Origin of the sequence: Nocardiopsis quinghaiensis (genome assembly GCF_008638365.1) — a bacterium.
Taxonomy (GTDB): Bacteria; Actinomycetota; Actinomycetes; order Streptosporangiales; family Streptosporangiaceae; genus Nocardiopsis; species Nocardiopsis quinghaiensis.
Genome location: NZ_VWVU01000002.1, coordinates 344,742 through 437,615, shown reverse-complemented (window position 1 = coordinate 437,615; position 92,874 = coordinate 344,742). Strand labels below are relative to the sequence as shown.

The 92,874-nt window shown below is 71.9% G+C and carries 85 protein-coding genes (1 of these 85 cut by a window edge); 53 read left to right on the top strand and 32 right to left on the bottom strand.

The window, feature by feature from the left end:
* Positions 1-518 precede the first annotated feature (518 nt).
* A complete protein-coding gene (locus FYX01_RS08790) occupies positions 519-1,052 on the top strand; it encodes a hypothetical protein (protein WP_150239380.1) in 534 nt (177 codons plus the stop codon).
* A complete protein-coding gene (locus FYX01_RS08785; RefSeq protein WP_150239378.1) occupies positions 1,049-1,522 on the top strand; it encodes an ATP-binding protein in 474 nt (157 codons plus the stop codon). Before FYX01_RS08790 ends, FYX01_RS08785 begins: the two co-directional genes overlap by 4 nt.
* A gap of 91 nt (positions 1,523-1,613) precedes the next feature.
* Here the strand turns inward: FYX01_RS08785 and FYX01_RS08780 are convergent, their stop codons facing one another.
* The 4 genes from FYX01_RS08780 to FYX01_RS08765 all read right to left on the bottom strand — a co-directional run bounded on the left by FYX01_RS08780 (position 1,614) and on the right by FYX01_RS08765 (position 6,536).
* Positions 1,614-2,405, bottom strand: coding sequence for a succinate dehydrogenase/fumarate reductase iron-sulfur subunit (locus FYX01_RS08780; RefSeq protein ID WP_150239376.1), 792 nt, complete (start codon positions 2,403-2,405; stop codon positions 1,614-1,616).
* On the bottom strand, positions 2,402-4,381 hold the full coding sequence (locus tag FYX01_RS08775; RefSeq protein WP_150239374.1) for a fumarate reductase/succinate dehydrogenase flavoprotein subunit: 1,980 nt from the start codon (positions 4,379-4,381) through the stop codon (positions 2,402-2,404). The genes FYX01_RS08780 and FYX01_RS08775 overlap by 4 nt, the downstream gene beginning before the upstream one ends.
* 27 nt (positions 4,382-4,408) lie before the next feature.
* Positions 4,409-5,221, bottom strand: a complete 813-nt coding sequence (locus FYX01_RS08770) for a hypothetical protein (protein WP_150239372.1) — start codon at positions 5,219-5,221, stop codon at positions 4,409-4,411.
* Positions 5,222-5,591: 370 nt separating this feature from the next.
* Entirely contained in the window at positions 5,592-6,536 is a 945-nt protein-coding gene (locus tag FYX01_RS08765) for a LysR family transcriptional regulator (RefSeq protein WP_150239370.1), read from the bottom strand.
* A 131-nt stretch (positions 6,537-6,667) separates the two neighbouring features.
* Between FYX01_RS08765 and FYX01_RS08760 the strand changes: the two genes are divergently transcribed.
* The 3 genes from FYX01_RS08760 to FYX01_RS08750 are packed head-to-tail and all read left to right on the top strand — an operon-like array spanning position 6,668 to position 10,014.
* On the top strand, positions 6,668-7,324 hold the full coding sequence (locus tag FYX01_RS08760) for a succinate dehydrogenase cytochrome b subunit (protein WP_150239453.1): 657 nt from the start codon (positions 6,668-6,670) through the stop codon (positions 7,322-7,324).
* Entirely contained in the window at positions 7,325-9,271 is a 1,947-nt protein-coding gene (locus tag FYX01_RS08755) for a fumarate reductase/succinate dehydrogenase flavoprotein subunit (RefSeq protein ID WP_150239368.1), read from the top strand.
* Positions 9,268-10,014: a succinate dehydrogenase/fumarate reductase iron-sulfur subunit gene (locus FYX01_RS08750; RefSeq protein WP_150239366.1), complete on the top strand. Its 747-nt coding sequence runs from the start codon at positions 9,268-9,270 to the stop codon at positions 10,012-10,014. Before FYX01_RS08755 ends, FYX01_RS08750 begins: the two co-directional genes overlap by 4 nt.
* A 79-nt stretch (positions 10,015-10,093) precedes the next feature.
* On the opposite strand, the gene FYX01_RS26540 is transcribed toward FYX01_RS08750, so the two are convergent.
* The 5 genes from FYX01_RS26540 to FYX01_RS08725 form a co-directional block, all read right to left on the bottom strand.
* Positions 10,094-10,375 (bottom strand): hypothetical protein, encoded by a 282-nt coding sequence (locus FYX01_RS26540; protein WP_223830357.1) that lies wholly within the window; start codon positions 10,373-10,375, stop codon positions 10,094-10,096.
* A gap of 224 nt (positions 10,376-10,599) precedes the next feature.
* Positions 10,600-11,235 carry a GNAT family N-acetyltransferase gene (locus FYX01_RS08740; RefSeq protein WP_150239364.1) on the bottom strand — a complete coding sequence of 212 codons (636 nt, stop codon included), beginning with the start codon at positions 11,233-11,235 and terminating at the stop codon, positions 10,600-10,602.
* Positions 11,236-11,287: 52 nt separating this feature from the next.
* Positions 11,288-12,073 carry a TrmH family RNA methyltransferase gene (locus tag FYX01_RS08735; protein WP_150239362.1) on the bottom strand — a complete coding sequence of 262 codons (786 nt, stop codon included), beginning with the start codon at positions 12,071-12,073 and terminating at the stop codon, positions 11,288-11,290.
* Positions 12,074-12,140: 67 nt separating this feature from the next.
* Complete coding sequence (locus FYX01_RS08730) at positions 12,141-12,527, bottom strand: DUF3054 domain-containing protein (RefSeq protein WP_150239360.1); 387 nt, start codon at positions 12,525-12,527, stop codon at positions 12,141-12,143.
* Positions 12,528-12,699: 172 nt separating this feature from the next.
* Complete coding sequence (locus FYX01_RS08725) at positions 12,700-14,910, bottom strand: S9 family peptidase (protein WP_150239358.1); 2,211 nt, start codon at positions 14,908-14,910, stop codon at positions 12,700-12,702.
* A 152-nt stretch (positions 14,911-15,062) separates the two neighbouring features.
* Here FYX01_RS08725 and mshB point away from each other — a divergent pair, with 152 nt between their 5' ends.
* Together mshB and FYX01_RS08715 are read left to right on the top strand one after the other, a co-directional pair.
* A complete protein-coding gene (mshB, locus tag FYX01_RS08720; RefSeq protein WP_190394235.1) occupies positions 15,063-15,929 on the top strand; it encodes an N-acetyl-1-D-myo-inositol-2-amino-2-deoxy-alpha-D-glucopyranoside deacetylase in 867 nt (288 codons plus the stop codon).
* 38 nt (positions 15,930-15,967) lie between these two features.
* On the top strand, positions 15,968-16,468 hold the full coding sequence (locus FYX01_RS08715; RefSeq protein WP_190394234.1) for a hypothetical protein: 501 nt from the start codon (positions 15,968-15,970) through the stop codon (positions 16,466-16,468).
* Positions 16,469-16,492: 24 nt separating this feature from the next.
* On the opposite strand, the gene FYX01_RS08710 is transcribed toward FYX01_RS08715, so the two are convergent.
* From FYX01_RS08710 to FYX01_RS08700, 3 genes are all read right to left on the bottom strand, one after another.
* Complete coding sequence (locus tag FYX01_RS08710; protein WP_150239356.1) at positions 16,493-17,527, bottom strand: site-2 protease family protein; 1,035 nt, start codon at positions 17,525-17,527, stop codon at positions 16,493-16,495.
* Between the two features lie 231 nt (positions 17,528-17,758).
* Positions 17,759-19,120, bottom strand: coding sequence for a hypothetical protein (locus FYX01_RS08705; RefSeq protein ID WP_150239354.1), 1,362 nt, complete (start codon positions 19,118-19,120; stop codon positions 17,759-17,761).
* Positions 19,121-19,363: 243 nt separating this feature from the next.
* The gene (locus tag FYX01_RS08700) at positions 19,364-19,621 is read right to left on the bottom strand and encodes a putative acetyltransferase (RefSeq protein WP_150239352.1); all 258 of its coding nucleotides are present in this window, start codon (positions 19,619-19,621) and stop codon (positions 19,364-19,366) included.
* 183 nt (positions 19,622-19,804) lie between these two features.
* On the opposite strand from FYX01_RS08700, the gene fdxA reads away from it, so the two are divergent.
* Together fdxA and dapC are read left to right on the top strand one after the other, a co-directional pair.
* The gene (gene fdxA / locus FYX01_RS08695; protein WP_014908468.1) at positions 19,805-20,125 is read left to right on the top strand and encodes a ferredoxin; all 321 of its coding nucleotides are present in this window, start codon (positions 19,805-19,807) and stop codon (positions 20,123-20,125) included.
* Positions 20,126-20,290: 165 nt separating this feature from the next.
* On the top strand, positions 20,291-21,397 hold the full coding sequence (gene dapC / locus FYX01_RS08690; RefSeq protein WP_150239351.1) for a succinyldiaminopimelate transaminase: 1,107 nt from the start codon (positions 20,291-20,293) through the stop codon (positions 21,395-21,397).
* 128 nt (positions 21,398-21,525) lie between these two features.
* Here the strand turns inward: dapC and FYX01_RS08685 are convergent, their stop codons facing one another.
* Positions 21,526-22,407, bottom strand: a complete 882-nt coding sequence (locus FYX01_RS08685) for a hypothetical protein (protein WP_150239349.1) — start codon at positions 22,405-22,407, stop codon at positions 21,526-21,528.
* Between the two features lie 212 nt (positions 22,408-22,619).
* On the opposite strand from FYX01_RS08685, the gene FYX01_RS08680 reads away from it, so the two are divergent.
* From FYX01_RS08680 to FYX01_RS08650, 7 genes are all read left to right on the top strand, one after another.
* Positions 22,620-23,456 (top strand): 2,3,4,5-tetrahydropyridine-2,6-dicarboxylate N-succinyltransferase, encoded by an 837-nt coding sequence (locus FYX01_RS08680; protein ID WP_150239347.1) that lies wholly within the window; start codon positions 22,620-22,622, stop codon positions 23,454-23,456.
* A 220-nt stretch (positions 23,457-23,676) separates the two neighbouring features.
* Positions 23,677-24,741 carry a succinyl-diaminopimelate desuccinylase gene (gene dapE, locus FYX01_RS08675; RefSeq protein ID WP_150239345.1) on the top strand — a complete coding sequence of 355 codons (1,065 nt, stop codon included), beginning with the start codon at positions 23,677-23,679 and terminating at the stop codon, positions 24,739-24,741.
* Positions 24,742-24,874: 133 nt separating this feature from the next.
* Positions 24,875-25,669: an LOG family protein gene (locus FYX01_RS08670; RefSeq protein WP_190394233.1), complete on the top strand. Its 795-nt coding sequence runs from the start codon at positions 24,875-24,877 to the stop codon at positions 25,667-25,669.
* A 104-nt stretch (positions 25,670-25,773) separates the two neighbouring features.
* Positions 25,774-26,289, top strand: coding sequence for a hypothetical protein (locus tag FYX01_RS08665; protein ID WP_190394232.1), 516 nt, complete (start codon positions 25,774-25,776; stop codon positions 26,287-26,289).
* Between the two features lie 204 nt (positions 26,290-26,493).
* Complete coding sequence (locus tag FYX01_RS08660; RefSeq protein WP_150239343.1) at positions 26,494-27,096, top strand: hypothetical protein; 603 nt, start codon at positions 26,494-26,496, stop codon at positions 27,094-27,096.
* Positions 27,097-27,542: 446 nt separating this feature from the next.
* The gene (locus FYX01_RS08655; RefSeq protein ID WP_013154899.1) at positions 27,543-27,710 is read left to right on the top strand and encodes a DUF3117 domain-containing protein; all 168 of its coding nucleotides are present in this window, start codon (positions 27,543-27,545) and stop codon (positions 27,708-27,710) included.
* A gap of 91 nt (positions 27,711-27,801) precedes the next feature.
* The gene (locus tag FYX01_RS08650) at positions 27,802-29,286 is read left to right on the top strand and encodes a leucyl aminopeptidase (protein WP_150239341.1); all 1,485 of its coding nucleotides are present in this window, start codon (positions 27,802-27,804) and stop codon (positions 29,284-29,286) included.
* A 34-nt stretch (positions 29,287-29,320) separates the two neighbouring features.
* Here the strand turns inward: FYX01_RS08650 and FYX01_RS08645 are convergent, their stop codons facing one another.
* Positions 29,321-29,908 (bottom strand): O-methyltransferase, encoded by a 588-nt coding sequence (locus tag FYX01_RS08645; RefSeq protein ID WP_150239339.1) that lies wholly within the window; start codon positions 29,906-29,908, stop codon positions 29,321-29,323.
* Positions 29,909-30,225: 317 nt separating this feature from the next.
* On the opposite strand from FYX01_RS08645, the gene sigE reads away from it, so the two are divergent.
* The 4 genes from sigE to FYX01_RS08625 all read left to right on the top strand — a co-directional run bounded on the left by sigE (position 30,226) and on the right by FYX01_RS08625 (position 34,188).
* A complete protein-coding gene (sigE, locus tag FYX01_RS08640; RefSeq protein WP_190394231.1) occupies positions 30,226-30,840 on the top strand; it encodes an RNA polymerase sigma factor SigE in 615 nt (204 codons plus the stop codon).
* A 2-nt stretch (positions 30,841-30,842) separates the two neighbouring features.
* Positions 30,843-31,511 (top strand): anti-sigma factor family protein, encoded by a 669-nt coding sequence (locus FYX01_RS08635; RefSeq protein ID WP_150239445.1) that lies wholly within the window; start codon positions 30,843-30,845, stop codon positions 31,509-31,511.
* Between the two features lie 50 nt (positions 31,512-31,561).
* Positions 31,562-32,575: a transcriptional regulator gene (locus tag FYX01_RS08630; RefSeq protein WP_394350441.1), complete on the top strand. Its 1,014-nt coding sequence runs from the start codon at positions 31,562-31,564 to the stop codon at positions 32,573-32,575.
* 545 nt (positions 32,576-33,120) lie between these two features.
* Positions 33,121-34,188 carry a S1C family serine protease gene (locus tag FYX01_RS08625; protein ID WP_223830359.1) on the top strand — a complete coding sequence of 356 codons (1,068 nt, stop codon included), beginning with the start codon at positions 33,121-33,123 and terminating at the stop codon, positions 34,186-34,188.
* Between the two features lie 97 nt (positions 34,189-34,285).
* Here the strand turns inward: FYX01_RS08625 and FYX01_RS08620 are convergent, their stop codons facing one another.
* Positions 34,286-35,425: an Mrp/NBP35 family ATP-binding protein gene (locus tag FYX01_RS08620; RefSeq protein ID WP_150239333.1), complete on the bottom strand. Its 1,140-nt coding sequence runs from the start codon at positions 35,423-35,425 to the stop codon at positions 34,286-34,288.
* 405 nt (positions 35,426-35,830) lie between these two features.
* On the opposite strand from FYX01_RS08620, the gene FYX01_RS08615 reads away from it, so the two are divergent.
* Complete coding sequence (locus FYX01_RS08615) at positions 35,831-36,850, top strand: CPBP family glutamic-type intramembrane protease (RefSeq protein ID WP_150239331.1); 1,020 nt, start codon at positions 35,831-35,833, stop codon at positions 36,848-36,850.
* A 56-nt stretch (positions 36,851-36,906) separates the two neighbouring features.
* On the opposite strand, the gene FYX01_RS08610 is transcribed toward FYX01_RS08615, so the two are convergent.
* Positions 36,907-37,380: a GtrA family protein gene (locus FYX01_RS08610; RefSeq protein WP_150239329.1), complete on the bottom strand. Its 474-nt coding sequence runs from the start codon at positions 37,378-37,380 to the stop codon at positions 36,907-36,909.
* A 233-nt stretch (positions 37,381-37,613) separates the two neighbouring features.
* Between FYX01_RS08610 and FYX01_RS08605 the strand changes: the two genes are divergently transcribed.
* Together FYX01_RS08605 and purE are read left to right on the top strand one after the other, a co-directional pair.
* Positions 37,614-38,783 (top strand): 5-(carboxyamino)imidazole ribonucleotide synthase, encoded by a 1,170-nt coding sequence (locus FYX01_RS08605; protein ID WP_150239328.1) that lies wholly within the window; start codon positions 37,614-37,616, stop codon positions 38,781-38,783.
* On the top strand, positions 38,780-39,355 hold the full coding sequence (purE, locus tag FYX01_RS08600; protein WP_190394230.1) for a 5-(carboxyamino)imidazole ribonucleotide mutase: 576 nt from the start codon (positions 38,780-38,782) through the stop codon (positions 39,353-39,355). The genes FYX01_RS08605 and purE overlap by 4 nt, the downstream gene beginning before the upstream one ends.
* A gap of 94 nt (positions 39,356-39,449) precedes the next feature.
* Here the strand turns inward: purE and FYX01_RS08595 are convergent, their stop codons facing one another.
* The 3 genes from FYX01_RS08595 to FYX01_RS08585 form a co-directional block, all read right to left on the bottom strand.
* Positions 39,450-40,781, bottom strand: coding sequence for a UDP-glucose dehydrogenase family protein (locus FYX01_RS08595; RefSeq protein ID WP_150239326.1), 1,332 nt, complete (start codon positions 40,779-40,781; stop codon positions 39,450-39,452).
* A gap of 230 nt (positions 40,782-41,011) precedes the next feature.
* Entirely contained in the window at positions 41,012-41,701 is a 690-nt protein-coding gene (locus FYX01_RS08590) for a YIP1 family protein (protein ID WP_150239324.1), read from the bottom strand.
* Positions 41,702-41,723: 22 nt separating this feature from the next.
* On the bottom strand, positions 41,724-43,223 hold the full coding sequence (locus tag FYX01_RS08585) for an LCP family protein (RefSeq protein ID WP_150239322.1): 1,500 nt from the start codon (positions 43,221-43,223) through the stop codon (positions 41,724-41,726).
* Positions 43,224-43,560: 337 nt separating this feature from the next.
* Here FYX01_RS08585 and FYX01_RS08580 point away from each other — a divergent pair, with 337 nt between their 5' ends.
* The 3 genes from FYX01_RS08580 to FYX01_RS08570 all read left to right on the top strand — a co-directional run bounded on the left by FYX01_RS08580 (position 43,561) and on the right by FYX01_RS08570 (position 46,068).
* Complete coding sequence (locus FYX01_RS08580; RefSeq protein WP_223830356.1) at positions 43,561-43,803, top strand: TM2 domain-containing protein; 243 nt, start codon at positions 43,561-43,563, stop codon at positions 43,801-43,803.
* Between the two features lie 125 nt (positions 43,804-43,928).
* A complete protein-coding gene (locus FYX01_RS08575) occupies positions 43,929-44,924 on the top strand; it encodes a glycosyltransferase family 2 protein (protein WP_150239318.1) in 996 nt (331 codons plus the stop codon).
* Positions 44,925-45,036: 112 nt separating this feature from the next.
* A complete protein-coding gene (locus FYX01_RS08570) occupies positions 45,037-46,068 on the top strand; it encodes a DUF4429 domain-containing protein (protein ID WP_150239316.1) in 1,032 nt (343 codons plus the stop codon).
* A 43-nt stretch (positions 46,069-46,111) separates the two neighbouring features.
* On the opposite strand, the gene FYX01_RS08565 is transcribed toward FYX01_RS08570, so the two are convergent.
* Positions 46,112-46,888, bottom strand: a complete 777-nt coding sequence (locus FYX01_RS08565) for a glycerophosphodiester phosphodiesterase (protein WP_150239314.1) — start codon at positions 46,886-46,888, stop codon at positions 46,112-46,114.
* The gene (locus FYX01_RS08560) at positions 46,885-47,634 is read right to left on the bottom strand and encodes an IspD/TarI family cytidylyltransferase (RefSeq protein ID WP_150239312.1); all 750 of its coding nucleotides are present in this window, start codon (positions 47,632-47,634) and stop codon (positions 46,885-46,887) included. Before FYX01_RS08560 ends, FYX01_RS08565 begins: the two co-directional genes overlap by 4 nt.
* Before the next feature lie 412 nt (positions 47,635-48,046).
* Here FYX01_RS08560 and FYX01_RS08555 point away from each other — a divergent pair, with 412 nt between their 5' ends.
* From FYX01_RS08555 to FYX01_RS08520, 8 genes are all read left to right on the top strand, one after another.
* Complete coding sequence (locus tag FYX01_RS08555) at positions 48,047-48,895, top strand: ABC transporter permease (protein ID WP_150239310.1); 849 nt, start codon at positions 48,047-48,049, stop codon at positions 48,893-48,895.
* A complete protein-coding gene (locus FYX01_RS08550; protein ID WP_150239308.1) occupies positions 48,895-49,794 on the top strand; it encodes an ABC transporter ATP-binding protein in 900 nt (299 codons plus the stop codon). The genes FYX01_RS08555 and FYX01_RS08550 overlap by 1 nt, the downstream gene beginning before the upstream one ends.
* A gap of 233 nt (positions 49,795-50,027) precedes the next feature.
* Positions 50,028-50,840: a hypothetical protein gene (locus FYX01_RS08545; RefSeq protein ID WP_150239306.1), complete on the top strand. Its 813-nt coding sequence runs from the start codon at positions 50,028-50,030 to the stop codon at positions 50,838-50,840.
* On the top strand, positions 50,837-51,574 hold the full coding sequence (locus FYX01_RS08540) for a DUF5941 domain-containing protein (RefSeq protein WP_190394229.1): 738 nt from the start codon (positions 50,837-50,839) through the stop codon (positions 51,572-51,574). Before FYX01_RS08545 ends, FYX01_RS08540 begins: the two co-directional genes overlap by 4 nt.
* A 31-nt stretch (positions 51,575-51,605) precedes the next feature.
* A complete protein-coding gene (locus tag FYX01_RS08535) occupies positions 51,606-52,337 on the top strand; it encodes a phosphocholine cytidylyltransferase family protein (protein ID WP_150239304.1) in 732 nt (243 codons plus the stop codon).
* A 5-nt stretch (positions 52,338-52,342) separates the two neighbouring features.
* Positions 52,343-53,392, top strand: coding sequence for an iron-containing alcohol dehydrogenase family protein (locus FYX01_RS08530; RefSeq protein WP_150239302.1), 1,050 nt, complete (start codon positions 52,343-52,345; stop codon positions 53,390-53,392).
* Positions 53,370-54,140, top strand: a complete 771-nt coding sequence (locus FYX01_RS08525; protein ID WP_150239300.1) for a CDP-alcohol phosphatidyltransferase family protein — start codon at positions 53,370-53,372, stop codon at positions 54,138-54,140. The genes FYX01_RS08530 and FYX01_RS08525 overlap by 23 nt, the downstream gene beginning before the upstream one ends.
* Positions 54,141-54,434: 294 nt before the next feature.
* Complete coding sequence (locus tag FYX01_RS08520) at positions 54,435-55,301, top strand: glycosyltransferase family 2 protein (protein ID WP_150239297.1); 867 nt, start codon at positions 54,435-54,437, stop codon at positions 55,299-55,301.
* A gap of 270 nt (positions 55,302-55,571) precedes the next feature.
* On the opposite strand, the gene FYX01_RS08515 is transcribed toward FYX01_RS08520, so the two are convergent.
* Complete coding sequence (locus tag FYX01_RS08515; protein WP_190394228.1) at positions 55,572-56,063, bottom strand: MarR family winged helix-turn-helix transcriptional regulator; 492 nt, start codon at positions 56,061-56,063, stop codon at positions 55,572-55,574.
* A gap of 162 nt (positions 56,064-56,225) precedes the next feature.
* Between FYX01_RS08515 and FYX01_RS08510 the strand changes: the two genes are divergently transcribed.
* From FYX01_RS08510 to FYX01_RS08485, 6 genes are all read left to right on the top strand, one after another.
* Positions 56,226-57,401 carry a PP2C family protein-serine/threonine phosphatase gene (locus tag FYX01_RS08510; RefSeq protein ID WP_190394227.1) on the top strand — a complete coding sequence of 392 codons (1,176 nt, stop codon included), beginning with the start codon at positions 56,226-56,228 and terminating at the stop codon, positions 57,399-57,401.
* A gap of 166 nt (positions 57,402-57,567) precedes the next feature.
* Positions 57,568-58,452 (top strand): STAS domain-containing protein, encoded by an 885-nt coding sequence (locus FYX01_RS08505; RefSeq protein ID WP_150239295.1) that lies wholly within the window; start codon positions 57,568-57,570, stop codon positions 58,450-58,452.
* Positions 58,453-58,471: 19 nt separating this feature from the next.
* Positions 58,472-58,861 carry an STAS domain-containing protein gene (locus FYX01_RS08500; protein WP_223830355.1) on the top strand — a complete coding sequence of 130 codons (390 nt, stop codon included), beginning with the start codon at positions 58,472-58,474 and terminating at the stop codon, positions 58,859-58,861.
* Entirely contained in the window at positions 58,858-59,298 is a 441-nt protein-coding gene (locus FYX01_RS08495; RefSeq protein ID WP_150239291.1) for an anti-sigma regulatory factor, read from the top strand. The genes FYX01_RS08500 and FYX01_RS08495 overlap by 4 nt, the downstream gene beginning before the upstream one ends.
* The gene (locus FYX01_RS08490; protein ID WP_150239289.1) at positions 59,295-60,341 is read left to right on the top strand and encodes an ATP-binding SpoIIE family protein phosphatase; all 1,047 of its coding nucleotides are present in this window, start codon (positions 59,295-59,297) and stop codon (positions 60,339-60,341) included. Before FYX01_RS08495 ends, FYX01_RS08490 begins: the two co-directional genes overlap by 4 nt.
* Positions 60,338-62,014, top strand: a complete 1,677-nt coding sequence (locus tag FYX01_RS08485) for a PP2C family protein-serine/threonine phosphatase (protein WP_150239287.1) — start codon at positions 60,338-60,340, stop codon at positions 62,012-62,014. Before FYX01_RS08490 ends, FYX01_RS08485 begins: the two co-directional genes overlap by 4 nt.
* A gap of 98 nt (positions 62,015-62,112) precedes the next feature.
* Here the strand turns inward: FYX01_RS08485 and FYX01_RS08480 are convergent, their stop codons facing one another.
* The 4 genes from FYX01_RS08480 to FYX01_RS08465 form a co-directional block, all read right to left on the bottom strand.
* Positions 62,113-62,718: a malonic semialdehyde reductase gene (locus FYX01_RS08480; RefSeq protein ID WP_150239285.1), complete on the bottom strand. Its 606-nt coding sequence runs from the start codon at positions 62,716-62,718 to the stop codon at positions 62,113-62,115.
* 372 nt (positions 62,719-63,090) lie between these two features.
* Positions 63,091-64,254 (bottom strand): glycosyltransferase family 4 protein, encoded by a 1,164-nt coding sequence (locus FYX01_RS08475; protein WP_150239283.1) that lies wholly within the window; start codon positions 64,252-64,254, stop codon positions 63,091-63,093.
* A gap of 253 nt (positions 64,255-64,507) precedes the next feature.
* Positions 64,508-65,878, bottom strand: coding sequence for a nucleotide sugar dehydrogenase (locus FYX01_RS08470; RefSeq protein ID WP_150239281.1), 1,371 nt, complete (start codon positions 65,876-65,878; stop codon positions 64,508-64,510).
* Between the two features lie 103 nt (positions 65,879-65,981).
* Entirely contained in the window at positions 65,982-67,730 is a 1,749-nt protein-coding gene (locus FYX01_RS08465) for a glycosyltransferase family 4 protein (protein WP_223830354.1), read from the bottom strand.
* A 211-nt stretch (positions 67,731-67,941) separates the two neighbouring features.
* On the opposite strand from FYX01_RS08465, the gene wecB reads away from it, so the two are divergent.
* The 3 genes from wecB to FYX01_RS08450 all read left to right on the top strand — a co-directional run bounded on the left by wecB (position 67,942) and on the right by FYX01_RS08450 (position 73,447).
* Positions 67,942-69,054, top strand: a complete 1,113-nt coding sequence (wecB, locus tag FYX01_RS08460; protein ID WP_150239277.1) for a non-hydrolyzing UDP-N-acetylglucosamine 2-epimerase — start codon at positions 67,942-67,944, stop codon at positions 69,052-69,054.
* A 327-nt stretch (positions 69,055-69,381) separates the two neighbouring features.
* Positions 69,382-71,172, top strand: a complete 1,791-nt coding sequence (locus FYX01_RS08455) for a hypothetical protein (protein ID WP_150239275.1) — start codon at positions 69,382-69,384, stop codon at positions 71,170-71,172.
* Between the two features lie 58 nt (positions 71,173-71,230).
* Positions 71,231-73,447, top strand: coding sequence for a glycosyltransferase (locus FYX01_RS08450; protein ID WP_223830353.1), 2,217 nt, complete (start codon positions 71,231-71,233; stop codon positions 73,445-73,447).
* Between the two features lie 17 nt (positions 73,448-73,464).
* Here the strand turns inward: FYX01_RS08450 and FYX01_RS08445 are convergent, their stop codons facing one another.
* Complete coding sequence (locus FYX01_RS08445; protein ID WP_150239273.1) at positions 73,465-74,751, bottom strand: sensor histidine kinase; 1,287 nt, start codon at positions 74,749-74,751, stop codon at positions 73,465-73,467.
* Positions 74,752-74,818: 67 nt separating this feature from the next.
* Positions 74,819-75,487 carry a response regulator transcription factor gene (locus FYX01_RS08440; protein WP_017570862.1) on the bottom strand — a complete coding sequence of 223 codons (669 nt, stop codon included), beginning with the start codon at positions 75,485-75,487 and terminating at the stop codon, positions 74,819-74,821.
* 532 nt (positions 75,488-76,019) lie between these two features.
* Between FYX01_RS08440 and FYX01_RS08435 the strand changes: the two genes are divergently transcribed.
* The gene (locus FYX01_RS08435; protein WP_150239271.1) at positions 76,020-76,607 is read left to right on the top strand and encodes a hypothetical protein; all 588 of its coding nucleotides are present in this window, start codon (positions 76,020-76,022) and stop codon (positions 76,605-76,607) included.
* Between the two features lie 131 nt (positions 76,608-76,738).
* Here the strand turns inward: FYX01_RS08435 and FYX01_RS08430 are convergent, their stop codons facing one another.
* A complete protein-coding gene (locus FYX01_RS08430; RefSeq protein WP_150239270.1) occupies positions 76,739-78,874 on the bottom strand; it encodes a 5'-nucleotidase C-terminal domain-containing protein in 2,136 nt (711 codons plus the stop codon).
* A 339-nt stretch (positions 78,875-79,213) separates the two neighbouring features.
* On the opposite strand from FYX01_RS08430, the gene FYX01_RS08425 reads away from it, so the two are divergent.
* A complete protein-coding gene (locus FYX01_RS08425) occupies positions 79,214-79,774 on the top strand; it encodes a hypothetical protein (RefSeq protein ID WP_150239268.1) in 561 nt (186 codons plus the stop codon).
* A 13-nt stretch (positions 79,775-79,787) separates the two neighbouring features.
* Here FYX01_RS08425 and FYX01_RS08420 read toward each other — a convergent pair whose 3' ends face one another.
* A complete protein-coding gene (locus FYX01_RS08420; RefSeq protein WP_150239266.1) occupies positions 79,788-80,882 on the bottom strand; it encodes a serine/threonine-protein kinase in 1,095 nt (364 codons plus the stop codon).
* Positions 80,883-81,052: 170 nt separating this feature from the next.
* Between FYX01_RS08420 and FYX01_RS08415 the strand changes: the two genes are divergently transcribed.
* The 8 genes from FYX01_RS08415 (at position 81,053) to FYX01_RS08380 (ending at position 90,187) form a co-directional block, all read left to right on the top strand.
* A complete protein-coding gene (locus tag FYX01_RS08415) occupies positions 81,053-82,141 on the top strand; it encodes a hypothetical protein (protein WP_150239264.1) in 1,089 nt (362 codons plus the stop codon).
* Between the two features lie 108 nt (positions 82,142-82,249).
* Positions 82,250-82,675: an MmcQ/YjbR family DNA-binding protein gene (locus FYX01_RS08410; RefSeq protein WP_150239262.1), complete on the top strand. Its 426-nt coding sequence runs from the start codon at positions 82,250-82,252 to the stop codon at positions 82,673-82,675.
* 18 nt (positions 82,676-82,693) lie between these two features.
* Complete coding sequence (recD2, locus tag FYX01_RS08405) at positions 82,694-84,943, top strand: SF1B family DNA helicase RecD2 (RefSeq protein WP_150239260.1); 2,250 nt, start codon at positions 82,694-82,696, stop codon at positions 84,941-84,943.
* A 53-nt stretch (positions 84,944-84,996) separates the two neighbouring features.
* Positions 84,997-85,431 (top strand): (deoxy)nucleoside triphosphate pyrophosphohydrolase, encoded by a 435-nt coding sequence (locus tag FYX01_RS08400; protein ID WP_150239258.1) that lies wholly within the window; start codon positions 84,997-84,999, stop codon positions 85,429-85,431.
* Positions 85,432-85,542: 111 nt separating this feature from the next.
* The gene (typA, locus tag FYX01_RS08395; protein WP_150239256.1) at positions 85,543-87,435 is read left to right on the top strand and encodes a translational GTPase TypA; all 1,893 of its coding nucleotides are present in this window, start codon (positions 85,543-85,545) and stop codon (positions 87,433-87,435) included.
* 91 nt (positions 87,436-87,526) lie between these two features.
* The gene (locus tag FYX01_RS08390) at positions 87,527-88,192 is read left to right on the top strand and encodes a DUF6758 family protein (RefSeq protein WP_150239433.1); all 666 of its coding nucleotides are present in this window, start codon (positions 87,527-87,529) and stop codon (positions 88,190-88,192) included.
* 61 nt (positions 88,193-88,253) lie between these two features.
* On the top strand, positions 88,254-89,129 hold the full coding sequence (locus FYX01_RS08385; protein WP_150239254.1) for a PHP domain-containing protein: 876 nt from the start codon (positions 88,254-88,256) through the stop codon (positions 89,127-89,129).
* A 113-nt stretch (positions 89,130-89,242) separates the two neighbouring features.
* Positions 89,243-90,187 (top strand): MBL fold metallo-hydrolase, encoded by a 945-nt coding sequence (locus FYX01_RS08380; protein WP_150239252.1) that lies wholly within the window; start codon positions 89,243-89,245, stop codon positions 90,185-90,187.
* Between the two features lie 110 nt (positions 90,188-90,297).
* Here the strand turns inward: FYX01_RS08380 and FYX01_RS08375 are convergent, their stop codons facing one another.
* Both FYX01_RS08375 and FYX01_RS08370 read right to left on the bottom strand, forming a co-directional pair.
* Complete coding sequence (locus FYX01_RS08375; RefSeq protein WP_223830352.1) at positions 90,298-91,206, bottom strand: alpha/beta fold hydrolase; 909 nt, start codon at positions 91,204-91,206, stop codon at positions 90,298-90,300.
* Between the two features lie 141 nt (positions 91,207-91,347).
* Positions 91,348-92,874 carry the 3' portion of a DEAD/DEAH box helicase gene (locus FYX01_RS08370; protein WP_150239247.1) on the bottom strand. Its footprint extends 6 nt past the window's final position, so 1,527 of the gene's 1,533 nt are visible here — the last part of the coding sequence; the start codon falls outside the window, past its right edge; it ends in the stop codon at positions 91,348-91,350.

The window sequence follows — 92,874 nt, the reverse complement described above, 5'->3', positions numbered from 1 at the left end:
GAGCTCAACGGCCGTCCCCGTCAGACCCTGGGCTGGGCCACCCCGGCCGAGGCCCTCGACAAGTTCCTCGTTGCAACAACCACTTGACCCCAAGCCGCCGAACCTTGCTATAAGTACAAGATCACGGCGGATGAGGGCGGGCCGGTGAACCTTTCCGGTCACCACGCTGGACCCACCCGGGCTGAGCCGGGACGCCCGCCTCATCGGACCCCCGAGGACCGCACTCGGGGGTTCGATGCTTTCCGGGAGCCACAAAAACAATAAATCCGGACAAGAGGAATACTTTGGATGGGGTCAGTAAATACGGCTGACCCCTTTTTCACGCGACCTGAGCTGCGCGGACGCGTTACGGGCCAGCTTTTTTCGGCTGTTTCTGCGAAAGTCCTGCCTGCGCCGTTCGGCTGTGCTCTAATCTGGCTGCGAACACAACTCAATCCACACGATGACCCCGCGACGGTTAACTGCCGCCCGGGGCCGTGGCCAGCAACTACGTACCTTTAGAGACAGGACTTGCCAGCGTGCTCCAGTTTAGCGCTGCGCTTCTCAGCCGTGCCCTCGGCCCGCTGATCGCGCTCTTCCCCTCCCCGTGCGGACGCCACTCGAACGTGGCCGGTCGCCGTCGCCGCCGCTCCACCCGCGTCCGCCGCTACGCACCCGCTCCGGCCCCGGCCCGGCTTCCGGCTCCCCGCCTGGCTCCGCCCAGCGAGACCGTCCCCGCCGAACCCGTCGCCCTCGTGCGGCCCTACTACGCCGCCCACGAGCGCCTGCGCGCATCCGCGAACCCGGCTCCCGCGCCCCGAGTGCCCGAGCCCCGCAGCGCCGAATCCGGCGAGGTCCAGCGCGCGTTCGACCGTGTCCAGGAACGCGCAGCCGCCCTGCTCCAGCAGTGGAAGGACGACCCCGGCGGCGACCTGCTCGGCGAACCCGCGCCCCGGTTCGGCGCGGTAGGCCCCACCGGCCCCACCGGCCCCACCCGGTACGCCGAGTGGGATGAGCTGACCTCCCTGACCCGTGCCTGGATCGAGCAGCGGCGCCAGGGGGTCCCGGCATGAGCCGCCTCCTGTACTGGGAACCCCGCCTCTACCGGGGCGGCCTGGCCGACCTGTCCACCGCGCGCGGGGACCTGGCCGAGGACATGAGCGGCTTCGCCCCGGACCTGGTGGACACCGTCCGGCTGTGCCTGCACGAACTCCAGGCCAACGCCTGCAAGTACGGCCGCGCGAATGGTGAGGTCGCCCGCCAGCTGGACGTGAGCACCGACCACGTACTGACCCTGACCGTGAGCAACGACCACGGCTCCGCCCCCGGTGCGGTCCCGCGCGTCCCCACCGAACGCACCGACACGGAATGGGACCGGGCCGAGGGCCAGCGCGGCCTGCTCCTGGTGGAGAACCTCGCCACCAGCTGGAACCACTACTCCTGGCCGGTGTGGTCGGGTCTGGGAGTGCTGGTGTGGGCCTCCTTCACCCTGGACCCCGCCGCGGTCCCCGGCGGACCGCGCCCCTCCGTGTCCACCGACTGACCCCGTGAGCGGAGCGGTGGCCGGCGGGCGGAGGGCCGTCCACCCGCAGGGCACCGCCGCGGTCGCCGTTCGGCCGCCGGCCGCGCACACGTCAGGTCCTGTCCGAGTGGCTTCCGACGTTGGGCACCGGCGGGGTGTCCTTCGGACGCACGCCGATCTTCGACCCGAGCCACACCAGCGGGTCGTACTTGCGGTCGGCCACCCGCTCCTTCATCGGGATCAGCGCGTTGTCGGTGATGTGGATGTTCTCCGGGCACACGTCCGAGCAGCACTTGGTGATGTTGCAGTAGCCCAGTCCGAACTCCTCCTGGGCGATGAGCCTGCGGTCGGCGGTGTCCTCGGGGTGCATCTCCAGCTCGGCCACCCGCATGAGGTAGCGCGGGCCCGAGAAGTGCTCCTTGTTCTCCTCGTGGTCGCGGATCACGTGGCAGACGTTGTTGCACAGGAAGCACTCGATGCACTTGCGGAACTCCTGCTGGCGCTCCACGTCCTCCTGCCACATCCGGAAGTCGCCCGGCGCCTTGTTCGGGTCGGGGGTGAAGGAGGGGATCTCCCGCGCCTTCTGGTAGTTGTACGACACGTCGCACACCAGGTCCCGGACCACCGGGAAGGTGCGCATCGGCGTCACCGTCACCACCTCGTCCTCGTCGAACACGCTCATCCGCGTCATGCACGACAGCTTCGGGTGGCCGTTGATCTCCACCGAGCACGAACCGCACTTGCCCGCCTTGCAGTTCCACCGCACCGCCAGGTCCGGGGTCTGCGTGGCCTGGAGGCGGTGCAGCACGTCGAGCACCACCTCGCCCTCGTTGGCCTCCACCCGGTACTCGGCGAGTCCTCCCTCGCCGGAACCGCGCCACACTCTGAACACACGCTCGCTCATGACTGGCCCTCCTCGGCCGCGTCGTCCGCCGCCCCAGCCTCGGGCAGCTCCTCCTCCGTCAGGTACTTGGCCAGCTCCTCGCGTCCGAAGAGGGTGAGCAGCTCGGCGGGGATGTCGGTGACCGGACGCCGGGACAGCGTCACCCGGTCGGACGCGTCCGCACGCACCGCCAGGTTCACCCTGCGCCACTCCGGAGACATGTCGGGGAAGTCGTCCCGGGTGTGCCCGCCGCGCGACTCGGTCCGCTCCAGCGCGGCCGTGGTGACCGCGCGCGAGACCAGGACCATGTTGGGCAGGGCCAGCGCCAGGTGCCAGCCCGGGTTGTACACCCGGTCGCCGGGTGCGCTGAGCACGCGCGAGCGCTCTCCCAGCGCGTCCAGGCGCTCCAGGGCCCGCTCCATCTCCGGACCGCGCCGGATGATGCCGACCAGGTCGTTCATCGTCCCCTGCAGTTCGGTGTGCAGCGTGTACGGGTTCTCCCCGTCGCCCTGCTCGAGGAACTCCAGGGCGTGGGAGGTCTCCTCCGCCACGACGCGGTCCACGGTCTCCCTCGGGACCGCCCTGTCGCCGAGCCCGTCCAGGTAGGCGGTGGCGCCCACACCGGCCCTGCGTCCGAACACCAGCAGGTCCGACAGCGAGTTGCCGCCCAGGCGGTTGGAGCCGTGCATGCCGCCCGCCACCTCCCCGGCGGCGAACAGCCCCGGCACGTCGGAGGCGGCGGTGTCGGCGTCCACCCGAACCCCGCCCATCACGTAGTGGCAGGTCGGGCCCACCTCCATGGGCTCCGCGGTGATGTCCACGTCCGCCAGTTCCTTGAACTGGTGGTGCATGGACGGCAGGCGCCTGCGGATCTCCTCGGCGGGCAGGCGCGAGGACACGTCCAGGAAGACGCCGCCGTGCGGTGAGCCGCGCCCCTCCTTGACCTCGGTGTTGATCGCCCGCGCCACCTCGTCGCGCGGCAGCAGTTCCGGCGGCCTGCGGTGGTTCGCCGGGTCGTCGTACCAGCCGTCGGCCTCCTCCTCGCTCTCGGCGTACTGGGAGCGGAACACGTCCGGCACGTAGTCGAACATGAACCGCCTCCCCTCGGAGTCGCGCAGCACGCCGCCGTCGCCGCGCACCGACTCGGTGACGAGGATGCCCTTCACCGACGGGGGCCAGACCATCCCCGTGGGGTGGAACTGGACGAACTCCATGTTGATCAGGGAGGCTCCGGCCCGCAGCGCCAGCGCGTGGCCGTCGCCGGTGTACTCCCAGGAGTTGGAGGTGGTCTGGAAGGCCTTGCCGATGCCTCCGGTGGCCAGGATGACCGCGGGCGCCTCGAAGACCACGAACCCGCCGTCCACCCGGCGGTAGCCGAACGCGCCGACGATCCGCCCCGGTTTCCCCCCGTCCCCGCCGGAGTCGCCGCCCTCCTCCCGGTCCTCGGTGATCAGCCGGGTGATCGCGGTCTCGGCGAACACCCGGATGCGGGCCTCGGGGTCGCCCAGCTCCGCGGCGTCGGCCTGCTGGAGCGCGACGACCCGCTGCTGGAGGGTGCGGATCATCTCCAGGCCGGTGCGGTCGCCCACGTGTGCCAGCCGCGGGTACTCGTGGCCGCCGAAGTTGCGCTGGCTGATCCTTCCGTCCTTGGTGCGGTCGAACAGCGCACCCCAGTACTCCAGTTCCAGGATGCGCTCGGGCGCCTCGCGGGCGTGCAGTTCGGCCATGCGCGGGTCGTTGAGGAACTTGCCGCCGCGGACGGTGTCGCGAAAGTGCACGTGCCACTCGTCGTCGGCGTTGGCGTTGCCCAGGGCGGCGGCCGCGCCGCCCTCGGCCATCACCGTGTGGGCCTTGCCGAACAGCGACTTGGAGATGACCGCGGTGCGCTTGCCCTGCTCGCGGGCGGCGATCGCGGCGCGCAGCCCGGCTCCGCCCGCCCCGATCACCACGACGTCGTAGGTGTACCGGGTGATCTCGGGCTCTGCTGTGGGGGGCATGTGGTCGTGCCTTCCTCTCCCCTTGGCTCAGTTGATGATGCGGAGGTCGTCGATGGTGCCGCTGGCGATCAGGGCGATGTAGGCGTCCGTGATCATCAGGGTCGCGATGCTGAGCCAGCCGAAGAGCATGTGCCGGCCGTTCAGCGTGGAGACCCGGCTCCACATCCAGTAGCGGACCGGATGCGTGCCGAAGCTGCGCAGCCGCCCGCCGAGGATGTGGCGGCACGAGTGGCAGCTGAGCGTGTAGCCCCACAGCATGAGCACGTTGACGAGCATGATGATGTTGCCGAGCCCGACGCCGAGGCCGCCGTCGGTCCCGTGGAAGAAGGCGACCAGCATGTCCCACGTGTTGACGGCGGTGATGACGAAGGCGGCGTAGAAGAAGTAGCGGTGGCCGTTCTGGAGCCGCATCAGCGGCCGGGTCTCCCCGGTGTAGGTCCGGTGGGGCTCGCGCACGGCGCACGCGGTGGGCGCCTGCCAGATCGAGCGGTAGTAGGCCTTGCGGTAGTAGTAGCAGGTCAACCGGAACAGCAGCAGGATCGGCATGCTGATCAGGGCGTAGGGGAGGAGCGGCGGGAACTCCACGGGCAGCCGCCCGAACAGCGCCGCGTCGGGCACGCACTGCTGGGCGACGCAGGGCGAGTAGAACGGGGTCAGGTAGTGGTGCTCCTGGACCCAGTAGTGGTCCTGCTGGAGCACCCGCAGGGTCGCGTAGACCACGAAGGCGGCCAGCCCCAACGTGGTGAACAGTGGGCCGAGCCACCAGCGGTCGTTGCGCAGTGTTCGCTGGGGGATGCGCGCCCGGGTGCCTCCGGGGCGTCCGCTTTCGGTCGAGGTCACCGTGGTCTCCCACCTCCTGGAAGGCCCCGGCCGGGCGGGTCGCGGTACCCGCCTCCGTCAGCCGTGGCCGTGTCTTGCGCCCTACGGCTGCGAGGAGGAGCCGTAGCGAACCGGTCTGCAACGCAACGTTAGGCCGTTGTGATCACGGTCACGTGCCGGAGCGGGAGGTACGGCTGAGAAGGGAGTGTGAATTACGCCACTTTTGTTCGTTTGCTTGGAGGTTTTGTCGCTACATGGGCGGGGAGTCCTTTATGCCTCTCTTGGTCTGTCTGTGACGCAAGTGGCGTGTGGTATATATGTCCGGCCCAGAGCGCCGACGGTGCCGTCGGCGTGCCTTGCCGCCTCCTCGTGCCGGAGCCGGAGGGCGGCGCTACCCCGTCTCCCCCGAGAGCAGGACCTCCAGGTCGGGGCCGAGGTTCTCGGGGGACATCGCCAGCAGGTACTCGTTGAGGTGCTGGCGGAACGCCTCGGCCGAGTGCGAGGGCTCCACGTCCTTGCGCCGCGCCAGCGCCACCGTCCGCAGCAGGCGCGGCCTGGCCAGCGGTGTCCCGCGCAGGCCCGGACGGTTCTTGAGCACCATGCTCGGCACCACCGCCAGTCCCAGGCCCGCCTCCACGAACCGCAGCACGGCGTCCATCTCGCCGCCCTCCACGGCCAGCTCCGGTTCGAACCCCGCCGCCCGGCACGCGCGCAGTGTCGCCTCCCGCACGTCGTAGCCGCGCCGGAACATCACCAGCGGGCGCCCTTCGAGCTCGGTGATGCGGATCGACGCCCGCCCGTTGGGTGAGGGCCCCGACATCGGGCTCGCCACCACCAGGTTCTCCCGCAGGATCGGCGTGGTGGAGAAGTCCGGGTCGCTGCTGTGCAACGGCAGGATGATCAGGGCCAGGTCCAGCTCGCCCCGCCCCAGGTCGCGGATCAGGTCGCGCGAGCCGCTCTCCTCCACCTGGAGTTCGATCCCGGGGTAGCCGGTGTGGAAGTCGGAGAGCACGTCGGCCAGCAGGCCCGCGCACAGCGACGGGGTGGCGCCGAGGCGCACGCGGCCCCTGCGCACCCCGGCCAGCTCCGCCACCTCCCGGCGGGCCGTCTCCAGGTCGGTGAGTATGCGCTGGGCCAGCGGAAGCAGCGCCTCGCCCGCCGGAGTGAGTGTGATGTTTCCCCTGGCACGACTGAATAACGGCGCACCCAACTCCTGTTCAAGGCTGCGGATCTGTTTGCTCAAACTCGGCTGGGCGACGCGGGAAAGCTCTGCTGCGCGGGTGAAATGGCGTGTGCGGGCGACGGCGACGAAGTAGGACAGCTGCTGGAACTGCATAGTCCATAGCCTACGGCTATCGACGCCAGCGTCGTGATGACTTGGACGTCAGGCTTAACCAGAACTTAAAGTGACAGGCTGTGGCGAACAGTACCTTGACCAAGAAGCGGTCTACGGCCTACGGGTCCACGGTGGCGCTCAAGACAGCGATGGCGATCACCGGGGCGATCCTCGTGCTGTATTTGATCGCGCACATGTACGGCAACCTCAAGATCTTCTCGGGTCAGGAGGCCTTCGACGGCTATGCCCACAGTCTCCGCGAACTGGGCTATCCGATGCTGCCCGAGAACGGATTCCTGTGGATCTTCCGACTCGTCCTGCTGGCGAGCGTCCTGATCCACATCTACGCGGCGGTGACACTGTGGGCCCGCGCCCGCAGGGCGCGTCCGGCCGCCCAGCGCTACAAGGTGAACAAGAGGGTCGCCCGCAGCTACTCCTCCTACACCATGCGCTACGGCGGCGTGCTCGTCGCGCTCTTCGTGGTCTTCCACATCCTGCACCTGACCACGAACGACATCGCGCCCGGCGGTCGGTCCGACAGTCCCTACGAGCGGCTCGTGAACGGGTTCCAGCCCGAGTTCTGGTACGTGACCCTGTTCTACGTCCTGTCCGTGATCGCGGTGGGCCTCCACCTGCGGCACGGCATCTGGAGCGCTCTGGCAACGCTCGGCGTCAACATGTCGCGACGGCAGGGCATGCTCAACGCCATCGCCTTGGGCATCGCGCTGATCGTGACCGTCGGCTTCCTGCTCCCGCCTCTGGCGGTCACCTTTGGACTGGTGAGTTAATTGTCTGAGAACGACTTCTTCATCGAGGGCGACCCGATCCGGGACGAGAAGGCCCCGGAGGGGCCGATCAACGAACGCTGGGACAAGCGCCGTTTCTCGGCCAAGCTGGTCAACCCGGCGAACCGGCGCAAGCTCTCGGTGATCATGGTCGGCACCGGTCTGGCCGGTGCCTCCGCGGCCGCGACCCTGGGCGAGGCGGGCTACAACGTCACCTCGTTCTGCTACCAGGACAGCCCGCGCCGCGCGCACTCCATCGCTGCCCAGGGCGGCATCAACGCCGCCAAGAACTACCGCAACGACGGCGACAGCATCCACCGGCTGTTCTACGACACCGTCAAGGGCGGCGACTTCCGCTCCCGCGAGTCGAACGTCTACCGCCTGGCCCAGACCAGTGTCGAGATCATCGACCAGTGCGTCGCCCAGGGCGTGCCCTTCGCCCGTGAGTACGGCGGCCTGCTCGACAACCGCTCCTTCGGTGGTGTGCAGGTCTCCCGTACCTTCTACGCGCGCGGACAGACGGGCCAGCAGCTGCTGCTCGGCGCCTACCAGGCCCTGGAGCGCCAGATCGCGGCGGGCACCGTCCAGATGAACACCCGCCACGAGATGCTGGAAGTCGTCGTCGTGGACGGCCGGGCGCGCGGCGTCATCGTCCGCGACATGGTCACCGGAGAGATCGAGACGCACTTCGCCGACGCCGTGGTACTGGCCACCGGCGGCTACGGCAACGTGTTCTACCTGTCGACCAACGCGATGGGCTCGAACGTCACCGCGACCTGGCGCGCGCACCGCAAGGGCGCGCACTTCGCCAACCCCTGCTACACGCAGATCCACCCGACCTGCATTCCGGTCAGCGGCGACTACCAGTCCAAGCTGACCCTGATGAGCGAGTCGCTGCGCAACGACGGCCGCATCTGGGTCCCGAAGGAGCACGGGGACACCCGCGACCCGCGCCAGATCCCCGAGGAGGAGCGCGACTACTACCTGGAGCGCATCTACCCGGCCTTCGGCAACCTGGTGCCGCGCGACATCGCCTCCCGCGCCGCCAAGAACGTCTGCGACGAGGGCCGCGGCGTCGGCCCCAGCGGCCTGGGCGTGTACCTGGACTTCTCCGACGCCATCGGGCGCATGGGGCAGGAGGCCGTCGAGGCCAAGTACGGCAACCTGTTCGACATGTACCAGCGCATCACCGGCGAGAACCCCTACGAGGTTCCGATGCGCATCTACCCGGCCGTGCACTACACCATGGGCGGGCTGTGGGTCGACTACGACCTGCAGAGCTCCATCCCGGGCCTGTTCGTGACCGGTGAGGCCAACTTCTCCGACCACGGCGCCAACCGCCTGGGTGCCAGCGCGCTGATGCAGGGTCTGGCGGACGGCTACTTCGTCCTGCCGAACACCATCAACGACTACCTGGCCAGCGGCCCGTTCGACGCGATCGACGAGTCGCACCCGGAGGCCGTGGCCGCCAAGGAGCAGGTCACCTCCCGTATCGACAAGCTGCTCTCCATCCAGGGCTCCCGCACCGTCGACTCCTTCCACAAGGAGCTCGGCCACATCATGTGGGAGTACTGCGGCATGGAGCGCAGCGAGGAGGGCCTGAGCAAGGCCGTCGAGCTCATCCGCGGACTGCGTGCCGAGTTCTGGCGCGACGTCAAGGTGCTCGGCACCAACGAGGAGTTCAACCAGGCACTGGAGAAGGCCAACCGCGTGGCCGACTTCCTGGAGCTGGGCGAGCTCATGTGCATCGACGCCCTGCACCGCCGTGAGTCCTGCGGCGGCCACTTCCGCGCCGAGAGCCAGACCGAGGACGGCGAGGCGCTGCGCCACGACGACGAGTTCGCCTACGTCGCGGCCTGGGAGTTCGGCGGCGAGGACAGCAAGCCCGTGCTCCACAAGGAAGCCCTGGAGTACGAGTACGTCGAGATGAAGCAGCGGAGCTACAAGTGAACATCACTCTGCGCGTATGGCGTCAGAAGGGCCAGGACGACGAGGGCAGGCTGGCCACCTACAAGCTCACCGACGTCTCCCCGGACATGTCGTTCCTGGAGATGCTCGACGTCCTCAACGAGAAGCTCACGCTGGAGGACGAGGACCCGGTCGCGTTCGACCACGACTGCCGTGAGGGCATCTGCGGTGCCTGCGGCGTCGTGATCGACGGCGAGGCCCACGGCCCCGAGCGCACCACGACCTGCCAGCTGCACATGCGCAGCTTCAAGGACGGCGACACCATCACGGTGGAGCCGTGGCGGGCCCAGGCGTTCCCGGTCGTGAAGGACCTGGTCGTGGACCGCGGCTCGTTCGACCGCATCATCCAGGCGGGCGGCTTCATCAGCGCCCCGACGGGTACCGCGCCGGACGCCCACGCCAACCCGATCCCGAAGCCGGACGCGGACCGCGCGTTCGACGCCGCGACCTGCATCGGCTGCGGCGCGTGCGTGGCGGCCTGCCCGAACGCCTCCAGCATGCTGTTCACCGCCGCGAAGGTCACCCACCTGGGCATGCTCCCGCAGGGGCAGCCCGAGCGGGCCGCGCGCGTGGTGAAGATGATCAACCAGCAGGACGAGGAGGACTTCGGCGGCTGCAGCAACATCGGTGAGTGCGCCGCGGTCTGCCCGAAGGGCATCCCGCTGGACACGATCTCCCAGCTCAACCGCGACCTGCTGGGCTCGCTCGGCAAGGGCGTCGGCTGACCCCGACCCCGCCGTGTCGCACGGGGCCGTACCCCTCGGGGTGCGGCCCCCGGCCGTGTCCGCGCGTCCGCGCCGGTGCTCAGCGCCGGTAGCGCCGGGCGACCTCGTGGAAGGCCGTCTTGGGCTCCCACGACGCCGGGTCGTCCGCGCTCGTCCGCACCACTCCGAACCCGGCCGCGTCCAGATCGTGTGCGGGGTCCTCGCTGTGCGGGAAGTCCGGCATGGCGAACGTGAACACGAACGCGCCGTGCACCCCCCGCGCCTCGTACAGGTCGAGCAGGTCGCCGACGTATCCGGCCCGTACGGACTCGTTGCGCGCCGTGCCCCGGCGCAGGCGCGGCGGATCGGCGAACCAGTCCACCGCGAGGAACGAACCGGCCCCCCGCAGGTCGGCGCGGCCACGGGCGCAGGATGAACTGGAGGCGGGTGAACTCGTCCTCCCCGGGGAGCGTCCCCGGGGAGGTCAGTGAGAACTCGGTGCCGACCATGAGGGTCACCCGGCCCGGACGGGCCAGGCGCAGCTCCTCGGCCATGCGGGCGGTGTCGGCCAGGTGCGCCAGGCGCTCGCCGACGGGCGGGCCGGCCTCAGGACGGGTCGCGCAGCAGGAAGTGGTTGGTCCCCGAGTCCGGGCTCTCCACCTCGCGGACCACGCGGAAGCCGAACCGCTCGTAGAAGCCGACGGTCTTGTCGTCGAGCGTCTGGGTGAACACCGGGAGCCGTTCTGAGTCCGCCCGGTCCAGCCCGGAGGAGAGCAGCCCGCCCCCGATCCCGGTACCGGCGACCGCCGGGTCCACGCCCAGCGCGGCCAGGTACAGGTGGGGTTCCTGGGGCGCGGCCAGCTTCCACTCGGCGAACACGCGCACGAACGCGGCCAGCCGGGAACGGCCGATCAGGGACGCCCAGTGCGGCCAGGCACGCAGTGACACCAGCTGACCCTCGGGGTTGGTGGTGGGCGGCGCCCACAGCGCCGCGCCGCGCACCACCGGCGCGTCCTCGGTCTCGTCCCGGGTGTCGGTGACCCTGGTCTCGCCGGAGGGGACGTAGCCGAAGCCCGCGGTCAGGGCGAAGAAGCGGCGGGTCCTGGCCACGCGCAGTTCGTCGTCGGGGAACAGCCAGCGGAAGAAGGGGTCCTCGTGCGCCGCTCTGCTCAGGACGCGTGCGATACCGGCCACGTCGTCGACCGTGGCGGAGCGGGCTGCTGCTGTGACGATCGAACTCATCCTTGGTTCTCTCTGGTCGTGGGCCTTTCGCTCATGGTAGATCACGGAACCGTCACGACGGTGCGGTGGTGGGCACCGGAGCGACTGAGGTGGCAGCCGTGGCGGAAGTGGGACCTGTGGTGCCTGGGGCCGGCTGGTCGAACACGTGCGCGCGCACCCAGGCGTGCATGGCGATCGCCGCGGCGGCCCCGGCGTTGATCGACCGGGTCGAACCGAACTGGGAGATCGACAGCACCGCCTGGCACACCCGCCGCACCTCCTCGGACAGGCCGGGACCCTCCTGGCCGAACACCAGCACCGCGTCCCGGGGCAGGGGATAGGTCTCCAGCGGCACCGCGCCCGGCAGGTTGTCGATCCCGATCAGCGGCAGTCCGCGCTCGCCCGCCCACGCCACCAGCGCCTCGGTGTCGGGGTGGTGGTGGACGTGCTGGTAGCGGTCGGTCACCATCGCGCCGCGCTTGTTCCAGCGGCGGCGGCCCACGATGTGCACGGCCGCGCACCCGAACGCGTTGGCGGTGCGCACGACCGAGCCGATGTTGAAGTCGTGCGACCAGTTCTCCACGGCGACGTGGAAGGGGTGGCGCATGGTGTCGAGGTCGGCCACGATCGCCTCGCGCCGCCAGTACCGGTAGCGGTCCACGACGTTGCGGCGGTCGCCCTCGGCCAGGAGCTCGGGATCGTAGTGGTCACCCTCGGGCCAGGGGCCGGACCACGGGCCCACGCCCACCTCGCGCGCCTCGTCCTCGCCGTCCGCGGGCGCACGGGAGTCGGACCCGCCGTCCGTACCGGACGGGGCGGGAGGCGGGGCGGCGGGTCGGGGTTCGGGATGCTCGTTCATCGGTTCCAGCTTACGAACGTCCCGCGGTACGAGCCCCCACTGTCCGCGGGACCCCCGGTCTCCTCCGTCAGGCCCGGCGCCGTCGCGCCCTGCTGGCCAGGATGCGGGCCACCGCGCGCCAGCCGAGCATGGTCGCGGCCAGGAACAGGGACGTGACCAGGACGAAGCCGAGCGGGGCGCCCTCACCGGTGAGCAGGCGCAGCGTCATCCCCCCGGCCACGGTCACGGCCCACACGAACACACCGGTCGGCCAGATCCGGGCGGGGGCGGTCCAGGCGAGGGTGACCACCCAGCCCAGGGCCGTTCCGGCGGCGAGGGGCCACGCGGTCGAGGCGATCGATGCCAGGGCCGTGCCGGTCCCGTGGTCGGTCCTGCCGATCACGACGAAGGCGAGCACGCAGGCCAGGTCGGCCAGCAGGGCGACGAGGGCGCGCGGCACCGCGGAGGAACGCATGCGGCCAGGTTACGCGTGGTCCCGCGCGTCCTCCCGGCGGGTCGGGGCGGGATCCTCGGTGAGGGGAGCCGGACCGCCTACCAGGAGGAGTCGGGAGGCGCGTCCGCGGACGGGGACCTACTGAGCGGTGCCCCGGGTCCCGGAGCCGCGCGGCTCCGGGACCCGGCCGGGACTACTCCCCGGTCCGGAGGCCCTCCTTGAGGAACTCCACCTGGAGCAGCATCAGGTTCTCCGCGACCGTCGGGTCCGAGGGCGAGTGCGTCACCCCCGACAGCGGCAGCACCGTGTGCGGGCGGCCCGCCGCCATCAGCGCCGACGACATCCGCTGCGTGTGCGCGAACGCCACGTTGTCGTCCGCCAGGCCGTGGATCATCATCAGCGACCGCTCCAGCTTGGCCGCCTCCGCCAGCAGCGAGCTGCGCTCGTAGGCGTCGGGCTCCCCTTCGGGGGTGCCCAGATAGCGCTCGGTGTAGTGGGTGTCGTACAGCGTCCAGTCGATGACCGGCGCGCCCGCCACCGCCGCGTGGAACACGTCCGGGCGGCGCAGCACCGCCAGCGCCGACAGGTACCCGCCGAACGACCAGCCGTGGATGCCCACCCGGGACAGGTCCAGGCAGTCGAACCGCTCCGCAGCGTCCCGCAGCGCCGCCACCTGGTCCTCCAGGACCGGTCCGGCCAGGTCGAGGTGGACGCTCTGCTCCCACTCCACACCGATGCCGGGTGTGCCGCGGCCGTCCGCGATGAGTACCGCGAACCCCTGATCGGCGTACCACTGGGCGGTCAGGTACGCGCCGCGCGCGTTCAGCACCCGCTGCGCGTGCGGACCGCCGTAGGGCGCCACCAGCACCGGTAGCGGGCTCTGGTCCCCGTGGTACCAGGACGGCAGCACCAGCGCGGCCGGGATCCGTCGCTCGCCGGCGCGCCAGAACTCCACGCGAGGCTCCGGCAGGTCAGGGGCCTCGGCGAGGCTCTCGATCTCGGAGCAGGACCGGCGCGTCTCGGTGTCGGCGCCGCGCAGCACCATCGTGCGCACGCCCGCGAACTCCATCGACCGGTGCTGTACCACCAGGGTGTCCCCACGCAGCCGCCCCGAGCGCAGACCGCTGTGCGCGCCCGCGTCCGCCGATGCCGCGCACCCGTGCCCGGGCACCTCCACCGGCGCGGACAGGCCCGTGTCCAGCTCGACCAGCCACAGCGACACGTCGGCGGGGCTTCCCGCGGGCGAACCCGAGTACAGGACCCGGTCGCCGTCCACGCCCACCACGCCGCGCACGTACACGTCGGCGGGGCTGACCGGGCGGTCTCCCACGTAGACCCGGCGTTCACCGCCCGGCTCCCGGCCGATCCACACCAGTTCGCCCGAACCGGTGTGGGCGGGTACGCCCGGCATCAACTCGACCCACACGTCGTCGGCCTCGGTACGCACCCGTGCGACCAGGCCCGTGGCCGGGTCGGCGCTGAACAGGTCCAGCGTGCGCTGGTCGCGGCTCTGCGCGGTGAACACCAGGGTCGGCGTGCCGTCGGGGCCGGTCGTCCAGCCGACCGTCGCCAGGTAGGGCAGGGCCTCGCGGTCCCACTCCACCCAGACGGGTTCGGGCCGCTCCGGCGCGCGCCGGCCGCCCGCCGAACCGACCGGGAACACGGCCAGGCGCACGTCCGCGTTGGTCCCGCCGGCGGGCGGGTAGCGCAGAGCGGTCGGCTCCTGCCCGGGACGGCCGGGGTCGGACACGTGCCAGGTGTTCACGTCGGACTCGTCCACACGCGCGGCGGCGAGGGCGGAGCCGTCCGGAGCCCACCAGAAGCCCCGGTAGCGGCCCATCTCCTCGGCGGCCACCAGTTCGGCCAGGCCCCAGGTGACGTCGGGGCCGTCCGGTTCGACGACCGCCCGGTCGCCGTGGTCGGGCTCGGCGCCGGAGACGTCGATGACACGCACGGCGCCGCCGCTGACGTAGGCGACCCGGTCACCCGCCGGGCTGATCCTCGGGTCCACGACGGGGGTGGCGGCGGGCAGTTCGCGGGGCGCGGTGTCGTCACCGACGAGGTCCACGTAGAACAGCCGTCCGGACAGGGTGAACACGGCGCGGGTGAACGCGTCGTCCACCGTGTACGACACGATGCCGCCGCCGCTCTCGCGCAGCCTCTCGCGGCGGGTCCGTTCCTCGGGGGGAAGGTCCTCGTCGTCGGCGCCCAGGGTCCTGGGGTCGGCGAGCACCGTGGCGGTTCCCGACCCCTCCGCCTCGTGGATCCACAGGCAGGTGGCCGTGTCCACCCCGTCGCGCCCCCGGAGGAAGGCGACGCGGCGTCCGTCCGGCGATATCTCGAACGCGCGCGGGACACCGATCGTGAAGCGTTGGGTGCGGGCCTGTTGGCGAGGAAAACTCATAAGCAGATTGTGTCCCATACCGCGGGTACCAGGGGGCGCTGCCCGTACCGGGCCCGGGGACCACCGGAGAAAGCGGGCAGAACGCCCTTCCTCCCGGAGGGTGTGCGCGATGTGGGAGGTGTCGCGCGCATGCGGCCGGTATCGTTCCCCACGTGACTGACAGGCGACTGATGATGGTGCACGCGCACCCGGACGACGAGAGCATCGTCACCGGTGCCACCCTGGCCAAGTACGCGGCGGAGGGAGCGGGCGTCACCCTGGTGACCTGCACTCTGGGGGAGGAGGGGGAGGTCATCCCGCCGGACCTCGCGCACCTGGCCCCCGACCGCGAGGACACCCTCGGCGAGTACCGGATCGGCGAGCTCGACAAGGCCTGCCTCTCCCTGGGCGTGCGCGACCACCGCTTCCTGGGCGGCCCCGGCCGCTACCGTGACTCGGGGATGATGGGCGCGCCCTCCAACGACCACCCGAAGGCCTTCTGGGGCGCGGACCTGGAGGAGGCCGCCGCGCGGCTGGCGGAGATCGTCCGCGAGGTACGTCCGCACGTGCTGGTCAGCTACGACGAGCACGGCGGCTACGGGCACCCCGACCACGTCCAGGCCCACAGGGTCACCCGCCGGGCCTTCACCCGGGCCGCGGACCGCTCCGTGCCCGGCGCGCCCTGGCGGGTACGCAAGCTCTACGCCATCGCCCAGCCGGTCTCGCGCATCGAGGAGTCCATCGCGCGGCTCAACGAGGAGGCGGGTCCCTTCACCCCGCCCGCGCGGGTGTCCGACATCGCCCGGGGCACCCCCGACACGGCGGTGACCACCCGTGTGGACGCCACCGGCCACTGGGCGGCCAAGACGCTGGCGATGCGCTCCCACGCCACCCAGATCACGGTGGAGGGCGAGCGCTTCGCCCTGTCCAACGGCATCGCGCAGGAGATCGACGCCGTCGAGTACTTCACCCTGCTGAGGGGCCCGACACCGCGCACCCACCGCGGGGAGTACGAGACGGACCTGTTCGCCGGGCTGTGACCGCGGCCGGTGGGACGGACCGTCTACCCTCGTCTAACGTGACCACACCTGAGACCGCACCGCCCGAGGACGGCAGGACCTCCCGGGGAGCCCTGTCGCCGGTACTGACCGCGGCCACCCTCGTGGTCCTGCTGCTGCTCGGTGCCGCGGTGGGGCTGTTCTCCACCACCGGCGCCGGCTGGCTGACCTTCTACTGGGGCGCGGGAACGCAGGTCCGGGCCCTGGTGGTCGTGGGACTGCTGGCCTTCCTGGCACTGCTGTACGGCGCCTGCCGCCTGTGCGCGTGGGGCGGCCGGCGCCCCTCCGCGGCGGTGGCCTTCGCCGCGGGCTTCCTGGCCTCGGTCATCGTCCTGGTCGGCTACACGCCCGGCGGGGACCTGCTGCTCACCAACCACCTCGTGCACAACGCGTACCTGTTCGGAGCGATGCTGGTGCTGGTGCTCGCGGTCATCCGCAGCGGCGCCTTCGCCTTCCTGACGGAACCGCCCCGGGTGCCCTCCGTGCCCAGGGGGTACCAGAGCGCGCGCCCCTCCGAGTAGGCGCCGTGTCCCCGGGGCTCCCCGTCAGGCCCAGAACCGCAGGAGCAGCTCGCCGTAGAAGGCGACCCCGGCGAACACCGGGTTGGGCAGGAGCAGGTCGAACAGGGCGTAGACCTGGTTCACCAGGGCGTCGTTGAGGCCGGGGAACCACAGGACCGCGAACACGGCGACCGATCCGAATAGCGCGTTGACGCGTGCGGTCGGGACCCACGCGCCCCGTGTCCAGGCGGCCAGTACCTCGAAGCCGTCCAGGCCCGGGACCGGCAGCAGGTTGACCAGGGCGGCGGTCAGGTTCGCGAAGCACAGGAACGCCATCGCCGAGATCGCCCAGTTGGTGGTGTCGTTGCCCGGGGGCACCAGGACCGACACGGCGGCGGCGAGGGCGGCGGCCAGCAGGAGGCTGGCCAGCGGTCCGGCGAGCGCCACCAGAACGCGGCGGCCCCGGGACGGGATCCGGTCCCAGTCCACGTAGGTGGGCGGACCGGTCAGGCCGAAGGCGCCGAGGCCGAGATAGGCCGAGGGCAGGACCAGGCCGGCGAAGGCCTGCCGGTACGCGAACGGGTTCAGCCGAAGGTAGGCGCTGCCGCGCAGGGACCGGTCACCGGCCAGGTAGGCGGTCAGCGCGTGCGCGAACTCGTGGACGGCCAGGGAGACGATCCATCCGAGCAGGATGAGCAGCGGCGGGACCAGCGGGGTGACGTTCGTGTCGTCGGCGGCCCAGTCCAGCTCGACGGCACGCCACGACAGCCAGCCCGCGAAGCCGGTCAGGCCCAGCAGCAGGACGAACACCGGGCTGGGCAGGAAGTCCGCCCAGCTCCCGGCCGGAGCGCGGCCGGAGTCCTCCCCGGGGCCCCCGTCCACGTCGTCCGCGGGCGGCGGACCGTCCGGCTCGACCGGGTCCCTCCCGTCCGTGCCGGTTCCGGAGGCGTCCCCCAGGTCCGGCCGGTTGAGGGCGTCCTCGGGCATCTGCTCCCACGGGTCGGGTCCGGGTGCCCCGACCCGTTCGGGCTCGGGCACGTCGGTCGTCTCCGCCTTCTGCGACGGCTCGGGCGTGGGCATGGTGCTCCTGCTGCTCGCGGGTGGTCCGCGTCCAGATTAGGCCCTGTGGGGCACCTCCTCGCAGCGGGTGTCCCACAGGGACCCCGCCGTGTCGGCCGGTCCGGCCGAAGCCCCCGCCGGCCGCCGGGCCCCGGGTGCCCGGGAAGCGGGGACCCGGGACCCGGGACCCGGGAAGCGGGGACCCGGGACCCGGGAAGCGGGTGCCCGGGACGCCACGGGCGCGGAGCCCGGCTACACCACCGCCCGGGGAGCCACCGCCGACTGGTGCAGACAGGCGATCGCGAAGGCCCGCCCCGACACGGTCAGCTCCCGGCGCCCGGCGCCGTCGTCTTCGGTGAGCAGGCCCAGGGCCTCCAGAAGCCAGCTGACCGCCATCACCAGCGCGCGCACCTGGTCCGAGGCCGTCTCCGCGGTACGCCGGTGCGACGCCGCGTGCCTGCCCGCGGTCACCGGCGGCTCCACCGGGACCCACCCCGACTCGGTCAGCGCCCGCTCGGCCGCCTCCACGTCCGACTCGCCGCGGCGCGCGTGGGACCCCGTGCCCTGCGGGGTGCGCGCCAGCAGCATGCCCAGCAGCGTCTCCGCGGCGGCCTGCTCCAGCCCTCCGGTCCGGCACAGCGCCTCGGTGGCCGCCTGCCACAGCGCCTCGGGGTCCTCCCGCAGCTGGCGGCCGCGCCGGGTCAGCACCAGGCGGCGGCTCGCCCTGCGCACCGCCCGCATCCCCCGCAACGCCTGGTGCAGGGCGATCAGCTGGGTGACGTCGGTCTCGCTGCGCGGCGGTTCGGGCGAGGTCCGCCACCCGAAGTCCGCGCACATCTGCCGCACCACGCTCGGTGAGATGTAGCCGATCTGGGTGAGCGCGATGCCGTCCGCCGCCAGGTCCAGCAGCCGCTGCAGCGGCGCCATCGCGGCGTTCGCGGCGCGCGGCACGTCCGAGCCCGCGATGACCTGGCCCACCAGCGGCCAAAGGCGCTGCCGGTGGGGGTGCGCGGACGAGCTCAGCCAGGCCCGTACCCGCTCCTCGCGTATGCGGTCCAGGTGGCTCAGCCCCCGGTGGTCCGGCTGGGTGAGGAAGGAGCGCGCGAACCGCTCCTGCGCGGGCCGCCATCCGCGCTTGCCGGGGCGTACGTCGCCCAGCGAGATCGCCAGCTCCAGAGCGGACGCGGTCTCGTGGCGGGCCCGGATCTCGGCGTCGCCGACCGCCGTTCCCCAGGTCAGCTCGGGCAGGTCGGGCGGTTCCACCCCCGACTCCCACATGAGCCGTTCGTACATGGCGAGCCCGGCGGCGTGGTCCTCGGCGTAGACGGTGAGCAGGGTCGCGGTCGCCGGGGCCGAGCAGATCTGCGCGTACCGGTACAGCTGGAGGAGGGAGAAGAGGTTGCCGAGGGAACGGGCCGCGAACAGCTGGTCCTCGGTGGAGTCCTGGAAACGGACCGGTAGCTCGAACCAACAGAACCGCTGGACGGTGTGCTGGTTGAGTCCTTCGATCTTCTGCTCCGGCGCCAGCGTGTCCAACGCCGACCGGGCCATGTCGGCCGCCCGCTCGTCCCGTCGGGCCAGCTCGGCGAGGGCGGACGCTACTGCTTCGCGCATGACGGGCGCTCACCACCTCCCCGCGTACCGGGCGCCCGCTGCCGCGTGGGTGTGCCGCTGGGGGGCGCGATGCTTCGTTGTCGGTCCCGGCGGGCCGGCTCTGGGCCCACCCCCGGGACTGTGCGTCTTCTACCCCGCCTGGGAGGAAGAATGCCTCTGTACAGGCGCGACATGCGCGCCGGACGCCGTCCGCGGGCGACGTCCTTGCTTCCGTTGCTCTCGTGGGCCCGGAACGGTACGGGATCAGGGCGCCTGCGGAGGGCGCCCGCCGCGACGGCGCGGGGGGACGGGGGGAACGACACGGCTCGCGGCGACGGTCGACTCCCCGACCTCCGCCACGGAGCCGTCGCGTCGGCGCACGGTGAGAACGCCGTCGTCCCAGGACTCCACCACACCGACGATATCGGTGAACCCGCCCTCGGGGAGGCGAATTCTCACGGAGACCCGCCGACCGACGTCCTCCGGGGAGATCCGGTGGACGAGACGCCCTCTCATATGCATGGAAATGCCCCCCGAATGTGCGCTGGGTGTTCTTCGGCGTCATACTAGGAGTACGACATCTGTGCCAATCGCTTGCAGAGCCCGGGAGCGGGGGCAGGGCGCCCGCACGCCGACCCCGTCCGGACACTCTGAAAGGTCCCCGCCTCCCCCGCGGGTAAGCGGGGGTGAGACAAGGAGTACGACGTGACCTACGTCATCGCGCAGCCCTGTGTTGATGTGCTGGACAAGGCGTGCATTGACGAGTGCCCCGTGGACTGCATCTACGAGGGTGACCGCATGCTCTATATCCACCCGGACGAGTGTGTTGACTGCGGTGCGTGCGAGCCGGTCTGCCCGGTCGAGGCCATCTACTACGAGGACGACCTGCCCGAGCAGTGGTCGGAGTTCTACAAGGCCAACGTCGACTTCTTCGACGACCTGGGCTCCCCGGGCGGTGCCTCCAAGGTCGGCAAGATCGACCGGGACCACCCGATCGTGGCCAAGCTGCCGCCGCAGGCCGAGTAGCCCGGCGGTGCGCCGGACGGGTTCCGGCGGCCCTTCGAGCGGCGCGCACCCCGATGGCGCAGAGGGTGCGCACGCGCGTGGCCCGAGGCGACGTGTCGCGCCGACCCCGTATGCCGGGGTCGGCGCGATTCTTGTGGAGACCCGAACTGGATGGAGTGTGTACCGATGGCCGAGCGGCGACCCGTGGCGGACCGGCTCCCGACCTTCCCGTGGGACCGGCTGGCTCCGTACAAGCAGAAGGCCTCCGGGCACCCCGACGGCATCGCCGACCTGTCCGTCGGCACTCCCGTCGACCCGGTGCCCGCCATCCTGCGCAAGGCCGTCGCCGACGCCGCCGACGCGCCCGGGTATCCGCAGACCTGGGGCACCCCGGAGCTGCGTGCGTCCATCGGGGGGTGGCTGGAGCGCCGCCACGGCGTGCGCGTGGCCGAGGGCGCCGTCCTGCCCACCATGGGCTCCAAGGAGCTCGTGGCCTGGCTGCCCACCCTCCTGGGGCTGGGCGCGGGCGACACGGTCGTCCACCCCGAACTGGCCTATCCCACCTACGACATCGGTGCGCGTGTCGCCGGGGCGACCCCCGTGGCCTCCGACGGCCTGGCCGCCCTGGGCCCCGCCCCGGTCGGGCTGGTGTGGGTGAACTCCCCGAGCAACCCGACCGGACGGGTGCTGGGCGTCGCGCACCTGCGCAAGGTCGTCCAGTGGGCACGGGAGCGCGGAGCGGTCGTCGCCTCGGACGAGTGCTACCTCGACCTGGGCTGGGACGGCGCCGAGCCGGTGTCCATCCTGCACCCGGACGTGTGCGGCGGCTCCCACGAGAACCTGCTGGCCGTGCACTCGCTGTCCAAGCGCTCCAACCTGGCCGGGTACCGTGCGGCCTTCGTCGCCGGCGACCCCGCCCTGGTCCGGGAGCTGCTGGAGGTGCGCAAGCACGCGGGGATGATCGTCCCGGCGCCCGTCCAGGCCGCCATGGGGGCCGCGTTGGACGACGACGCGCACGCCGCCGAGCAGAAGGAGCGCTACCGGTTCCGCCGCGCCAGGCTCCGTGAGGCCTTCGAGGGCGCGGGCTGGCGCATCGAGCACTCCGAGGCCGGGCTGTACCTGTGGGCGAGCCACCCCGACCACGACGCCTGGGGCGCGGTCGCCCACCTCGCCGAGCGCGGCGTGCTGGTCGCTCCCGGGGACTTCTACGGCTCCGCGGGCGCCGGCCACGTGCGCGTGGCGTTCACCGCCACCGACGAGCGGGTGGAGGCGGCCGCCGGGCGCCTGGCCTGAGCAGGGGCCCCGGGCGGACGCCCGCCCGCCTCCGGGCCCCGCCTCCGGACGTCCGTCGCCGGGCGAGCGGTACAGCGCGCCGGGGACGGTACCCACCGGGCACGCCCCACGGCCCCTTACGGACCGCCCTACTCGACGAGGACGCGGTCCCCGGTGCCGGCGCCCTTGTTCGTGCTCCAGCCCTCGGCGCCGTCCACGCCGTCCGAGGCGTGCCACTGCCGGTCGCCGTACGCCACCGACGTCAGCCCGTACTCCTGCGCGTGGGCCACCGCCCACAGGGCCATCGCCCACCCCAGGTCGCCGGTCCGCGGCTCCTGGTCCCCGGCCACCGGCAGGTCGGCCGGACCGGTGCCGAACACCCGGGCCATCTCCTCCTCGGCGCCGGCGACGTCCGCGGCGCCGGTCCGCAGTCCCTCCACGGTCTCGGCGTCGTACCAGCAGGTCACTGCCGGTCCCCGCTCGCCGGTGAACACCTCGGCCATCTGCCTGGACAGGGGCTCGTGCTGGTCGTAGGCGTAACCGTCCGCGCTGTGCTGCACGGCCTGGGCCGCCTCGAACACCGGGATGGCCTCCCAGCCGTCGACCTCCACCAGCTCGTCGTAGAACGCGCGACTGGAGAACACCGGATCGAGGACCTCCTCCGGTTCGCCCCACTCCTGGGACGGACGCTGCTGGAACAGGCCCAGGGAGTCCCGGTCCCCGTACTCCACGTTGTAGAACGCCGACTCCTGCCACACCGTCGCGTAGGCGACGGTCACCGCCTCCGGCGGCAGGTCCCGGCTGAAGGCCACGCCGCCCACGGTGGCCGCGCTCATGGCTTGCGCGTCCTCCACCGTGTACTCGCTGCCGGCCAGATCCAGGCGGCATCCCGGCTCCGGGGGAGGAGTGGTGTCGAGCGGCTCGAACGTGGTCAGCACGTAGTACGACCCGGCGACGAGGAGACCGCACACGAGGGCCAGCGAGAACAGGATCTTGACGAAGGCGGAGAATCTCCGGCGCTTACTGGGCACAGGCGAACCAAAGGTCGGCGACAGGGTGGGCGCGCTGCCCGGGGAGACGGAGCCTTCCGTCTCCCGTGCCGCGCGAGGGGGCGCACGCGGCGCCATCGCCGCATTGTAGTCGCCGCCACGCGAATCGGCGGCGCGCCTGTGACGGGAGGTGACCGGCACATCCGCGGCGGGGGTTCCCCGGGGCCCTTCACGAGGGGCTAACGTGGGTGCACATGACCAGCTCGTACTCCAGCCCACTGCCCGACCAGATCGACGAACTCTGGGAGAGGCGCGCCGAACTCACCCCCGGCCACACCGAGGCGCGTGAGACCATCACCGGCGCGATCGACCAGATCGACGAGGGCAAGGCCCGTGTGGCCCTCGTCGACCCCTCCACCGACGAGGTCGTGGTCGACGAGCGCGCCAAGCGTTCCATCCTCCTCGGCTTCAAGGTCCTGGACATGAAGGAGTCGCAGGTCGGCGACTTCTACCACCACGACCGCATGCCCCTCAAGACCCGTTTCGACGGCGTCCGCGTCGTCGCGGGCGCGATCGCCCGCTGGGGCTCCTACCTCGCCCCCGGCGTCGTCCTGATGCCGTCCTTCACCAACATCGGCGCCCACGTCGGTTCGGGCACCATGGTCGACACCTGGGCCACGGTCGGCTCCTGCGCCCAGGTCGGCGAGAACGTCCACCTGTCCGGCGGCGTCGGCGTCGGCGGCGTCCTCGAACCCCCGCAGGCCTCCCCGGTGGTCATCGAGGACGACGCGTTCCTCGGCTCCCGCAGCATGGTCGTCGAGGGCGCCCGTGTGCGCACCGGCGCCAAGCTCGGCGCGGGCACCGTCCTGACCTCCTCCACCCGCGTGTTCGACGCCGAGACCGGCGAGGAGCTTCCGCGCGGCGAGGCCCCGGCCTGGTCGGTGTGCGTCACCGCGAACCGCACCAAGAGCTTCCCCGGCGGCGACTTCGGCATGCCGGTGCTGCTCGTGCTCAAGCGCCTGCAGGAGGGGCAGGAGCACGACAAGCTCGCCCTGAACGACCTGCTCCGCGAGCACGGCGTCAACGCCTAGAGCCTGTGCGGTGAGCGCTCGGAACCCGTGCGGTGAGCGCTCGCCCGCTCCCGGGGCGTCCTCCGCGCGGGGGGCGCCCCGAGCGCGTTCCCGGGAACGGCGGGTGGGGGGACGGGGAGCGACGGGCGGGGAGGGGATGCGGTAGATGTAGGGGCGGAAGACGCGGTTTCCGTCTCCGCAAGGCGGCGGCCACCCCAACCTCACCGAAACGGGGCGACACATGCTGGACCTGACCTCGGACGCGGCGTCCCTGACCGCCTCCCTCGTGGACATCCGCTCCGAGAGCGGTGACGAGAAGGTCCTCGCCGACGCGGTCGAGGACGCCCTGTCGGCCCTTCCCCACCTCACCGTCTCCCGCGACGGCGACGCCGTCGTCGCACGCACGGACCTCGGCCGCCCCCGCCGCGTCGTCGTCGCCGGTCACATCGACACCGTTCCCATCGTCGACAACGTCCCCTCCCGCACCGCCGACGGCCGCCTCTACGGGTGCGGTACCTCCGACATGAAGGCCGGTGTCGCCGTCCAGCTCAGGATGGCCGGACTGGTCGCCGAGCCGGTGCACGACGTCACCTACGTCTTCTACGACAACGAGGAGGTCGACGCCTCCAGCAACGGCCTGCTCCGCCTGACCCGCAACCATCCCGAGTGGCTGGCCGGGGACTTCGCGATCCTCATGGAGCCCACCGGCGGCGTCATCGAGGGCGGCTGCCAGGGCACCATGCGCGTGGAGGTCACCGTCAGGGGAGCGCGCGCCCACAGCGCCCGCTCGTGGATGGGCGAGAACGCGATCCACGGCGCCGGAGCCGTCCTGGACGTCCTGCGGGCCTACACCCCCCGCGAGCCCGAGGTGGAGGGGCTCCGCTTCCACGAGGGCCTCAACGCCGTGTTCATCGAGGGCGGCGTCGCGGGCAACGTCATTCCCGACGAGTGCGTGGTCAAGGTCAACTACCGGTTCGCCCCCGACCTGTCGGTCGCCGACGCCGAGGCGCACCTGCGGGAGGTCTTCGACGGGTTCGAGGTAGCGGTGGTGGACGCGGCCGCCCCCGCCCGTCCCGGACTGGACGACCCGTCGGCCGCCGCGTTCGTCGCGGCCGTGGGGGAGGGCGAAGCCCGCGCCAAGCTCGGCTGGACCGACGTGTCCCGCTTCTCCGAACTGGGCGTGCCCGCCGTCAACTACGGCCCCGGCGACCCGCTGCTCGCCCACACCAGGGACGAGTACGCCGAGACCGCCAGGATCCACGAGGCCGAGGAGCGCATGGTCGCCTGGCTGACCGGAGCCCGCTGAGCCCGTCGGCGTCGCTCAGCGCGGCCGTGACCGGCTCCGGTGCCGGGGGCCGCGACGAGGCGGCCGTTTGTGGTCATCACCGCGTTACGCGTGGTTCAGGTGTGAGCCCGTTCCACACGGATAGCTTTACGGCATGACGGAAGCAGAAGAGCCAGAAGAGCAGGTGCGCCGGGCGGGCCCCCTCACCTACCGGGGCCGCTCCATCCCCAACACCACCACCGACCAGCGGCTCCTCGACCAGCGGGGGCCCACGGACTGGGTGCACACCGACCCCTGGCGTGTGCTGCGCATCCAGTCGGAGTTCGTGGAGGGCTTCGGCCTGCTGTCGGAGCTGCCCTCGGCGGTGAGCGTGTTCGGTTCGGCCAGGATCAGGCCCGGCCACCACTACTACGACGTCGGCGTCGAGATGGGCGCCAAGCTCGCCCAGGCGGGGTACGCCACCATCACCGGCGGCGGGCCGGGGATCATGGAGGCCGCCAACAAGGGCGCCCAGAAGGCGGGAGGGCTGTCCGTCGGGCTCGGGATCGAGCTGCCGTTCGAGCAGACGCTCAACGACTACATCGACATGGGCATGACCTTCCGGTACTTCTTCGTCCGCAAGACGATGTTCGTGAAGTACTCCCAGGCCTTCGTGGTGCTGCCCGGGGGGTTCGGCACCCTGGACGAGCTGTTCGAGTCGTCCACCCTCGTGCAGACCAACAAGGTCACCCGGTTCCCCATCGTGCTGGTCGGCACCGAGTTCTGGGGCGGGCTGAGGGACTGGATCCAGGACAGCCTGATGGAGAACGGGCTCATCAAGCCGCACGACATGGAGCTGGTCCAGGTCGTGGACGACACCGACGAGGTCGTCGACATCATCCGCAAGTCCCATCTGGACATCGCCCGCCAGCACGAGGAGTCGGAGGAGCGTCCCGGCCCCGAGCAGTAGGGAGCGGTGCGGCGGGTCGGCGCGTGGGGGCCGCCACGGTCCCGGACCCGCCGTATCCCTCCTCCCGGACCTCCCGGCCGACCGGGTGTGGCACGATCGTGTCCGTGCCTGTTCTCATCATGGTCCTCGTCGCCGCCGCCGCGCTGGCCGTGCTCGTCGGTGTCGTGTACGTCGTGCTCGGCAAGGGCGGTCAGCTCGCGCGCTTCGAGGCCGACTACCCCCCGCTCGCCCTGCCCGACGACCGCCCCGTACAGGCCTTCGACCTCGGTCGCCTGATGCTGCCCCTCGCCATGTGGGGCTACCACGTGCGCGCCGTCGACGAGCTGCTGCTGCGCCTGACCGCGACCCTGCGCGAGCGCGAGGAGCGGATCGAGGACCTGGAGTGGCGCCTGTCCCGCCTCGACCCGTCGTACGCTCCCGAGGGGACCGGCCCCCGGCCCGGCTCGCACCTTCCCGGCGACGCCTACGCCCCCGGGAGGGAGGGGGCGGGGCCGGACCCGGAGCGCGGCCCGGTGGGCCCGCCGCGGGCCGTTGGGGAGCCGGAGAAGGCGGCCGGGACCACCGACGGTGGAGCGCGTGAGTCCGACGGCGCCTCGTCCGGCGGCGGGGGCGGCCGCTGACTTCCGCGGCATCCGAGCCCGGTCGCGGTCACCCCCGCGAGGCGGCCCGCGCTGACCTGGCACTTCGCCGCCCCTGTGGCGTGCATCACCTTCGCCGCGTCGTTCTTGTGCGGATCGATGCGCTCATGTGCCCTATTCTCAATCGCTGTACTTGTGTACCCCCGCTCCGCCGGAGCGGGCGCAGCATCGTTGAGGATGGCGAGGATGGACACAGCAGCCGAACTGGAGTCGGGAGCTGGGGACAGGCGCGAACAGCCCGCCTCCTCCGCCACGGCCGTTTCCCCCGTACGGCAGATGTCCCTGTGGCCACCGCCCAGGTCCACCCGGCACAACGGCAGGCGCCGCCGCCAGGTCACCGTTCTGGCCGTGGCCGTGTCGGCCGTCCTGTTGGCCGGTGGAGGCGCCACCGCCTGGGCCCTGCTCGCCGGCATCGCCGACGAGGACCCGGAGGAGGCCGCGGCGCCGGCGGAGGAGTTCGTCGGCTCCTGGGCCGGTGAGATGGTCCAGGTGGACACCGAGGGCGACCACGTCGCCGACTGGCACGCCGAGGTCCGGATCGAGGAGGGCGCCGAGCGGGGCAGTACCGCCTGGACGACCTTCTCCTGCTCCGGGACGCTCGTGCTGTCGGCGGGCGACAACAACCGGCGGGTCTACGCCTACACCGAGACCGCCGACCCCCAGGACCGCTGCGTGGACGAGGCCGAACTGACCGTGTGGCCCGCCGCGGACGGCGGCGGGCTGAGGGCGGAGTGGTCGTCGGTCACCCGCGAGGGCACCCGAATGATCTCGACGGGCGACCTGGTCTGAACGGACAGAACCGGACCCGTCGGTCCGACCGGGCGCGGCCCGGGTCCCCTCGCGTCCCCTGGTGTCCTCAGAAGACGGAGAGCAGCAGGTCGGAGCCGGTGTCGGAGCGCCTTCGGGGCACGGTTCGATCCAGCGCCCCGGGGCAGGAGTCCGTTCGGCCCCTCGCACCCTCAGCGGGTTTCGGCCAGGACCGATATAACCTTACTGACCAACGATTCCTCGTCGGTGGGTGCTCGTGACGGCGGTCCGGCCACCGTCTGGCGCACACACGGGGGCGAACCTCCGAGATAATGGTCGAAGAGTGATTCACGTCCCTTAAGCCACACGGGCACGAGTCACACGGAACCGGCCTACGGTTCCGGAGCCGAGACGGGCCAAGCGGATCGGCGCCGGTGCTGTGGGTCGGCCCCGGTCACCCGCGAGGAACACCTAGAAAGGGGAATGGCATGGCGGCCATGAAGCCGAGGACCAGTGACGGGCCGATGGAGGTCACCAAGGAGGGTCGCGGCATCATCATGCGAGTCCCGCTGGAGGGCGGCGGACGCCTGGTCGTCGAACTGACGCCGGCCGAGGCGACCGAACTCCGGGACGCGCTCAAGGGCGTCGTCGGCTAGACGTACCACGTTCTTCCCCCACCGGGCCGGAACGCCCCGACGACCCCCGAGGTCGTAGACCCCCACGACAGCGAACGATTGTGAGCGACCTGTGCCATTCGCCACGGAGATCCGTCCCCAGCCGGGGAGCCTCGCCGAATCCACCGCGGACCTGCTGGTCCTTCCCGTGCTGTCGGGAGACGGCGGACCGACGGAGGTCGGAGGGGTCGCCGAGGGCGGCCTGACACAGGTGCTTCCGGCTCCGCTCACCGACCTGTTCGCGCACTACTCGCTCGCCGGGAAACCCGGAGAGCTGGCCCAGTTCCCGGTGCCCCGGGACCAGGGCCTGGTCCGCATGGCACTTCTGGGGGTCGGTTCGGGTTCCCCCGACGACCTCCGGAAGGCCGGCGCCGCCCTGTCCCGGGCCGCACGGGGAAACGAGCGCGTGGCCCTCGCCTGGCCCGGGGCCGGCGGTGACGCCGCCACGGCCTTCGCCGAGGGCGCGCTCCTGGCCTCCTACACCTTCAGCCTCAAGACCGCCGAGGCCCCGGCCGGAAAGCGCCCCGCCCCGGTGATCGACGTGCTCGGCGCCGGGGACCTCGCCGACGCCCTGGCCCGCGGGACCCGGTTGGCCGAGGCCACCGCCCTGGCCCGCGACCTCGTCAACACCCCCTCCCTGACCAAGGACCCCGAGTGGATGGCCGCCCGCGCCCGCGAGGTCGCCGAAGAATCCGGCCTGCGGGTGCGGGTCTGGGAAGAGGAGGAGCTGGAAAGCGACGGCTTCGGCGCCATCCTCGGCGTCGGCCAGGGATCGTCGCGCCCCCCGCGGCTGGTCCAGCTCTCCTACACGCCCGAGAACCCCGCCGCGCACGTCGTGCTGGTCGGCAAGGGCATCACGTTCGACACCGGCGGCCTCTCGCTCAAGCCCAACGACAACATGTCGCTGATGAAGACCGACATGAGCGGTTCGGCGATCGTGCTCGCGGTGCTCTCGGCGCTGTCCGCCGTGGGCGCCCCGGTACGGGTGACCGGCCTGCTGGCGCTGGCGGAGAACGCCTTCTCCGGCGACGCCACCCGGATCGGTGACGTGCTCACCACCTACTCCGGCACGACCGTCGAGGTGCTCAACTCCGACGCCGAGGGCCGACTGGTCCTGGCCGACGCCATGGGCTACGCGGTCGCCGAGCTGGCACCGGACGTACTGGTGGACGTCGCGACCCTGACCGGCGCGGCGAAGGTCGCGCTCGGTACCGGCATGGGCGCGCTCTACAGCACCGACGACGCGCTCGCCGCCGAGCTGGAGAGCGCCGGCGAGGCCTCCGGCGAACCCCTGTGGCGGATGCCGCTGACCGAGGAGTACGTCGAGACGACCCGGTCCCGGGTCGCGGACCTGGCCAACATCGGGACCCGTTCCGAGTTCGGCCCCGCCGGAGCCACCGACGCGGCCCTGTTCCTGCGCGAGTTCACCGGCGGCGTGGCCTGGGCCCACCTGGACATCGCCGGTCCCGGCCGGTCGATGAAGGAGGACGGCCTGCTCACCAAGGGCGGTACGGCCTTCGCCACGCGCACCCTGCTGCGCTGGCTCGCCGACCGGTAGCCCCCGCGGAAGCCTGTGGACGGCCAGCGCCCGGTCACCGGATGGCGGCCAGCAGCCCCTCACCGACGGGCATCAGCATGGGGATGAACTCCTCCTCCTCGCGCACCCGGCGGACCACCTCGCGCACGGCCGTCTCGCGGGGGTCGGGCACGCGCAGCGGCCCGTCCGGCTCGGAGGAGGTCACCATGGCGCCGTTGAACACCGCCATCCCGCCCGGGCGGAGCAGGCGCAGCGCCTCGTCAAGGTACAGGGGGTAGGACACCATGTCGGCGTCCACGAACACCAGGTCGTATCCGCCGTCGGTCAGCCTCGGCAGCACCTCCAGGGCGGTCCCCCGGATCAGCCGGGCGCGTCCGGGGCCGAAACCCGCGCGGGCGAACGCCGAGCGCGCGTAGTCCTGGTAGGCGGCGTTGGTGTCCACCGTGGTCAGGATCCCGTCCGGGGCCATCCCCCGCAGCAGCCAGATCCCCGACGCGCCGCACCCCGTGCCGATCTCCACCACGGACCGTGCGCCGATCGACGCGGCCAGGAAACGCAGCGCGGTACCCGTCGTGGCGTCCACCGGCGGTGCCGACGAGCGGCTCCCCGTCTCGTACGCGTCGGCCAGGGGCTCGTCCTCCATGGCGTTCCGCTCGAAGCGGGCCTGTTCGGCGCGGACCCAGGTGCTCCGGGCCGCGGTCTCCTCCGGGCTGGCGATAACGGCCTCCCACTGCGGTGGTCATATGTCTGGTGGGGCTCTGACCAGTCAATGGTCACCCACCGTAGAATGGCGGTCGCGGCCAGGTCATGTCCCTGGCAAAAGACTAGCCTGATCCGGACCGAACTCCGAGCGTGGCGGCGGGAACTTAATCCACGTCCCCCGGCGTTGAATCGGGATGAACGTACGTTGATCGCCACGAAGCAAACTCCCCCCGACCAGCCTGGTGGCGAATCGACGGGATGAAGGGAGCAGCGGTGCCAGAGTCCGGCCCTGCCGTGGAATTCGAGGCATGGGAGCCCCCGAGCTGGGACGAGGTCGTCCGGACCCACTCTCCGCGCGTGTACCGGCTCGCCTACAGGTTGACCGGCAACAAGCACGACGCGGAGGACCTCACCCAGGAGGTCTTCATCCGGGTCTTCCGCTCCCTGGCCAACTACACCCCCGGAACCTTCGAGGGGTGGCTGCACCGCATCACCACCAACCTCTTCCTCGACATGGCCCGGCGCAGGGCCCGTATCCGCTTCGAGGGCCTGGCCGACAACGCGGACGAGCGCCTGGAGGGCCGCGAGCCCTCTCCCGCCCAGCGCTACGACGACCGGCACTTCGACGCCGACATCCAGTCCGCGCTGGACGCGCTGCCCGCCGAGTTCCGCGCCCCCGTCGTCCTCTGTGACATCGAGGGGCTCTCCTACGAGGAGATCGCGGCGACGCTCGACGTCAAGCTCGGCACCGTCCGCAGCCGCATCCACCGGGGCCGCGCCCAACTGCGCAGGGCCCTGGAGCACCGGCGGTCCCTGGCCTCCGGCAGCGAGGCGCGCAGCGGTGGAAACGTGATCAACGGGGAGGCGGAGTGAGTATGGGACACCTCGGAGAGCGTCTCTCCGCGCTCGTCGACGGGGAACTGGGCCCGGCCGAGCACGAGAGCGCCCTCATCCACCTGGCCAAGTGCGAGCCGTGCCGTTTCGAGGCCGACATGATGCGCCGCCTCAAACGCAGACTGAACGGCCTGTGCGAGCCCGAGCCCGACACGGACTTCATGGGACGGCTCACCAGCCTGTCCCAGGACCACGGGCCCGCAGGCCGGGGCCCCTCCGACCCGCCGTCCGGCGGCGCGGGCTTCGGGGCGCGCCCGCCCCTGGGCTCCTCACGTCCTCTCGGCGGCCTCTCCGGAGGCGGCCACCCGGCGGCCGCCCCGGGGGTCCCCCCGACGCCCGGCGATGCGGCTCCGACCCGGCCGGGACGTGCCGAGCGGCCTGACCGCCGGCGCTTCGGCGGCGACCGCCTCGCCCACCTGTTCCCGGCCTTCCCCGGCGGCCGCTACGCCGTCGCGGGCCTCGCCGTGGCCACGGCCCTGATCGGCAGCGCCTTCGTCGCCGGGGGCGACTCCGAGGAGACGCCGGTGGTCGAGCCCCGCCTGTCCGACTACGCGGTCGAGCACGCGGTGACCAGTCGCCACATGCCGGTGGTCGACGCCTCTCCCACGGCCGCCGACGCCCCGCACGGCTCCTCCGAAGCCACCCGGTGAACGCGGAGGGACACCCCTCCGCGCGTTCCACCCCGGTCATACTCCTCGTCGTGGCACTGCTGTGCGCACTCCTGCTCACCGCCGCCGCGTGTCCCGGGGCCGCCGCGGTTCCCGCCGAGGGGTCGGACAACGGGATGCCGGTGCTGCGCAGCGCCGCCGCCGCGGAGGACGAGGTCGCCTACTCCGCCGTACGCGAGATGACCGGACCGGAGGGTGCGCAGGACCGGGAGGTCCGCGTGCGCGTGGTGAACAGGCCCGGGGAGGGCATGGCCCTGGCCCCCGTCGGTGACGAGGAGTCCGCTCTCGTGGTGCGCTCCTCCTCCGCCCTGGAGTCACTGGACGAGCGCCTGCTGAGCATGCTCCAGGACACCTACTCCGTCATGGACGCGGGCGTCGCCGACCTGGGGGGCAGGGAGACCCGCGTGGTGGAGGCCGAACGCGCCGACGGCACCGTCGCCGGGCGGTTCTGGGTGGACACCGGAACCGGCCTGCTCCTGGGCCGGACGGTCTACGGGGCGCCCGGAGAGCCCGCGCTCAGCGTCCGCCTCACCGGCCTCGTCCTGGGTGAGGGGCCCTGGCCCGACGGCGAGACCGGCGACCTGCCCTGGGGGGACGCCCTGACGGGGGCCGAACGCGCCGACCTGCGCGGTCGGGGCTGGCACCTCCCCGAGTACCTGGCCTGGAACCTGCGGCTGGTCGACGCCCGGTCCACACGGCACGCCGAACGCCGGGTCGTACACGCGGTCTATTCGGATGGACTGTCCCAGGTGTCGGTTTTCACCCAACGTGGGAAGCTGGACGCCGAGCATTCCCCCACACTTCGGAACGGATACGTCGGAACCGGAACGGGGGGAGGTGGCGTCACAACACAACACGACACGATCTTCGGCGGCGACACGGGCCAGTACCAGAGCATGTGGCAGGCGGACGGCTTCGTCTACACGGTGCTCGCCGACGCCCCCGCGGGGCTGGCCTCCTCGGCCGTGACCGCGTTGCCGGACCCCGGAGGTTCCGGCTTCTGGGCCAGGGTGCGGCGCGGCCTGGCCCGGCTGGGATTCCTCTAGGCCTCCGCCGAGTCGCGTGTCGACCGACAGTCGAGCGACGTACGGAGCAGGTCTTGAGCGAGGAAAGCGGCCGTCCGGAGCAGCGCGGGGAGCCCGGCCGGGCGACCCCGCCGGGTGGGGGGACACCACCCCCTGAGCGCGCCGCGCCGGACGGAGAGCGCGCGCCGGGTCAGGCTCCTGCGGAACACCCCCCGCGTCCCGGGTGGGCCGTCGCACCGCCGCCCCAGGACCCCGGGCCCCCGGCTCCCGGGCCCGCGCGCCCGGGAGCCGCTCCCGTGCCCCCCGGACCCCCGGCACCGGTCCCGCCGCACGGTCACGGGCCCCCCGGCGCGCAGGCGCCGCCCACCGCCGGGCAGGCACCTCCGCCCCACGGATCCACGGGGCACATCGGACAGACGGCCTCCGGCGGCTACGCGGCGGCCTTCACGGGCTCCCACGCCCCCGGGGGGCCCGCGCTCCAGGCCCAGCAGGCTCACCAGGCCCAGCAGGCCCAGTACGCGGTGCCGCGGCCCGCCGCGGACCGCCGACGCGGCATCCCGGCGTGGATGGCGCTGTCCGGCATGCTCGTCGTGGCGCTCATCGCCGGTGGCGCGGGCGGTGCCGCGGGCACCTTCCTCAGCGGTTCCGGCGCCGCCGAGGCGGTGCCGCAGGAGAGCCCGGTCATCAACGAGCCGCCGCCGGAGGCCCCCGAACGCGACCCCGGCAGCATCGCGGGCGTGGCCCAGCGGGTGAGCCCGAGTGTGGTGGCCATCCAGAGCGCCGACCCCCGGGCCCAGGGAGGCGGATCCGGGTTCGTCATCGACGGCGACCACGTGGTGACCAACGACCACGTCTCGTCCGGACTGGAGGCGGAGGGCATCGTCGTGGTGTACAGCGACGGCAACCGCTCCGACGCCTCCGTGGTCGGCTCCGACCCCAGCTCCGACCTCGCGGTGCTGTCGCTGGAGGACCCGATCGACGTCGAACCGCTGGAGTTCGGCGACTCCGAGGAGGTCATCGTCGGGGACGAGGTGATCGCCATCGGCGCGCCCCTGGGCCTCGACACGACCGTCACGCAGGGCATCATCAGCGCCGTCAACCGCCCGGTCGCCTCCGGGGAGGGCGAGAACGCCAGCCGCTTCTACGCGCTGCAGACCGATGCCGCCATCAACCCGGGCAACTCCGGCGGTCCGCTGGTGGATCTCCGGGGGCGGGTCATCGGGGTCAACTCGATGATCGTGACCATGGGCTACATGGGCGAGCCCTCGGGCAACATCGGCCTGGGCTTCGCGATCCCGTCGACCGAGGTCGAACGGATCGTGGAACGGCTCATCGAGTACGGCGAGACCAGCTACGCCGACATCGGGGCCGACATCGACCTGGACAGCCCGATCGCGGGAGCGGTCATCGCCGAGGGCTCCGGCGCGGTGGAGGAGGGCGGCCCGGCCGACGAGGCGGGCCTGCGGTCCGGCGACGTGATCGTCTCCCTGGGCGGAGACCGGGTGAACTCGGGCCAGGAACTGCTCGCGAGGCTGCGCGGCCTCAGCCCGGGCGACGAGGTCGAGATCGGGTACGAGCGCGACGGAGGACGGGACACCGCCATGGTCACACTGGGCTCGTCCGGCGAGGACTGACCGGGCGCCTCCTCCCGGCCCGACACACGCGTGAGGCCCCCGAGCGGTGCTCGGGGGCCTCGCACAAGTCTTCCGGTACCGTCCGCGGGGAAACCGGTCAGCGGCCCGCCGGGGAGATGCCCAGCTGCATGCCGGCCAGCCCGCGCGGCTTCCCGACCAGTGTGTCGGCGACCGAGGAGATCACCTTGCTGGCCTCGGCCTCGGGCTCGGTCAGCACCAGCGGCCTACCCTCGTCGCTGCCCTCGCGAAGGCGGGTGTCCAGCGGCACCTGGCCCAGCAGCGGGATGTCCATGCCCAGGGTCCTGCTGAGGGCGTCGGAGACCGTGCGGCCACCGCCCTCGCCGAACAGGTGCACCGGCTCCCCGCCGCCCGGCGGCAGGTAGTACGACATGTTCTCGATCACGCCCGTGATCCGCTGGTGGGTCTGGGCGGTGATGGCGCCCGCGCGCTCGGCGACCTCGGCGGCGGCCTGCTGCGGGGTGGTCACCACGAGCAGCTCGGCGTTCGGGAGCAGCTGCGCGGTGGAGATGGCGATGTCACCGGTGCCCGGGGGCAGGTCCATCAGGAGGACGTCCAGGTCGCCCCAGAACACGTCCGACAGGAACTGCTGCAGCGCGCGGTGCAGCATCGGGCCGCGCCAGACCACGGGCTGGTTGCCCTGGGTGAACATGCCGACCGAGATGACCTTGATGCCGTGCGCGGTGGGCGGCAGGATCATGTCCTCGACCTTGGTCGGGTAGTCCGACGTGCCGAGCATGCGCGGAACCGAGTGGCCGTAGATGTCGGCGTCGACGACACCGACCTTGTGGCCCTGGGCGGCCATGGCCGCGGCCAGGTTCACGGTGACGGTCGACTTGCCGACGCCGCCCTTGCCGGAGGCGACGGCGAAGACCCTGGTGAGCGAGTTCGGCTTGGCGAAGGGAATCTCCTTCTCCGCCTGGCCGCCGCGCAGCTTGGTCTGGAGCTCCTTGCGCTGCTCCTCGCTCATCACGTCGAGCTCGACGCGCACGGAGGTGACCCCGGCGACCTTGGTCACCGCTTCGGTCACGTCCTTCTCGATACGGCCCTTCATCGGACATCCGGCCACCGTGAGGTAGATGCCGACGCTCACGACGCCGTCATCGGCGATGTCGACGCTCTTGACCATGCCTAGGTCGGTAATGGGACGGTGGATCTCCGGGTCTTGCACCGTGGTCAGGGCTTCGCGCACCTGCTCGGTGGATGGTGTGGAGGACATGTGCCCAATCGTAGGTCAGCGGGACGGGATCAACGGCCTGCGGTGTCGCTCCGACGGGCCGTTCATGTTCAACGAGGACGGCACACCCCACATTCCGGGGAGCGGGGTCGGCGCCGGTCACGCCCACCGGTCCGTGCCTACCGTGGTCAGGCGATAACGGCGTGGCCTTAACGCTGGCGATACATGCCCGGATAGTAGTCTCGGCGCACGATGGGAAATGTGCCGCCACAGCCTGGTTCGTCCTGGCCCGCCGCGCCCAAGGAGCCGGAAGGGCGGGCCGCCGGGCCCTACACGCAGGAGCAGACCTGGGCGGGCCCACCGGGTGGGGGAAGACTGACACCGCCGGGGGGTCATCCCCTGTCCGGCGCGGATCCGTCCGTGTGGGCCTGGCCGCCGCCGAGACCGGTGCGCACCAGCGAGTTCGCCTGCGCGGAACTCCCCGGGGGTGAGTCCTACCACAGGCTCGGCCGCACCTCCCGCTTCCGCTGGTGGTCCACACCGCTGACCCTGGCCGTCTTCGCGGTCCTGGTGTTCTTCCTGTGGATGGCGATCATCCTGGCCGTGACGATCGTGGCGATCATCGGCGGCAGCGGCCTGGCCCCCGACTCGGTCACCCTCAGCACGATCGCCGAACTGGCCTTCGGCCTGCTGTCGTCGGCGCTGTTCCTACCCATCGTCCTCTTCCTCGTACGCGTGGTGCAGTGGCGCAGGATCGGCTCCCTGATGTCGGTGGAGGGCCGTCTGCGCTGGGGTTGGCTGGCCCGCTGCACGGTGGTGGCGATCGTCCCGGTCGCCCTGTGCGCCGCGCTGTTCCTGCCCCTGGCCAAGCTCCTCCAGCCGGGGCTGGTGCCCAGCGAGGCGACCGGCGGGACCGAGGTGTTCGCCGCGGCGATGACGGTCATCGTGCTGCTGGTGCCGTTCCAGTCGGCGGCCGAGGAGCTCACCATGCGCGGCCTGCTCATGCAGCTGGTGGGTGCGGTCGGTGCCCGGTCCGGCGAGCGGGGCGGCGGATCGGCGGTGTCGCGGGTGCTGCGCTCCCCGGGGCCGGCCGTCCTGGCCAGCGGGACCCTGTTCGCGGTGCTGTACCTGGCCATGCATCCGGGTGAGGTGTGGACGGCCGCGGCCCTCGCGGCCATGGGGCTGGGAATGGCCTGGCTGACCTGGCGCACCGGCGGTCTGGAGGCCGCGATCGGCCTGCACGTGGTCAACAGCCTCGTGCAGTTCACGCTGTGCGTCTTCGAGGGGCGCATGGAGCAGATCGGCACGGGCCTGGTGGTCGGTTCCGGACTGCCCCTGGGCGCGGGCTCGCCGCTGGTCCTGCTCCTGACACTGGTCCAGGTGGGCCTGTACACGCTGGCGGTGGTGTGGCTGGCGGACCGACGCGGGGTACGCCGCAGGAGTGCGGAGGCCACGGCCCTCCGGTGACGCGGCGCCCGGGCCGTGATCGGAGGGGGTCCTCCCCGACCGGGCGGCGGGGCCGGTTACGGGACCGGTTCGCGCGAGGGGTTCTCCGGCCGCTCCGGCTGTTCGGGGAAGACCCACGTTCGGTAGGAGAAGAACCGGAAGAACGTCCCGAGACCCACGCCCACCACGTTGCCCGCGACGTTGCGCGCCAGCGGGCCGTCGAGGTCCAGCACGTACACCGAGACGCCCAGGCAGGCCAGCTGGATCAGCATCCCGACACCGTTCATGGTCAGGAACAGCACCGTCTCACGGCCGTAGCCGGTACGGGCCCGGTCGCTGAAGGTCCAGAACCGGTTGCCGACGAAGGCCACCGCGATGGAGCACAGCGTCCCGACCACCTGGCCGGTGAGCGGGGCCGCCCCCGCCACGCTCCACAGCAGGTTGGTCGTCCCCAACTGCACCGCGTAGGCCACGGCCCCCACGGAACCGAACTTGCCCACCTCTCGCGCGAGCTTCGCGAGTCCGGGGCGGCGGGCGGGGAAGTCACGCACGGGCCTGTGCCTCCTGGTGTGGTCGGGGACGGCTCCCACCTCGGACGGGCCGCCGGCCGGCGGTGCGGCCGGGCGATGGGGATTCGGACCGCCGCACGCGCACGCCCTAGACTCTAGCCGGGGACCGGAGCAGGGACCCCGGCCGCGGGTTCCGAGCCGAACCGGCCAGGTCCCGCCGTGCGCGGGGCCGTCCCGTCACCGCGGTTGACGAGCAGCATGTGAGTTGAGGAACTGTGAGCGAGCGTAACCGCACCGTCCCCCGCGTGGGAATGGTGGGAGGAGGCCAACTCTCCAGGATGACCCACCAGGCGGGCATCGGACTGGGCGTCGACTTCTCGGTGCTGGCGGCCGACCCCACCGACAGCGCCGCACTGGTCTGCGGTGACGTCACCCTGGGCGACGACCGGGGTCTCGACGACGTTCTGGCCTTCGCCAAGGCCAACGACGTGGTCACCTTCGACCACGAGCACGTGCCCGAGCCCGTCCTGCGCGCGGTGGAGGAGGCGGGCGGACTGCTGCGCCCGAGCCGGGACGCCCTGCGCTTCGCCCAGGACAAGCTGCGCATGCGCACGCGCATGACCGAGCTGGACGCCCCCTCCCCGCGCTGGCGGGCCGTCACCACCCTGGAGCACGTGGTCGGCTTCGCCGAGGACGGGGACGGCGGATCCGGCTGGCCGGTCGTCCTCAAGGCGGCCCGGGGCGGCTACGACGGCAAGGGCGTATGGATCGTGGACGGCGCGGAGCGGGCCCGTGAGGTCGTGGACCGCGCCGCCGCCGAGGAGGTGCCGCTCCTGGTGGAGGAGAAGGTCGACTTCGCCCGGGAGCTGGCCGTGCAGGTCGCCCGGTCCCCGCACGGGCAGGTCGCGGTGTACCCGGTGGTGGAGACCGTCCAGCGCGGAGGCGTCTGCCACGAGGTGATCGCCCCCGCCCCGGAGCTTTCCGAGGACAGGGCCGTCCGCGCCCAGCAGTTGGCCATCGAGATCGCCCAGGCGCTGGACGTGACCGGGATACTGGCGGTGGAACTGTTCGAGACCGCCGACGACGTGGTCGTCAACGAGTTGGCCATGCGCCCGCACAACTCCGGCCACTGGAGTATCGAGGGAGCGCGCACCTCCCAGTTCGAGCAGCATCTGCGAGCCGTGCTGAACCTGCCTCTGGGCTCGCCGCGCACCAACGCCCCCTACACCGTCATGGCCAACCTGCTGGGCGGTGAGGACCCCGAGGTCTACCGCCGCTACCTGCACGTGATGGCCAAGGACCCCGAGGTGAAGGTGCACTTCTACGGCAAGGACGTGCGTCCGGGCCGCAAGATCGGGCACGTCACCGTGATGGGCGAGGACTACGGGGATCTCCTGGAGCGAGCCCGGGACGCCGCCACCTACCTGCGAGGAGACGACCAGTGACCGACAACGCCAACGGACGGGACCAGGACCGGGACAGGAGCCCCGCGGGGGACCCCGTGGTGGGCATCGTGATGGGTTCGGACTCCGACTGGCCGGTGATGCGGGAGGCGGCCGAGGCCCTGCGCGAGTTCGGAGTCCCGTTCGAGGCCGACGTGGTCTCCGCGCACCGCATGCCGCACGAGATGGTCGCCTACGGTGCCGAGGCCGCCGGGCGCGGGCTGAAGGCGATCATCGCCGGTGCGGGCGGTGCCGCCCACCTGCCCGGCATGCTGGCCTCGGTGACGACCCTGCCGGTGGTGGGCGTCCCGGTGCCGCTCAAGTACCTGGACGGGATGGACTCGCTGCTGTCCATCGTGCAGATGCCCGCCGGTGTGCCGGTGGCGACCGTGGCGGTGGGCGCCGCACGCAACGCCGGCCTGCTGGCGGTGCGGATGCTGGCCGTGGGCGATCCCGGGTTGACCGAGCGCATGACCCGCTTCCAGGAGGAGCTCAGGGAGCAGGCCCAGGCCAAGGGCGAGCGGCTGCGCCGCGAGGTCGCCGGCGGTGAGAGGCCCACCGGGTTCGGTTTCTAGTGCGGTAACCGGATGATCTTGCCCGTACCGGCGGCCTCGGCCGCCGAGATTGCCGGTACGGGCAAGATCATCGCTGACGGCGTGGGCCGGCGGGCTACTGGCGGCCCAACGCCCGGTAGGTCCACCCCGAGGCGCGCCAGTACGTGGGGTCGAGCGCGTTGCGGCCGTCCACGATGCGCTTGCGGGCCACCACCGCGGCCAGCTCGTCGGGGTTGGCCTCGCGGAACTCCGCCCACTCGGTGAGCAGCAGCACCACGTCGGCGCCGCGCGCCGCCGCCAGCATGGAGTCCGCGTAGTTCAACTCCGGGTGCGCCTCGCGCGCCCTTTCCAGCGCCGCCGGGTCGTACACCGTCACCTGCGCGCCCAGCGAGGCGATGGTGGAGGCCACGTCCAGCGCGGGCGAGTCGCGGATGTCGTCGGAGTTGGGTTTGAACGCGGCGCCCAGCGCGGTCACAGTGCGACCGGCGAAGCTGCCGCCGATCAGCTGGCGGGCGATGTCGATGGTGCGCGCGCGGCGACGCTGGTTGATCGCGTCCACCTCGCGCAGGAACGACAGCGCGGGCTCCACGCCCAGCTCGTCGGCGCGCGCCATGAACGCGCGGATGTCCTTGGGCAGGCAGCCGCCGCCGAAGCCCAGGCCCGGCCCGAGGAACTTGCCGCCGATACGGTCGTCGTAGGAGAGCGCCTCGGCCAGCTGGATGACGTCGGCGCCGGCCACCTCCGACACCTCCGCCATGGCGTTGATGAAGGAGATCTTCGTGGCCAGGAAGGCGTTGGCCGCGACCTTGACCAGCTCCGCGGTCTGGAGGTCGGTCACCAGGAAGGGGGTGCCGTCGTCGATCTGCTGCTGCCACAGGGCGCGTACGGCCTTCTCCACCCGCGGGGAGTCGGTGCCGATCACGATCCGGTTCGGGTGCAGTGTGTCCTTCACGCCGAAGCCCTCGCGCAGGAACTCCGGGCTCCACCCCAGCTCGGCCTCCTCGCCGACGGGGGCCAGCGCGGCCAGCCGGGCGGCCAGGGTCGCGGCGGTGCCCACCGGGACGGTGGAGCGGCCCACGACCACGGAGGGCCGGGTCAGGTGCGGGGCCAGCTGGTCCACCGCGGCGTTCACGTAGCGCAGGTCGGCGGCGCCGGACTCGTCGCGCTGCGGGGTGCCCACGCAGATCAGGTGCAGGTCGGCGAACTCGGCGGCCTCGGTGAAGGACGTCGTGAAGCGAATGCGCCCGGTCGCGAGCTTGGCGGTGAGCAGCTCGTCGAGTCCGGGCTCGTAGAAGGGCACCCTGCCGGAGCGGAGCATGTCGATCTTGGCCTCGTCGACGTCGACGCCCAGGACCTCGAACCCCATCTCGGCCAGGCAGGCCGCGGTGGTGGCACCCAGGTATCCGGTACCGATGACGGAGACGCGCATACGGTCCGCTTCGATCACTGGTGGTGTCCTTCCTCGCTTTCGTCCGCTCCCGTGTGGAGTTGTGCCCGCTGAAGGCGGTCAACACCCTGCTTCAGGGCAGGAAACGGACATTGTTCGGCCCGCAGGTGGTACCCGGGGCGCGGGGCATTACCTTACGCGCCCGGGCGTGGCGCGTGACCGAACACCGCGTGAACAGTCAGGCGCTCAGGTTACCGGTGCGTCTGGAATCTCCGGCACAGGGACGCGCCTCAGCGCCAGCGGCCCCGCGGCGCCCTGGTCCCCTCCTGCTCGTCGTCCAGGGGAGTCCACACGGCGCCGCCCGCACCACGGCGGAAGGGCGTGGTCGTCTTGTCCGGGTCGTCCTCGAAGCCGCCGCCCGGGGCCGGTGGCGGCGGGCGGTCGGGCACCGCTTCCGGGACGGTGTCGCCGCCCGCACCCTCCCACGGCGCGTCGGACGGATCCGCCTCACGCGCCGCACGGCGGTACCCCTCCCGGTCGGCGCCGGCCGCGCCCCGACCGCCGGAGGGCGTGTCCGTGCCGTGGGCGGCCCGCCACCGGAGCGGCGTCATGGCGGAGAACAGCAGCAGGGTCCCCAGCGGCAGCGCCACGGCCAGGCCGGTGCCGGACGGGTACAGGAAGCTGTCCTCGTTCAGCCAGGACAGCGCCGTCCCCATGGACGCCGCGTGCACGACCGGCCACAGACACAGCGCCGCGAGCAGGGCCCCGCCGGCCCCGGCGACCAGTGGCGAGACCCGGGAGGCCACAAGGTAGGCGCACACGGCCCCCACCAGGCACAGCACCACGACTGACAACACCGTCGCCACGGTCACGTCGCCCCCGGCGATCCGCGGGACCAGGTCGGCCGACCAGGCGACGGCGATCCACAGCACGGGGGCCAGGGCGACGCCGACGAGCAGGCCGACCAGGTGGTGGAGCACGGTAGATCCTCCTTGCCCGGGATCATCCACAGATGTTCTCCCGGGCGGTCGAGACGGCCGTGGCGCCCTCGCCGGAGGAGGGCCCCTCCTCCGGCGAGGACTCCTCGGCCCCGGCCTGCGGGGCCTCGAACGCCGTGTAGTCGAATCCGATCACGATCTGCAGTTCACCGTCCAGGGTGCCGTCCTCCACCGTCTCCGCCCCCGGGATCGTCCCGGCCAGGTACTCGGCCTCGGCCCCGTCGTTCGGCCCGTGGCGCACCTGGCTCGTGGAGACGTTGCTGGAGCTCCAGTTCTGCGCCGGGGCGACCACCTGGAACCCGGCGGAGGCCAGCGCGCCGTCCAGCCGTGCGCCCAGCCCCGGCGCACCGATCCCGTTGAACACCTGGACCCGGATGTCACCGGGCCGGGGCTCGGCCCCCTCCTCGGACTCCTGCGAGGGGTCGGTGATCGGCCTGTCTGCCTGGACCGCGGCGAACAGTTCGCGGGCGGCGGGCTCGTCCCACAGCAGGGCGACGTCCCCGCGCGGCGTCCAGTACTCCGTGTCGGAGAGGGGCACCTGGGTGAAGGTGACCGAGCCCATGCTCAGGTCGCGCATCTGGTAGGCCAGTTCGTTGATCGTGCTGGTGTCCAGCCCCTGGTCCACGGTTACCGACGACAGAGCGCTGTTGACGAAACCGGTCAGTTTGTCCGGGTCGGAGAGGGTGTCGGTGCTCAGTGCCCTGTCGAGCATCGCGGACAGGACCTGCTGCTGGCGCTCGATCCGGTCCAGGTCGCCCCGCGAGGTGGCGCGGGTGCGGGCGAAGGCCAGGGCCTCGGTCCCGCCCACCTGGTGCGTGCCCGCCGCCATGTCCAGTTGGGCCTTGGGGTCCCTGATCGGCTCGGGCAGGCACACCTCGATACCGCCCAGCGCGTCCACCACGTTCACGAAGCCCTGGAAGTCCACCTCGACGTAGTGGTCGACGCGGACGTCGGTCAGCGACTCCACGGTCCGCACGGCCAGCCGCGGGCCGCCGTGGCCGTAGGCGGCGTTGATCTTGTCCGGGCCCCGGCCGGGGACGTCCACCCACAGGTCCCGGGGGAGACCCACGACGGTGACGCGGTCGCGCTCGTGGTTGAGCCGCACCAGCATCATGCTGTCGGAGCGCTGTCCCGGGGCGGAACCCACGCTCAGCTCCTCCTGGGCCTCCGGGCTCATCGCGTCACGGCTGTCGGAGCCGATCACCAGGAAGGTCAGTCCGCCGGTCGACTCGGGGCGGCCGTCCTCGGAGAGCCCGCCGAACACGTCGAACCGGTTCAGGGCCCCCGACACCCAGCCGGTGAGCGCCCACGAGGTCCCCGAGGCGAACAGGACCAGTACCGACAACGCGCTCATCAGCAGCAGGCCGGTGCGGCGGCGACGGGAGGCGGGGCTGGGCACGGTCACCCGTCCGGACCTGGGGGAGCGCTCGGGCGGAAGGGGCTGTGAGCGCTCGCGGTGGAACCCCTCCGTTGGTCCGTGCCGTCCCGCGCTGTCGTCGCTCATCGGCGTCCCCGTCCCACATCAACGGTGTCCTTATCCCTAGGTTGTCACCCGTTGCGCCCAAGAGCGCGAGATGTCAACTCCCGGCGTGTTGTCCTCCCCTTTGCGTGTACGTCCCGTACATGTGACGCGGCGGACGGTGGAACAGTTCCGCGCGCCGAACCATCCTGAGCCGCATTCGGTACCGCTATGTGACCAGAAGCGTGGTTTGTGCAGGAAAAATAGTATGGTCCGATGTGCGCCGAGCGTAGACCCCGATGCCAGGGCCGTGCCGGACACCCCCGCTGCGTATCGGTATCCACCATTTCCCTGTCTGATGTCTAACGCCCCCGGAGTCCCAGTGACCTACCAGCAGCCCCACCCCGAGGCCGTCTCCAGCCGAAACTGGCTCGTCGCCCTTCTGCTGTGCTTCTTCCTCGGCGTGGTCGGGGCGCACCGCTTCTACACCGGCAAGATCGGTACGGCCGTCCTGATGATCGTCACCTGCGGTGGCGTCGGTGTGTGGACGCTCATCGACCTGATCATGATCATCGTCGGCTCGTTCAAGGACGCGGAGGGCCGGCCCGTCAAGAACCAGGGCTGAGTACCGGCCCGATCCGGCCCGGCGGGGATTTCGCCGGGTCGGCGGGCCGTACGGGTGCAGTACCGTTGACGCGCGTACGGCAAGCCCTACGCAGTTCCGACATGTCCTGACCCTGGGAAGTGCCCGTGTCCTGGCCGCCTGTCTCCGTCGTCATGCCCGTACTCAACGAAGAGCGCCACCTCGCCGCCGCGGTGGAGCACGTCCTCGCCCAGGAGTACCCGGGCGAACTGGAGGTCGTGCTCGGGGTCGGCCCCTCCTCGGACGGCACCCGCGAGGTCGCCGACGGGCTCGCCGCCGCCGATCCACGGGTGAAGGTGGTCGACAACCCCACCGGCAGGACCCCCTCCGGGCTCAACGCCGCCATCGCTGCCTCCTCACACGACATCGTCGCCCGCATCGACGGGCACGCCATGATGCCCTCCGACTACCTGCGGGTGGCCGTCGAGACGCTCCGGGAGACCGGCGCCGACAACGTCGGCGGCATCATGGCCGCCGAGGGCACGACCCCCTGGGAGAAGGCCGTCGCCGCCGCGATGACCTCCAAGGTGGGCGTGGGCAACGCGCGCTTCCACACCGGAGGCGAGGGCGGTCCCGTCGACACCGTCTACCTCGGCGTCTTCCAGCGGTCGGCGCTGGAGCGGGTCGGCGGCTACGACGAGGCGTTCCAGCGCGCCCAGGACTGGGAGATGAACCACCGCATCCGCACCACCGGCGGCACGGTGTGGTTCCAGCCGCGCATGCGGGTCTCCTACCGCCCCCGCCGCAACGTGCGCCTGCTCGCCAAGCAGTACTTCCACTACGGGCGCTGGCGCCGGGTGGTCGCCCGCCAGCACAAGGGGACGATCAACCTGCGCTACCTGGCCCCGCCCGTGGCCCTGGCCGGAGTGGTCGCCGGACTGGTCGGCGGCCTCTTCCTCTGGCCGCTGTTCCTGGTTCCCGCCGCCTACCTGCTCCTGGTCACGGCCGCGTCGGTACCGCTCGGCCGCGGTCTGCCCGCCGCCAGCCTGCCGATGATCCCGCTCGCTCTGGCCACCATGCACATGTCGTGGGGCGCCGGATTCATCACCAGTCCCCCCGGGCTCGGCTCGGACTCGCGCGCCGCGCAGGACGCCCGCACCTGAGGGCCGTCGCCGCCGGGAACCGTCCCGCCGACCGCCTTCGGTCCCGGTCCGCCCTCGTACGGGAGCGGACCCTCTGCTAGGCAGAGGGAACAGGGAACGGAGGACAGGCGCTATGGACGAGTTGCGCGGCGACCAGGCCGTCTGGGTGTTCGACGGCGAGTCGGTCGTCATCAGGTACGAGAGCGGGGGCCGGTCCAAGGACCCCCTGCTCAGGCGGATCGGACGGCTCGAACTCCCCGTGGGCGCGATCGCGGGAGTCGACTTCCGGCCCGGCGCCGACCGCAGGAAGGGCTGGGTCCTCCGACTGCGTCTGCGCGACCGGATGGACCCCTACACGGCCGTCGGGGCGGCGCTGAGGGAGGAGTCCCAGCCCTTCCGGCTCACCGGCCCCGCCACCAGCGAGCTCATCGCCGAGTACCTGGCCGACCAGACCCGCTTCGCCGCCGAACAGCACACCGGCGCCCCGGCCCCAGACACGGTCCTGCGCCTGGTCCCCCGACTGCCCCTCCACATCCAGACCTCCGAGGGCACCGCGACCATCGACGACTCCGGCGTGCGCCTGGTCTGGTCCGGCGCCAGGGCCGGAGGCCGCAAGCGCAGGGCCCAGCGCCGCGAGTACGACGTCACCGAGATCACCGGTGTGGAGTGGACACCCTCCGACGGCTGGGAGTGGGGCTACCTGCGGGTGGCCACCGCGAACAGCGCCAGGGAGGGCTCCAGCAAACTCAGGCAGGACCTCAACGTCCTCCTCGCCGACGAGGGAACGGAGACCTCCGACGCCCTGCTGATGGCCGCCACCATCACCGCGCACATGTGGGCCGGTACGGAGCCGGGCTCCGGCGGCCCGGAGGCCGGGGACCTGGCCGCCAGGCTCAGGGACCCGCGCTGGTGGCTGGACAGGGCCAGGGCCGTCGGTCGGATCGGCGGGGCGGAGAACGAGCGCGCCGAGCCCCCGAACGCGGAGGGCCCGGCGGCGGACCGCTCGGCGCCGGGGGGAGACGGCGCCTCCCGTGCGGTGACCGGGGACGACGGGACCGAGTGGGTCTTCCGACAGATCGAGCGCCTGGGAGACCTGCACGCCAGGGGGCTGCTCACCGACGAGGAGTTCTCCGCGAAGAAGGCCGAGCTCCTCGACCGGATCTGAGGCCTCCGGAGGGCCCGGACGTGCTCCGGGAGTCCCCGGAGGTTCAGGATCCCCCGGCGCCGCCGAGCTCCTTGAGGGCGGACACGGCCCCGGGCACGTCGTCCACCACGACGGCGTCCATCCCCGCCTCGGCGAACCGGGCCGTGTCCACCGGGTCCGGACACCACGAGACCACCTCGATCCCGGCCCGGTGCGCCAGGTCCACGGTGTACTCCACCGGGCGGCGGCCCGGTCGGAGCGCGTCCCCGGCCGGCCCGAACGAACGCGCGTCGATCGCCACGACCGGGCACCCCATCCCGGCGGCGCCCGCCACCGCCTGGTCCAGCGGACTGCGCACGAACGGCATCCACGCCGTCGGCACCCCGGGCGCCCCCTCCCGGACGGCCAGCAGGACACCGGGGTCGAAAGAGCAGACGAACACCCGGCGACGCCGGGCCTCACGGCGCAGGTACGGCAGGAGCAGGGACACGGTCCGCCGTGACGGAGCGTCGACCGCGTCCTCCATCACCGACTTGACGTCCACGTCCAGGCCCACCCCGTCCGGGACCGCCGCCAACCCCTCGTCCAGGCCGACCAGTCCGGCCTCGGCGCACTCACGCGCGGTCAGGTCCACGATCGTCCGACCGTCGTCCAGGGCGGCGTTGTGGTGGAGCACCAGCGCCCCGTCCACGGTGCGGCGCACGTCGATCTCGACCCAGTCCGCTCCGGCCCGCGCCGCGGCGGCGTAGGACTCCACCGTGTTCTCCCGGACGCCGTCGACCACGCCGCGGCCCGCGCCGCGGTGGCCGATCACCTCGGTCGCCTCGAACACCCGGTTCACGCGTCCACCTCCGGCGGGACCGTACGCGCGCGTGTCCGGCGCAGCAGAGTCTCGGCGATCTCGATGTCGCCCGGGTTCGTCACCTTGATGTTCGTCTCCTCGCCAGGCACGATCCGCACCTCCTCCTCCGGCAGGTAGCGCAGCACCACGCCGCAGTCGTCGGTGGCCACCAGGCCGGGGTCGGCCGCCGCCAGCTCGTAGGCGCGGCGGACCACGCCGAGCCGGAAACCCTGCGGGGTCTGCATCCTACGCAGCTCGGCGCGCGGGGGCACCTGTGCGATCGCCTCGCCGCCGGACCGGCCCAGGGCCACACGCACCACGGTGTCGGCGCTGGGCACCGCGACCCCGACCGCACCCGCCTCTCCGAGCGCGGACACGCACGCGCTGATCGTGGCCGGGCGCACGAGCGGACGCGCGGCGTCGTGCAGCAGGACCAGGTCGGTGTCGGCCGCGTGGCCCGCCGCGGCCAGCGCGGCGCGGGAGGTGCCGGTACGGGTGGCACCGCCCGGGAGCACCGCGCCGACCTTGGTGAACCCGGACGCGGCGACGATGTCCCGGACCCGCCCCAGGTACTCCTCCACCATGAGCACGACGATCTCGTCCACGTCCGGGCACGCCTCGAACGCGGCGATCGTGTGCTCGATGACGGGCCGCCCCGCCAGGGGCAGCAGCTGTTTGGGGGAGGGGGCGCCCATCCGCGCGCCGACCCCTCCGGCCAGAACCGCCGCGATCACGCGCGGACGCATGTCCCCACCTCTTCCGTCGTCCACGGCCCCGTACCCTTCTTCCGTCGCGGCCCCGGCCGAGGTTAGCGAATCGTCCCCGTCGGTCGTCCCCGCGGGCTACCGGGCGGAGCCGCGGGGGTCACCACGGGTGAGGGGACAAACCGCGCATTCGTGATGGGCGGGGTGGTGCGACCCGTCGTTCGCAGCGGTAGCCTATGGACGCCTGTATGGCGTGCCCGGTACAGACCTCCCCAGAGTGCGGTCGTGGAACCGGGCGCGGTCCGTGACATCCCCCGGTCGCCCGGACACGCTCCCCCGTCTCGATACACGTACGGGGTGGACCGCGTATGTCGGCCGGTGCGCACAGGCGAGTACGAGCACGAGCACGAGCACGCCTGTCCGGCACACCGTGGACCGGGCGGGACATCGATCCTTGGAGGTGGCGGTGGCGTCAAGGGCGCTGGCCGTCTGGGAGCACCGGAAGGTCGTCGGCCTCCTGGTCCGGCGCGACCTGAAGGTCAAGTACCAGCAGTCCGTACTGGGGTACGCGTGGACGATGTTGGAGCCCCTGGCTCTGACGATGGTCTACTTCTTCGTCTTCGGCGTCATCCTCAACGCCAGCCGGGGCATGCCGGAGGACACCAAGGTCCAGGGCGGCTTCCTGCTGTTCCTCGTGGCCGGGATCCTGCCGTGGAACACCTTCGGGGCGATCCTGTCCGAGGCGCCGCGCGCGATGATCACGCACTCCAAGCTGATCACCACCATGAAGGTGCCCCGGGAGATCTTCCCCCTGGCCACCGTGGGCACGAAGTTCATCGAGTACCTGCTCACCTGGCCGGTGCTGATCCTCTTCGTGGTCTTCCTCGGCGGCAGGCCCTCGTGGGAGGGCGTGCTCGTCTGGCTGCCGCTGGCCATCGTGCTGCAGTTCACGTTCGGCCTCGGCCTCACCCTGTTCCTGTCCACGGTCAACGTGCTGCTGCGCGACGTGGAGCGCCTGGTGCGCATCGTCTCGCGCCTGCTGTTCTACGGTTCGGCGATCCTCTTCCCGGCCGCGCTGGTGCTCACCGCCGACGCCGTCCCGGACTGGGCCAAGACGCTGTACCAGCTCAACCCGCTGCTGGGTATCTTCGAGATGCACCGTGCCGTGTGGTTCGCGGGCTTCGAGGAACTCACCCCGACCACTCTCGCCTTGGCATCGTCGGTGATCGGTTCGGTCCTGATGCTGGTCATCGGATACTGGACGTTCCGCCGTCTGGAGATGTCCGTCCTGAAGGAGTTGTGATGGCGCACACGACCTACGGCGCCGGGCTCGCCACCGGGCCGGTCATCGAGGCCAAGGGGCTCGGCGTCAAGTTCGCCGTGAACCGCCGCCGCAAGCGCAGCCTGCGCGAGATGTTCATCCACGGCACCAAGCGCGACCCCAACGCCGAGGGCGACGAGTTCTGGCCGCTGCGCGACGTGACGTTCGAGATCGGCCGGGGCGAGTGCGTCGGCATCGTCGGCAAGAACGGCACCGGCAAGTCGACCCTGCTCAAACTGATCGCCGGGGTGCTCATCCCCGACGAGGGCGAGGTGCACGTCCACGGCAAGGTCGCCCCCCTGCTGGAGCTGCGCGCCGGGTTCAACGACAACCTGACCGGCCGCGAGAACGTGTACCTGGTCGGCTCCCTGCACGGGATGACCGAACGGCAGATCGACGAGCGCTTCGACGAGATCGTCGACTTCGCCGAGATCGAGCCGAAGTTCGTGGACACCCCGGTGCGCCACTACTCCAGCGGTATGAAGGTGCGGCTCGGCTTCGCGCTGATCTCCCAGCTGGAGCACCCGGTCATGCTGGTCGACGAGGTGCTCGCGGTCGGCGACAAGGCGTTCAAGCGCAAGTGCTACGAGGCCATCGACCGGATGCTGGCCAACCAGCGCACGATGGTCCTGGTCTCGCACAACGAGAGCGACCTGCGCCGGTTCTGCAACCGCGGCCTGTACGTCAAGGGCGGCGGCCTCGCCCTGGACACCGACATCGACGCCGCGCTCGCCGCCTACAACGACGACACCAAGGCCAAGATCGCCGAGCGCGAGAAGCGCGACGCGGAGAGGAAGAAGCGGGCGGAGCGGGTCAAGAAGGAGCAGGCCGAGAAGCAGGCGGAACAGGACAAGGACGGCGACGGCGGCCAGACCGCCTGAACGGGCCGGTCCCCCGACCCCCGGCCCGGTTCCACCGGCCCGCCCGGCCGGACAGGCTTCCCGGGGTGCGCCCCGCCGGAGTCCTCCGGGGGTGCGCACCCTTCCGCGCGGACCCGTCCGAGGGGCCCCTGTTCCCTCCGCGGCGGCTCGGCGGCCGCGGGGTGTGTCAGTGTTTGAATGGCTACACACCGTGAGAAATGGTGTCTCTCAGTAGATCTGGGGAGGGCACGTCCATGGCCGACGGCGGCACGGTGGCGCGGCTGGCCGCGCGGTGGCTGGAACACGGACACCTCACCCGGGCCTCGATGACCCGGATCAGCCTCCTGGCGGCGGTCGGCGCCGCGGTCTGGTTCTCCCGGGCCGACGCGGTCGGCGGCCTGGCGGGGTCGGCGTTCCTGGGCGCGGTCCTGTTCTGCGACGCGGTCCGCGACCGCATGCGCGCCGACCAACGCGACGCGCTCACCCTGTGGCTCGCGGCGATGCTGTCGCGGCTGCGCGAGTACACGGTCCATCTCGGCCTGGTGTTCGGCGCCGTGGCCGCCGGGACCGGAGGCGTGTGGGGATGGGCGGCGGGCGCCCTCGTCGCGCTGGCCCTGCGCGACTCGCTCCTGACGGCGGGATCAGCCCCGGCGGCTCCGGGCCCGGGTCCGAACCCGGAACGGTCCACTCCCGCCGCCCAGAGACGAACTGGCGGCTTTCTGAGTGATCTCACGCCACAACCGCCCCAAGAGTCACGTGTCAGCGATCCCGTGCTGACGTCGCGCCTGTTCGGCACCACCGTGGTCACGGCCTCCGCGGGAACGGTGGCGCACTCCGCGGTGGAGGGGGAGAACAGGTCCGAAGGGGGACCCGAACGCCCCACCGCGGTCACGCCCGAGCCGGTCCGCCGCATCCTCTCCTTCCCCCAACCCGCGCGCTTCCTGGCCGTCGCGGTCACCGCCACGCTGTGGGACGCCCGCGTCACCTTCGTCACTCTCGTCGTCGGCTGCGTCGTCGCGGTCACCGCCCGGCTCGTCGACTCCACCGGCCACGGGGCGTGCCGGTGAACGCGGGCGGTGGGGGACGCGGAGGGGCACGGCCCCGGGCGCGGTTCGACCCCGCCAGCCCCGACCTGCGGACCCTTCGTGACGACAGCCGCCTCTCCCGCCTGCTCGGGAGGATCGCCCCGGGGGCCGTGCCGCCCCTGCTCTCCGCGCTCGCCGGGGCCCTGGTCGTCGGGACGCTCCTCGCGGCAGACCACGGACGGCTGGCAGGCATTACCCTGTTCGCACCGGTCGCCGCCCTGCTACTGTCCGGACTGGCCTCGGGCCACCCCCACGACGGACGGTTCGACTGGCTCGTGCCATCCGTCCTGCGCTGCACCGAGTACGGGTACCTGGCGGTCCTGGGCCTGGCGTCCGGTGTGCCGGGCCCCCTGGTTTTCGTACTCTTGATGGTGGTCGCCTGCCACCACCGCGACGACGCGGCACGTCCCGCGGCCGGAACGGTGCGGCCGGAGAGCGTGCGCACGGCGGCTCTGGGCTGGGACGGCCGCATGCTCGTCACCGCGGTCGGGGGCGCGTTCCACGCACTCACTCCCGTTTACGGCATACTCGCCGGATACCTGGCGGTGCTGCTGGTCCGCGAGGCCGTGCGCACCTGGAGCGCGACACCCGTGGCCGACGTGCGCGCCAGTGCCACCCCCGACGCCGGCGGCACCGGCCGGGCGGTTTCCGGAACCGCCGGGGCAGGCCACGCAGACGGGGGCCAACCGGCCGCCGGAACGAACGGGGAGGCGTGAGAGCCTTCCCGACCTAAGGAGGAACACCCTCATGCTCGGAATGGTTCTCGCCGCAGGCGCGGGGCGCCGTCTACGCCCCTACACCGACACCCTTCCCAAAGCCCTGGTGCCCGTCGACGGTGAGACGACCATCATGGACATCTCGCTGCGCAACCTGGCCGCCGCCGGGCTCACCGACGTCGTCATCGTGGTCGGCTACCGCGCCGAGGCGGTCGAGGCGCGCAAGGAGGCCCTGGAGGAGCGCCACGGCGTCCGTCTCACCCTCAGCTACAACGACAAGGCGGAGGAGTGGAACAACGCCTACTCCCTGTGGACCGCGCGTGAGTTCTTCTCCGAGGGCGTCCTCCTCGTCAACGGCGACACCGTCCACCCTGTGAGCGTCGAGGAAACGCTACTCGCCGCACGGGGTCCGGAACTCCTCCTCGCGGTGGACGACGTGAAAAGTCTCGCCGACGAGGAGATGAAGGTGACCCTGGACGAGGAGGGCCACCTGCGCGACATCACCAAGCTCATGGACCCGGCCACCGCCGCGGGCGAGTACATCGGCGCCACCCTCATCGAGGGCTCCCTGGACGCCCGTCTCGCCGACGCGCTCAAGGCCACCTGGGAGCGCGACCCCCAGCTGTACTACGAGGACGGCTACCAGGAGCTGGTCAACCGCGGGGAGAAGGTCTCCGTGGCCCCCATCGGCAAGGTGGACTGGGTCGAGGTCGACGACCACGACGACCTGGCCAAGGCGAGGGGGATCGCGTGCCGCTACTAGCCCGTATGCTCCCCTCGCCGCTGGCGATCGACGTCCGGCGGGGAGCCGTCGCCTCCCTGGGCACGGTGCTCGCCGACCGGCGGATCGCCACCGAGGGCCGCATCGCCGTGGCCGTGGGACCCGGTCAGGGCGCGCAGATCGCCGCGGACCTGGACCTGCCCAACTGCGAGGTCTTCCAGGTCGACGAGGGCACCGTCGACGCCGCCACCGAGCTGGGCAAGAAACTCCGCTCCGGCGCCTACGAGGCGGTCGCCGGGATCGGCGGCGGCAAGACCATCGACGTCACCAAGTTCGCCGCGACCATGGCGGGCATCCCCATGGTGGCCGTGGCCACGAACCTGGCGCACGACGGTATCGCCTCCCCCGTCAGTTCGCTGGAGCACGAGGGAGGTAAACCGTCCATCGGCGTGATCATGCCCATCGCCGTGGTCATCGACGTGGACTACGTCCGGGCGGCCCCCTCCCACCTGGTCCGGTCCGGCGTCGGCGACGTGATCAGCAACATCTCCGCCATCGAGGACTGGGAGCTCGCGGGCCGGGTGAACGGCGAGCCGGTGGACGGCATGGCCGTCACCTTCGCCAGGGTCGCGGCCGAGGCCGTGCTGCACCGGCCCGACTCGGTGGAGTCCGACGCCTTCCTCACGGTGCTGGCCGAGGGGCTGGTGCTCTCGGGCATGGCCATGTCGGTGGCCGGGTCCAGCCGCCCGGCCAGCGGTGCGTGCCACGAGATCCTGCACGCGGTCACCCAGCTCTACCCGGGTACCAGCAACCACGGTGAACTCGCCGGTCTGGGCGCGCTGTACGCGTCCTTCCTGCGGGTGCGGCACATGGGGTGGTCGGAGACGCGGATGCACGAGATCCGCGACTGCCTGATCCGCCACGACCTGCCCGTCGTGCCCTCGGACGTCGAACTCGACGAGGCGACGTTCGCACGGGCGGTGGCCCACGCGCCGGGCACCCGTCCGGGCCGTTTCACCATCCTGGAACACCTGAACCTCTCCGAGGACGAGATCGGACGGAGTGTCAAGGACTATGTCGAAGCCGTCGGTCGCTGAGGTCCGCGCGGGCGGACAGCCCGCCGGCATCAAGGAGAGAACGAACGAGGAGCACTGGGCGGGCCGCCTCTACATGCGCGACCTCTCCCCGTACCTGACCACGTTCTTCGTCCGGCTCGGTGTCCCCCCGAACCCGATCACCTACCTGATGATGGTGTTCGGGGTGCTGGCCGGGGTCTTGGTCGCCTTCGGCGGCCTGTGGTCGGCGATCGTGGCGGCGCTGTTCGTGCAGGTGTACCTGCTGCTGGACTGCTCCGACGGCGAGGTGGCCCGCTACACCGGCCGCACCAGCGTGGCCGGGATCTACCTGGACCGGATCGGCCACTACGTGTCCGAGATCGCCCTCCTGATCGGGCTGGGCGTGCGCGCCCAGGGTGAGTGGGAGGCGGGCGGCTGGGTCATCCTGGGCATGGCCGCCGCGATCGGTGTCGCGCTGATCAAGGCGGAGACCGACAACGTCGTGGTGGCACGCGCCAAGGCGGGCCTGCCGGAGAAGGTCTCGGACGAGGCTATGCGTCCGCGCTCGTCCGGTCTGAGCCTGGCCCGCCGCGCGGCCTCGGCGCTCAGGGTGCACCGCCTCATCCAGGCGGTGGAGCTGTCCCTGATCGTCGTGGTGGCGGCCGTCGTGGACGCCTTCCTCGGCGACCTGGCGGCCACCCGGATCCTCGTGGCGGCGTGTGCCGCCGTGGGGGCGGTGATGAGCTTCGCGCACTTCGTGAGCGTGCTCGCCTCGCGGCGCCTCGAATAGTTTCCGGTGACACGGATAACGCGCCAGTGACGATGACGTCATGTACGGGGCCGTGCAGGGTACCCTGTTCACGGCCCCGTGTACCTTCTGTTTATTCTTTCGTTAGTCTGTCCCTGCGAGCGTTGGCATGTGTCAACCTTCCCGCAACATGTCGTCCACTGAACGGTCGCAAGCATGGCCACACCCGTGACTCCGTCCTCGTCGAGCTCCGGAAACCCCGAGGCAGAGGTCTCCTCCCGAGTGCCCGAGGACGAACGTTCCCGAGCGCCCAGAGCCGAACGGAGCCGCCCCCAGGTGTCCGCGCCAACCCTGTCCTGCGTCCTGCTCACGATGGGCAACCGCCCCGCCGAACTGCGCCGGGCGATCACCAGCGTGTTCGAGCAGGAGGGCGTGGACGTCGAGGTCGTCGTGGTCGGTAACGGCGCGGACCTGCCGAAGATGCCCGAGGGCGTCACGCGGGTGCGCCTGCCGGAGAACGTGGGCATTCCCGAGGGGCGCAACCACGGGGTGCGGGCGACCACGGGCGACATCATCCTGTTCCTGGACGACGACGGCTGGTACCGCTCCCCGGACCTGGCCCGCCACGTGCGCGAGCGCTTCGTCGCCGACCCGTCACTGGGCGCCCTGTCCTTCCGGATCGCCGACCCCGACGGCGGCCCCGACCAGCGCCGCCACGTGCCGCGCCTGCGTGTGGGAGACTCGCGCAGATCGAGCTCGGTGACCACGTTCCTGGGCGGGGCGTGCGCGATCCGCCGTACCGCCTTCGAGGCGGGGGGCGGTCTGCCCGGCGACTTCTTCTACGCCCACGAGGAGACCGACCTCGCCTGGCGGATCATGGACGCGGGCTACGGGATCGAGTACGACGCCGAAGCGGTGATGTACCACCCGGCGGTGGCGCCGACCCGGCACGAGGACTTCTACCGGCTCAACGCCCGCAACCGGGTGTGGCTGGCCCGGCGCAACCTGCCGTGGCTCCTCGCCCTGATCTATCTGGCGACCTGGATGGGGCTGACCGTGCTGCGCGAGCGGAACCGTACCGCTCTGCGCTCCTGGTTCACGGGTTTCCGCGAGGGCTGGCGTGAGAACGCCGGTCCGCGCACCCCGATCAGCTGGTCGACCGCCTGGCGGATGGCTCGCGCCGGGCGTCCGCCGATCATCTGACCGAGCCCGCCGCCCCGTGCACGCGGGACACGGGAGAGGGGCCGGACACCCGGGAACGGTGTCCGGCCCCTCTCCTGTGCGCGGGTCGGCGGTCGGACACCGTCTTGCCATGGGTAAACTGTTGCCGCTTGACAATAGTTGCTTGTGTCGGCATTGTTTGCGACGGGGAAGTCCGCCCCAGCGGCGGTTGCGGCCCCGGACGGCACAGGGGAGGCGGAGGTCCCTTCGAGGGGGTGCCGGGCTGCCCGTCCGACCCGCGTGTCAGCGGCCTCAGGCCGTGCGGAAGTTCGGTCGTGCGGAACCGCCGGAGTGCGGGTCGGAGCGGTCCGCCGCCTCGTTGAAGGACACGAGTCCTTCCAGGAGCATCGCTCGCTTACGCGGGGGCATGCGGGCGATGACCTCGTGGAGCTCCGCCTCCCTGCGTGCCCTGAGGTCGCGCAGGAAGGACCGGCCGCTCTCGCTCAGCCAGAGCCTCAGCTCCCGTCGGCTGTTCGGACTCGCCGTCCGGCTGACGAAGCCGACCGCCTGGAGGCGGTCGCACAACCTGCTCACGGAGGGAGGGGTGGACCCCAGACGCTCGGTCACGGTTCGCAGGTTCACGCCGTCCTCTTCCTCCAGGACGAAGAGGACCTTGAGTTGCGAGGGAGAGACCGGTGAGGAAGCGACCTCCCGCCCACGCCCCCAGAGCACTTCCACCAGCTCGGTGAGGGCGGAGGCGGCCCGGGCCGCCTCGGCTGTCTGCTCCTGCGATTCAGGGCTCACTTCCCACTCTCACAAACACGTTCGTGAGTTGCACCCGGTCCCATGGTCGGTAATCGGGTATCTCTACGACCATAACGGAACACCCTGTTCCATGCCCGCCGACCGTACCCGTGCTGGTGCGCGGGCACTCCCCGTCCGGCACAGAAAACGCAGGTGGACACAGTGAACAGATCCGAGACCGTAGCGAGGGCCCTGCGCGGGGCCCCACCACACGGGCTCCTGACGGTTCTGCGCGAGGCGCTCGCGGAGGACTACGGGGCGGTGTCCGCCGAACTCTTCCTCGCCGACTACGGGCTCAAGACGCTCTGCCACATCTCCGAGCCCGGGGAGTGCACCGAGGACCTCTCCGTCTTCAACAGCGTCGTGGGAAGGGTGTTCGGCTCCCAGTCGGGCTTCGTCGAAAGCGACGCCGAATCCGCCGTCACGGCCGTCCACCTCCCGGTGAGCGCGCGCGGTGACCGGTTGGGCGTCCTCACCGTCGAACTGAAGGCGGGCGATCTCCCCAAGGAGACGCTCGGCGACCTGGCGCACGTCGCCAACGCCCTCGGGCACGAGATCCTCGTGGCCGAGCGCGACACCGACCTCTACCGGTCGGCCCGTCGCAGGGACCGCCTCACCCTGGCCGCCGAGATTCAGTGGGACCTGCTTCCCGGACGCGCCTACGAGTGTCCCGAGTACAGTCTCGGCGCCCAGCTCGAACCCGCCTACGCGGTACGCGGCGACAACTTCGACTGGTCCGCCGAGCCGGACCGGCTCAACCTCAGCATCACCAACGGCATGGGCGAGGGCATCAACGCCTCGCTTCTCTCCAACCTCGCGGTCAACGCACTGCGCAACGCGCGCCGCGGAGGCCTGCCGCTCGCCGACCAGGTCGCCCTCGCCGACAAGGCCGTCTACGCCCAGCACCGGGGCGAGTGCTACCTGGACGTCCTCTCCCTCGACTTCGACATCGACACGGGTGCCGTGGAGGCGGTCGACGCCGGTTCGCCCCGCCTCTACCTCCTGCGGGACGACCAGGTGAGCCAGACGCCCTTCGAGGCGCAGCTTCCCCTGGGAATGGCCGAGGACACGGTGTACACCGCGCAGGGCTTCGAGGCCGAACCCGGTGACCGCCTGGTCTTCGTCAGCGACGGGGTGTTCGACGCCCGAGGCAACTCGAAGGAGACCTTCGGGGACAGGGCACTGGCCCGGGCCGTCCTGGCCACCAGGCTGCTGCCCGCCGCCTCCGTCCCCCAGGAGGTCCTGCGCCACCTGTCCACGTACCAGGACGGGCGGGAGGCGACCGACGACGCGCTCGTGGTCTGCCTCGACTGGCGGGGGAGGGGCCACCGGGAGTAGGCGGTGAGGGCCTCGTCCCGTCCGCCACACCCCCGGCCGAGGCCCCGTGCTCTCCGCCGCCCCGGCTGATCACGACCGCTCGTGCTCGTCTGATAGATAGTTGTCAGGACGCAAGCAACGTGTGTGACGTACCTTTCCGGTGACACCCAGGGACAACAGGAGACGTATGACTGACGGAGCGACCGACCCCGCCGCGGCGGGGTCGGAGGCCGTGGCGGACCTTCTCAGGCGCCGCGGTGAGCAGATCGCCCAGCGGTGGGCGGACCTCCCCTTCTTCCAGACCGTGTTCACGGTCACACGGGACGAGGCCGTCGAGGCCGGCCACGCGGTCGTCGACTCCCTCTCGGCCGTCGCCGAGAGCGGACGCGTGGACGACCTGGAGGCCGTCGGCTTCCAGCCCATCCGGGAGCAGCTCGTCGCGATGACCGCCTCGCGCGCGAGCTCGGGTCTGTCCACGGCGCAGGTGGACCGCGAGGTCGGCGCCCTCCGCGAGGCCGCGCTGGAGCTGTTGGAGGCGGACACCTCCCGACTCGGGGCCGAGGAGGTCGGCGAGGCCCGTGTCCAGCTCCTCACACTGTTCGCGACCCTCCGGGTCCTGGTCGTGGACACCATGCTCCAGGAGAACCAGGAGATCGTCCTCCGTCAGCGCCAGCAGCTGCTGGAGATGGCGACCCCGGTCATCAAGCTCTGGGACCGCCTCGTCGCGGTGCCGCTCATCGGCATGCTCGACAGCGCGCGCAGCCAGGTGGTGATGGAGAACCTCCTGGAGGCCATCGTCGAGCACAAGGCCACGATCGCCATCCTCGACATCACCGGTGTGTCGACGGTGGACTCGCTCGTCGCGCACCACCTCATGAAGACCGTCGCCTCGGCACGGCTCATGGGGGCCGAGTGCGTGATCTCCGGCATCCGCCCCGCCATCGCCCAGACCATCGTTCAGCTCGGGCTCGACCTGGGACCGGTCACCACCCGCGCCAGCCTCGCCGACGCGCTGGAGTGGGCGCTGGAGCGCAGGGAGCGCAAGGAGCTGCCCACACGAGGAAACCCCTGAGAGCTGATTGGACAAGCACGTGACCAGTAGTCCCTCCACCATCCCCGTCCTCGACCTCGGTGGACTGCTGCTCGTCAGCATCCAGGGTGAGCTTCCCGACGAATCGGCCATCGCCCTCCAGGAGGACGTCACCACCGCGGTGGCGAACACCGGTTCGCGCGGGCTCATCATCGACATCAGCACGCTCGACATGGTCGACTCCTTCCTCGCGCGCGTCCTCGCCGAGGTCGCGGCGTCCTCACTCCTCCTCGCGGCCAGGACCGTGCTGGTCGGTATGCGTCCGGCGGTGGCCATCACCCTGGTCGAGCTGGGCCTGACCCTGCCCGGCATGGACACGGCCCGCACGGTCACCGAGGCGGCGGCCAGCTTCGGGGTCACCATCGAGCGAACGGGACGGGACGCGCCGTGAGCCAGGCCGCGCAGGAGCCGATACGGGTGCCCATCCGCAAGGACACGGACCTGACGGCGGTCCGTCAGCATGTGCGCGCCCTGGCGCAGCGGACCGGGTTCGGCCTGGTCCAGCAGACCAAGCTGGTGACCGCCGCCAGTGAGCTCGCCCGCAACACGCTCCTGCACGGGGGCGGGGGAGCCGCGGAGATCAGCGTCGTCCACGGCCGGACGGGCCCGGGACTGTCGGTGAGCTTCGTCGACTCCGGCCCGGGCATCCCGGACGTGGACCTCGCGCTGAGCGACGGCTACTCCACCGCGGGCGGGCTGGGCATGGGGCTGAGCGGTTCCAAGCGCCTGGTGCAGGAGTTCGCGATCGAAAGCGTCCCCGACGGTGGGACGAGGATCACGGTCACCTCCTGGGCCGATCCGTACTCCGCGAGGCAAGGGGCCCGATGACCAGGGTCTGGGAGGTGGAGGTCCGTGACGCCACGCGTGTGCCCGAGGCGGCCCGGGCCGCGGGCGAGGCGGCGCGCGGCCTCGGCCTGGACGAGGCCAGGACGGCCGACGCGGTCCTCACCGCGTCCGAGTTGGCGACCAACATGTGCAGGTACGCCGGAGGAGGCCGCTTCGTCGCCGAGGCGGCCCATGAGCCCTGGGGGAGGGCCCGGGCGCTGCAGATGCTCGCGCTGGACCACGGCCCGGGCATCCCCGACGTCTCCCGGGCCATGGAGGACGGCTTCTCCACCGCGGACTCCCTGGGCACCGGGTTGGGAGCCTGTGCGCGGGTCGCCGACTTCTTCGAACTCCAGAGCAGTCCGGGGAGGGGCACGGTCGCCGTGGCCCGGTTCGCCCGGCCCGACGAACGCTCCCACTTCGACACCCGGGCCGTGACCGGTGGGGTGCACGTGCCGCTGAGAGACCACAAGCGCTCCGGGGACGCACTGGCCTTCCGCAGCGGCGCCGGCCGCCGCACGGTGATGCTGGCGGACGGGCTCGGGCACGGGGACGCCGCCGCGGAGGCCTCCACCCTGGCGGCGCGCTTCGTCCTGCACCGCGGGGGGGAGACCCCCGAGGCGCTGCTGAGGGGACTGCACGAGGCCCTGCGCCGCACACGGGGCGCGGCCGTCGCGCTCGCCGAGATCGACGAGCCCAGGCACCGCCTCACCTTCTGCGGTGTCGGCAACATCGGCGCACGCCTGTACAGCGGCGGGCGCTGGGAGACGCTGCTCTCCCGGCCCGGGATCGTGGGGGCCTTCAGCCTGCGCACGCCGCTTCCGGGTCGGTACGAGTGGTCGCCGGGGGACATGCTCGTGTTACACAGTGACGGACTGCCCAGCCGGTGGACGCCCGCGGGCACCGAGCGCCTGCGCGACCGCGACGCCGCGGTCGTCGCCGGAGCGGTGTTCCGGGACTCCGGCAGCGCCGCCCGCCTGATGCGGGACGACACCAGTATCGCGGTGGCCACGCACACCGTACGCCCTGACGGGGAGGGACGATGAGGGAACCGCTGCTCGACCTCTCCTGCCACAGCACGGTCGACGTGGCGCTGGCCCGGGTGGCCATGGCGCGCGTGCTCGACCCGGAGTGCGCGTCGGACGAGGCCGGACTGGAGTTCCTCGGCACCGCCTCCTCGTGCGCGCTGCGGGAGGTCGAGGAGAGGGGAGCGGCCTCGCTGGTGGTGGAACTGGCCGAGGACGGGCTCGCCCTGCGGGCCACGGTCCGCGACGGCTCCGGCGCGGACCGCTGGTCCTCCACGCTCGGCCTCTCCAAGCCCCTGCCGGAGGTGGTGGAGGGGCCCGCGCCGCGACCGGACCTCGAACCGCTCTCGGCGGAGCTCCTGCGCACCTCGGAGCGGGCCGGGGCGGTGGCCGCGGTGTCGAGTGAGCGCGCGCGGGACCTGGAGTGGCACCAGCACGAGCTGGAGGAGACCAACCTGGGCGTGCTCGCGCTGCACGCCGAGCTCGCCGAGGCCAGCGACGAGCAGAGGAGGCTCCTGGCGGCCGAACGGGCGGCCCGGGACGAGGTGGAGGCCTCGCGCAACAGGCTGACGTTCCTCTCCACGGCCAGCGCCAGGCTGATGACCTCCCTGAGCCAGAGGGAGATCTTCTCCCGGCTCCGGGACCTCCTCGTGCCCCGGTACGCCGACTCGGTCGAGGTGTGGCTCCTCGGGGAGAACGGGGAGCTGTGCTCCTCCGACGCCTCCGCCTCCGAGGCCGACCCGCCGGGGGCGGTGCTCCTGGCCGCTGCCCGGCGGAGGTCGACGGACGTCCTGACGGAGCGGGGCGAACTGGCCCTGCCGCTGCTCACGGGCACCGACCTCCTCGGTGTGATGCTGCTGCGGCGCGGGAACGCGGTGGACCCCGACGACGAGGTCGTGCTGGTCGAGTTCTCACACAGGGTCGCGGTGGCGCTGGACAACGCGCGCCGCTTCGAACGCGAGCGCGACACGGCCGCCGCCCTGCAGCGGGCGATGCTCACCCGGCTGCCCAGCACCCCGGGGATGGAGCTGACCGCCCGCTACCTCCCGGCCACGCGGGGCATGAACGTGGGCGGCGACTGGTACGACGTCTTCCCCCTGGAGGACGGCGAGTTCATCGGCGTGGTGGGAGACGTCACCGGCCACGGCGTCCACGCCGCGGTGATGATGGGCCAGTTGCGGACGGCCCTGCGCGCGTACGCCATGGAGGAGCGGAGCCCGGCCGCGCTGATGGAACGCCTGCACCGGCTCCTGGGCCGCCTCGAACCCGACCTGTTCGCGACCGCCGTCATCGTGCGCTTCCGCCCGGGGGACCCGGAGATGGTGATGGCCGGTGCGGGCCACCCGCCGCCGCTGTGGCGGGACGGCGAGGGCAGGGCCCGGGCGGTGGAGCTTCCTCCCGGCGCAATGCTGGGCCTGCCGGTGGAACTGTCCTACACCGACCACACGGTCGAGCTGCCGCCGGGTTCGGCCCTGCTGCTGTACACCGACGGCCTCGTGGAGCGGCGCGGGGAGTCCATCGACGACGGGATCGCCCGGCTGCTGGAGGGCTTCGGCGGGCCGCCCTACTGGGAGTACGGTCCCGACAAGGCGGCGGACGACCTGCTGGACTCCATGGTCAAGCACCAGGACTGCGACGACGACGTGTGCCTGCTGGTCTTCCTCGCCGGAGGGACCCCGGGCACGGCCGGGTGAGGCCCGGGGCGGGGCCCCTCCCTCCTGGGAGGGCCCGACGCACCGGGGGCCGGGCACCCGACGGTGCCCGGCCCCCGGTGCGTCGGGTTCCCGGTGGATCAGACCTCGGTGAAGACCTCGTCGTGGTCCAGGCGCGGCAGGCGGTCGGACCACGCGTCCGGGCCCGGCCTGCCCACGTTCATGACCACGAGCGGCCGCCGCGGGGAGTCCTCGCCGAAGAACTCCCGGCGGACGGCCTCGGCGTCGAAGCCGCTCATCGGCCCGGCGGCCAGCCCCGCGGCGCGCACGCCCACGATGAGGTAGGCGATCTGCAGGAGCGCGTTCTGGTCGGCCGCGGCCCGGCGGGCTTCGACGGGCATCTCGGCGAAGTCGTCCCGCGCGGCGGGCGCGATCGGGAAGGTCTTCGGGAAGTGCTCGTGGAAGTCGGAGTCCGAGGCCAGGATCAGTGTCAGCGGCGCCGTCAGGGTCTTCTGGGCGTTGTTGCCCCACATGTGCGGCACGAGGCGCTCACGGGCCTGGCGGGACCGAACCGCGGTGACCCGCAGGGGCTGGTTGTTCATGGAGGTGGGGCCGTACTTGACCAGGTCGTGGATGGCGCGCACCTGCTCCTCGGTCACCGGCTCGTCGGTGAAGCTGTTGGCGCTGCGGGCGTCACGGAACAGGAGGTCCTGAGCCACCTTGTCCAGAACCAGCGTGTCAGTCATGTTCTTCCTCGGGCGTGTTCGTGTACGGCGGGACCGGGCTCGGCCGGCACGTGCGTCAACACCTATTGCCGAGGAAGATATTTCCTGGAACTGAAGATGTGGGGTCACTGTGATCCGGCCGGGGACCGGCGAAAGCGGTCTCGCCCACCGTGACGGCACGCTCTCGAAGAGGACCGTGACCGAGGTTGAACGCGCCCCGAGGGGGATCCGCCCCGAGGACCTGGGCGGTATCGGGCGGAGGGTACGGCCGGGGAAGCCCCGACGGGCCGCGTCGGCCACGCGTCCCCGCCGTCCCGCAGGGGCGTCCGGACGGAGGAGGCCGCACCACGGCCGGCGGCGCCCCGCCTCCACGCCCGGTCCTTCAGGGCCGGGTCAAGTCGCCTCGCCCACGGGCGTGCCCTGGTGCTGGCGTCCCCTCTGGCGTGGCACGACGGGAACCGGATCGGCCGCCTCGTCCGCCCACGCCTCCAGCCGCTTGACGAACAGCCGGGCCTGGACCGGCCAGTGGAAGGACGTCCGCGTGATCTGGTGCCCGGTGCGCGCCAGGCTCAGCCGCAGGTCACGGTCACGGCGCAGCCGCAGCACCGCCTCCGCCGCCGCCGACGCGTCGCCGAACGGCACGACCAGGCCCGCGGGGCCCTCCGGGCGTTCGGTCACCAGGTCCTGTGCCATCGGGTTGGGCGTGGTCACCACCGGAAGGCCGTGCGCCATGTACTCCACGACCTTGGTCGGCATCGAGTGCCGGTAGTTCGGGGTGTCGTGCAGCAGGCTCAGCCCTGCCATGGCACCCGTGCAGATCCGCAGCGCCCGGTCGTTGGGCACGAACCCGTACCAGTGCAGCACGTCCTCCTGCTGGGCCCGGCGCAGCAGTGGCCGCACGCCGACGTCGGCGCCGCCGATCACTTCCAGGCGCACCCCGTGCGGGCGCAGCATGCGGCCCAGTTCCACCAGTTCGCGCGCGCCGCGCGCCTCCGACACCTGGCCCAGGTACACCACCCGGTCGTCTCCCGGTTCGCGCGCCGGCGCCTCCGGTACCTCGGTGGTGTTGGGCACGACCGGGTGCTCGCAGCGGAAGCGGGAGCGGTAGCCCTCCTCGGCCAGCAGCAGCCGCATACGGCGCTCCGCGCGCCGCTCGAAGGAGCGCACCACCGCGCCCAGCGGGCGCCGCAGGGGCCGGGGCACCCACGCCTTGGTGAGCAGGGCCGCGGCCGTGTCCTCGTGCACGTCCCACACCGTCACCGGGCGCTTGGACGGCAGGGCCAGCAGGAGTTCGGGGTCGTGGAAGAGCAGCAGGTCGGCCTCGGGGGCCTGTTCGGCGAGAACCGCCCGTGCGACGCGCAGGGAGGACAGGCGCTCGCGGCCGGAGGCACGCGGCACGTCCACCGAGCGCAGCTCCTTCCACGGGGTCACCCCGCACTCGCGGAACGGCGCCACGTAGGTCACCGTGTGTCCAGCGTCCAGCAGGGCCCGGATCTGGCGGTGCAGGATCCGGGCGTCCTCAGGATGGTGCACAACCGTGGCCACAAGCGCGTGCATCGAGTTCACCTACCTGTGTCACCATGTGGGTGGTTTGTGACGATCTACAACGATCATCCACTTTGGGAAAGCCGTATGGGCCTTCCGACACGGTATTCGCCGGGAAAGACGGGCCGAGGAAAGCCCGGTGGCCGGTCGGAGTGCAGCGGGTGAACCTTCGGTCAGGGGAGTGTGAACACGAAAAGGCACGCCGGTGGACACCGGTGGGTGTCCGGATCGGCGTGCCTTCTCCGGGCGGGTGGACCCGGTCAGATCACAGGACCTGCAACCCCTCGCGCGGGGCGTGGCGGCGGACCTGGGCGGGGATCCCCGGAGCGGAGTCGGTCTCGGGCTCGGGGCGGCGCAGTACGCCCCGGGTGTCCAGGAGCAGCCGCGCGTACTCCTCCAGGCGCTTGGGCCGGTACTCGCTGTGGTCGGTGAGCAGGATGGTCAGGTCGGCGTCGGCCAGTGCCTGCTCCAGGTCGGTGGACCGGGGCACGTCCACCCCGTCGACCTGCCACGACTCCACGTGCGGGTCGTGGTAGGTGAGGGTGGCGCCCTTGGCGGCCAGCTTGCGCGCGACCGGACGGGCCGGGGACTCGCGCTGGTCGGCGATGTCGGCCTTGTAGGTCACGCCCAGCAGCAGCACCTTGGAGCGCGACAGCGCCAGGCCGGAGTCGTTGAGCAGCTCCTGCGCCCGCTGGATGACGTAGGACGGCATCCGGCCGTTGATCTCCTGGGCCAGCTCCACGAACCGGAACGGGTATCCGAGGGTCTTGACCTTGTACGACAGGTAGTTCGGGTCGATGGGGATGCAGTGCCCGCCCACGCCCGGACCCGGATAGAAGGGCTGGAAGCCGAACGGCTTGGTGGCGGCCGCCGCGATGGAGTCCCACAGGTCGATGCCCAACTCCTGGCAGAAGATGGCCATCTCGTTCACCAGCGCGATGTTGACGTGCCGGTAGGTGTTCTCCAACAGCTTGGCCATCTCGGCCTCGCGGGTGCCGCGCGCCCGCACCACCGTGTTCACGAAGTCCGCGTAGAAGACCGCCGCGGCCTCACCGCACTCGGGGGTGAGCCCGCCGACCACCTTGGGCGTGTTGGCCACGCCGAAGGTCGGGTTGCCGGGGTCGATGCGCTCGGGCGAGAACGCCAGGTGGAAGTCGGCGCCCGCGACGAGGCCGGACTTCTCCAGCAGCGGACGGACCACCTCCTCGGTGGTGCCGGGGTAGGTGGTGGACTCCAGGATGACCAGGGTGCCCGGCTGCAGTTGCGCGGCGATCGACGTGGCCGCCGAGGTGACCGCGCCCAGGTCCGGGCCGCCCTCGGGCGACAGCGGCGTGGGAACGCAGATCACGATGGTGCGCGTGGTGGACAGGCACGTCGGGTCCGTGGTCGCGGTGAAACCGCGGTCCAGCATCTGGTGGACGTCCTCCGAGGAGAGGTCGTCCACATGCGACACCGCGTTGTTGAGCCCGTCGACGACGTGACCGCTCACGTCGAGGCCGGTGACCTTCAGGCCCGCGGACACGGCCTCGGCCGCCAGCGGCAGGCCGACGTAGCCGAGGCCGAGGACGACGAGATCACTGACCGCGCCGACGGGCTGCTCGGAAACAGGTGCTGGGTTGGAGGCTGCGGCATCCACTTCGTGGTCACACTCGCATTCGTTTCGTGAACGGGCGTAAATAGCGGGGAGTGCCATTGCTCAGTGCGTTGGACGTCTGAGTGTAAGCACGCGTTGGCCCCGATTACGGGTTCTGTCCTGGTTCGGTCATTTTTCGAATCAGAACCCGATACGCCTGGTTATAGCGGTATGCGGCCTCGGTCCAGGTGCGGTCCGCGCCAACGAGGCTGCGACCTGCACGACCGTAGGAAGCCCGCTTTTCATGACTGTAAGCGAGTTTTGTCAGCAGATCGGCTAGGCATGCCGATTCGCCCGCAGGAATTAACTCTCCTGTCACTCCCGGTTCCACAATCTCTCGCAAAGCGGGGAGATCACTGGCCACCACGGGAAGCCCGCCCGCCATGGCCTCCACGGGCTTGAGCGGGGTGACCAGACGGCACACCCTCTCGTCCCTCCGCGGCACGGCGAACACGTCCAGCGCGGCGTGGTGGGCGCGCACCCGGTCGGCGGGGACCCGGCCGGGGAAGTGCGCGACGCCCCCCAGGCCCAGGGAGGCCGCCCGGGCGCGCAGCGTGGGCAGTTCCGGGCCGTCCCCCACCACCAGGGCATGGGCCGGCTCCCCGCGCTCGCGCATCAGGGCCACCGCCTCCAACAGCACGTCCAGGCCCTCGTAGCCGAAGCAGCTGGTGGTGGTGCCCACCACGAACTCCTCCGCGCCGATCCCCAGCTCCCGGCGCACCCCGTCCCCCGGAGGCAGCGGTTCGAGGAAGGAGGCGTCCACCGCGTTGGGGACCACCAGCAGGCGCTCGCGCGCCACCCCCCGCGCCTCGATGTCGGCACGCATCGCCTCGCCCAGCGTCACCACCAGGTCGGCGGCCAGCATGCACTCGGTCTCGCTCGCGCGCTCGGCCCGGTAGAAGGCGTCGTCCACACTGCGCGAGGGGTCGCGGGACAGCCACGACTCCTCCAGGAAGCCCCGCACCTCGTACACCACCGGCAGACCGAACCTGCGGCCCAGCTCCAGCGCCAGGCGGGCGTTGTGGTGGTTGCTCGCGGCGTGCAGCACGTGCGGGCGCACCGCCTCCACCAGCTCCGACGCCATCCGCAGCCCCACCTCCAGCTCCCCGGCGGGGTCGGCCGGCGCCGCCCACGGGATCAGCCGGTGGTAGGAGACGCCGTCCAGCCGCACCAGCGTGCGCGGGTCAGGGACGCCCTTGGTGAGCGGGTACCCCGCCCGCGTGGCCACGTGCACGTCCATCCCGGCCTCGCGCTGGGCGACCGCGATCCGGTGGGTGCGCTGGGTGTACCCGGCGTTGGTGTGCGGCAGCGCGTTGGTCACCAGGTGCAGCACCCGCAGCCCCGATCCGGGTGACGACGGATCACCGGCCACACGCCAGCGGTCACCGTCGGGAACCTCCGGTCGCCGAGCGTTCACCGTGTCGTCGGGCCGCGTTCGGGCATCGCGGGTTAACGTGATCCCGTGACGGTCGGGCGACGTGGACGGGGACGCGGGAACAGCGCGTCCCGTGGCCAGGGCCGTCCGGTACTCCGCGGCCTCCCGGAGGGAACCCTCCGGGAGCCGCTCGACCAGCTCACGGGCGGTCTCCGCGTCTCCCGCCGCCAGGCAGGCCGCCACCAGGCGGCCCACCCGGCGGGGAGGGGCGCCGCTCGCCGCGGCGAGCACCGCCTCGCGGGCGTCGCCGCGTCGGCCCTGGTCCCACAGGGCGTAGGCACGGGCCCTGCCGCCCGCACGGGCGGCCAGGGCGCGGACCGCGCGCCGCGGTGGGCCGGGTACCAGTCGCAGCGTCAGCAGCGGCAGCCGGGCCGGGTCGGACCGCAGGTGTCGCCAGGCCAACGACAGGGTGAACGTCACCGCCCGCGGCCAGCGGGTACGAGGACGCGGAACCTGGGATTCGGAAGCTTGGGTGTCATGCACGGTCAGTCACACAACCACGCCGACGTGACCATGTGGTGACACCACGGCGACACGGACGGGACGGCTCGGGCAAAGAACGTCGCCGGACCACACCAGCCCCGCCGGTCACGGCGGGAACATCACCCCAACAGAAGGAAACGTGAGAGTCGTGGCAACGAGCGCCCCCCTGGGGAGCCAGGACACAGGGATCGTGCACGTCGTCGGCGCGCGCCCCAACTTCGTCAAGGCCGCGCCCGTCGTCTCCGCCCTGCGCGGGCGCGGCGCCCACCAGTCGGTCGTGCACACCGGCCAGCACTACGACGACCGCATGTCCGCCGTGTTCTTCCGCGACCTGAACCTGCCCACCCCCGATGTCGACCTCGGCGTGGGATCGGGCTCCCACGCGGCCCAGACCGCCGCCCTCATGGTGGGTCTGGAGAAGGAGTTCACCGCGCGCCAGCCCGGCATGGTGGTCGTCTACGGAGACGTCAACTCCACCGTCGCCGCCGCCCTGGTGGCCGCCAAGCTGCGGATCCCCGTGGCCCACGTGGAGGCGGGCCTGCGCTCCTTCGACGACACCATGCCCGAGGAGATCAACCGCCGGGTCACCGACCAGCTCAGCGACCTGTGCTTCGCCACCAGCCCGGAGGCCATCGGCCACCTGGCCGCCGAGGGCGTCGCGCCCGACCGCGTCCACCTGGTCGGCAACCCCATGATCGACACCCTGCTGGGCAACCTCGACCGCTTCGACGTCGAGGCCCTGCGGGACCGCCTCGACCTGCCCGAGCGCTACGTCGCCGCCACCCTGCACCGGCCCGCGAACGTGGACGACCCCGACAACGTCGCCCGACTCACCGAGCGCCTGCACGGGATCGCCGAGCTCGCCGACGTGGTCATGCCCGTGCACCCGCGCGGCAGGGCCGCCTTCGACCGGGTCGGGCTCGGCGACCACCCGCGCGTGCGACTCCTCGAACCCCTCGGCTACCTCGACTTCGTCGCCCTGACCCGCGGCGCCGCCGCCGTGGTCACCGACTCCGGCGGCGTGCAGGAGGAGACCACCATCCTCGGGGTCCCCTGCCTGACCCTGCGCCCCAACACCGAACGCCCCGTCACCATCACCCACGGCACCAACCAGCTCGTCACGGAGGCCGACCTCATCCAGGCCGTCACCAAGGTCCTGCACGGGCAGACCCCCGAGCGGATCGGCGACGACACCCCGCCCCTGTGGGACGGGCACGCCGGTGAGCGCATCGCCTCCGTCCTCACCCAGTGGTCCAGGTGAACCCCATGACACACGAGAACCGCAACCCCGTCCCCGAGCCCAGGCACGCCCGGGAGGGAACCCGGGAACGCGCCGTTCCCGCCCCGGCCCCGACGGGCGGCCGCGGCATCGTCCCGATTCCCCCACAGCGGTCCAGGTAACCCACCATGGCAAACGTCCATCAGTCCTCTCCGCCCAGACGCCCGGCCGGACCCGCGACACGCCTCGCCAAGGGCATCCGTACCCGGCCGGGCACGCGCCGGGGGTACCGCCCCGCGACGTCGGCCCCACCACAGCCGACCGACGCAGTGGTTTCGCCGATCCGACCAGAACACAAGGTGGCAGACCGTGAAACGGCGTGAACAGAGCCAGACCGAACAGCTCCGCCAGGCGCTGGCCGAGCGCGAGGCCCAGCTCCAGGAGGCACGCGTGCGGCTGGCGGCCGTGGAGGGCTCCACCTCTCTCCAGGTGGGGCGCGCGCTCACGGCCGCCGCGAAGAAGCCCGGCCGGTCCCTGGTCAAACTCCCGCGTGACCTCTACCGCCTCTGGCGGCGCAGCGGAACCACCCGGCACACCGAACGCCGCCGCGGCGTCGAGCCGGTCCGCTCCTTCGACGCGGACCGCCAGGAGGCCCGACTCCTCACGGGTGTACCGGGCGGCAGCGAGAACCTGCTCGTGGCCGCCACCGTCGTCGGCCCCGCCATCGCCGAGGCGATCGACCCGTACGTGCAGCCGGTCTCCCTGCGACCGCACGACGCCCAGATCGTCATGGACGGCGTGGACGTGGACCTGGTCCTGGTCTCCGCCTCGGCCGCCGCCCCGGGCTCGCCGTGGGCACACGTGGGCGACCCCGCGGTCGTGGACCGCACCCGTGCCCTGCACTGGGTGCTGGAGTCCGCCGCCGCACGGGGCATCCCCACCGTCCTGATCGACGACGCCCCCTCCCCGCCCGCACTGCGCGAACTGGGCTTCGACAGGATCCACAGGGGGGACGCCGGGGTCCCGCTGCACCTGTTCAACCCGGTGGCCGCCCACCTGACGCCCGGACCCAAGGCGGTGTTCGTGCGCGGCCACCGCGACGAGCCCGTCCCGGACGTCCTCACCGAGCTGGGCGCGGGCGTGGTGGACGCCGACTCCTCCGGCCTGGCCGACGCCCTGCGCGCCGCCAACGTCGCCGTCGTCCCCGCGTTCCCGAGCGAGGACACACGCCTGCGCCGACGTGCCTGGGCGTGCGGTACCCGCGTGGTCGCCCACGCGGCGGTCCCGGACCCGGACGACCCCGCCGCGGAGGGACTGGCGGTCACGGTGCCGCGCCTGCGTGCCGAGGAGCCCACACCCTCCGAGCAGCGGGGCATGCTCCGGCAGGTCTTCCTCCGGGAGGCCACGCCGGTCCGCCTCGCCGAGATCCTGGACGGCCTGGGCTTCCCGCCCGGGACCCCGGGCTCGGAACTGCCGCTGCGGGGCCGCTCCGTGGCCGTCCTCGCCGACCCGGCGGGGGAGGCCGACGCCGACCTGCTCGCCGACGACCTGCTGGCGGCGTTCCTGAAGCCCACGGAGGTGGTCGTGCCCAGCACGGCCTCACACCTGCCCGGGATCCGGCGGCTGCGGGCCGAGGGCGTCACCGTGCGCACCGCGCGCTTCAGCGCCCCGGACACCCCCGAGGAGCTGACCCGGAGCACACCCGACATCCGGGTCGGCGGGCTCGGGCCGGAGCGGTGGGCGGTCCTGGCCGAGCGCGCCACCGCGCCCTGGGCGCACCTGTGGACCGCACCCGTGGGACGCAGCCGGCTCGCCGACCTGGTGTGCGCGGTCGAGTGCTCGGACGCCGACGCGGTCGGCACCGTGGACCTCGGCTCCGGGGAGCCGGGCGGCGGCACGGGCGGCCAACCGCCGGGAGGCGGGGCACGCGGGCTCTTCGACCGCCCGAGCACCGGCGAGCAGCAGTACGTCTTCGTCAGCGCGGTCGTCCCGGAACTGGCCCGTACCGGACTGCTGCGGCGCGGCTGGGATCCCGCGGAGTGGAACCGCCGCGGTACCCGGCTCCTGGCCCTGGGGCCCGACCACGGTACGGGCACCGACCCCGACGCCGAGGACGCCGTGTACAACACCACGGACGCCCCGAGCGGTGCGGTCGGTTGACCACCGACCGCGCCGACCGCCCCGCACGGGCAACGAGAAAGCATCCGAAGGGAAGAACGTGAGTACACCGCCTCCGCGCGCACTCCTGTACGGGGACGTGGACCTCAACATCATCGACGGTTCCGCGATCTGGGCGCAGTCGATGGCGCAGGCCCTGGCCGCCGCCGGATGCGAGGTCACCCTGCTGCTGAAGGCGCCCGTGCGCACCGACCGGCTCACCGAGCCCCTGACCAGGGTGCCCGGAGTCAGGCTCCTGCATCCCCACGAGGACAAGGCACTGCCGGACCTGGAGCCGCGGGGGCTCACTCCGGAGCAGGCCGTCACCCTGATGACCAGGTACCACGAGCGCAGGGCCTTCGACCTGGTGGTCGTGCGCGGCCGCCGCCTGGCCGGGCTGGCCGCGCAGGAGGAGGCACTGGCGGGACGCCTGTGGACCTACCTGACCGACTTCCCGCACAGTGTGGGAGAGCTGTCGGCGACAGCCACCACCGAGCTCACCGAGATCGCGCTGGCCTCCCGGTTCCTGCTCTGCCAGACCGAGGAGCTGCGCGCCTTCCTGGAGGCGTCGGTGCCCGCCGCCTGCGGCCGGTCGGTCCTGTTCCCGCCCGTGGTGGTCGTTCCCGAGGACGCGCGCGCGGACGGGGAGGCGCACGCCCGGGCCCGCATGGCCTACACGGGCAAGTTCGCGCCGCGGTGGAACACCCTGGAGATGACCGAGCTGCCCGCCGAGCTGGCGCGGCGCGGGGTGGACGCCGAACTGGTGATGATCGGCGACAAGATCCACGCGGAGCCCGCCGACTGGGCCAGGCGCATGCGCAGGGCCCTGGAGGACACCCCGGAGGTGGACTGGCGCGGCGGGATGTCGCGTGCCGACGCGCTCCGCCAGGCCGCCGAGTGCGGCTTCGGGCTCTCCTGGCGCGACCCGTCCATGGACGCCAGCCTGGAGATGTCCACCAAGGTGCTGGAACTGGGCGCGCTCGGACTGCCGGTGGTGCTCAACCGCACTCCCATGCACGAGACGATGCTGGGAGCCGACTACCCGCTGTTCGCCGGCGCGGACGTCTCCTCGGTCGCCGAGGTGGTCGCCCGCGCCCACAACGACCGCGCGGTCTACGCGGACGCCGCCGCGCGCTGCCGCGACGCCGCGGCCGACCACACCCTGGAGCGGGCGGCCGAGCGGCTGCGCGGCTACCTCACCGAGGCGCTGCCCCCGGCACCGGCGGGCGCCGACCCGGACCGGCCGCTCAAGGTGGTCGTGGCCGGGCACGACATGAAGTTCTTCACCCGCCTGGCCGAGTACCTGGACTCGCTGCCCGGGCTGGACGTGCGCATGGACGAGTGGGAGGGGCTGAGCACCCACGACCAGTACCGGTCCCGCGAGCTGGCGGGCTGGGCGGACGTGGTGATCTGCGAGTGGTGCGGGCCCAACGCCCTGTTCTACGCCAAGTGGAAACGGCCCGACCAGCGGCTGATCGTGCGGCTGCACCGCTTCGAGCTGTACGCGGAGTGGCCGCGCAAGCTCGACATCGACAAGGTGGACGCCGTGGTGTGCGTGAGCCCCCACTACGCCGACCTGACCCGGGAGCTGACCGGATGGCCCGCCGACAAGGTGGTCGTGATGCCCAACTGGGTGGACGACGAGCAGTTGGACCGGCCCAAGCTCTCCGGCGTGGAGTACTCGATGGGCATGGTCGGGATCGCTCCGTCGCGCAAGCGCCTGGACCGGGGCCTGGACGTGCTGTCGGAGCTGCGGCGCATGGACCCGAGGTACACGCTGTCGGTGAAGACCAAGCAGCCGTGGGAGTACTGGTGGGTCTGGAACCGCCCGGAGGAGCGCGCCTACTTCGAACGCGTGTACCGGAGGATCCAGCGTGACGACCTCCTCGCCTCCGGGGTGGTGTTCGACCCGTTCGGGCCGGACGTGGCCACCTGGCTGCGGCGGGTGGGGTTCATGCTCTCCACCAGCGACGACGAGTCGTTCCATCTGGCTCCGGCCGAGTGCGCCGCCTCGGGCGGAGTGCCCGCGCTGCTGCCGTGGCCGGGCGCGGACACCATCTACGACCCGCACTGGATCCACGACGACGCGGTGGCGATGGCCGAGTCCATCCACGCGACCGTGAGCGAGGGACGCTTCGCCGCCGAGGCGGAGCGTGCGCGCGGGGAGGTCACCAAGGCCTACGGCCTGGGCCGGGTGCGTTCACTGTGGAGTGACCTGGTGGTGCGGGGCAAGACTCCCGACCAGGCGGAGCAGTCCACCGCCAGGGCGGACGCCTGAGGCCCGCATCCCGGAGTTCAGACCGGGCCGGTCATCTTCGACAGGCCGCCCGCCCCCGCGGGCAGGAACAGCGCGAAGGTGGTCGGCCTGGTCTGCACCAGCTCGATCCGTGCGCCCTCGGACTCGGCGATGTGCCGGGCCAGCGCCAGCCCCAGGCCGGTGCCGCCGCTCCCGCTGACCTCGCGTTCGAAGATCCGGCCCGCCAGGTGCTCGGGAACCCCCTCGCCCTCGTCGCTCACCTCGATGCGCACCGACTGGTCGGTGTCGAGGCGGCGGACGGTCACCGTGCCCGCGCCGTGCTTGTAGGCGTTCTCCACCAGGGTCGCGATGATCTGCGCCAGGTCGGTGGGGACGGTCATGGCCGTCAGCCCAGACACCCCGGTGACCAGCAGCCTGCGCTGCTCGGCATGGAAGACCGGCTGCCACTCGGCCTGGACGTGGTTGAGGACGGGGTCGACCTCCACCGCCTCCACCTCGGGGTTCTGACTCTTGCGGGCCCGCCCCAGCAGGCTCTCCACGGTCTCCACCAGGCGTTCGGTCTGGGCCAGGGCGGCCTCGCCCTCCTCACGGACCACCTCCGAGTCGTCGGCCTCGGCGAGGATCTCCTCCAGGCGCATCATCAGTGCGGTCAGCGGTGTGCGCAGCTGGTGTGAGGCGTCGGTGGCGAAGTGGCGCTCGGTGGCGATCAGCCCGGCGATGCGCTCGGCGCTGCGGTCCAGGACCTCCGCCACCCGGTCGGCCTCGGGGATCCCGTAGCGGTGGCCCCAGGGCGTGGTCACCCCGGATCCCAGCCGTTCGGCGGTGACCGCCAGGTCGATCAGGGGCAGTGTGAGCCTGCGGGCCTGGAACATCGACAGCCCCACGGCGACGCCGATGGCCAGCAGGGACAGGGACGCGATCCCCAGCCACGCGCGGACCACGCTCTGCTGCACGCCCTCGGCGCTCGTCCACACCTCGACGAGCGTGCCCCGCCCGGTGGTGGCCGTGGCCTTCAGCGCGCTCGGGGAGCCGGGAGCCTCGGGGTCGAGGGCGGGGTCGCCCGCGGTCACCGGGTCGGACGCGTCGGCCGGGGTGATCCGGATGAAGCGGTTCGGATGGTCCCGGTCGAACTCCCCCGGGTTGAGTTCGCCGCGGGCCTCCAGCATGGTGTCGCTCTCGGCACCGATCAACTCCGCCTCGCCCTGGAGCTGGCGGGTGCTCTCGTCGTACACCAGCTTGTACGTGAGCGCGCCCAGAGGCAGCCCGAGCAGCATGACGGCGATGACGGTCACCACCAGGGTGGAGAAAACCATCCGCCTGCGCATGTCACCTCATGTCCGTCCGACCCGGAGGCGGCCGACCGGCGCGGGGCGCCTCGGACCCGGGGCCGTGTCAGTCTCGTTCGAACCGGAAGCCCACACCCCGAACGGTCGTGATGTACGACGGCTGGTTGGCGTCGTCGCCCAGCTTGCGGCGCAGCCAGGAGATGTGCATGTCCAGGGTCTTGGTGGACCCCCACCAGTTGGTGTCCCAGACCTCGCGCATGATCTGCTCACGGGTGACCACCTTGCCCGCGTCCCGGACGAGTACGCGCAGGAGGTCGAACTCCTTGGTGGTGAGTTGTAGCTCGCGTTCGCCCAGCCAGGCGCGGCGGGAGTCGTTGTCGATGCGTACACCGTGCACGACGGGCACCTCGGCGCCGCCCCGGCGCAGCAGGGCACGGACACGGGCCAGCAGTTCGGCCAGTCGGAAGGGCTTGGTGACGTAGTCGTCGGCGCCCGCGTCGAGACCGACGACGGTGTCGACCTCGTCGGCGCGCGCGGTCAGGATGAGGATCGGCGTTCCGTGACCCTCGGCCCGGAGCCGACGTGCCACCTCGAGCCCATCCATTTCGGGCAGCCCGAGATCCAGGACCATGAGGTCGATGTCTCCCGCACGGGCACGGTCGAGTGTCTCAATGCCGTTGACGGTCACGTCCACCGTGTAACCCTCGCGTCGGAGTGCGCGCGCGAGAGGCTCGGAGATCGAGACATCGTCTTCGGCCAGCAAAACGCAGGTCATGGTGCCGATCGTAGGTCCGGGGTCGTGCATTTCCCTATTATGCGCGCCGGATGTGCCAAGGTTGGCCGAAAATACGCTAATCACATATCGGGCAAATCGTCCAATTAGCCATCTTGAGTGCTTTCTTTGTACTTACATGGTGAAACTGGGGTGCCCGTGGTGCGCGTGCTCCGAATGCCGCGCTGAGCGAGCCTAGGTCTCCCCCCGTATGAGCGCCGCGCTGGGAAAGTGACAGGATCCGTAGCAAACGGGTAATAAAGCGGCATGGACGGACGCCGAAACGCGATGGAGCGCCCGTCGCCCACCGACCGGCCTCCGCCGACGCGCGCCGCCTGGCCCGGCAGCCCAGACAGCGAGGAGACCGCACGTGAACCCACCTGAGACGCCCGGGCACGGCGGCGGACCCGGCCCGTGGCCCAGACAGCCTCCCCCGGGCCCGCCTCCGCAGGGTCCGCCTCTCCCGGGTCCGCCGACTCCACACGGGCCCCTCGGCCGGCGGCCGGCCCGGCCGGGCCGCTACGGCGCCGGTCTGGTGGCCGTCCTCGCCGTGATCGCGGTACTGGGGGGAGCCTCCTTCCTCGGCGGCGGGATCGCCCTCGGCGGGATGCTGACCGACCGTGTCGCGGCGGCCGGCGGTCCCGAGCCGTCGGAGGAGCCCAGCGAGGCGCCGTCGGAGCCGGCGTCGCCGACCGCGCCCCCGGCCCCCACCGAGGAACCCGCCGCGCCGACCGACGAGCCCGCACGGGAGCCGACGGAGGATCCGACCGCGGGGGAACTCATGTCATCCGAGGAGCTGGTCACCGGGTTGCGTGGCGACTTCGGCATCGACTCGCGCCAGGACATCACCGAGGAGGTCTGCGCCTCGACCGACGGGGAGGAGCACAACGTCTTCCAGTGCACCTCCTCGATGGACACCAACCTGGTGCGGGTGGCCGCCTTCGAGAACGACGGAATCGCCATGCTCACCGCGATGGCCATGCTGGAGAGCGAGGACAACACTGCGGAGGACGTCCAGGACGCCTGCCACTTCGTGCTGGTGTGGTTCGAGCACAACGGTCTGGACCAAGGCGAGCGCGACGACATGGCCGAGGCCGCGCGGGAGATCGCGGGCTGCCTCTGACCGGAGGCCGGGACCGTCCCCTTCCACCGGTGGCCGCCGGACACGGCAACGGGCCCGCCCCGGGTGTGCGACACCCGGGACGGGCCCGTCCCGTCAGCCGTGTGGGTCCGGCGCGGACCCGGGCCGTCGGCCTAGGAGTCCGGTTCCGCGGGCTCCCCGTCGGCGGGGCTCCCGCGCCTGCGGCCCAGGTAGAGCGCGGTACCGCCCGCGCCGGCGGCCACCACGGCGGCGGCGATCAGTCCGAACAGCGCGCCACCGGTCGTCGGCAGGGGGCCGTCGGCGTCCCCGCCGGGCTTGCCGGACCCGTCTCCCGGATCGGTCGGGCCCGTGCTCGGCGGGCCCGTGGGGCCGTCCGTCGGGTCGGCCGGGTCGGCCGGATCCGTGGGGTCACCGCTCGGCGGGTCGGTGGGACTCCCGCCGCCGTCGCCGTCCGGCACGGTGGCCCGCTCACCCACCACGATGCGGCCGGAACCGCCCTCGGGGTAGGCGGCCTCGGTGACCTGCCCCTCCAGAGTCCGGGTGAGCAGGTTCTCCAGGGCGCCCTGGTAGGTCGTGCCCACCACGGTGAAGTCCGCGCCGCGGAACGGGTACATGTCGCCGCCCCGTGCGGAGAAGTCGTTGGTCACGACCGTGACCGGGTCGCCGTCCACGACGTCGCCGTCCTCGACGAGCACCGTGCCGTCGTGCAGGACCACGTTGCGGACCCGCTCGCCGGGGGTGAGGACCTGACCGCCCTCGTCGACCACCTGCGCGGTGCGCTCCGGGTCGTAGGCGAAGTTGACCCCCGCTACCTGCATGAACGCGCCGCTGGCCGCGGGAGCGGCGGCCACGCCCTGCTCCAGCAGTTCCTTGACCTGTGAGCGGGGGAGGCTCGGGACCACCGCCACCTGGTTGGCGAACGGGGCGATCGAGTAGGTGTCCAGCGAGGTCAGCGGCCCCGCCGGGATCACCGAGGAGTTGCGGATGCCGCCGCCGTTCTGGATGCCGATCCGCGGCGCGGGGACCCCGTACTCGTCGGCGTTGCGGACGCCGGTGTCCAGCAGCGCGTCCGCCACCAGGTTGCCCAGGTTGGTCTCCTGGGTGCGGACGCCGGGGTCCCGGACGCCGTTGAGGTCGACCTCGCTCCGGGCCACCTCGGTCTCGGCCAGCCCGGTCACGTACTCGGAGACCGGTCCGGTCACCCGCGCCGCCACCTCGGGGTGGGGGTCGACCGCGTCCTCCCCGGTGCCGGAGACCCGGACCGGGCCGGAGCGGTCGGAGACCGACACCGCGTCGCCGTCGAAGTTCAGGACCAGGCGGCCCACGTACTTGTAGTTCGACCCGGCGGTGACGATCGGCACCTCGACGCCCTCGGGGTTGGTGGCCATCAGCGGGTAGGCCAGCGGCTCGCCGGTCTCCGGGTGCGCGGTGACCTCGTCGCCGGGCACCAGGGCGTCGTCCGGGTCGGCCATCACCTCGTGGCCGCCACCCGCGACGATGGCGTCCACGCCGGTCAGTTCCTGGGCGACGCTCTCCTCGTAGGCGATGTTCTGCAGGTGCGAGAGCAGGATGATCTTGTCCACGCCCTCGTCGGTCAGCCGGTCGACCTCGGTCTGGACCGGCTCGACGACGTCGCTCACCACCACGTCGCGCGGGCTGGTGATGGTGGCCAGCGGCGGGTACAGCGCGCCGACGACGCCGACCTCGTGCCCGGAGGCCTCCACCACGGTGCTGGGCGCGATCCGGCCCTCCTCCGCCAGCTGGGCCAGGCCGGGCTCGGCGGACACGTCCACGTTGGCGGCGACCACCGTGGTGTCCCCCTCCAGCTGTCCGAGGAAGTCCGCGTACACGTCCGGACCGAAGTCGAACTCGTGGTTGCCCATGGAGATCGCGTCGTAGTCCGCGTGGTTGGCGGCGATGGCGTCGTAGAAGGGCGCGCCGTCCTCGCGGGAGGCGGCGAACTCCGGACCCGGAAGGTACATGTCACCGGAGTTGACGGTCACGACACCGCGCTCGTCGGCCTCGTCGCCCTCCGCGCCGGCACCGCTGCCCTCGGAGTCGCGCAACCGGTCGAGCAGCGTGGTGAAGCGGTCGGCGCCGCCGAAGCCCTGCTGCTCGGGGGCGGGCAGCAGCTGGGACTCGGGGTCGTTGGCGTGCAGGATCGTCAGGGTGAAGTCGGCGCCGTCCTCGGGGTTCGCGGGAACGGACGCACTCGCTGTGGGCGCGAACGGGGCCGCCAGGGCACTCGTCAGCACCAGTGCGGCCGAGGCGCGCACGAGTCTGGACATCTTTCCGGGGCTCCTTCGGAGGATGAACGTCGTCGGGGGACGAACGGGATTTCCGCCGGGGCGGACGGGGATCAGAGTGGTTCACCCTAGAGGCGGACGGATGACGGTTCACGTGTCGCGGGATTACGATTTGCAGAATCTGCGGTACCAATACAGGTTTTCGGCACGTCCGTATCGCGCTGAGTGACCCGGCGGCCCCCTCGGTCGCACTGGGTGCGCCGCCCGCGTGGTCCGTCTCCCCGCCGGAACGGGAGGAACACCCGTCCGGTTCCGCGCCTCCCGCTCCCCGGCCTCTACCATGGGGGGACGAGTCGGCTCGATATCCCTCGGAGGACGTCTGTGTTTCCCTCTGGCCAGGACCCGTACGACCCCGACGGGGCGCGGGACGGAGGCGGCGTACCGCCGCGGGGGATGCCCGACTTCGGTGCCCACCTCGACGCGCTCCGCCCCGACGCGCCCCTGCCCAGGAAGGTGGCGCTCGTCCGCGTCCTGATGTTCGTGGGCGGCGCCTGCGGGCTCGCGATGTCCGCCCTCTTCCTCATGGGGCTGAGCGTGCCCTCCGAGACCATGGCCGAGGCCATGCGGCAGCAGGCCGACGCCGCCGGCGAGGAGAACGCCGAGTTCTTCGCCGACGTCGACGCGGTGCGCGCCATGATGGTCGCCATGGCGGCGATCACCGGCGTGTACGGGCTGCTGTCCACGCTCCTGGCCGCCAGGATCAGCCGCCGCACGGTCGGCGTGTTCTGGGGCGTCGTGCTCTTCCAGGCCGCCGCGGGCGCGCTCCTGCTGTGGAACCTGTTCGCCGGGGACTTCTTCGCGATCGTCCCGCTGGGCTTCGCCGCCACGATGGTGGCCCACATGTTCTCCCGGGGGGCCCGCGCCCACTACGGGCTGCTCTGACCGGCGGCCGTCCTCAGCCCCGACCGGGGCCGGACCCGCGGCCGAACAGCCCGAGCCCCCCGCGCGGGGGCTGCGGCGGGCGCACCGCCACCTCCGTCCACCGGCGCTCCAGCAGCCGTCGCACGGCCGCCGCGTCCGGTTCCGCCGCGGACTCCCCGGCGCCTTCCGGCGCGCGCACCCCGCCCTCCGGGTTCTCCAGGGCCAGGGCGGCGCGCAGCAGTTCCGTGGCCTCGGGCCGCTCACCGGGCTCCTTGGCCATCGCGGCCAGCACCAGACGTTCCAGGCCGGGCGGCAGGTACTCCAGGTCCGGCTCCTCGAACATCACGCGCCGGGCCATCTCCTTGACCCCGGCCCGCCCGAACGGGTCGTGCGCGGCGGCGGCGAAGGCCACCGTGGCCCCCCACAGGAACACGTCGGCCCTCTGCGTCGTGGGCTCGCGCCGGTACTGCTCGGGGCTGATCCACCCCGGTGTGCCCAGCTTGTCGACCTGCTCGGCGACCCGCTCGTCGGGCAGCGACTCCGGTGACGGCAGCCTGAGGTCCCGGTAGGCCCGGCGCATCCTGCGCAGCCGGATCCACTTGGTGGGGTCGGGATCCTCCACCGGGTGCGCGATCCCGAAGTCCAGCAGCTTGGGGCCCCTCCCGGAGAGCACCACGTTGCCGGGTTTGAGGTCCCGGTGGACCACTCCGGCGGCGTGGATGGCCCGCAGCGCCTCCGCGACGCCCACGGCCAGTCCCAGCAGCATCCCCCCGCGCAGGCGGCCGTGCCGCTCCACGTGGTGGCGCAGGGTGGGACCCGGCACGTACTCGGTGATCATCCACGGCGGGTCGGCCTCCACGTCGGCGCGCACGAACCGCGCCACGGAAGGGCTGTTCACCCGGGACAGCAGGCGGGCCTCGTGCGCGAAACGCTCCCGGAAGCGCCGGTCGGCGGCCTGCTCGGCGTGGACGACCTTGACCGCCAGGTAGCCGTGCACGCCGGGGGAGTCGGCGGCGTAGACCGTGCCCATACCGCCGGAGCCGATCCGTCCCCGCACCCGGTGTCCGCCGACCTCGCGGGGGTCGCCCGGTTCCAGGGGGTCGAGTCTGCGCACGCCTCGCGCCTTCATGGGGACTCCCGCTTCGCTGGTGACACAGGGGACGCTGCTGCGCCGGATCCTATCCGCCTCCGGCGCGTCGGCCGGAGGGCGCACACGGTCGCGAACCCCTACGCAGCGGGAGATTCCGATATGAAGACGTCTTGAAGTGCAAGCTCGGCCGCGCGCACGGAAGGAACACGATGGAGTTCACCCTCCCCGGCGGATACCCGGTCCGCCTCACCCCCGACATGGTTCGGGCCCTGCGACGAGCCGAGCCCCTCCCCGCACGGCAGGGCGTGTGGTGCCCCGACGTCCGGCGGGACGAGGACAGCACCGCACTCGTCGCCGAGGGCCTCGCCACGCGCGACGCCCGCGGTGTGCTCGTCCTCAGTGGGCGCGGGGTCCAGACGCGGTCCAGGCTGGTGCGCCTGATCGGCCTGGTCGGAGAACCCGGCCAGGAGGACAGGGCCACGCTCGACCCCTCCCTTCCGCCGGAACGCGGACGAACGCTGCGCATCGCCCTGGACGAGGCCCGTGCCCGGAGGACCCCGCGCGACACCGGCCACTCGGACGGCTGGGGAAAGGCACTCCTGCGGGTCTCCTACGGGGTCTCCTGGGCCCTGGTCATGACCTGGCTGATCCTCGACCTCCCGTTCGGTGCCGACCTCGCCCTCATGGCGGCCACCGCCCTCGCCGTGGGAGGCGCGTCCCTGGCCCACGTGTTCCGCCGGCGCCGGGACGGCGAACGCGACCCCGTGCGGATCGTCGAGTCCGCCGAGGGGGAGTTCGTGTCCCCCGGCACGCTCGACGACGGCTCCCGCGCCCTGCCGGAGCGTGCGCAGAGGGCCGTCGACGCGGTCCTGGCCTCCCCGCTCCACGGACGGGGACTCCTGTTGGACACCGTGCGCAACCGTGTGGTGCTGGCCGACGTGGAGTGGGCGGCCGCCCGGAGCCTGCTCCACCAGACCCGGGTCAGGGAGCGGATCGACCGGACGCCCACGCCCGGGGAACGCAGCCGGGAGGCCGCCGCCCGGGCCTGCGCCGTCCTGGCCGCCGAGACGGCCGAGGTGACGGCGCGGACCGGGGTGTCGGAGGACTACGCGGACCGCGTGCGCACCGCCGAACTGGAAGAACAGGACCGCGTGTCGGCCCGGGAGCTCGACGCGATCGCCGTGGAGACCGCCGAGGCCGGTACCGTGCACGAGCAGAGCGGAGCGGTGCTCGACTCCCTCGTGAGCGCACAGGGACTCGCCCTGCGGGTCGCCGCGCTGGCGGACGACCCGGACTGAGCGCCCCGTCGCGCCGCCCGCCCGCGGGGCCGTCCACAGGGTGAGGCGGGGAATCCCGAACGTCGGCGGTCTCTGGCACTGTCGGAGGCGGAGGAAGGGAGCACCGCCATGACCCCGGGACAGTTCATCGACGCCGCCCTGTGGTTCCCCGAGGCCGACGAGAGCGAGCCCTTCGGCCCGGGCGCCCTGGTATACAAGGTGGCCGGACAGAAGATGTTCGCCCTGCTCACGGGGGGAGGCGACGGGAGCGGGCCGGCCACGGCCAACCTCAAGTGCGACCCCGAACTGGCCCTGGAGCTGCGGGACCAGTTCCCCGCCGTCACGCCCGGATACCACATGAACAAGAAGCACTGGAACTCCGTGCTCCTGGACGGCACGGTGCCCGAGGACGAGATCGTGGAGATGCTCGGACACTCCTACGTCCTGGTGGCCCGGAGCCTGCGCCGGGCCGACCGCGACCGCGTGCTCGCGGTCCTGGGCGAGGACGCGCCGCCGATCGGCGGTGTGCCCGCGGAGCCGCCGGAGCGTACGTGACCCGGAGAGGACGACCACGTGTCCGACAAGACCGCCCAACCAGCCGTTGTCCAGGGCGTCCTGGAGCGGCTCACCTACGCCAACGAGGAGACCGGGTACACCGTCGCCCGCGTCGACACCGGCCGTGGCAGCGACCTGCTCACCGTGGTCGGCTCCCTCATGGGCGTCCAGCCCGGTGAGGCGCTGCGCATGCGCGGCCGCTGGGGCTCCCACCCCCAGTACGGCCGCCAGTTCCACGTGGACGACTACACGACCGTCCTGCCCGCCACCGTCCAGGGCATCCGCCGCTACCTCGGCTCCGGGCTGATCAAGGGCATCGGCCCGAGGATGGCCGAGCGGATCGTCGACCACTTCGGCACCGACGCCCTGGACGTCATCGAGGAGCACCCCGAACGGCTCATCGAGGTCCCGGGCCTCGGACCCAAGCGCACCAAGCTCATCGCGGACGCCTGGGAGGAGCAGAAGGCGATCAAGGAGGTGATGGTCTTCCTCCAGGGGGTCGAGGTCACCACATCCCTGGCCGTGCGCATCTACAAGAAGTACGGCGACGCCTCCATCGACATCGTGCAGAAGGAGCCCTACCGGTTGGCCACCGACGTGTGGGGGATCGGCTTCAAGACCGCCGACACCATCGCCCAGGCGGTCGGTATCCCGCACGACAGCCCGCAGCGGGTGATGGCCGGGATCCAGTTCACCCTCTCGGAGTCCACCGGGGACGGGCACTGCTACCTGCCCGAGGAGAAACTCATCTCCGCCGCCGTGAAGATCCTCCAGGTGGAGGCCGGACTGGTGATCGAGTGCGTCGCCGAACTCGTGGCCACCGAGGGCGTGGTCCGGGAGACCGTCCCCGGGCCCGGGGACGAGCCCGTGCGCGCGGTCTACCTGGTGCCCATGCACCGCGCCGAGGTCGGCCTCACCTCAGGGCTCCGCACCCTGCTCTCCCACCCGGTGGACCGCATGCCCGCGTTCGCCGGGGTGGACTGGGCCGTGGCCCTGGACTGGCTGCACTCCCGCACCCGGGTCGAACTCGCCGACGCCCAGCGCGAGGCCGTGCGCCTGGCGCTCTCCGAGAAGGTGTGCGTGCTCACCGGTGGACCGGGGTGCGGCAAGTCCTTCACCGTCGCCTCCGTCGTCACCCTGGCCGCGGCCAAGCAGGCCAGGGTCATCATGGCCGCGCCCACGGGGCGCGCCGCCAAACGCCTCACCGAGATCACCGGGATCGAGGCCTCCACGGTGCACCGGCTCCTCGAACTCCGTCCGGGGGGCGAGGCCACCTACGACCGCGACAACCCGCTCGACTGCGACCTGCTGGTGGTGGACGAGGCCTCCATGCTGGACGTGCTCCTGGCCAACAAGCTGGTCAAGGCGGTCCCGCCCGGAGCGCACCTGTTGTTCGTCGGCGACGTGGACCAGTTGCCCTCCGTCGGCGCGGGGCAGGTGCTGCGCGACCTGCTCGACGAGGAGTCGCCCGTTCCGAGCGTGCGCCTGACCCACGTCTTCCGCCAGGCCCAGCACTCCGGCGTGGTCACCAACGCCCACCGGATCAACAGCGGTGAACAGCCGCACTTCCAGGGCATGACCGACTTCTTCCTCTTCCCCTGCGAGGAGTCCGAGAACGCCGCCGAGATGACCGTGGACGTGGTCGCCCGCCGTATCCCGCGCCGGTTCGGCCTCGACCCGCGCCGGGACGTGCAGGTCCTGACCCCCATGAAGGGCGGTCCGGCCGGGGCCACCAACCTCAACACGGCGCTCCAGGCCGCCGTGACCCCCTCGGGTGAGCACATCCCCGAACGCCGGTTCGGCGGCCGTGTCTTCCGCGTCGGCGACAAGGTCACCCAGATCCGCAACAACTACGAGAAGGGCGAGAACGGGGTGTTCAACGGAACCCTCGGTGTGGTCACGGGTATCGACTCCGTCGCCCAGGAGGTCCTGGTGCGCACCGACGAGGACGAGGAGATCGCCTACGACTTCGCCGAGCTCGACGAACTCGCCCACGCCTACGCCGTCACCGTGCACCGGTCCCAGGGCAGCGAGTACCCCGCCGTGGTCGTCCCCGTCACCACCAGCGCCTGGATGATGCTCCAGCGCAACCTGCTGTACACCGCCGTCACCAGGGCGAAGAAGCTGGTCGTCCTCGTCGGCTCCCGGCGCGCCCTGGCCCAGGCGGTCCGCAACGTCTCCTCCGGGCGCAGGCACACGGCCCTGGCACACCGGCTGCGTTCCGCCCGGCGGGCACCGCGGGAGGCCGCCGAGCCGAACACCCCCTGACCGCTCCGCCGCCGGGACCGGTGATGTCGTGGAGGATCGATACGCTGGGCACCGTGGAACAACAGACACTGATCGTGGTGGGCGCCGCCGTCATCCGCGACGGCCGCGTCCTGGCCGCCCAGCGTGCCGGGCCCGAGGCCCTGCGCGGCCGGTGGGAGTTCCCCGGCGGCAAGGTCGACCCCGGGGAGACCCCGGCCCAGGCCGTGGTCCGCGAGTGCCGTGAGGAACTCGGCGCCGACGTGCGCCCCCTGCACCAGCTCGGCACGGAGGCGCCCTTCCCCGCACCCGGCCGGGGCCACACGCGCCCCGCCGTACTGCGGCTGTGGCGCGTGGAGCTGCTCTCCGGCGAGCCCCAGGCCCTGGAGCACCTCTCCCTGCGCTGGATCGCCGCCGCCGGTCTGCGTACCCTGGACTGGCTTCCCGCCGACGTGCCCTTCCTCGACCTCGTCGAACCCCTGCTCTCACCGGGCGCCGTCACCCGGCCCTGACGACGGTTTGGCCAGCACGTTTCCCCAAGGGGCCGCTATGACCCCATAAACTGGTAACGGGCCGTGGCAATCTGCGGTCTCTTCCCAGTACCAGGAGATCGAGACTTTCCCATGTCCAGCGCTACGCCCGTCGAGGGCTCCGCACGCCGCAGCGACCTCCGCAACGTCGCGATCGTGGCCCATGTGGACCACGGCAAGACGACCCTCGTTGACGCCATGCTCTGGCAATCCGGAGTGTTCCGCGAGAACCAGGACGTCGACGACCGTGTCATGGACTCCAACGACCTGGAGCGCGAGAAGGGCATCACCATTCTCGCGAAGAACACGGCGGTCCACTACACCACGCCCGAGGGCGAGGACGTGGTCATCAACATCATCGACACCCCCGGCCACGCCGACTTCGGTGGCGAGGTCGAGCGGGGCCTGTCGATGGTCGACGGCGTCGTGCTGCTCGTGGACGCCAGCGAGGGCCCGCTTCCACAGACCCGCTTCGTGCTCCGCAAGGCACTCCAGGCCAAGCTCCCCGTCATCCTCGTCATCAACAAGGTCGACCGGCCCGACAGCCGCATCGCCGAGGTCGTGGACGACACCTACGAGCTGTTCATGGACCTGGACGCCGACGAGTCGCAGATCGAGTTCCCGATCGTCTACGCCTGCGCGCGCGACGGCAAGGCCTCCCTGGAGCGCCCCGACAACGGGGGCATGCCCGACAACGACAACCTCGTGCCGCTGTTCAGCACCATCCTGAACACCATCCCGGCCCCCGAGTACGTCCCCGGAGGACCCCTCCAGGCCCACGTCACCAACCTGGACGCCTCCCCGTTCCTGGGCCGCCTGGCGCTGTGCCGCATCCAGCAGGGCGAACTGCGCAAGGGCCAGCAGGTGGCGTGGATCCGCACCGACGGCAGCGTCCAGCAGGTCAAGCTCACCGAGCTGCTCATGACCGAGGGCCTGCAGCGCAAGCCCGCCGAGAAGGCCGGTCCCGGCGACATCGTCGCCATCGCCGGTATCGAGGACATCATGATCGGCGAGACCCTCGCCGACCTGGAGAACCCGGTCCCGCTGCCGCTGATCCGGGTGGACGAGCCCGCGATCTCCATGACCATCGGCACCAACACCTCGCCGCTGGTCGGCAGGGTCAAGGGCGCCAAGGTCACCGCCCGCCTGGTCAAGGACCGCCTGGAGAAGGAGCTCGTCGGCAACGTCTCCCTGCGCGTGCTGCCCACCGAGCGCCCCGACACCTGGGAGGTGCAGGGACGCGGCGAGCTTGCGCTGGCCATCCTGGTCGAGCAGATGCGCCGCGAGGGCTACGAGCTGACCGTCGGCAAGCCCCAGGTGGTCACCAGGGTCGTCGACGGCAAGATCCACGAGCCCGTCGAGCGCCTCACCGTGGACGCCCCCGAGGAGTACATGGGTGCCATCACCCAGCTGCTCAGCGTCCGCAAGGGCCGGATGGAGAACATGGTCAACCACGGCACCGGCTGGGTGCGCATGGACTGGCTGGTGCCCTCCCGCGGCCTCATCGGCTTCCGCACCGAGTTCCTCACCGAGACCCGCGGTACCGGCATCGCCCACCACGTCTTCGAGAAGTTCGAGCCGTGGTTCGGTGACCTGCGCACCCGTGCCAACGGGTCCCTGGTGGCCGACCGCGCCGGCAACGCCGTCGCGTTCGCGATGTTCAACCTCCAGGAGCGCGGCACGCTCTTCGTCGAGCCGGGCACCGAGGTCTACGAGGGCATGATCGTGGGCGAGAACTCGCGCGCCGACGACATGGACGTCAACATCACCAAGGAGAAGAAGCTCACCAACATGCGCTCGGCCACCGGCGACGAGCTGGTGCGGCTGGTGCCGCCGCGCAAGCTCTCCCTGGAGCAGGCCCTGGAGTTCTGCCGCGAGGACGAGTGCGTGGAGGTCACCCCCGAGCACGTGCGCATCCGCAAGGTCGTCCTGGACCAGAAGGAGCGCGGCCGGATGACGGCCAACAAGAAGCGCCAGCAGCGGTAGCACCACCGCGCCCGGACGCGGGCGGGCCGCCCGTGCGGTCCGCCCGCGACGCGTTTTCCGTCCGGGTGGCTCGGGTAGACCCGTGAGCAGCATGAAGTCCGAGCCCACGTGTCCCCGCTGCGGGCGCACGGTCCAGCCTCCGGGGCTGTGGACCAGCGCCTGGCAGTGTGACGTCCACGGGCCCGTCGCGCCCCTGTGGCCGGTGCGGGCCCCCGGGACCGCGTCCCTGGAGGCTCTCCTGCCCCAGGCGCACGTCCCCGTGTGGATCCCCTGGCCGCTGCCCACCAACTGGGTGGTCACCGGCTTCGCCGAGTGCGGGGACGAGCGCAGCGGCACCCTCGCCACCGCCGTGGCCCTGTCCGGACCCGACCCGCTCGGCGGCGTCGGCGAGGCCGTCATCGTCGCCGAGGACCCCGGCGTGGGCCTCGGTGCCCGCCTCGCCGGACTGGAGGGTCCCGACCCCGGCGAAGGTTTCGACACCTCCGCGGCCGACGCCAAGGTGCGTTTCGACGGCCACGAGGTCGCGCTGTGGAACCTGGACGTGGGCCGTGACCGGGCCGTCTACACCGGTGAGGCGCTCGCCCACTGGCTGTGGCTGGTGTTCGCCGCCGCCGACACCGGCATGCTCATGTGCGAGATCAACGCGCTGCGCGACCTGCGTGACATCAGGGACGGGGGCATCGCGCTGGAACCGCCCTTCGGCGCGCCCAGCCCCTTCCTCGTCCGGAGCCTGGCACCCCGGGGCGAAACGGACTGAACCCGGCCGCGCCGCCCTCCCGCGCGGGGCGCGGCAACCGGGACTTACGTACAATCGCCCGGTGACACGTATCGACCTGCACTCACACAGCTCGGTCTCCGACGGAACCGACATCCCCGCCGACGTCGTCGAGTACGCGGTCGCCGCGGGTCTCGACGTGCTCGCCCTCACCGATCACGACACGGTCGGCGGTATCGAGGAGGCCGCCAAGCACCTGCCCCCCGGATTCACCCTCGTCCCCGGGATGGAGCTGTCCTGCGCCTACGCCGGGTCCAGCGTGCACCTGGTGTCCTATCTGTTCGACCCCGAGGATCCCGGCCTGGCCGAGGAGCTGCGCCGTGTCCGCTCCGACCGAGCCGTCCGCGCCGAGGAGATGGTCCGCAAGCTCCGCGATCTGGGAGTGGACCTCACCTGGGAACGGGTGCTGGAGATCGCCGGCGCGGGCCGTGACGAGTACGCCGACGCCAACACGATCGGACGCCCGCACCTGGCCCGCGCGATCGTGGAGGCGGGCGCGGCCAGGGACGTGCAGGACGCCTTCGACCGGTGGATCGGCTCGGGCGGCCCGGCCTACGCCTCGCGGTACGCGATCGATCCGGTCCGCGCGGTGGAGCTGGTGCGTGCGGCGGGCGGTGTGTGCTCGCTGGCCCACCCGGCGCGTGCGGAGGGCTCCCTCAACGGCGCGGTCCCCCTCGAACTGGTGGAGCGCATGGCCACCGCGGGCCTGGGCGGGATCGAGGCCGACCACCCCTCCCACAACCGGAAGCAGGCCGGATACTGGCGCGGGGTGGCCGGGGACCTGGGCGTGGTGGTCACCGGCTCCAGCGACGACCACGGGAGCCTGTCCGGCCGCAGACTGGGGTGCAGGACCACCGCCCCGGAGGCGTTCGAACGGCTCGTCGCGCCCGCGACGGGAGTGCCCCTTCTCCGGGGGTGAACCGTGTGTCGCCTCCCCGGAATCCGGTACGGTACCGATCACTGTGCGGGAGCGCGACAATGGTCGCAGCGTAATCCATCTCATACCCGGACGAAATCGAAAGGTCTGACGCCGTGTTCTGGAAGCGGAAGCCGAAGAAGCAGGACGGCCAGGAGGCCACCGACTCCGCTGCGGAGGCCGCGGCGGACCAGGAGGTCGAGGAGGAGGACTCCGCCGAGGCCGACACGGCTGACGCGAAGGAGCCCGTCGAGGAGTCCGCCGGGACCGACGTGGCCGGGAAGGCCGACGCCGAGACCGGTTCCAGCGACGCCGACGCCCCGGAGGAGTCCGAGGAGGAGTCCGACGGCTCCGAGGACGAGAAGAAGTCCGTGGAGGAGGACGCGTCCGCCGACGCCTTCGCCGACGAGGGCGAGGAGACCGGGGTGACCGGTCCCGACGCTGACAAGATCACCCGCGTGCGCACCGCCGGCGTCTTCGAGTTCGACGGCGAGAAGCACGACATCGTCAGCAACACCTGGATCGTCGAGGCCGACGACGAGGGCGTCATCGTCATCGACCCCGCCTACGACGCCGAGGCCGTCCTGGAGGCTGTCGGGGAGCGCGAGATCTACCTCGTGGCCTGTACCAACGCCTACAGCCCCCACATCGAGTCGGCCATCAAGGTCGCCGAGGAGTCCGAGGCCCCCATCGCCCTGCACCCGCGCGAGATGCGCGCCTGGCGCCGCCACCACGGCGCCGAGCACCGCCCCGAGATCGAGGTGGAGGGCCAGGGCGCCCTCGACATCGGCGACCTGCACATCGACGTCCTGGCCCTGCCCGGCACCGCCACCGGCACCGTCGGCTACTACGTCAGCGAGCTCGGGGTCGTCTTCAGCGGCGACACCCTGCGCAAGGGCGAGCCCGGCATGGTCGGCAGCACCTACGTCGACTACACGACGCAGCTCGCCTCCATCGGGGAGGCTCTGCTGTCCCTGCCGCCCGACACCCGGGTCCTGCCCGACCGCGGCCCCGCCACCACCACGGGTGCCGAGAGCAAGAACTTCGACTCCTGGGTCTAGCGGACTGGTCCAGAGGGGGTCCCTCCGCGCCGGTGTGCCCCTCCGGGGCTCCACCGCGCTCCGTCCGCCGCCGCGCCGCCGTCCTCCGGCGGCGCGGCCGTGCGCCACGGTCAGCGGCGGCCCACCGACTCCGCCTCGTTCCAGAACGCGGTGAGCGCGCTCGCCGTGGTCTCGGGGGCCTCCACGTTGGGGGAGTGGCCCGCGCCGGGGACCACCAGGCGCTTGGCCTCCAGCCGCTCGGCCATCCGGTCCTGCTCCTCCAGCGGCCAGGCCTCGTCGTTCTCGCCGTACAGGATCAGCTTGGGGATCTCCACACGGGCCAGCTCGTCCACGCGGTCAGGCGCGGCCAACAGCTCCTCGGCCATGTGCATCAGGCCCACGGCGCTGCTGGCCAGCAGCCGCTCGCGCAGGAAGTCGCGGATATCGGACCGGGGTGTGCGTCCCCGCGCCTCGGCGTCGAACTGCTCCTCCCACAGCTCCCGGAGCCGTTCGGGGGTGGGGTTCCTGGACACGGCGGCGATGAGGCCGCGCGTGGTGTCCGCGCTCGGACCGCTCAGGGCGCCGGGACCCGAGCACATCAGGGTGAGCGAGGCCAGCGGCGACATCTCGACCAGAGCGGCCTCGCGTGAGACCAACCCGCCGAAGGAGTGCCCCAGCAGGTGGACGGGGCCGCCGTCGCCGACCTGGTCCAGGACCTCGGCGACGACCGCGCCCAGGGAGGGCAGGCGGTAGTCCGGCCGTCGTACGCCGGACGGGAGAACGAGGGACTCCAGGCCCGGCGACTGGTAGGTGCCGGGAAGGTCGATCGCGACCACCTCCCGGCCGGCCTGGGCCAGGCTCTGGAGGAGGGCGATGAAGTCCTCCTTGCTGCCGGTGAACCCGTGTACCAGGACAGCGGGGGCCAACTCGGTGCCGCCGGAGGTGGGAAGCGCCCGCAGGGCGGCGACGGGACCGTACGACAGGGTCAGGTCCGCGCGCCGTACGCCCGGGGGCAGGTCGATGAACTGAGGTGTACTCACGTCGGGCCACCCTAGACGATCGGTGGCCCGGGCCGGTTGAACCCGGGCCGTGGCCGCGAGGGCCATCGGCACCGCGGGGAAGGCCCGTCGCCCGCCCCGCGTCGACCGCGGCGCCCGCTCGCGCGTGCGGGCGCCCGTGCGTCAGGTGTTCTCGGGGTCCCGTCGGGCGGCGCTGGCGCCGCCACGGGTGCGACGGCGTCGCCGCACCTTGCGGGCGCCCTCGTCGGAGGACTTGGCGCCTCCTCGCGATGCGTCCGGGGACGCCGGGGCGCCACCGCCCGCCTTCTCCGCGGAGCTCTCGGACCCGGCCGCGTCGTGGCCGCTGCGGGTACGGCGGCGCGAGCGGTTGCGGTTCCGGCCGCCGCCACCCTCGCCGCGGTCCCGGTCCCGGTCCCGGTCACGGTCCCGCCGACCGCCCCGGTCGCCCCGGGGCGTCCCGGTGTCGCCGATGTCCTCGACCTCCTCGGCCTCCAGACCCGCGTGCTCGTCGCGTTTGTTCGCGGCCAGCTTGCCCTTGGTCCCGGTCGGGATCCGCAGTGCCTCGAAGAAGTGCGGCGAGGTGGAGTAGGTCTCCTCCGGCTCGAAGAACGGAAGGTCGAGAGCGCTGTTGATCAGCTTCCAACGCGGCATCTCCTGCCAGTCCACGAAGGTGACGGCGGTGCCGCTGCGCCCGGCCCGGCCGGTACGGCCGATGCGGTGCGTGTAGGTCTTCTCGTCCTCGGGAGTCTCGTAGTTGACCACGTGCGTGACGTCGTCCACGTCGAGTCCCCGGGCTGCCACGTCGGTGGCGACCAGGATGTTGATCTTGCCGTTGCGGAAGGCCCGGAGGGCGCGTTCGCGCTGGCTCTGCCCCAGGTCGCCGTGGACGGCCGCGACGGCGAAACCGCGTGTCTTCAGGTCGCCCGCCACCCGGTCGCAGGCCCGCTTGGTCTGGCAGAACACCATGCTCTGGCCGTGGTCCTCCGCCTGGATCAGGCGGGCGAGCATCTCGATCTTGTCCATCTGGTGGGTGCGGAACGCGTGCTGCGTGATCTGCCCCGTGATGGCCGAGCCGTCGATCTCGTTGTCGTCACCCGCGCGCACGTGGGTGGGACGGGTCAGGTACTTGCGCGACAGGGAGACGATCTCGCTCGGCATGGTGGCCGAGAAGAGCATGGTCTGTCGCTCGTCCGGGGTCTTGGTGAGGATGCGCTCGATGTCGGGCAGGAAGCCCAGGTCGAGCATCTTGTCGGCCTCGTCCAGCACCACCGCGGACACCCCGTCCAGGCGCAGGTGCTTCTGGTTCTCCAGGTCCAGCAGGCGGCCCGGGGTGCCGACGACGACGTCGGTGCCCTCCTTGAGGCCGTTGACCTGCGGCTCGTAGGAACGGCCGCCGTAGACGGTCAGGACGCGGCCGCCGCTGCGCTTGCTGGCGGTGGTCAGGTCAGCGGCGACCTGGATGGCCAGCTCGCGTGTGGGGACCACGACCAGGGCACGGGGCCGCCTGGTCGTTCCGGGGGCCTCCTGCGCGCGCTGGAGCAGGGGCAGGCCGAAGGCCAGGGTCTTGCCGGTACCGGTTCGGGCCTGGCCGATGATGTCGCTGCCGTTCAGCGCGATCGGCAGGGCCAGTTCCTGGATGGGGAAGGGCTCGACGATCCCCTCCGCCTCCAGGGCGTCGGCGAACTCGGC

What these genes read in the sequence shown, in the direction of transcription:
- FYX01_RS08785 (WP_150239378.1), top strand. Translation starts at nt 1,049, where the DNA reads ATGAGCCGCCTCCTGTACTGGGAACCCCGCCTCTACCGGGGCGGCCTG.
- FYX01_RS08780 (WP_150239376.1), bottom strand. Translation starts at nt 2,405, where the DNA reads ATGAGCGAGCGTGTGTTCAGAGTGTGGCGCGGTTCCGGCGAGGGAGGA.
- FYX01_RS08775 (WP_150239374.1), bottom strand. Translation starts at nt 4,381, where the DNA reads ATGCCCCCCACAGCAGAGCCCGAGATCACCCGGTACACCTACGACGTC.
- FYX01_RS08765 (WP_150239370.1), bottom strand. Translation starts at nt 6,536, where the DNA reads ATGCAGTTCCAGCAGCTGTCCTACTTCGTCGCCGTCGCCCGCACACGC.
- FYX01_RS08740 (WP_150239364.1), bottom strand. Translation starts at nt 11,235, where the DNA reads ATGAGTTCGATCGTCACAGCAGCAGCCCGCTCCGCCACGGTCGACGAC.
- FYX01_RS08735 (WP_150239362.1), bottom strand. Translation starts at nt 12,073, where the DNA reads ATGAACGAGCATCCCGAACCCCGACCCGCCGCCCCGCCTCCCGCCCCG.
- FYX01_RS08730 (WP_150239360.1), bottom strand. Translation starts at nt 12,527, where the DNA reads ATGCGTTCCTCCGCGGTGCCGCGCGCCCTCGTCGCCCTGCTGGCCGAC.
- FYX01_RS08725 (WP_150239358.1), bottom strand. Translation starts at nt 14,910, where the DNA reads ATGAGTTTTCCTCGCCAACAGGCCCGCACCCAACGCTTCACGATCGGT.
- FYX01_RS08710 (WP_150239356.1), bottom strand. Translation starts at nt 17,527, where the DNA reads ATGCCCACGCCCGAGCCGTCGCAGAAGGCGGAGACGACCGACGTGCCC.
- FYX01_RS08705 (WP_150239354.1), bottom strand. Translation starts at nt 19,120, where the DNA reads ATGCGCGAAGCAGTAGCGTCCGCCCTCGCCGAGCTGGCCCGACGGGAC.
- FYX01_RS08700 (WP_150239352.1), bottom strand. Translation starts at nt 19,621, where the DNA reads ATGCATATGAGAGGGCGTCTCGTCCACCGGATCTCCCCGGAGGACGTC.
- dapC (WP_150239351.1), top strand. Translation starts at nt 20,291, where the DNA reads ATGGCCGAGCGGCGACCCGTGGCGGACCGGCTCCCGACCTTCCCGTGG.
- FYX01_RS08680 (WP_150239347.1), top strand. Translation starts at nt 22,620, where the DNA reads ATGACCAGCTCGTACTCCAGCCCACTGCCCGACCAGATCGACGAACTC.
- dapE (WP_150239345.1), top strand. Translation starts at nt 23,677, where the DNA reads ATGCTGGACCTGACCTCGGACGCGGCGTCCCTGACCGCCTCCCTCGTG.
- FYX01_RS08670 (WP_190394233.1), top strand. Translation starts at nt 24,875, where the DNA reads ATGACGGAAGCAGAAGAGCCAGAAGAGCAGGTGCGCCGGGCGGGCCCC.
- FYX01_RS08660 (WP_150239343.1), top strand. Translation starts at nt 26,494, where the DNA reads ATGGACACAGCAGCCGAACTGGAGTCGGGAGCTGGGGACAGGCGCGAA.
- FYX01_RS08655 (WP_013154899.1), top strand. Translation starts at nt 27,543, where the DNA reads ATGGCGGCCATGAAGCCGAGGACCAGTGACGGGCCGATGGAGGTCACC.
- FYX01_RS08645 (WP_150239339.1), bottom strand. Translation starts at nt 29,908, where the DNA reads ATGGAGGACGAGCCCCTGGCCGACGCGTACGAGACGGGGAGCCGCTCG.
- sigE (WP_190394231.1), top strand. Translation starts at nt 30,226, where the DNA reads ATGAAGGGAGCAGCGGTGCCAGAGTCCGGCCCTGCCGTGGAATTCGAG.
- FYX01_RS08635 (WP_150239445.1), top strand. Translation starts at nt 30,843, where the DNA reads ATGGGACACCTCGGAGAGCGTCTCTCCGCGCTCGTCGACGGGGAACTG.
- FYX01_RS08625 (WP_223830359.1), top strand. Translation starts at nt 33,121, where the DNA reads ATGGCGCTGTCCGGCATGCTCGTCGTGGCGCTCATCGCCGGTGGCGCG.
- FYX01_RS08620 (WP_150239333.1), bottom strand. Translation starts at nt 35,425, where the DNA reads ATGTCCTCCACACCATCCACCGAGCAGGTGCGCGAAGCCCTGACCACG.
- FYX01_RS08585 (WP_150239322.1), bottom strand. Translation starts at nt 43,223, where the DNA reads ATGAGCGACGACAGCGCGGGACGGCACGGACCAACGGAGGGGTTCCAC.
- FYX01_RS08570 (WP_150239316.1), top strand. Translation starts at nt 45,037, where the DNA reads ATGGACGAGTTGCGCGGCGACCAGGCCGTCTGGGTGTTCGACGGCGAG.
- FYX01_RS08560 (WP_150239312.1), bottom strand. Translation starts at nt 47,634, where the DNA reads ATGCGTCCGCGCGTGATCGCGGCGGTTCTGGCCGGAGGGGTCGGCGCG.
- FYX01_RS08550 (WP_150239308.1), top strand. Translation starts at nt 48,895, where the DNA reads ATGGCGCACACGACCTACGGCGCCGGGCTCGCCACCGGGCCGGTCATC.
- FYX01_RS08545 (WP_150239306.1), top strand. Translation starts at nt 50,028, where the DNA reads ATGGCCGACGGCGGCACGGTGGCGCGGCTGGCCGCGCGGTGGCTGGAA.
- FYX01_RS08535 (WP_150239304.1), top strand. Translation starts at nt 51,606, where the DNA reads ATGCTCGGAATGGTTCTCGCCGCAGGCGCGGGGCGCCGTCTACGCCCC.
- FYX01_RS08530 (WP_150239302.1), top strand. Translation starts at nt 52,343, where the DNA reads ATGCTCCCCTCGCCGCTGGCGATCGACGTCCGGCGGGGAGCCGTCGCC.
- FYX01_RS08525 (WP_150239300.1), top strand. Translation starts at nt 53,370, where the DNA reads ATGTCGAAGCCGTCGGTCGCTGAGGTCCGCGCGGGCGGACAGCCCGCC.
- FYX01_RS08505 (WP_150239295.1), top strand. Translation starts at nt 57,568, where the DNA reads ATGACTGACGGAGCGACCGACCCCGCCGCGGCGGGGTCGGAGGCCGTG.
- FYX01_RS08490 (WP_150239289.1), top strand. Translation starts at nt 59,295, where the DNA reads ATGACCAGGGTCTGGGAGGTGGAGGTCCGTGACGCCACGCGTGTGCCC.
- FYX01_RS08485 (WP_150239287.1), top strand. Translation starts at nt 60,338, where the DNA reads ATGAGGGAACCGCTGCTCGACCTCTCCTGCCACAGCACGGTCGACGTG.
- FYX01_RS08480 (WP_150239285.1), bottom strand. Translation starts at nt 62,718, where the DNA reads ATGACTGACACGCTGGTTCTGGACAAGGTGGCTCAGGACCTCCTGTTC.
- FYX01_RS08475 (WP_150239283.1), bottom strand. Translation starts at nt 64,254, where the DNA reads ATGCACGCGCTTGTGGCCACGGTTGTGCACCATCCTGAGGACGCCCGG.
- FYX01_RS08445 (WP_150239273.1), bottom strand. Translation starts at nt 74,751, where the DNA reads ATGCGCAGGCGGATGGTTTTCTCCACCCTGGTGGTGACCGTCATCGCC.
- FYX01_RS08440 (WP_017570862.1), bottom strand. Translation starts at nt 75,487, where the DNA reads ATGACCTGCGTTTTGCTGGCCGAAGACGATGTCTCGATCTCCGAGCCT.
- FYX01_RS08430 (WP_150239270.1), bottom strand. Translation starts at nt 78,874, where the DNA reads ATGTCCAGACTCGTGCGCGCCTCGGCCGCACTGGTGCTGACGAGTGCC.
- FYX01_RS08420 (WP_150239266.1), bottom strand. Translation starts at nt 80,882, where the DNA reads ATGAAGGCGCGAGGCGTGCGCAGACTCGACCCCCTGGAACCGGGCGAC.
- FYX01_RS08415 (WP_150239264.1), top strand. Translation starts at nt 81,053, where the DNA reads ATGGAGTTCACCCTCCCCGGCGGATACCCGGTCCGCCTCACCCCCGAC.
- FYX01_RS08410 (WP_150239262.1), top strand. Translation starts at nt 82,250, where the DNA reads ATGACCCCGGGACAGTTCATCGACGCCGCCCTGTGGTTCCCCGAGGCC.
- typA (WP_150239256.1), top strand. Translation starts at nt 85,543, where the DNA reads ATGTCCAGCGCTACGCCCGTCGAGGGCTCCGCACGCCGCAGCGACCTC.
- FYX01_RS08390 (WP_150239433.1), top strand. Translation starts at nt 87,527, where the DNA reads ATGAAGTCCGAGCCCACGTGTCCCCGCTGCGGGCGCACGGTCCAGCCT.